Origin of the sequence: Paraburkholderia sp. NMBU_R16, assembly GCF_013282575.1 — a bacterium.
Taxonomy (GTDB): Bacteria; Pseudomonadota; Gammaproteobacteria; order Burkholderiales; family Burkholderiaceae; genus Trinickia.
Genome location: NZ_JAAAYE010000017.1, coordinates 1 through 111,161 on the forward strand (window position 1 = coordinate 1; position 111,161 = coordinate 111,161).

105 protein-coding genes and 3 pseudogenes are annotated in these 111,161 nt (G+C 62.9%); 58 read left to right on the forward strand and 50 right to left on the reverse strand.

Translation table 11 applies throughout. From position 1 onward, the window contains the following. Positions 1–105: 105 nt before the first annotated feature. The 6 genes from GWC77_RS10905 to GWC77_RS10930 all read right to left on the reverse strand — a co-directional run bounded on the left by GWC77_RS10905 (position 106) and on the right by GWC77_RS10930 (position 8,955). Positions 106–660 (reverse strand): Rieske 2Fe-2S domain-containing protein, encoded by a 555-nt coding sequence (locus tag GWC77_RS10905; RefSeq protein ID WP_254366904.1) that lies wholly within the window; start codon positions 658–660, stop codon positions 106–108. A gap of 18 nt (positions 661–678) precedes the next feature. Beyond that, the gene (locus tag GWC77_RS10910) at positions 679–1,713 is read right to left on the reverse strand and encodes a PDR/VanB family oxidoreductase (RefSeq protein ID WP_173256923.1); all 1,035 of its coding nucleotides are present in this window, start codon (positions 1,711–1,713) and stop codon (positions 679–681) included. 180 nt (positions 1,714–1,893) lie between these two features. Beyond that, on the reverse strand, positions 1,894–2,802 hold the full coding sequence (locus GWC77_RS10915) for a LysR family transcriptional regulator (RefSeq protein WP_173256924.1): 909 nt from the start codon (positions 2,800–2,802) through the stop codon (positions 1,894–1,896). A gap of 251 nt (positions 2,803–3,053) precedes the next feature. After that, positions 3,054–4,004 carry an FmdB family transcriptional regulator gene (locus tag GWC77_RS10920; protein ID WP_173256925.1) on the reverse strand — a complete coding sequence of 317 codons (951 nt, stop codon included), beginning with the start codon at positions 4,002–4,004 and terminating at the stop codon, positions 3,054–3,056. Between the two features lie 75 nt (positions 4,005–4,079). Next, entirely contained in the window at positions 4,080–6,521 is a 2,442-nt protein-coding gene (locus GWC77_RS10925; protein WP_173256926.1) for a hypothetical protein, read from the reverse strand. A gap of 1,375 nt (positions 6,522–7,896) precedes the next feature. Next, entirely contained in the window at positions 7,897–8,955 is a 1,059-nt protein-coding gene (locus tag GWC77_RS10930) for an alpha/beta hydrolase (protein ID WP_173256927.1), read from the reverse strand. Positions 8,956–9,419: 464 nt separating this feature from the next. On the opposite strand from GWC77_RS10930, the gene GWC77_RS10935 reads away from it, so the two are divergent. The 4 genes from GWC77_RS10935 to ahpF all read left to right on the forward strand — a co-directional run bounded on the left by GWC77_RS10935 (position 9,420) and on the right by ahpF (position 15,288). Then, a complete protein-coding gene (locus GWC77_RS10935) occupies positions 9,420–11,243 on the forward strand; it encodes a CPBP family intramembrane glutamic endopeptidase (RefSeq protein ID WP_173256928.1) in 1,824 nt (607 codons plus the stop codon). Between the two features lie 368 nt (positions 11,244–11,611). Then, complete coding sequence (locus GWC77_RS10940; protein ID WP_173256929.1) at positions 11,612–12,874, forward strand: hypothetical protein; 1,263 nt, start codon at positions 11,612–11,614, stop codon at positions 12,872–12,874. A 156-nt stretch (positions 12,875–13,030) separates the two neighbouring features. Then, positions 13,031–13,594, forward strand: a complete 564-nt coding sequence (gene ahpC / locus GWC77_RS10945; protein ID WP_173256930.1) for an alkyl hydroperoxide reductase subunit C — start codon at positions 13,031–13,033, stop codon at positions 13,592–13,594. A 92-nt stretch (positions 13,595–13,686) separates the two neighbouring features. Further along, positions 13,687–15,288 (forward strand): alkyl hydroperoxide reductase subunit F, encoded by a 1,602-nt coding sequence (gene ahpF, locus GWC77_RS10950; protein ID WP_173256931.1) that lies wholly within the window; start codon positions 13,687–13,689, stop codon positions 15,286–15,288. A 114-nt stretch (positions 15,289–15,402) separates the two neighbouring features. Here ahpF and fae read toward each other — a convergent pair whose 3' ends face one another. Together fae and GWC77_RS10960 are read right to left on the reverse strand one after the other, a co-directional pair. After that, positions 15,403–15,936, reverse strand: coding sequence for a formaldehyde-activating enzyme (gene fae, locus GWC77_RS10955; RefSeq protein WP_173256932.1), 534 nt, complete (start codon positions 15,934–15,936; stop codon positions 15,403–15,405). Between the two features lie 195 nt (positions 15,937–16,131). Continuing rightward, complete coding sequence (locus tag GWC77_RS10960) at positions 16,132–16,551, reverse strand: secondary thiamine-phosphate synthase enzyme YjbQ (protein ID WP_173256933.1); 420 nt, start codon at positions 16,549–16,551, stop codon at positions 16,132–16,134. Positions 16,552–16,648: 97 nt separating this feature from the next. Between GWC77_RS10960 and GWC77_RS10965 the strand changes: the two genes are divergently transcribed. Continuing rightward, positions 16,649–17,146: a GNAT family N-acetyltransferase gene (locus GWC77_RS10965; RefSeq protein ID WP_173256934.1), complete on the forward strand. Its 498-nt coding sequence runs from the start codon at positions 16,649–16,651 to the stop codon at positions 17,144–17,146. A 43-nt stretch (positions 17,147–17,189) separates the two neighbouring features. On the opposite strand, the gene GWC77_RS10970 is transcribed toward GWC77_RS10965, so the two are convergent. Beyond that, on the reverse strand, positions 17,190–17,576 hold the full coding sequence (locus GWC77_RS10970) for a hypothetical protein (RefSeq protein ID WP_173256935.1): 387 nt from the start codon (positions 17,574–17,576) through the stop codon (positions 17,190–17,192). 16 nt (positions 17,577–17,592) lie between these two features. Between GWC77_RS10970 and GWC77_RS10975 the strand changes: the two genes are divergently transcribed. Further along, complete coding sequence (locus GWC77_RS10975; protein WP_173256936.1) at positions 17,593–18,483, forward strand: LysR family transcriptional regulator; 891 nt, start codon at positions 17,593–17,595, stop codon at positions 18,481–18,483. Positions 18,484–18,539: 56 nt separating this feature from the next. Here GWC77_RS10975 and GWC77_RS10980 read toward each other — a convergent pair whose 3' ends face one another. Next, entirely contained in the window at positions 18,540–18,713 is a 174-nt protein-coding gene (locus GWC77_RS10980) for a hypothetical protein (protein WP_173256937.1), read from the reverse strand. A gap of 230 nt (positions 18,714–18,943) precedes the next feature. Here GWC77_RS10980 and GWC77_RS10985 point away from each other — a divergent pair, with 230 nt between their 5' ends. From GWC77_RS10985 to GWC77_RS10995, 3 genes are all read left to right on the forward strand, one after another. Beyond that, complete coding sequence (locus GWC77_RS10985; RefSeq protein ID WP_173256938.1) at positions 18,944–19,261, forward strand: DUF4148 domain-containing protein; 318 nt, start codon at positions 18,944–18,946, stop codon at positions 19,259–19,261. Between the two features lie 468 nt (positions 19,262–19,729). Continuing rightward, on the forward strand, positions 19,730–21,538 hold the full coding sequence (locus GWC77_RS10990; protein ID WP_173256939.1) for a peptidase S10: 1,809 nt from the start codon (positions 19,730–19,732) through the stop codon (positions 21,536–21,538). Positions 21,539–21,584: 46 nt separating this feature from the next. Then, positions 21,585–21,977 carry a 2-oxoglutarate dehydrogenase gene (locus GWC77_RS10995; protein ID WP_173256940.1) on the forward strand — a complete coding sequence of 131 codons (393 nt, stop codon included), beginning with the start codon at positions 21,585–21,587 and terminating at the stop codon, positions 21,975–21,977. Between the two features lie 29 nt (positions 21,978–22,006). On the opposite strand, the gene GWC77_RS11000 is transcribed toward GWC77_RS10995, so the two are convergent. Together GWC77_RS11000 and GWC77_RS11005 are read right to left on the reverse strand one after the other, a co-directional pair. Beyond that, positions 22,007–22,753 (reverse strand): GNAT family N-acetyltransferase, encoded by a 747-nt coding sequence (locus GWC77_RS11000; protein ID WP_254366905.1) that lies wholly within the window; start codon positions 22,751–22,753, stop codon positions 22,007–22,009. A 41-nt stretch (positions 22,754–22,794) separates the two neighbouring features. Beyond that, positions 22,795–23,457, reverse strand: a complete 663-nt coding sequence (locus GWC77_RS11005; RefSeq protein ID WP_173256942.1) for a pyridoxamine 5'-phosphate oxidase family protein — start codon at positions 23,455–23,457, stop codon at positions 22,795–22,797. Between the two features lie 116 nt (positions 23,458–23,573). Here GWC77_RS11005 and GWC77_RS11010 point away from each other — a divergent pair, with 116 nt between their 5' ends. Beyond that, positions 23,574–25,064, forward strand: coding sequence for a PLP-dependent aminotransferase family protein (locus tag GWC77_RS11010; RefSeq protein WP_173256943.1), 1,491 nt, complete (start codon positions 23,574–23,576; stop codon positions 25,062–25,064). Between the two features lie 27 nt (positions 25,065–25,091). Here the strand turns inward: GWC77_RS11010 and GWC77_RS11015 are convergent, their stop codons facing one another. Genes GWC77_RS11015 through GWC77_RS11025 form a run of 3 tightly spaced genes read right to left on the reverse strand, consistent with a single transcriptional unit; the run spans position 25,092 to position 26,453 of the window. Next, positions 25,092–25,508, reverse strand: coding sequence for a VOC family protein (locus GWC77_RS11015; RefSeq protein WP_173256944.1), 417 nt, complete (start codon positions 25,506–25,508; stop codon positions 25,092–25,094). Further along, positions 25,505–26,056, reverse strand: a complete 552-nt coding sequence (locus GWC77_RS11020) for a helix-turn-helix transcriptional regulator (protein ID WP_173256945.1) — start codon at positions 26,054–26,056, stop codon at positions 25,505–25,507. The genes GWC77_RS11015 and GWC77_RS11020 overlap by 4 nt, the downstream gene beginning before the upstream one ends. Before the next feature lie 58 nt (positions 26,057–26,114). Next, complete coding sequence (locus GWC77_RS11025; protein WP_173256946.1) at positions 26,115–26,453, reverse strand: hypothetical protein; 339 nt, start codon at positions 26,451–26,453, stop codon at positions 26,115–26,117. A gap of 198 nt (positions 26,454–26,651) precedes the next feature. On the opposite strand from GWC77_RS11025, the gene GWC77_RS11030 reads away from it, so the two are divergent. Further along, complete coding sequence (locus GWC77_RS11030; RefSeq protein ID WP_173256947.1) at positions 26,652–28,121, forward strand: PLP-dependent aminotransferase family protein; 1,470 nt, start codon at positions 26,652–26,654, stop codon at positions 28,119–28,121. 127 nt (positions 28,122–28,248) lie between these two features. Beyond that, a complete protein-coding gene (locus tag GWC77_RS11035) occupies positions 28,249–28,443 on the forward strand; it encodes a hypothetical protein (RefSeq protein WP_173256948.1) in 195 nt (64 codons plus the stop codon). Between the two features lie 112 nt (positions 28,444–28,555). Here GWC77_RS11035 and argG read toward each other — a convergent pair whose 3' ends face one another. Then, positions 28,556–29,890, reverse strand: coding sequence for an argininosuccinate synthase (gene argG / locus GWC77_RS11040; protein ID WP_173256949.1), 1,335 nt, complete (start codon positions 29,888–29,890; stop codon positions 28,556–28,558). Positions 29,891–30,194: 304 nt separating this feature from the next. On the opposite strand from argG, the gene GWC77_RS11045 reads away from it, so the two are divergent. Then, a complete protein-coding gene (locus tag GWC77_RS11045; RefSeq protein WP_254366906.1) occupies positions 30,195–31,388 on the forward strand; it encodes an MFS transporter in 1,194 nt (397 codons plus the stop codon). Positions 31,389–31,412: 24 nt separating this feature from the next. On the opposite strand, the gene GWC77_RS11050 is transcribed toward GWC77_RS11045, so the two are convergent. Further along, positions 31,413–31,724, reverse strand: coding sequence for a cupin (locus GWC77_RS11050; protein ID WP_173256951.1), 312 nt, complete (start codon positions 31,722–31,724; stop codon positions 31,413–31,415). A gap of 43 nt (positions 31,725–31,767) precedes the next feature. After that, entirely contained in the window at positions 31,768–32,451 is a 684-nt protein-coding gene (locus tag GWC77_RS11055; protein ID WP_173256952.1) for a DJ-1/PfpI family protein, read from the reverse strand. Positions 32,452–32,617: 166 nt separating this feature from the next. Here GWC77_RS11055 and GWC77_RS11060 point away from each other — a divergent pair, with 166 nt between their 5' ends. Continuing rightward, positions 32,618–33,580: a GlxA family transcriptional regulator gene (locus GWC77_RS11060; protein WP_173256953.1), complete on the forward strand. Its 963-nt coding sequence runs from the start codon at positions 32,618–32,620 to the stop codon at positions 33,578–33,580. Positions 33,581–33,607: 27 nt separating this feature from the next. Here GWC77_RS11060 and GWC77_RS11065 read toward each other — a convergent pair whose 3' ends face one another. After that, positions 33,608–34,198, reverse strand: coding sequence for a YSC84-related protein (locus GWC77_RS11065; protein ID WP_173256954.1), 591 nt, complete (start codon positions 34,196–34,198; stop codon positions 33,608–33,610). A 301-nt stretch (positions 34,199–34,499) separates the two neighbouring features. On the opposite strand from GWC77_RS11065, the gene GWC77_RS11070 reads away from it, so the two are divergent. Together GWC77_RS11070 and GWC77_RS11075 are read left to right on the forward strand one after the other, a co-directional pair. Next, entirely contained in the window at positions 34,500–35,069 is a 570-nt protein-coding gene (locus GWC77_RS11070; protein ID WP_173256955.1) for a hypothetical protein, read from the forward strand. Between the two features lie 8 nt (positions 35,070–35,077). Then, positions 35,078–35,596, forward strand: coding sequence for a hypothetical protein (locus GWC77_RS11075; RefSeq protein WP_173256956.1), 519 nt, complete (start codon positions 35,078–35,080; stop codon positions 35,594–35,596). A 42-nt stretch (positions 35,597–35,638) separates the two neighbouring features. Here GWC77_RS11075 and GWC77_RS11080 read toward each other — a convergent pair whose 3' ends face one another. The 4 genes from GWC77_RS11080 to GWC77_RS11095 are packed head-to-tail and all read right to left on the reverse strand — an operon-like array spanning position 35,639 to position 39,698. After that, positions 35,639–36,301: a DUF2894 domain-containing protein gene (locus GWC77_RS11080; protein ID WP_173256957.1), complete on the reverse strand. Its 663-nt coding sequence runs from the start codon at positions 36,299–36,301 to the stop codon at positions 35,639–35,641. After that, positions 36,294–36,941: an OmpA family protein gene (locus tag GWC77_RS11085; protein WP_173256958.1), complete on the reverse strand. Its 648-nt coding sequence runs from the start codon at positions 36,939–36,941 to the stop codon at positions 36,294–36,296. The genes GWC77_RS11080 and GWC77_RS11085 overlap by 8 nt, the downstream gene beginning before the upstream one ends. Next, a complete protein-coding gene (locus GWC77_RS11090) occupies positions 36,938–38,887 on the reverse strand; it encodes a DUF802 domain-containing protein (protein WP_173256959.1) in 1,950 nt (649 codons plus the stop codon). The genes GWC77_RS11085 and GWC77_RS11090 overlap by 4 nt, the downstream gene beginning before the upstream one ends. A 10-nt stretch (positions 38,888–38,897) precedes the next feature. Beyond that, positions 38,898–39,698, reverse strand: a complete 801-nt coding sequence (locus tag GWC77_RS11095) for a DUF3348 domain-containing protein (RefSeq protein WP_367949034.1) — start codon at positions 39,696–39,698, stop codon at positions 38,898–38,900. Positions 39,699–39,899: 201 nt separating this feature from the next. On the opposite strand from GWC77_RS11095, the gene GWC77_RS11100 reads away from it, so the two are divergent. After that, positions 39,900–41,198, forward strand: coding sequence for a DUF445 domain-containing protein (locus tag GWC77_RS11100; protein WP_173256960.1), 1,299 nt, complete (start codon positions 39,900–39,902; stop codon positions 41,196–41,198). A 21-nt stretch (positions 41,199–41,219) separates the two neighbouring features. On the opposite strand, the gene GWC77_RS11105 is transcribed toward GWC77_RS11100, so the two are convergent. Continuing rightward, positions 41,220–43,136 (reverse strand): AAA family ATPase, encoded by a 1,917-nt coding sequence (locus GWC77_RS11105; protein ID WP_173256961.1) that lies wholly within the window; start codon positions 43,134–43,136, stop codon positions 41,220–41,222. 328 nt (positions 43,137–43,464) lie between these two features. On the opposite strand from GWC77_RS11105, the gene GWC77_RS11110 reads away from it, so the two are divergent. Continuing rightward, positions 43,465–43,626, forward strand: a complete 162-nt coding sequence (locus GWC77_RS11110; protein ID WP_173256962.1) for a DUF1328 family protein — start codon at positions 43,465–43,467, stop codon at positions 43,624–43,626. Positions 43,627–43,764: 138 nt separating this feature from the next. On the opposite strand, the gene GWC77_RS11115 is transcribed toward GWC77_RS11110, so the two are convergent. From GWC77_RS11115 to GWC77_RS11125, 3 genes are all read right to left on the reverse strand, one after another. After that, positions 43,765–44,085, reverse strand: coding sequence for a type II toxin-antitoxin system PemK/MazF family toxin (locus GWC77_RS11115; protein ID WP_173256963.1), 321 nt, complete (start codon positions 44,083–44,085; stop codon positions 43,765–43,767). After that, the gene (locus GWC77_RS11120; protein ID WP_173256964.1) at positions 44,079–44,327 is read right to left on the reverse strand and encodes an AbrB/MazE/SpoVT family DNA-binding domain-containing protein; all 249 of its coding nucleotides are present in this window, start codon (positions 44,325–44,327) and stop codon (positions 44,079–44,081) included. Before GWC77_RS11120 ends, GWC77_RS11115 begins: the two co-directional genes overlap by 7 nt. Positions 44,328–44,480: 153 nt before the next feature. After that, a complete protein-coding gene (locus GWC77_RS11125; protein WP_173256965.1) occupies positions 44,481–45,920 on the reverse strand; it encodes a sensor domain-containing diguanylate cyclase in 1,440 nt (479 codons plus the stop codon). A gap of 299 nt (positions 45,921–46,219) precedes the next feature. On the opposite strand from GWC77_RS11125, the gene GWC77_RS11130 reads away from it, so the two are divergent. Next, positions 46,220–46,705 carry an arsinothricin resistance N-acetyltransferase ArsN1 family B gene (locus GWC77_RS11130; RefSeq protein ID WP_173256966.1) on the forward strand — a complete coding sequence of 162 codons (486 nt, stop codon included), beginning with the start codon at positions 46,220–46,222 and terminating at the stop codon, positions 46,703–46,705. A 15-nt stretch (positions 46,706–46,720) separates the two neighbouring features. Here the strand turns inward: GWC77_RS11130 and GWC77_RS11135 are convergent, their stop codons facing one another. After that, the gene (locus GWC77_RS11135; protein ID WP_173256967.1) at positions 46,721–47,653 is read right to left on the reverse strand and encodes a LysR family transcriptional regulator; all 933 of its coding nucleotides are present in this window, start codon (positions 47,651–47,653) and stop codon (positions 46,721–46,723) included. Positions 47,654–47,958: 305 nt separating this feature from the next. Between GWC77_RS11135 and GWC77_RS11140 the strand changes: the two genes are divergently transcribed. Beyond that, positions 47,959–48,729, forward strand: a complete 771-nt coding sequence (locus GWC77_RS11140) for a putative hydro-lyase (RefSeq protein WP_173256968.1) — start codon at positions 47,959–47,961, stop codon at positions 48,727–48,729. Positions 48,730–48,771: 42 nt separating this feature from the next. After that, the gene (locus GWC77_RS11145) at positions 48,772–50,082 is read left to right on the forward strand and encodes an MFS transporter (RefSeq protein ID WP_173256969.1); all 1,311 of its coding nucleotides are present in this window, start codon (positions 48,772–48,774) and stop codon (positions 50,080–50,082) included. Positions 50,083–50,156: 74 nt separating this feature from the next. Here the strand turns inward: GWC77_RS11145 and GWC77_RS11150 are convergent. The 3 genes and pseudogenes from GWC77_RS11150 to GWC77_RS11160 form a co-directional block, all read right to left on the reverse strand. Beyond that, positions 50,157–50,651 (reverse strand): annotated as a pseudogene (locus GWC77_RS11150) (ureidoglycolate lyase); the annotation flags it as partial. After that, positions 50,648–51,658 (reverse strand): allantoicase, encoded by a 1,011-nt coding sequence (gene alc / locus GWC77_RS11155; protein ID WP_173256971.1) that lies wholly within the window; start codon positions 51,656–51,658, stop codon positions 50,648–50,650. The pseudogene GWC77_RS11150 and the gene alc, both read right to left, overlap by 4 nt. A 65-nt stretch (positions 51,659–51,723) precedes the next feature. Next, entirely contained in the window at positions 51,724–53,052 is a 1,329-nt protein-coding gene (locus GWC77_RS11160) for a C4-dicarboxylate transporter DctA (RefSeq protein WP_173256972.1), read from the reverse strand. 245 nt (positions 53,053–53,297) lie between these two features. On the opposite strand from GWC77_RS11160, the pseudogene GWC77_RS11165 reads away from it, so the two are divergent. After that, a pseudogene (locus tag GWC77_RS11165) lies at positions 53,298–53,981 on the forward strand (FadR/GntR family transcriptional regulator); the annotation flags it as partial. A 135-nt stretch (positions 53,982–54,116) separates the two neighbouring features. On the opposite strand, the gene GWC77_RS11170 reads toward GWC77_RS11165, so the two are convergent. Together GWC77_RS11170 and GWC77_RS11175 are read right to left on the reverse strand one after the other, a co-directional pair. Beyond that, the gene (locus GWC77_RS11170; RefSeq protein WP_173256974.1) at positions 54,117–54,959 is read right to left on the reverse strand and encodes an anti-sigma factor; all 843 of its coding nucleotides are present in this window, start codon (positions 54,957–54,959) and stop codon (positions 54,117–54,119) included. Next, on the reverse strand, positions 54,956–55,474 hold the full coding sequence (locus GWC77_RS11175; protein ID WP_173256975.1) for an RNA polymerase sigma factor: 519 nt from the start codon (positions 55,472–55,474) through the stop codon (positions 54,956–54,958). The genes GWC77_RS11170 and GWC77_RS11175 overlap by 4 nt, the downstream gene beginning before the upstream one ends. Before the next feature lie 270 nt (positions 55,475–55,744). Between GWC77_RS11175 and GWC77_RS11180 the strand changes: the two genes are divergently transcribed. The 3 genes from GWC77_RS11180 (at position 55,745) to GWC77_RS11190 (ending at position 58,901) form a co-directional block, all read left to right on the forward strand. Continuing rightward, a complete protein-coding gene (locus tag GWC77_RS11180; RefSeq protein ID WP_173256976.1) occupies positions 55,745–56,200 on the forward strand; it encodes a DUF305 domain-containing protein in 456 nt (151 codons plus the stop codon). Continuing rightward, positions 56,197–57,654: a YncE family protein gene (locus GWC77_RS11185; protein ID WP_173256977.1), complete on the forward strand. Its 1,458-nt coding sequence runs from the start codon at positions 56,197–56,199 to the stop codon at positions 57,652–57,654. Before GWC77_RS11180 ends, GWC77_RS11185 begins: the two co-directional genes overlap by 4 nt. A 203-nt stretch (positions 57,655–57,857) precedes the next feature. Continuing rightward, the gene (locus tag GWC77_RS11190) at positions 57,858–58,901 is read left to right on the forward strand and encodes an aldo/keto reductase (protein WP_173256978.1); all 1,044 of its coding nucleotides are present in this window, start codon (positions 57,858–57,860) and stop codon (positions 58,899–58,901) included. Positions 58,902–58,964: 63 nt separating this feature from the next. Here the strand turns inward: GWC77_RS11190 and GWC77_RS11195 are convergent, their stop codons facing one another. Together GWC77_RS11195 and GWC77_RS11200 are read right to left on the reverse strand one after the other, a co-directional pair. Then, positions 58,965–59,969: a DedA family protein/thiosulfate sulfurtransferase GlpE gene (locus GWC77_RS11195; protein ID WP_173256979.1), complete on the reverse strand. Its 1,005-nt coding sequence runs from the start codon at positions 59,967–59,969 to the stop codon at positions 58,965–58,967. A 281-nt stretch (positions 59,970–60,250) separates the two neighbouring features. Then, complete coding sequence (locus tag GWC77_RS11200) at positions 60,251–60,562, reverse strand: DUF4148 domain-containing protein (RefSeq protein ID WP_173256980.1); 312 nt, start codon at positions 60,560–60,562, stop codon at positions 60,251–60,253. Positions 60,563–60,756: 194 nt separating this feature from the next. Between GWC77_RS11200 and GWC77_RS11205 the strand changes: the two genes are divergently transcribed. Both GWC77_RS11205 and GWC77_RS11210 read left to right on the forward strand, forming a co-directional pair. Next, positions 60,757–61,569 (forward strand): creatininase family protein, encoded by an 813-nt coding sequence (locus GWC77_RS11205; protein WP_173256981.1) that lies wholly within the window; start codon positions 60,757–60,759, stop codon positions 61,567–61,569. A 134-nt stretch (positions 61,570–61,703) separates the two neighbouring features. Beyond that, the gene (locus tag GWC77_RS11210) at positions 61,704–62,903 is read left to right on the forward strand and encodes a YncE family protein (protein ID WP_173256982.1); all 1,200 of its coding nucleotides are present in this window, start codon (positions 61,704–61,706) and stop codon (positions 62,901–62,903) included. Positions 62,904–62,916: 13 nt separating this feature from the next. On the opposite strand, the gene GWC77_RS11215 is transcribed toward GWC77_RS11210, so the two are convergent. Beyond that, a complete protein-coding gene (locus GWC77_RS11215; protein WP_173256983.1) occupies positions 62,917–63,324 on the reverse strand; it encodes a DoxX family protein in 408 nt (135 codons plus the stop codon). Between the two features lie 166 nt (positions 63,325–63,490). Here GWC77_RS11215 and GWC77_RS11220 point away from each other — a divergent pair, with 166 nt between their 5' ends. The 6 genes from GWC77_RS11220 (at position 63,491) to GWC77_RS11245 (ending at position 72,463) form a co-directional block, all read left to right on the forward strand. Then, positions 63,491–64,384: a LysR family transcriptional regulator gene (locus GWC77_RS11220; RefSeq protein WP_173256984.1), complete on the forward strand. Its 894-nt coding sequence runs from the start codon at positions 63,491–63,493 to the stop codon at positions 64,382–64,384. A gap of 176 nt (positions 64,385–64,560) precedes the next feature. After that, positions 64,561–65,697 carry a porin gene (locus GWC77_RS11225; RefSeq protein ID WP_173256985.1) on the forward strand — a complete coding sequence of 379 codons (1,137 nt, stop codon included), beginning with the start codon at positions 64,561–64,563 and terminating at the stop codon, positions 65,695–65,697. A gap of 232 nt (positions 65,698–65,929) precedes the next feature. Continuing rightward, positions 65,930–67,348: a polysaccharide lyase family 1 protein gene (locus GWC77_RS11230; protein ID WP_173256986.1), complete on the forward strand. Its 1,419-nt coding sequence runs from the start codon at positions 65,930–65,932 to the stop codon at positions 67,346–67,348. Between the two features lie 405 nt (positions 67,349–67,753). Beyond that, positions 67,754–71,107, forward strand: coding sequence for an EAL domain-containing protein (locus tag GWC77_RS11235; RefSeq protein ID WP_173256987.1), 3,354 nt, complete (start codon positions 67,754–67,756; stop codon positions 71,105–71,107). Positions 71,108–71,118: 11 nt separating this feature from the next. Continuing rightward, entirely contained in the window at positions 71,119–71,850 is a 732-nt protein-coding gene (locus tag GWC77_RS11240; RefSeq protein WP_254366907.1) for a hypothetical protein, read from the forward strand. A gap of 247 nt (positions 71,851–72,097) precedes the next feature. After that, complete coding sequence (locus tag GWC77_RS11245; protein WP_367949035.1) at positions 72,098–72,463, forward strand: hypothetical protein; 366 nt, start codon at positions 72,098–72,100, stop codon at positions 72,461–72,463. A gap of 55 nt (positions 72,464–72,518) precedes the next feature. On the opposite strand, the gene GWC77_RS11250 is transcribed toward GWC77_RS11245, so the two are convergent. The 5 genes from GWC77_RS11250 to GWC77_RS11270 form a co-directional block, all read right to left on the reverse strand. Continuing rightward, complete coding sequence (locus GWC77_RS11250; RefSeq protein ID WP_254366908.1) at positions 72,519–72,905, reverse strand: response regulator; 387 nt, start codon at positions 72,903–72,905, stop codon at positions 72,519–72,521. 176 nt (positions 72,906–73,081) lie between these two features. Next, on the reverse strand, positions 73,082–73,732 hold the full coding sequence (locus tag GWC77_RS11255) for a response regulator transcription factor (RefSeq protein WP_173256989.1): 651 nt from the start codon (positions 73,730–73,732) through the stop codon (positions 73,082–73,084). Beyond that, positions 73,729–75,870, reverse strand: a complete 2,142-nt coding sequence (locus GWC77_RS11260; RefSeq protein WP_173256990.1) for a PAS domain S-box protein — start codon at positions 75,868–75,870, stop codon at positions 73,729–73,731. Before GWC77_RS11260 ends, GWC77_RS11255 begins: the two co-directional genes overlap by 4 nt. A 435-nt stretch (positions 75,871–76,305) precedes the next feature. Then, positions 76,306–76,506: a hypothetical protein gene (locus GWC77_RS11265; RefSeq protein WP_173256991.1), complete on the reverse strand. Its 201-nt coding sequence runs from the start codon at positions 76,504–76,506 to the stop codon at positions 76,306–76,308. 196 nt (positions 76,507–76,702) lie between these two features. Further along, positions 76,703–77,095, reverse strand: a complete 393-nt coding sequence (locus GWC77_RS11270) for a response regulator (RefSeq protein WP_173256992.1) — start codon at positions 77,093–77,095, stop codon at positions 76,703–76,705. Between the two features lie 168 nt (positions 77,096–77,263). Here GWC77_RS11270 and GWC77_RS11275 point away from each other — a divergent pair, with 168 nt between their 5' ends. From GWC77_RS11275 to GWC77_RS11300, 6 genes are all read left to right on the forward strand, one after another. Next, complete coding sequence (locus GWC77_RS11275) at positions 77,264–78,742, forward strand: PAS domain S-box protein (RefSeq protein ID WP_367949036.1); 1,479 nt, start codon at positions 77,264–77,266, stop codon at positions 78,740–78,742. 76 nt (positions 78,743–78,818) lie between these two features. Continuing rightward, on the forward strand, positions 78,819–79,529 hold the full coding sequence (locus GWC77_RS11280) for a TetR/AcrR family transcriptional regulator (protein ID WP_173256994.1): 711 nt from the start codon (positions 78,819–78,821) through the stop codon (positions 79,527–79,529). 47 nt (positions 79,530–79,576) lie between these two features. Then, positions 79,577–80,521: an HlyD family secretion protein gene (locus GWC77_RS11285; protein ID WP_173257024.1), complete on the forward strand. Its 945-nt coding sequence runs from the start codon at positions 79,577–79,579 to the stop codon at positions 80,519–80,521. Then, positions 80,518–81,492, forward strand: coding sequence for an ABC transporter ATP-binding protein (locus GWC77_RS11290; RefSeq protein ID WP_173256995.1), 975 nt, complete (start codon positions 80,518–80,520; stop codon positions 81,490–81,492). The genes GWC77_RS11285 and GWC77_RS11290 overlap by 4 nt, the downstream gene beginning before the upstream one ends. Continuing rightward, positions 81,489–82,646 (forward strand): ABC transporter permease, encoded by a 1,158-nt coding sequence (locus GWC77_RS11295; RefSeq protein ID WP_173256996.1) that lies wholly within the window; start codon positions 81,489–81,491, stop codon positions 82,644–82,646. Before GWC77_RS11290 ends, GWC77_RS11295 begins: the two co-directional genes overlap by 4 nt. Before the next feature lie 10 nt (positions 82,647–82,656). Beyond that, positions 82,657–84,141 (forward strand): efflux transporter outer membrane subunit, encoded by a 1,485-nt coding sequence (locus GWC77_RS11300; RefSeq protein WP_173256997.1) that lies wholly within the window; start codon positions 82,657–82,659, stop codon positions 84,139–84,141. Here the strand turns inward: GWC77_RS11300 and GWC77_RS11305 are convergent. Next, on the reverse strand, positions 84,132–84,986 hold the full coding sequence (locus GWC77_RS11305) for a MipA/OmpV family protein (protein WP_173256998.1): 855 nt from the start codon (positions 84,984–84,986) through the stop codon (positions 84,132–84,134). The two genes, GWC77_RS11300 and GWC77_RS11305, sit on opposite strands and share 10 nt — an antisense overlap. Before the next feature lie 166 nt (positions 84,987–85,152). On the opposite strand from GWC77_RS11305, the gene GWC77_RS11310 reads away from it, so the two are divergent. Together GWC77_RS11310 and GWC77_RS11315 are read left to right on the forward strand one after the other, a co-directional pair. Continuing rightward, positions 85,153–85,590 carry a response regulator gene (locus tag GWC77_RS11310; protein WP_173256999.1) on the forward strand — a complete coding sequence of 146 codons (438 nt, stop codon included), beginning with the start codon at positions 85,153–85,155 and terminating at the stop codon, positions 85,588–85,590. Then, positions 85,587–86,129, forward strand: coding sequence for a hypothetical protein (locus GWC77_RS11315; RefSeq protein WP_173257000.1), 543 nt, complete (start codon positions 85,587–85,589; stop codon positions 86,127–86,129). The genes GWC77_RS11310 and GWC77_RS11315 overlap by 4 nt, the downstream gene beginning before the upstream one ends. A 31-nt stretch (positions 86,130–86,160) precedes the next feature. On the opposite strand, the gene GWC77_RS11320 is transcribed toward GWC77_RS11315, so the two are convergent. Further along, a complete protein-coding gene (locus GWC77_RS11320; RefSeq protein WP_173257001.1) occupies positions 86,161–86,535 on the reverse strand; it encodes a DUF3175 domain-containing protein in 375 nt (124 codons plus the stop codon). A 228-nt stretch (positions 86,536–86,763) separates the two neighbouring features. Here GWC77_RS11320 and GWC77_RS11325 point away from each other — a divergent pair, with 228 nt between their 5' ends. The 8 genes and pseudogenes from GWC77_RS11325 (at position 86,764) to GWC77_RS11360 (ending at position 94,907) form a co-directional block, all read left to right on the forward strand. Beyond that, on the forward strand, positions 86,764–87,315 hold the full coding sequence (locus tag GWC77_RS11325; RefSeq protein WP_173257002.1) for a bacterioferritin: 552 nt from the start codon (positions 86,764–86,766) through the stop codon (positions 87,313–87,315). A gap of 104 nt (positions 87,316–87,419) precedes the next feature. Next, positions 87,420–87,977, forward strand: a complete 558-nt coding sequence (locus GWC77_RS11330) for a type 1 glutamine amidotransferase domain-containing protein (RefSeq protein WP_173257003.1) — start codon at positions 87,420–87,422, stop codon at positions 87,975–87,977. A gap of 62 nt (positions 87,978–88,039) precedes the next feature. After that, a complete protein-coding gene (locus tag GWC77_RS11335; protein WP_173257004.1) occupies positions 88,040–88,318 on the forward strand; it encodes a DUF1488 domain-containing protein in 279 nt (92 codons plus the stop codon). Between the two features lie 90 nt (positions 88,319–88,408). Further along, positions 88,409–89,041 (forward strand): hypothetical protein, encoded by a 633-nt coding sequence (locus GWC77_RS11340; RefSeq protein ID WP_254366909.1) that lies wholly within the window; start codon positions 88,409–88,411, stop codon positions 89,039–89,041. 31 nt (positions 89,042–89,072) lie between these two features. Next, on the forward strand, positions 89,073–89,231 hold the full coding sequence (locus GWC77_RS11345) for a DUF1328 domain-containing protein (RefSeq protein WP_173257005.1): 159 nt from the start codon (positions 89,073–89,075) through the stop codon (positions 89,229–89,231). Between the two features lie 87 nt (positions 89,232–89,318). Beyond that, positions 89,319–90,134: pseudogene (locus tag GWC77_RS11350) on the forward strand (Ku protein); the annotation flags it as partial. Between the two features lie 86 nt (positions 90,135–90,220). Beyond that, complete coding sequence (gene ligD / locus GWC77_RS11355; protein ID WP_173257007.1) at positions 90,221–92,986, forward strand: DNA ligase D; 2,766 nt, start codon at positions 90,221–90,223, stop codon at positions 92,984–92,986. A 124-nt stretch (positions 92,987–93,110) separates the two neighbouring features. Then, positions 93,111–94,907: a thiamine pyrophosphate-requiring protein gene (locus GWC77_RS11360; protein WP_173257008.1), complete on the forward strand. Its 1,797-nt coding sequence runs from the start codon at positions 93,111–93,113 to the stop codon at positions 94,905–94,907. Between the two features lie 7 nt (positions 94,908–94,914). Here the strand turns inward: GWC77_RS11360 and GWC77_RS11365 are convergent, their stop codons facing one another. The 6 genes from GWC77_RS11365 to GWC77_RS11390 form a co-directional block, all read right to left on the reverse strand. Next, positions 94,915–95,916 (reverse strand): SDR family oxidoreductase, encoded by a 1,002-nt coding sequence (locus GWC77_RS11365; RefSeq protein WP_173257009.1) that lies wholly within the window; start codon positions 95,914–95,916, stop codon positions 94,915–94,917. Positions 95,917–95,961: 45 nt separating this feature from the next. Continuing rightward, positions 95,962–96,519, reverse strand: a complete 558-nt coding sequence (locus tag GWC77_RS11370) for a DUF3005 domain-containing protein (protein WP_173257010.1) — start codon at positions 96,517–96,519, stop codon at positions 95,962–95,964. Positions 96,520–96,590: 71 nt separating this feature from the next. Further along, positions 96,591–98,234: a GMC family oxidoreductase gene (locus GWC77_RS11375; RefSeq protein WP_173257011.1), complete on the reverse strand. Its 1,644-nt coding sequence runs from the start codon at positions 98,232–98,234 to the stop codon at positions 96,591–96,593. Next, positions 98,224–98,916, reverse strand: a complete 693-nt coding sequence (locus tag GWC77_RS11380) for a gluconate 2-dehydrogenase subunit 3 family protein (RefSeq protein WP_173257012.1) — start codon at positions 98,914–98,916, stop codon at positions 98,224–98,226. The genes GWC77_RS11375 and GWC77_RS11380 overlap by 11 nt, the downstream gene beginning before the upstream one ends. Next, positions 98,913–99,926: a hypothetical protein gene (locus GWC77_RS11385; protein ID WP_173257013.1), complete on the reverse strand. Its 1,014-nt coding sequence runs from the start codon at positions 99,924–99,926 to the stop codon at positions 98,913–98,915. Before GWC77_RS11385 ends, GWC77_RS11380 begins: the two co-directional genes overlap by 4 nt. Positions 99,927–99,942: 16 nt before the next feature. Beyond that, complete coding sequence (locus GWC77_RS11390) at positions 99,943–101,094, reverse strand: enolase C-terminal domain-like protein (protein WP_173257014.1); 1,152 nt, start codon at positions 101,092–101,094, stop codon at positions 99,943–99,945. Positions 101,095–101,384: 290 nt separating this feature from the next. Here GWC77_RS11390 and GWC77_RS11395 point away from each other — a divergent pair, with 290 nt between their 5' ends. The 6 genes from GWC77_RS11395 to GWC77_RS11420 all read left to right on the forward strand — a co-directional run bounded on the left by GWC77_RS11395 (position 101,385) and on the right by GWC77_RS11420 (position 107,213). Continuing rightward, the gene (locus GWC77_RS11395; protein ID WP_173256922.1) at positions 101,385–101,642 is read left to right on the forward strand and encodes a hypothetical protein; all 258 of its coding nucleotides are present in this window, start codon (positions 101,385–101,387) and stop codon (positions 101,640–101,642) included. 3 nt (positions 101,643–101,645) lie between these two features. Beyond that, on the forward strand, positions 101,646–102,602 hold the full coding sequence (coxB, locus tag GWC77_RS11400) for a cytochrome c oxidase subunit II (protein ID WP_173257015.1): 957 nt from the start codon (positions 101,646–101,648) through the stop codon (positions 102,600–102,602). Between the two features lie 84 nt (positions 102,603–102,686). Beyond that, on the forward strand, positions 102,687–104,648 hold the full coding sequence (gene ctaD / locus GWC77_RS11405; protein WP_254366916.1) for a cytochrome c oxidase subunit I: 1,962 nt from the start codon (positions 102,687–102,689) through the stop codon (positions 104,646–104,648). A 1-nt stretch (position 104,649) separates the two neighbouring features. Next, on the forward strand, positions 104,650–105,336 hold the full coding sequence (locus GWC77_RS11410) for a cytochrome c oxidase subunit 3 (RefSeq protein WP_254366910.1): 687 nt from the start codon (positions 104,650–104,652) through the stop codon (positions 105,334–105,336). 22 nt (positions 105,337–105,358) lie between these two features. Continuing rightward, complete coding sequence (locus tag GWC77_RS11415; RefSeq protein WP_173257017.1) at positions 105,359–105,784, forward strand: hypothetical protein; 426 nt, start codon at positions 105,359–105,361, stop codon at positions 105,782–105,784. A 16-nt stretch (positions 105,785–105,800) separates the two neighbouring features. Further along, the gene (locus tag GWC77_RS11420; RefSeq protein ID WP_254366911.1) at positions 105,801–107,213 is read left to right on the forward strand and encodes a cytochrome c; all 1,413 of its coding nucleotides are present in this window, start codon (positions 105,801–105,803) and stop codon (positions 107,211–107,213) included. 323 nt (positions 107,214–107,536) lie between these two features. On the opposite strand, the gene GWC77_RS11425 is transcribed toward GWC77_RS11420, so the two are convergent. Further along, positions 107,537–108,064, reverse strand: a complete 528-nt coding sequence (locus GWC77_RS11425) for a PRC-barrel domain-containing protein (protein WP_254366912.1) — start codon at positions 108,062–108,064, stop codon at positions 107,537–107,539. A gap of 470 nt (positions 108,065–108,534) precedes the next feature. Between GWC77_RS11425 and GWC77_RS11430 the strand changes: the two genes are divergently transcribed. The 3 genes from GWC77_RS11430 (at position 108,535) to GWC77_RS11440 (ending at position 110,948) form a co-directional block, all read left to right on the forward strand. Beyond that, entirely contained in the window at positions 108,535–108,867 is a 333-nt protein-coding gene (locus GWC77_RS11430) for a chemotaxis protein (RefSeq protein ID WP_173257018.1), read from the forward strand. 241 nt (positions 108,868–109,108) lie between these two features. After that, the gene (locus tag GWC77_RS11435; protein WP_173257019.1) at positions 109,109–109,771 is read left to right on the forward strand and encodes an FMN-dependent NADH-azoreductase; all 663 of its coding nucleotides are present in this window, start codon (positions 109,109–109,111) and stop codon (positions 109,769–109,771) included. A gap of 259 nt (positions 109,772–110,030) precedes the next feature. Then, positions 110,031–110,948 carry a LysR substrate-binding domain-containing protein gene (locus GWC77_RS11440; RefSeq protein ID WP_173257020.1) on the forward strand — a complete coding sequence of 306 codons (918 nt, stop codon included), beginning with the start codon at positions 110,031–110,033 and terminating at the stop codon, positions 110,946–110,948. The last annotated feature ends 213 nt before the right edge of the window (positions 110,949–111,161 follow it).

The following is a 111,161-nucleotide window of genomic DNA, read 5'->3' on the forward strand; positions in this document are numbered from 1 at the left end:
ATGCAACATGCGCCGCGCGTCAATCAACAAACGCTTGTCAGCGTCAATCAACATCGGCATCATCAACCTCGCCGCGACATTCTCATCTTGTTTGTCGCGCGTCTCTCATCCAGATTGTCGCGCCACATAGTTCGCCGGAACGTGCAAGGGCTCGGGGGCGCCGATCGACAGATTGTCCGGGTCAATGACCTCAGGCGTGCGCGGCGGATCGAACCGCAGCGCACCGGCGGGACTGCCGGGCCAGATCCACACGACACCATCCTGCTCGCGAACCGGAATCGCGCTGAGCCGCGCCTGGGGAGGAATCGGTTTGTCCGGTGCAGAAGGAATCGCCACACACTGGCCAGAGGTGTCATAGCACAAGCCGTGGTAAGCACATTCAAGCTGACCGTTGTCGAGCAGCCTGCTTTGCGACAACGGGAAACGTTTGTGACAGCAACGGTCATCGAAGGCCACGACGTCCCCGTTTTCCGCACGCCACATCACGATTGGACGGTTGACGATTTTGTGTCCCTGCAATTGTCCTGCGGGGAACTCTGACGAAAATCCGATCGGATACCAGCAATCCTTAACATATTCGAACGTACTCATGGCGAGCATTCTCTCCAGAAGAATGGAAAACGTGGTGCAGCCGGACACCGAACCGGTCTGCCGATTCAAGTTGGCTTGTGCTGCTGATCAGATATCGAGCACCAACGTCGGGCTCTTCGCACGGGCACAGCAGATCATCAGGAAGGCTTCCCGGTCTTCTTCGTCCAGCACTGTGTCGCGATGAAGCGGCTCGCCAGCGAGATAGCGGGTCATACAGGTCCCGCAGTAACCCTCGCAACACGATGTGTCGACTTCGACGCCATTGCATCGAAGCACGTCAACAATCGACTCACCGGGTCGCACTGTGAATGTTTTGTGAGAGCGGTGTAGCTCGACATCGAAGGGAACGTCTTCGTCCCTGTCGCTTTTCGAAGCGCTGTCTGGACGGGTGTCCATGGCAGCACCCGCGGAAAACCGCTCGCAGTGTCGTGTTGCTGGTGGCCAGTGCACGGTGGCTGCCTCGATGGCATCCATCAGACGGCCGGGGCCGCAGTAGTAGAGGTGCGTGCCCGGCATGTACTGTCTGAGTATCGACACGAGGTCGAGACCGTTTCGCGGATCGCCGTTGTCAAAGTGAACCGACACGTCACCGCTGTCGATGAGCGGCTTCAGTTCGTCGAGGAATGCTGCGCGCTGCGCAGAGCGCGCGCAATAGTAAACATGGAAGGCTTCGCCACGCCGCTGCACCTCGGCGATCATCGCCATGACCGGCGTGATTCCGATCCCCCCTGCGACGAAGACATGCCGGCGGGCTGACGTCGAGAGCGCGAAATGGTTGCGTGGCTGCGAAATCCTGAGCTTCTGGCCTGCACGCAGTTCGTCATGCATGGCTATCGAGCCACCACGGCCCTGCGGATCACGTAACACCGCGATCACATAGCGATTGCGCTCACCCGGTGGATTGCATAGGGAATACTGACGTATTGCGCCGTCCGGGAGGTGCACGTCAATATGAGACCCGGCCGTGAATTCAGGCAAGGGCCGTCCGTCTGCACTTGTGAACTCGAACGCGTTGACATCATCGGCGAGGGCCGTGATCGACTTCAGACACACTTCCAGTTTTTTGTGCCGCTCTTCGTCGGCGCGAACAGGGGCCTCCTCCCGCATGAGGACCTCTTCCATATCTTCCTCCTTATCTCGCAGCAACAATCATCACGAGCCACTGCTTGTGGGACTCGTCCGCTTGGCTTGAGGAAAGATTAGGCGCGCCGACGCATTAACTCAAACGAGTAATTTGCGCGGAAAAACATCAAGAATCTTGATCCAAGTGGCGCGGTGCGCAAAACCGGCGTGCCCGTTCGGTTATACGAATCCGTCAGGGCGATCGATATGCTGAAAATCGCTGACCTCGCGCGCGAGTTCAGCGATCGCCCTTGGAAGCGAATACGAATGGCCGGCCGGGCAGGCGGCTATGAACTCGACGGGATCGAGAGGATTCTTCACGTTGACAATGGCAAGCCTGCCCTGTTCGATCTCCTGCCTGTAAGACCGCACTGGCAGATATGAGACCCCCATGCCGGCCATCGTCATCGACGCTGCCACGGCCACACTCTTACAGCGCGCGAGGTATCGACAACGGGCATGTTCGCTCATGAACCAGTCCTCGAGCGCTGCATAGTGAAATGACGACTCCTTCATTCCGATGATGGGATATTCAGCAAGTTCATGCGGACTGTATGTTTGATCGCCCAGCCCGAGCGAAGGGACGGCCATCCATTGAAAGTCCACTGTTCCCAGCGATAGCGTGGACAGATCCGGCGTGCGGGTGTGTCCGGGTGCGAGGACGAGCTCGAGCTCTGCCTGGTGCAGACTCGCCATCAGTTCAGCGGTCAACGCTTCTTCGATCTCGAGCCGCACATTCGGATATCGTTCAGCGATCACGGTGATCAGACGAGGCAGCCAGGTTGTCGTGACGACTTCCGCGACGCCAAAGCGCACGACGCCAGATATCGCTTCGGGTGCACCGATACGGTGTTCAAGCTCTGTCGACAGATCAAGAATCCGACTCGCATAATCCATCAGTTCCCGGCCTTTAGGCGTGAGGCGCGCTGCGCGATGGGTGCGGTCAAAGAGTTCGACGCACAACGCACGCTCCAATTCGCGCACGCGCATCGAGACTGCGGATTGGGTTGCATGCAGACGCTCGGCTGCTGCAGCGAAGCTGCCGAGTTTGACTGTCCAGAAGAAAGTCTCCAACTGCTGCAGGGTCATGACGTCGTCACCTCACCCGTTCTGAGAGCGAATTGCGCAGAAGTTTAAAGTGTCTCTCTCAATGCGTCTGCAATGGAATCCCCTGATCAACTCGCCTGTCCACGATATCCCCGCTTCCGCCTGCACATCCGCTTCGGGTAAACGATCGGGATTCAACGTGGTGCGGCATTCATAGTCGATGCCGCTTTTCATCAGCGCTTGCTGGCGCTCGAATGCGGCGTCTTTCGCGTGTCCGCGGTTGCAGATGTGGCTTATCGGCCAGGACTGAGAACAGCAGGATCCTTCAGCGCCGCGTCGATCTTGGCGATGTAGCTTGCGCCGCTCGGATTGTTCGGGTTGTCATTGCCCGACACGTAATACGAGAGGCCTTGCTCCAGGCCTCCATGGTCCGCTATGCGCTGGGCGAGATTCGAAGCGGCCATGCGCAACTGAATCGTAGGGCTGTCCTTGTACTGATCGAAGGTCACCACCTGGCTGCCGACGCGTGCGTTGCCGGGGCCGCCATTCGCCCACTCGCGGCCATCGAGATATTTGCGCGAGATTTGCCCCAGACCGACCGAGGTGTTGTTGTCGGCCGCTCGGTCGAGGTCGCCCTCCTGATGCAGCGCTTTCTGATAGCCCTGGCTGAATGCCCCGGATTCCACTTGCAGCTGTGCGCGAAATACGTTCGGATCCAGACCGTACTCCTTGGCCGTCTCGTCGACTGCCCGGCCGAAATCAGCCTGATTCTTGATCTGAGCGTCCTTTTGCTTTTCGTCGCCGCGCAGCACGGGCATGAACTTGGGATGAACCGTCGCCTGAGCTTGTGCGACGCTGGTGGTATCGGTGACGAGGCGAGTGCTCGGCGTGCCGGATGCAGGTTTGCTGGACGGGAGCGACCCATCCAAACTCGCGCTTCGCGCGGTCTTCGGCGCGCCTTGATTCGTGTCATGCGCCTCGAAGCGATTGGGGGTGTCGAGCTTGTTGGGCGCTTCGTGCTCGCGATCCGCATGGTTGGGATGCGAATGCCGGTGATGCGCTCCGTGGTGACCTTCGTCGCCGCCTGCTTGGTTAGGTGACATCTGCCTGAGCATGCTCTGGAGCTGCGCTTCCACCGTGGCAAGCAGAGCCTCCGTTTTCTTCAGTGAGCTGGCATCGACCGGGCCTTCATGATTGAACGACGTTGGCGCTGTACCCTCGACGCGACCATTGATAACCGACATGATGATTCCTCTCCCGCCTGTTGATGGATTGCGCACACCGTATCGCTTTCGGGGTGTGACGCCGCTGAATCCATGCTAAGAGGCGTGAGCCGCAATCTCCGGCGCAAGGTGCGAATTCGCGATGCCGCCGGCGAAGTCGATCCGCGAGGGCACCAGCACGCCGGGATTGCGAGCGGATACGGCGTAGCCGGCGGGCCAGTATCGGTTCAGTTCGGCCAGCACAGCATGCTTCACGGCGTTGTCTCCATGCTGCCCGACGATATAAGTGGTGCGCCGATCCAGATTGCCGGCGGCGGCGTGATAGTGCAGCAGGGCAACGGCGAGCGTGGACGCGATCCCGCGCGGCCGATCTGATCTCGGCGGATTGGCGCAGACATGGTCCTCGTGGAAGTCGAGTGCATTGGCGGCCGCGTCGTAACCGGCTTGCGGCGTGAACACGCCGTCTGCTATTGCGTCATCGATGAGCCGACGCGCTTGCTCGGCGCGGCCGGCGCCCGCGTACGCCGAAATGACGGCGCTGTAGGTCGCCGCGTTGGGCCGCGTCGGCGCGCCGTTCGCGGCAAGGCGCCGCGCGTCTGCCAGCAACGCATGCGCTTGCTCAGGACGGCCGCCTTTCGCGCAGGCCACGATCGCCGCGTTATATGCAACGATGTCCGGCCGGATCGAGGGGTCGCGAGCAGCGATATCGTTCAGTTCAGCCAGCAAGGCCGTAGCACGATCCACGAGGCCAGCCTTGCCGCAAGCGGCAATAGCCGCGCTGTAGGTCACGACATTCGGGCCCATCGACGAATCGTGCCGCGCAAGCGCCTTGAGCTCGTCGAAGAGCGCGAGCGCATCGTCGGCCCGCCCCGCCTTCGCACAGGCTGCGATGGTGGCGCTATAGGTGACCACCGAGGGGCGCATCGATGGAGTGCGTTGGGCGCGCGCCTTGAGTTCGTCGAGCAACGCGAGCGCATCGTCGGCGCGGCCCGCCTTCTCGCACGCGGAAATCGCCGCACTGTAACTGACGACATTCGGCTGGATCGGCAGGCGCTTCAATTCGCCGAGCAATGTCAACGCTTCGTCGGCCAAGCCGGCGTTTTCGCAGGCGGAGATGGCGGCGTTGTAGCTCGTCACCGTCGGCCGCATCGACGAATCGCGCTCGCCCAGACGTTTGAGCTTGTCGAGCAGCGCGAGCGCTTGCCGGGGCCGGCCGCCGTTTCCGCACGCGGAAATGGCCGAGTTGTAGGTAATGGGGTCGACGTGTATCGACGGATTCGCGCGTGCAAAGCGCTCGAGTTCGTCGAGGAGCCGAAGCGCGTCATCCGCGCGCCCCGCATTGCCGCATGCGCAAATCGCGGAGTTGTATGTGATCGCATTGAGCCGGACAGGCTCGCCGCGCGCCGCACGGGTCTTCACTTCGTGCAGCAAAGCCAGCGCTTCCTCTGCCAGTCCTGCGTTGGCGCATGCGGAGATCGCCGCGTTGTAGACGATTTCGTTGGGCCGCATCGCCGGGTCTCTTTCACCGATGCGTTGGAGTTCGTGCAATAGCGCCAGTGCTTCGCCCGCGCGGCCCGCTTTCGCACAAGCGGAAATCGCGGCACCGTAACTGACGATGCTCGGGCGTAGCGCCGGATCGGCTTCGGCACGTTGCTTCAATTCGTCGAGCAGGGCGAGCGCCTTGTCGGGCTGCCCCGCGTTGCCGGAAGCCGAAATCGCCGCGTTATAGGTGAACAGATCCATCCGCATGGACGGATCGTGCCTGCCGAGCTTGCCGAGTTCGGCAATCAGCGCGAGCGCTTCGTCGGAGCGCCCCGCCTTGCCGCAGGCCGATATCGCCGCGTTATAAGTGATGAGGCTCGGACGGATGCCCGCATCCTTGACGGCCGTGAAAAGGCGCATCGTCGTAGCGAAGCTGCCGCCGCGCTTGAGCAGCGATGCCGTGACCTTTTGCACCTCGAGCGCCGATCGCTTGCCGCTGCGGTAGGCGTCGATGATGGCTTTGTTCGAGCGCGTATCGGCGCCGTCGAATTTCGCGTCATCTGTGTCGCGTCCGCTCGCATCGATCGAGGCTGGGGCCGATGGAGGCGAAGCGAGCGACGCACGCGGGCGAATATCGAGCTGCGACCGGTTCGATTGGGAGCGGGCAGGCGCATCCGTCTCTGCGGATCGGGCATTGTTTCGCAACCGGAGCGTGCCGCGCGATGCGGCGCCGTCGGTTGCACGGGGCTCGATATCGCCGGTCGGGCTCGGCGTCCGCGCGAGGACGAGCGTGCCGTTCGCACCGCGGCGGCCCTGCGCGGTCGATGCGACGGCACCGGGCGTGCCGGCTGAGGGCACGTTGGCCCGCATCCGCTGCCCGCCTTCCACGCCCCGATTCGGCGCCGCCTGTCCATCGTTGAGAACGGTGAGCAGCCCATCCGTCCGTGTGAGGCGGCTCGTTGACGATTCTCGTTGCGGTTCGTTCCGCGATGCAGAGTCGGGTGGCGAATTGCCGGTCTGGGTGACCGGTGCGCCGGCAATTCTCGAAAGACTCATTGACTCGTTCCGCGGATGCAAAGCCACAATCGGGCCGGAAGGGTGGACACGCGAGAGCGTCGCGCTTTCGCAATTGCGCAAGCGCGATTTCGGCGGGTTTCCCCGACCCAGGTCTCCGAGATTACAGGCCGGTGCTCAGCGAGAAGATGGGGCCGGCGAAAAAGCGGCGCCACGAGCGAAACTGTGCCGGGAGCCGCGCAGATGCGGCCCCGTTCGGCGCACTCAGCGATCCTCCTGAAGAGCAACTGCCAGAGCGGGCGCGGCCCTTCGCCATGCCGCCGGGAGCCGGCAGCGGACAGCGATTCGACGTCGGCGGAGGGCAACGAACTCGGTGCCGCAAGTCTGCCGCCGCGGCGCGCGGCGCGCAGATAGACGCTCTCCGCGATGCTGCCATATTCGCTTGCGGACACCGAATGCGTCGGGCGGGCGACACCGCTGCCTACATTTGAACCAGCGGCAGGGGTTCGTTCGCCGTCCACCGCGGACGCAAAGGATTCGCCCGCTGTCGACAGACGCGAAGCAAGGCGACCCAACGAGGCGTTGCTCGAAAGACTGCGCTGCGAGCTCGACGTCGACGATTGCCTATCGTTGCGCTCGGGCGCGGTATAAGTCGAGTGAAAGCTCGAAGTGTTGCTGATGCTGCTTGGCATGATAAGTGGCCTTTTGTGTTGCAGAGAGAGGGGCTGCGCGACGCTGCGCTCAATCGATTTTGAATATCGACATCATCTGTTCGAACAGGTCCATGGCGGTTGATGCCGCGGGTTCCGAATCAGTGCGCGGCGGACTGGACCAGGCGTAGCTGCTGTAATCCCGTGCCTCCGGGTCCGTGCCGATTCCACCGGATGCCCACGGCGCGCTGCCTTAGGGTGTCGCATCCGGATCGGATTCGGTTTCGTCTTGCACCGGCGGTGTCGACGCAACCCAGGGCGGCATGCTCGCCGCTAGAGGTGCGGTTTTCGTCGTGGAAGTCGATGCTGCCCACGCTGGCGGCCCCCAGGTCTCGCGCGTTTGCTCATTGGCTTCAAGCCGGGGGCACATGGCCTCGGCCCAAGGCGGCAAGCGAGCGGAAGCCGGCAACAAGCCCGCGGTGTTCGCGATTGGCCCCGGCACAGGCATCCGTTTACTGCGGATCCGGCCACGTTGTCGTTGCCGCCTGCTTCGGAGCCCGAACGCAGTTACGCCGAAACACTCGAAAGGCGAATCGCTCGGCGGCGGCGAACGCGACCTAACCTTGCCTCGCAAATCCCTCGGTCTACCGATTCGTGACGGCGTTTCGGCGTTTCGGTGGCGCGTAAGCGCGCTGGCGCCCCTTTGGGGCGCCAGCCAACTGCCGTCCCCAAGGGGCAGAGGTTCCAGTACGCGTATCGCGCCCAGCTCAGGGCGTGATCTTTGCTGTCGACAGCAACCATCCCAGCGAAGCGCTATACCAGAGCGGCGCCGTGACTTCGAGATTGATGTCGTGTCCCGAAGCCGGAACGACGAACGACGTCACGCTGGGGCTCGCGCTGTAATACGGCCGCTCGGCGCTTTGCAGCGACGCGGAGGTCGAACAATCGGCGGCGCCGTTGCCGCAAAAAATCACGTCGTCTTGTCCGTCCACGATGAGAATCGGCACGTTGATGAAGGCCGAATAATACGTCGCCGAACCTTGGGCGGTTGCAAATACGCCGTTGAGCTCAGTTTGCGTAGCCGTCTGCTTCGTCTTTTCATCGAGCTGAACGACGTTCGGATCGGTCGTCGCCGGGTAATAGAACATCGCGTTGCGTGCACCGGGCCGCGTGGTCAGATAGCCGGCGTCGAGCCCGAGGTTTTGAAACGCGGGGTCTTGCTGCGCCGGGTAGATGTCCTGCGAAAGGATGGTGCCGATCGTCGAACTCATCTTGTGTGCAATGCCGGTCAGGATGACGGCATCGACATCGCGATATTGGCCGGCTTCGACCCACGACGTATAGGATCCGAGCGAATGGCCGGCGAGAACGACATGCTTGAACGTATAGCCGTTGATCTGACCTTGCCGTAACGCTTGCACCAGCTCGTGCGCGACATAACCGTTCGAGTTGACCGAGATATCGGTGCTCACCGGGTGGGAACTGAGCCCGTCGCCGATCCGGTCATAGACGAATACGGCGTAGCCCGCGTTCGTCATGAAGTTGCGATACGAATAGACCTGGGGGATATACGGCCAATCCCAGTAGTTGTGATCGTACGTGGCTCCGTGCACGGTCAGGATGACCGAATTCGCTTGACCCGATGCCGGCAGGCAGAGCTTGCCGGAAACCGAATAGGCCTTGGGCCCACCCTCGGCCAGCGCTACGGGTACCGTGACGGGCTGGCAGGTCGTCGCAGCGCTCGCCTGGGCGGACGCGTTATCGCAAACGAACGATGACAGGCCGAGTGACGCAATCGCAATGAGCAATTTCGATGCGCGGGACAAGCGCTTTCCGGCGCGCCTTGCGGCTTTCCCAATCGGCGTTGTTTTCATCATGTTTGACCTCTTTCGAAGAAAGGTGAAGACGAGCGACGATATGCGCTGCGCGGCGAACTGCTGCGTGCAACGCTCGAAGCGCGTCGGAAGATCGGATCGGTCCGTTTTGTAACGAATGTGAATGCCGCGGCGGGGCGCCGCGTTCGCGACAGCGGCGGCCGGACCGGAGCCTATGGTAGACAGGCACCTCTGTCCCGGCGACGCTGATCCTCGTAGAACGGACGCCGTTGAATCGCCTTCACCACGCCAGTTGTATGCGGTGTTCCCGAGCCGCATAAATTGCCAAATCGCGACGCATTGACGATCGGTTAAAGATCGGACGAATGTCGCCGTTAAAGACGTTGGACGATGCGCCGCCAATCGCGCGACGACGCTGCAATTCGGACTTGACGAATGGCTTACGGGAAAAAACGATGCTCCGGGGGATACTGAAAACGATCGTCGTGCTGGCGTGTTCCTGTACGCTCGGCGCATCGGCGAACGGGGCGGACACAATCGCGCCGGCGCCCGGTTTGTTGCAATCCCCGGAGCGGGCGGCCGGTATCGTGTCCGAGCATCAGCGCGACAGTTATCGGTCGGTTCTCGATGCTTATCGCGCCGGGCTTGTGCAGCATCCGCATGATGTGGCGCTTGCAGTGGCGCAATGCGGGTTCATTCAACGCTTCGCGTGGTCGGAAGACCTGGAGTGGAGCGATGCGGCAGCGAAGGATTTCACCGCCTGCCAGCATATGCTCGACGAGCGCTTTCCAGGTCAACCCGAGGTTGCTCTTTTCGTGCTGGAGCATCGTTACGGCAAAGATGCGCTTGCTTACGGCGAGCCGTTGCTCGCGCACTCCTCGGAATGGACTCCGGCGCAGCGTACGCGGCTTCATGCGGCGCTTTCGCGCGCCTATTCGGCAGTGAAAGACGCGAAGCACGCGGGCGAGCAAGCGCTGCGCACGGTCGAACTCGATCCGTCGAACCCGTGCCTCGTCGAGGCGCTGCGCTATCTCGTGCGCTCGAGGCGCACTGACGAGGCGCAGCGGATGCTGGCCAGTGCGCCTGTCACGAAGACGATCTGGCTCGAAGCCCAACGCATCAATACGGCGGCTGAACTGTTCCCGGGGGCGCAGGCACGCGACGAACTCATGCGTGCCAGACACGCCGGCTTGAAGATCGATGCCTATACGTCGGCGCGCGCGTTGTTTCGGGCAGGCGACGTGGCAAGCGCGGAGGCGGCGCTTGTCGCAGAAAAGCAGCCATCGAAATTCATGACACCGCAGAACCGACAGATTCGACTCGATGTTGCGTTCAATGCGGGCAACTCGCTCGCGGCGGCCGATCTTTTGCGCGACGAATACGACCGCACGCACCGAGCGATGCCGCTCGTCTCTGCCTACGCGCGCTTGCTCGATCTTTCGCCGAAGATGCTGATGCGCGCCGATCTCTTGCCGCTCGCCGGCGCGTTGATTGTGTACACGGTCCTGCTGGTTGCCGCACCAGGTCTGCTGTTGTTTCCTGCTCACTATCGCGGCCTCCTGCGCGCACGGGCAAAAAAGGTCAGCGAGCCGCTTTTCGGGCGCATCGGTTTGCGGCATGCGTGGTGGGCTTTGTCGTCGATGTATTTTGCGCTGTATGTGTTCGGCGGATTTCGCGTGGGTACCGCATCGCTATCGCCGGCTCACGGCACGGTGCTGCGCGACGGCTGGCAACAGGGCGTAGCGAGCTCGTACATCTGGTCGCTCGCCGTCATGGCGCTCGGTCTCGCATGGGTGGCAGTGCGCTTTTCGTGGCGCGAGTGGCTCGGCAGCGGCGAATGGAAAAAAGCCTGGTTCGTCCCGCCCGCGCTCTATCTCGGGTGGAGCCTATTGACGTTCGTCGTCAGCCATCACTCGATGCCGGCCGGCGGTCCCGGTGTCGGCTGGCAATTGGCATTCATTACGGGCGCGCATTCGATAGGCGGTCTGGCGCTGCCATTGCTGATCTTTGCGGTGGCCGTGCCCATTATCGAGGAACTGATTTTTCGGGGTTGCCTGCTCGGAGGATTGTCCCGCCATATCAGCTTCGGGTGGGCCAACGTCATGCAGGCCGCGCTTTTTGCGGCGCTTCATCAGGATATGTCACATTTCGTGCAACGCTTCGTCCTTGCGCTGATCGCCGGATGGTTAGTGAGGAAAACTAAAGGACTTGCGATGCCGATCGCCATGCATGGCGTTGTCAACATGTTCTTCGTATTGGCTGTTGTCCGGAACCTCTGAATGCCAAGCTTTCGTTTCGTAATGAAAGCCGAACAACCGTAGGGAAGACCGAAGGGCAGAAAAAACACGTTTGCGCTTTCGCTGCACAATCCGGCCACTCGAACGCGGATAACGGTCCGCTTGATGGGAGGTCGCAGATGAGCGAAGTTAGCCGCATAAGGGGTGGTCAAGAGCACTCCGTCGTATCGGGCCCGCAAGCGGACGAGAAATCCGATTCGAAGGCTTCGGTTCGATCGATACGAGGAAGGCTTGGCGAAATCGCGTCGAAAGCTCGACCGATAGCGTCCGCAGTTACTGGGGCAGCGGCGGACGCCGCAACGGCGGCACGACGATCGGCAACATGGAGAAATGCATCCGACCGGCTGACAATGGCGGCGCATCGTCCTTTGACGGCGGCGTCCGATGCGGCCTGGATCGGACGATTGCCGGGCGGTCAGCGTGTTAGAAGCGCGCTGACGCAGGCCGCTGAAAAAGCGGCTGTCGCACGTGCAATGGGTCCCAATCTAAAGACTCTGCTCGGCGACATCAATCCGCTCGACGCGGCGATCGACACCCACCAGCGCGAACAAATGCTAAGCGCGATAAAGAATCTGGGTTTGAGGGCGGAAATCGCAGTTGTCGACGAGAACGGCCAATTGAGCCCGGCAGACAGCAAAGTCTTCGAACAGATTTACATGGAAAACTTCCCGGCCGCCGAGGCAGTTCCGGTCAAGACGATCCAGGCGGCAATGTCAAATCGAAAGGCGGCCGGCACGGAACTGGACGGCAAGCGTTTCACGCTCTGCTACACGGGCAAGCTGCCGGGGGAACCCGAAGACAAGCGCCGGCCACTCGCATTCGCGCAAGGCGGCACGCTCGATGCCGGCGAAAACGGCATGGTCAGTTTTGCCGAGTATCTTGCCGTCCAGGACGACTTTCGCGGCCATGGCATGCTGCATGTGATGCTGGGCTTCGTCAACGCATCGGCGATGGCCGCGGTCGCGAAGCATAATCAAACGACGGGCGAAAACAATGCAATGCTGGGAGCAGTGTGGGAAATCGATCCGAAGGGGCGCGGCGAGATTGCGGAGGACCGCCTCTATACGATTCAACGCAACCGGATTTATGACCGTGCCGGCGCGCTAGTCGTCATGGGGCAAACGAACGATGAGCGACTCGTACCAGTGCACGCGCAGCCCGATGTGACACCTGACGGCAATACCGGCAATTGGCATCTGCATTTTGTCTACCGTCCCAACCCCGGCAGCCCTGCATTCGACAAGGACGCACTCGTGGCCGCCAGCCGGAGCTACGACGACTATTTCCGTGACTGGGCGGCAACCGGCCAGCCGGGCGTTGACGAAGCCAAGATCGTCGAAGCGGCCCGGTATAAGGATGAGTCACATGCAGGGTTCGAAGAAGTCGCGCTGATGAAGCCGAGCGATGCGCCGAGCGACTGGGACATGTCACGCGATGATCCGCTCGTCGCCCAGATCGTCGCGGAAGGATTCGGACTTGTTCGCGGGGATGGGTCAAGCTACAGCGACGCGGATTTCGCGAATCCGACTATCAGGAACGAGATCGCCGATCGTGCGGCGGCCGCCTTTGCGCGCGAACTCGAGGAGGCGAACGCGGCCGCGGAGGCCAAGTAAAAAGGCCGCGGCCCGTCCCACGGGCCGCACTCTGGTTGGTGCAATGGGGCCGATAGCTTCCGCCAATGCGATTGATATTGACAATCAAATTCACGGATCGATAGCTTCGCGTCATACTGCACTCACTTTCCAACCCAACCAGAGGATTTACGCGAAATGTCGATCATCAACAGCCAAGTCAAGCCGTTCAAGGCCACCGCCTACCACAATGGCGACTTCGTGACGGTCACGGACGAGACGTTCAAAGGCAAGTGGTCCGTCGTTTTCTTCTACCCGGCCGATTTCACATTTGTCTGCCCGACCGAGCTTGGCGATCTGGCTGATCGTTATGCCGAATTCCAGAAGCTCGGCGTCGAAATCTACAGCGTCTCGACGGACACGCACTTCACGCACAAGGCGTGGCACGACACGTCGGACACGATCGCCAAGATCAAATATCCGATGATCGCGGATCCGACGCGTGCGATTGCGCAAAACTTCGATGTCCTCATCGAAGAAGAAGGTCTGGCATTGCGTGGCACCTTCGTCATCAACCCCGAAGGCCAAATCAAGCTGTGCGAAGTCCATGACAACGGTATCGGCCGCGATGCAGGGGAACTGCTGCGCAAGGTGCAAGCTGCGCAATACATCGCGGCTCATCCGGGCGAAGTCTGCCCCGCGAAGTGGACGCCCGGCGCCGAAACGCTGACCCCGTCGCTCGATCTCGTCGGCAAGATCTAAGCCTTTCCCGCCCGGCTGATGCGGCGCCCTCTGCGCGATGGCGCCGCGTGCAGCCTGCCTCTTTCCGCCCCATTCGACATACCGGATAAGCCATGCTCGACGCCAATCTCAAGACCCAACTGAAAACGTATTTGGACAAAGTCACGCGGCCTATCGAGATTGTCGCATCGGTCGACGACTCGGCCAAATCGCAAGAGCTGCTCGCGCTATTGCGCGAGATCGCCACGCTGACCGAACGCGTCGCCGTCATCGAACGGCGTGACGACGACGAACGCAAACCGTCGTTTTCGATCTGTGAGCCCGGCAAGGCCGCCGGCATCCGGTTCGCCGGCATTCCAATGGGGCACGAATTCACGTCGCTCGTGCTCGCGCTGCTTCAAGTGGGCGGCCACCCCATCAAGCTCGAACAAGCGGTGATCGACCAAATCCGCGAGCTCGACGGCGATTACACGTTCGAAACGTATTTCTCGCTGAGCTGCCAGAACTGTCCGGAGGTGGTGCAAGCGCTGAACGTCATGGCGCTCATCAATCCGCGTATCCGTCATATCGCGATCGATGGTGCGCTGTTTCAGGACGAAGTCGAGTCGCGCCAGATCATGGCCGTACCCACGATGTTCCTCAACGGTGAGGTATTCGGGCAAGGCCGTAGCGGTGTCAAGGAAATTCTCGCCAAGCTCGACGGCAACGCCGGCGCGAAGGCCGCCAAGGCGCTCGAAACCAAGCCTGTTTTCGATATGCTCATCGTCGGTGGCGGCCCCGCGGGCGCCGCTGCCGCGATTTATGCCGCGCGCAAAGGTATCGCGACGGGTGTCGCGGCCGAGCGCTTCGGTGGTCAGGTACTCGATACGCTCGCCATCGAGAATTTCGTTTCGGTGCGGGAAACGGAAGGCCCGAAGTTTGCCGTCGCGCTGGAAGAGCACGTGAAGCACTATGAAGTCGACATCATGGACGCGCAGCGGGCGCAGGCGCTCGTGCCCGGCGAAATCAACGAAATTCATCTGGCCAACGGTGCGGTGCTGAAGGCGAGGACTGTCGTGTTGGCCACGGGAGCGCGCTGGCGCGAAATCGGTGTGCCGGGCGAGCGCGAGTATCGCAATCGCGGTGTGGCGTACTGTCCGCACTGCGATGGTCCGCTCTTCAAAGGTAAGCGCGTGGCCGTCATCGGTGGTGGCAATTCGGGTGTCGAAGCGGCGATCGATCTCGCCGGCATCGTGCGGGAAGTCACGTTGCTGGAATACGGCGAAACGCTGCGCGCGGACGAAGTGCTGCAACGCAAGCTGCGCAGCCTTTCGAACGTGACGGTCGTGACGCGGGCGCAGACGACGCAGATCGAAGGCGCCGGCAAGAAAGTGACGGCGCTCAGCTATAACGACTTGCGTTCGACCGAGACGAGGCGCATCGAACTCGAAGGCGTGTTCGTGCAGATCGGACTCGTTCCGAACACCGAATGGTTGAAGGGAACCATCGAGCTTTCTTCGCACGGCGAAATCGTAGTCGATGCGAAAGGCGCGACGTCGCTGCCGGGCGTGTTCGCGGCCGGTGACGTTACGACGACCCCGTTCAAGCAGATCGTGATTGCCGTCGGCGAAGGGGCCAAAGCGTCGTTGGGTGCTTTCGATTACCTGATTCGCAGCGGCACGGGGCAGCCGATCAGCGTGCCTGCGAATCGGGAAGCCGAAGCCGCGCTTGCTTGAGGCGGGTTCGAAAACCGCAAGAGCGAAAACGAACGGCGGGCACCGCTCCATTCGAGCGATGCCCGCCGTTCGTCGTTCAGCGTTTATCGGGCCGCTTGTCGCCAGGTACCGTTTTCAGCTCCAGTCATCCATATCGTGCTTGATCGCATGACGGTTGGCGATCAGCGTCTCGACGCTCGGCTCGTTCGACATGGCGCGTTGGATGGCGAGCTTGGTTGCTTCGTAGTTTGTGCGATACATATCCTTCTTGTCCAAGTCCGGATCCGTCACGCACCGTGGATCGATCCAGACGAGGCTGATGATGCATAGCTCGTTGGCCTGATCTTTCGGCAAAATGCCTTCGATCAGGCAATCGACGACGGCATCCGCGGTGGCCGATTGCACGACGCCGCCGAAAAGCTCGATGGTTGCCATATCCTTCAACGTCACCTTCGGGACCATGATCGTGGCCGGACGCACCATTTGGTTGCAGGCTCGAATGGCGAACATCGCCGTATGGCCTTTCGTTTGGGCCATCATATTGGCGAAGGCGTGCCCGACCGGGCCGTCGACGCGGCCGATCAAAATCTCGGGCATCGCATCGGTGGCCTGGCCCGGCGCCGCGAACACGGTAGCTTCGCCCGCGCGAAAGGTCATATCAATGGACATGGGAATCGACTCCTTATGAAAGTGCTGCGATAAACGATTGAATATTCGTATTCCGGCAATCGAAGGGGGCGGTGAATGCAATGTTGATGCCGGCTGTGGAAGGGCCGCCGCGGGCCCCCGCTGGCGTTTGTCGCGGGAGCAAAGTGTCAGCGTTCCGATACATAGTGATCCGTCGTGGCCGGACTCGGGTTGCCGCTATTGCCCGATGAGGTGGAGCACGATATCGCGCGTATGCGGTTGCCGCCGGTGTTCGAACACGTAGATGCCTTGCCAGCTGCCCAGCACGAGCCGGCCGTTTTCGAGTGGAACGGCCAACTGGACTTGTGTCAGCGCGGTGCGCAGATGTGCCGGCATGTCGTCCGGGCCCTCCGTGTCATGCTCGTACCGGTTCGGGTCTTCGGGCGCGACGGTCTCGAAATAGCGCTCGAGATCGCGGCGCACCGAAGGATCTGCATTTTCCTGTATGAGCAGCGAGGCCGAAGTATGGCGGCAAAAAACGGTGAGCAAGCCGTTGTCGATCGGTTGGCGATCGACGAACTCGCTAACCTCCGTCGTGATCTCGACGAGTCCTCGGCGGTGCGTGCCGACATGCAGATGTTCGAGGGCTTGGCGCATTTGGGGTTCCTCCGGAACGGCAGTTCCTGCACAACGGAACCAAAGGTAACATGCTCTTGCGAAGAACTCGCAACCCAACAGAGGAGTCAATAAGCGAATGGAAATTGCGATACGGGACGCGATACCCGCCGATGCGTCCGTCATCCTCGGCTTCATCAAGGAATTGGCAACTTACGAGAAGGCTGCGGATCAGGTCGTTGCCACGGTCGAGTCGATCCGGGGCGGCCTTTTCGGCGACGGCGCACACATTCATGCGCGCATCTGCGAAGTGGATGGCGAGCCTGCTGGCTTTGCCCTTTACTTCTTTTCTTTTTCGACATGGCAGGGACGCAAAGGCCTGTACCTGGAGGATCTTTACGTCACACCGCGCTTTCGCGGCGCGGGCGCCGGCAAACACTTGCTGCACGATCTCGCCAGAATTGCCGTCGCTACGGGATGCGGACGTTTCGAATGGAGCGTGCTCGATTGGAACGAACCGGCCATTCGGTTCTATGAATCCGTTGGCGCGAAACCGCAGAGCGAATGGGTCCGCTATCGCTTGACCGGCGACGCATTGCAAGCATTTGCGGACGACCGCGAGATTAAGGTCGATTGAGGGCTGCGCCGTTCTGCGCGCGTTATCCCCTGCGTCGAATCAGTCACTTTCGGCATGCAGCAATTGCCTGCTGCAACGCATTCTGCCCGGAAGGATTTTGAAAAAATGCTTCGAAGCTGGCATGCGCGTCGTTCGAGGCGCGCGTGCGGCAACGGGCCTCCTCTGCAGGCGTGATCGACGAGGATGCGTATAGGGTCACGGCTATCGACCCGACCAGAGACAGCGTCACGCAAATGCCGATGGTCCAACGCCACGCTTGACGGTGTGCGATCTCGAGCGGGCGCGGCGCAGAGGCCGGGCAATACCAATCGGGCAGCGACATGGGGACTCCGTGCTTGTTCGAGCGCAATGCGGTCAGCTGATTTTCTCCGGATGGGTAAAATAGTGAAAGTTGAAATTCGCAACGGCGAAATTCAGATTCGACAAACATCCACCGGGAGGCCGATGTGCGAGAAATCAGTCTCGATCGACTGCGTACACTGGTTGCCATCGCCGATTGCGGCTCTTTCGCCGAAGCAGCCCGCAAGCTACATCTCGCGCCGCCGACCGTCAGCCTCCATATTACGGAACTCGAAGAACGGATCGGTGCGCCGCTGCTTCTGCGAAAACGCGCACAAGTGCGTCCGTCGGCAATTGGGGAGACGCTTCTCAAGTACGCGCGGCGCTTGTTGGAAGAAGCGGAGCATGCGCTGGAGGATGTTCGGCGCCAGGTGCAGGGACTTGGCGGACGCGTGCGACTCGGCGCTTCCACCGGTGCCATCGCTTATCTCTTGCCGCAGGCTCTCGAGGCACTGGCCCGCGATCATCCGGGCGTCGACGTCCAGGTGGCCGTGCAGACTTCGCAGGAAACGCTGAGCGGCTTGTCGCGTGGCGCGCTCGATATCGGTCTCGTGGCGTTGCCGCAGACGCCCGTGCCGGGCCTGAGCGTCAAGCCCTGGCGGCGCGACCCGGTCATGGCGTTCATGCCGGCTCATTGGGAGCCGCCGGCGCGTGTATCGGCGCAGTGGCTTGCCGCGCAACCGCTGATTCTCAACGACGCCTCTACACGGCTATCGCGTCTTACCAACGAGTGGTTCGCCGCTGCCGGTCAGCGGCCCGCGCCGCGCATCGAATTGAACTTCACTGACGCCATCAAGAGCCTTGTCGCGGCGGGATACGGTGCCGCACTGCTGCCGCACGAGCGGACGGCGCCGTCGCCGGACCCGCGCGTGACGATGCGCCCGTTACGTCCACCGCTGTGGCGGCAATTGGGCATCGCACATCGCGCTGGCGAACTCGACCGGCCGACGCAGCTTGTCCTCGATGCTCTGTGGCGCTTGCGGCTCAATCGCAAATGAAACGGGGAACGAAGCGGCCTGCTGCGGGCAGCATGCCGCTTGCCAAGTCATGCGCGTCAACCCACCGGCGTTTCGCCTTCGCCCGGCTTCTTGCCTGGCTTGTCGGCGGGTGACTGCTTGCGTGCCGCATCGCCGCGTTCGGGCATTTTGCTGCGCGCGTCGTCGTTATGGTGCGCGGGTTTCGGGTGCTTGAAATCGGCCTGCTGGGTATCGTTGCTCGTCTGATTCATGGTGTGCTCCGTTCGGTCGTCCAGCGCGAAAAAGCCAGCAAATCGCGCGCCTGAGCCAACATGCGGTAGGGCGCGGTTCCGACAGACCAAAGTCGATTCGCCCCCGAAATAATCGGTGATAAAGCGGTAATGAACTGCTCGTCGTTTCTTAAGGTTGGTCGACTATCCTGAAAGCGCCACTTTTCGAGTGCCACTTGGCCCGTGGCCGAAACTACGGAGGTATGTCGATCATGAACGGTTTATTCCGTACTGTCGTTCTCTCGTCCGCGCTTGCGCTGCCTGCATTCGCGCTCGCACAGCAAGCCAACGGTCCGGTGACGCGGGATCAGGTTCGCAATGACCTGCGTCAGTTAGAGGAAGCGGGCTATAGTCCTGCTGCCGGCGAAAACGCCCAGTACCCGAACGATATCCAAGCCGCCGAAGCACGCGCGCAGGGCAACGCTCAGACCGGCATTGGCGGTACGACGAGCGGCACGTCGCAATCCGGACGCTCGATGGAGCCTGCTCCGGAACCAGCTCAGCCTTCGACAATGCAGCCACCGCAGTAATCGCGGAACATGCGTTGACCTGACCTCGTCCACGGCCAGGTGCCGCGCTCCCAAGCGCGTGCAACCTGGTCTCTTCACACGTGCCGCTCGTTCGGCCATCGAAAACACAAAAGTTGCGTTCGACGGAATTCCTCCTTGCCAGGTGTCATCGAATCGCAAGCCCCCGCCTCGATACCCGCTCCTTTTTGAATCTGACAAATTGAAAGAATGGAAAGAATAGGAGACGCCCTCAATTGAGCATTGTTTACGATTGAGCGTCTTGACAAAATCAAACCGGAAATCTAGTTTCATTACCGTTGAATAGAAGTCGGATACTCCTAAAAATGGTAGTGAAGTAATAGCAGCCTCTGATTCGCGTAGAAATGCTGATTTAATCGGTAAGTGCTCGTATTTTTTATTGAAAATGACGGGCTGGAAATCGGCTTGTCTGTTGTCCGCCGTCGGCCCGTTCAACCATGAAGGACAGACATGAGACCGGACCTCAGCTGTAGCGCCAGTTGCGCGGGCCGCCAGGGACACTTCATCTGGCTCGGCGCGTTGGTGGTGGCAACGACGATTCTCTCAGCCTGTGGCGGCGGAGATGGCGGGTCATCCGCGGCATCGAGTGCAATGCACGCGAGCGCAGGCGCAAGCCAGCTCGCCAACCAGGCGCAGACGGCGAATCAGCCCTATACCGATCCAATTGCCTATTCACCGCATGCGAAAGACGGCCTCGGCGTGTCGCAAGTCGCTGAGAAATCCGCTGTCATGCATTATCAATGGACGTCCGGCGGCAAGACGCTCAATTACACGACGACCACGGGCCATTTGACCGCGTCCGATGCGAATGGCAAGCCCGAAGCGACCATGTCATACGTGGCGTATACCGTGCCGAGCACGAACGGCGCGCCGCGCCCTGTGACGTTCTTCTATAACGGCGGGCCGGGCTCTTCGTCGATCTGGCTGCGGCTCGGATCGTTCGCGCCGACGCGTGTCGCCACCCCGGACCCCCTGCTGACGAACTGGCCCAACTATCCGCTCGTCAATAACGAGCAAAGTCTGATCGATACGACCGATATGGTCTTCATCGACCCCCCCGGTACGGGTCTGTCCGAGGCTATCTTGCCGAACACGAATCAAACGTTCTGGGGTTGCGATTCCGATGTCGGCGTCATGCGTGATTTCATCAGGCGTTACCTGACTGTGAACGATCGTGGCGATTCGCCCCTTTATCTCTACGGCGAGTCGTACGGGACCCCGCGCACCGATATGCTCGCGCTCGCGCTGGAATCGGCTGGCGTGCATCTGTCGGGCATCGTGCTCCAGTCGTCGATTCTGAATTACTTCGCCGATGCAATCGAAGCGGTGGCGATCACCGGTTCGGCGAGCGCGCTCGCGCTCGACACTGACACGTTGAGCGGGTATCTGCCCGCTTATGCGGAAGTGGCGGCCTACTACAATCAGGTCCAGCCCGCGCCTGTCGATCCCGGCGTCTATGCCTGGCAAGTCGCGACGTTCGTGACCGGCGAATATCGGCACTTCCGCAAATACGCGCAGACGTGGGTGCTCAGCCAACTGGGCATTCCCGACGCGCTCGGCAAGCCCGTGCTGCCGAGTCAGAGCGTCCTGTCGTCGTGGACCTGGAGCTCCGGCATGACGATGCAGGCGTTGAACGGCTATTTCAATCTGGACCCGTTCTTCACGGCGTTGTTGCCCGGCACGACGATCGGGCGTTACGACGGACGCGTGTCGCTGCCGAACTCCGATCCGCGCCTGCAAGCCGATTCCGACCCGTCCGATATTCTCATTGCGCAGCCGTTCGCGAATGCGCTGGCAACGCAGATGCCGGACTACCTTGGCTATAGTGCGCCGAACGCGACGTTCATGCCGCTCAACGACGAGATCATCCAGGTGTGGGATTTCTCGCACGACGGCCAGCCGCTGCCGGACACGGTGCCAGATCTGCTTGCCGCGCTGACGCTCAATCCGCAGCTGAAAGTGCTCGCCGTCAACGGCTACCACGATCTCGCCACGCCGTTCTTCAATACGGAGAAGCAGCTGGCCCGCCTACAGTCGGTGCCGGGCCTGTTTCCCAATCTGCAGGTGACGTTCTATCCTGGGGGGCATATGACCTATCTGGACGACACGGCGCGTCCGCAGATGAAGGCGCAACTGGCCGATTTTTATCAGGGGCAGTGGATTCCGGGCGCGCTCGGCCTCTGGATGTTGCCTCCGCCATGGCGCGACGAGGCGCCGGCCGGCACGCCGACCGAGACCGCGCAGACTTCGGCACTCTAGCCCGCGATCGCGGTCAATTCGGACACTTATCTATCGAGAGCTCAACATGTCTCCAATCGATATCCGACGTGGCGCTGTCCTGATCGCCGTTTGCCTGGCGGCAGCCAGTGCCCAGGCGGCACCTCAGGCCGTCGCTCCGGTCACACCCGCGCATCCAGGCGGCGGCGTGGACGGCCCGTATTTCCCGCGCGCGCGCGTCGCACCCGTCGCGCCGTCGACGGGTGCCCTGCTGCAGCAGCAGGCCCAACAGCGGCTCGAAGCGCGCCTCGGTGCGAATTCGGCGCTCAGCAACGGCGCGGCCATCACCAAAGCCCAGGCGCAGCAAAACGGGCTGGGATACATCGCCCGGCACTTCGATGAAATCGACACCGCGCATACCGGGCGCGTTTCATTGAGCGACGTGCGGCAATATCTGCAGCAAAAACAGCAGCATCAGTGATCGATGCCCGGCGCGGCGACGCCCGCAGTTCACGCGCCGCCGCGCTGCGATTCGATCAATGCGCGAAGCGACAGGCGCTGCCGCCCATCGGCATCGAAGTTCTCCGGTGCGAGCCAGTGCTCGAAAGCTGCCTTGATGGCAGGCCATTCTCGATCGATGATCGAAAACCAGGCCGTATCGCGCGAACGGCCCTTATAGACGATCGCTTGGCGAAAACAGCCTTCGTACTGGAAGCCATAACGTAGCGCGGCAGCGCGCGACGGTGCATTCAGACTGTCGCACTTCCATTCGAAGCGGCGGTAGCCGAGTTCGTCGAAGACACGCCGCATCAGCAGGTACATCGCCTCGGTGGCCAGGGTCGTTTGTTTCAGCCGCGGCGAATACGCCACGTGCCCGACTTCGATGACGCCATTCGCGCAGTCGATGCGCATCAGCGCGAACGTGCCGAGTGCCTCGTTCGATGCGCGATCGACGATGGCATGATGCAGCGCGTCCGTGCTGGCCGCGTTCCGCTCGAGGTATGCCCGCAAACGCGCTTCATCGGTGAGCGGCTCGGCGTTCGCCATGTAGGTCCAATCGCGCGTATCGGGCGCCATGCTGAACGAACGCCACAGCGCGGGGCCATGGCGATCGACGTCGAGCGGCTCGATCCGACACAGGCGCCCCTCGATCGGCGTGCGCGGCGGCTGCTCGCGCGGTGTCCAGCCGGGCACCGGCGGACCGATCGGCTGATCGAACTCATTGAGAATCGGTGAGGCATCGCATGTCGGGCTCATTGTTTCTTCTCCTGGTCCTTGCGCGTTTCCGAGGGCAGTATTCATGCGCGCGCCGCCTCGTGCCAGTCGAGTACGTAACGGGGCGTCTCGCCCGGTGAGGCCGCGGCGATTGGCGCGCGCGGTGCGAGCGCCAAGGGCAGTACACCAGCCCATACGGGCAACGCCAGATCTTCCTCGTCGTCGTTCGGGCCGCCCGTGCGGACCTTGCACGACGCTTCGTCGAGCGCGATACGCAGCACCGTGGTGGCTGCCAGTTCCTTCGCATTGCCGGGGCGCGCATGTCGCGATCGCCCCGGGGCGAGCGTTTCCATGAACGCATCGAGTGTGGCGGCCTTTTGCGATTCGGCCACGACCTCGAATACACCATAGATGATCGCGCACCGGTAGTTCATCGAATGATTGAACGCCGAGCGCGCGAGGACGAGCCCGTCCAGATGCATGACGGTGATGCACACCTGTGCTCCGTCGGCCGCGAGTTTGAGCATGCGGCTGCCGTTCGAACCATGCACATATAGATGGTTGCCCTCTCGCCAGCATGCGGTGGGAATGTTGTGCACGCCCTCCGAATCGGCGAAGGCAATATGGCAGACGTAGGCATCGTCGACGATCGCCTCGAGCGTGGCGCGATCGTATCGGCCCCGTTGCGGTACGCGCCTCACGCGCGTGCGGGCAGAGCTTGGCGAATTCGTTTCTTCGGCGGACATCGTTGCCTCGTTGTGGTTCCAAAAACGCCAAGCGTAGAAAAAACGTGGCACCATGGCTAGACCCACGAAACGACGATATTTTGGGGCCACGATTCGACGCCACCGATGGAGCCGCGATGGACTACGTGTTGATGTTCGCCGAATACGCACGCGAAGTGCAAGGGCGTGCGCACGCCCATCAGTCCAGGCAGCAGCGGCTTTACGCGTGCTTGCGAGCCGCGATTTTGCGCGGGACGATCGCGCCTGGAACGCGGCTTCCCGCATCGCGCGTGCTTGCACAGGAACTCGGCGTCGCGAGAAATTCCGTCCTTTACGCCTATGAACAACTGGCGGCAGAGGGCTTCGTCGCGGGCTCGCGGCAGGGCACGCTGGTAGCGGATGTCGGGCTGACACCGCAAGCGGAGGCAATCGAGCATGACGAGGGCACGCCGCGGTTATCGCGCCGCGCGTCCAACATCGGCCGTCCGGCGGACGATCATTCGGAGATCGATGGGGAGCCTCGTGCGTTCGTCCCCGGGCTGCCGGCGCTCGATGCATTTCCGATACGGCAATGGCGGCGTTGCCTGGAGCATGCGTGGCGCAGCGTCGATTCAACGCGCCTCGATTTCATGTCGGCCGGCGGTAACGTTGCGCTGCGCGAAGCCATTGCCAACTACGTACGGATCTCGCGCGGCGTGCGTTGCGATGCGGCGCACGTGGTCATTACCGATGGAACACAAAGCAGCCTCGATCTTTGCGCACGCACGCTTGCCGATGCGGGCGATACCGCGTGGATGGAAGACCCCGGCTACGGCGGCGCACAGGCGGCATTCCAGTGCGCGGATCTGCGGGTCGTGCCGGTCCCGGTCGATGCGGACGGACTCGCGCCGCCGCCCGCGTTATGGCGCGCGGCGTCGCCGAAGCTCATCTACATTACGCCGTCACATCAGTATCCGCTCGGTTCGGTCATGAGCCTCGAGCGTCGGCTGATGCTGTTGCAGGCGGCCAGCGCTTGCGGCGCATGGATCCTCGAGGACGACTACGACAGCGAGTTTCGTCACCACGGTACGCCGCTCGCGTCGTTGCAGGGTTTGGCACCCGACGCGCCGGTCATTTATCTCGGCACGTTCAGCAAGGTGATGTTTCCGGCGCTCAGGATCGCGTTCATCGTCGCTCCGCCTGTACTCGCGCATCAATTGGTCAAAGTGGCGAGCCGCTTGATGCCGATGGGCCGGCTTGCAGAGCAGATCGCGCTTGCCGAGTTCATCGACTCGGGATATTTCACGCAGCATCTGCGGCGGATGCGCAAGCTCTATGGTGAGCGGCGCGAGGCTTTGCTGGATGCATTGCATCGTCATATGAGCGGCTTGCTGACCGTCTCGGCGGGCGCGGGAGGCATGCATTTGTCGGCGCGGCTCGATGTGCCTGTCGACGATATTGCCGTCAGCGAGGCGGCACGCGCGCATCGCCTGACGTTGCGGCCGCTTTCGCCGTTCTGTATCGATGCGGTGGCACGCGCGGATTACCGCGGACTGGTGCTGGGCTACGGCGCGCTGGATGCACGGCACACGGACGCCGCGGTGCGGCGTATGCGGGGTGTAATCGAAGCGATGGCGCGCGGTACCTGAGAGCGAGTCGATTCCGCGCGCCGATGCTCACGACGCGTTTTGCGCGGCCTGAATCATTTTCCAACCGTTGCCGGCAGGATCGCGGAATCCGGCATCCACGCTGCCGAAGCGGTCCATCGGCTCTTGCGTGAATTCCACGCCGAGGGCATGGAGCTTGGCGTAGCTGGCGTGGCAATCGGTTACCGAGAGCACCAGGGGCGGCATGGCGCCCTTGGCGACCATCGCGCGCAACGTCCGTGCGGTGGCTTCGTCGTGGATGGGCGGCCCCGGCGTGAAAAGACCCAATTGGAACGAAGGCTGATCCGGATGTTGGACGGTGAGCCAGCGATAGGGCCCGTTGCGCACGTCCGTATGGACGCGAAATCCGAGTTTGCCGACGTAAAAGGCTAGCGCTTCGTCCTGGTCATCGACGTACAAGCCTACGACGTTGATACCTTCGTTCATTCGACCTCCTTGGGTTCTTTGGATGATGGCCGAACTGTATCGGTGGCCATACGGCGACGCTTCTCCAAAACTGCGATGGTGAGGTCGGGGCGCTGCGCGGCTTTCAGTACGCAAGCGGGCACGCGGTCGAGCGCATGTACATCGGCCCGCGCCTCCAGGCGCAGCGCGCCGGGGCTCTGGCCGGTGATATCGCGGAAGGTGCGGCCGAAAGTACCGAGGCTCTCCCAGCCCGTAGCGAAGGCGATTTCCGTGATGTCGAGATCGGTGTCGCGCAGCAGCGTAACGGCCTGCTCGATGCGCCGCGTCAGCAGATAACGGTGCGGCGGAAGACCGAACGCGCGCTTGAACGAGCGCGCGAAGTGCGCTTCGGAGATGGCACTGATTTCGGCCAAACGCTTGATCGGCCAAGCCTCGTGCGAGGCGGCATCCATCCGGTCTTTGGCACGCAGCAGGCGGCGAAGCAAGGCCGGGTCTTCCAATGGCTCGGCGTCGGCCGACGCCTGAGCCGAAGCCGGCGATCTCGCGCGGGCGTTTTCTCGAAGAGGCATAAGCTCCGTCTCTTTGCGACCGAAATGCGGGTAGTTTAGCTACCCGCTCGATGGTGCGCTAACGGGCGGGCTGCGGCAGCTTGAGCCAACGGGGAATCGCCGTGTTCACGATCCACGCGGCACAGCGCGCGAAGGCCGTGGAGGCAGGTTCGACTGCGCCGACTGCGCCCGTTTTGCCCGCCGTGCTTATCTCGACGAAGGCGTCGCAAGGCAAACGGTACCCCTCTCCTTCGCCGAGACGCACGTGATTGATGGGCGTCGCATCGAGCAGCCAATTCAGCGATTCGTCCCGATAGCGCAACGTCAGTGTGCCCTCGATTGCAACGATCGAGCTTGCGCGGCGCAATCGGGTGACGTGAATTTGACCTGGAACATACCGCATTTCGTAAGCTTGCATGGCTGTCGGTCCTGAATGTGAGCGGTCTTTCGAGCTGTTTGCAGACACCTCGAGCTTACGATCGCAGTCACGGGACGCGACAGACCCAGCACGACGGAATCTGCAGCGATACAGTGCTTCGTTCGACCCCACTGTATCGGTCCTCAATTCGCCGATCTGTATCTGGCCTGCATGCCATGTTTGGGACACGATCGACCCATGCCATTTCCCGACCACCCCCCATTCGATCTGCCTATGCCCGGCGAGCCGCTGTACGAACGGCTCGCGGAGCACTATCGCCGCATCATCGGTGCCGGCACGCTTGCTCCCGGGGACCGCATGCCCTCGGTGCGCGCATTCATGAGCCGCCATGGCGTCAGCTTGTCCACCGCCGTCCAAACGTTTCGGCGTCTCGAGGAAGCAGGCTTGCTCAGCGCGCGTCCGCGTGCCGGATATTTCGTGCGCCGACCCGTCGCGCGTCTCGCGACCGTACGAGAGCCCGGCATGACCTCGTTGCCCGACGAGGCAAGGTATGTAGGCTTGCACGAACGCGTCTCGCGCGTGATCGAACGGGCCAGCGCCTGCCCCGGTGCGTTGAACCTGGGCGGTGCGACGGCGGTTGCGGGGCTCTATCCAACGACCCGGCTCCAGTCGTTGACGACGCGTCTTTTGCGTCGCCGCCCAACGTTACTGACAGAGGTCGGTGCCGATAGCGGCGCGCCCGAATTTCGGCAGACTGTCGCACGGCGTGCATTATCGGCAGGCGTCGTCGTGCCGCCCGATGAAGTCATCGTGACGATGGGCGGAGTCGAAGCGGTCAATCTCGCCTTGCGGGCGGTGGCGCAGCCGGGCGATACGATCGCCATTGAATCGCCCGCATTCTTCGGACTCCTGCAGATACTGGAAAGTCTGGGTTTGAGGGCATTGGAGATTCCGACGAGCCCGACCACGGGCCTATCGCTGGAGGCGCTCGACATGGCACTCTCGGCGTACGGCAATGTGAAGGCGGTCGTGGTCGTGCCGCATTTGCAGAACCCGCTCGGCTCGGTCATGGACGACGAACGCAAGGCGGCGTTGGTCAGCATCTGTGGGAGGCACGGTGTTGCCATCATCGAGGACGAACCGTATCGAGAACTCGTCGAGGCCGCGGGGACGCGACCGATCAAGGCGTGGGACCGTGAGGGGAACGTGATTTACTGTCCTTCGCTCAACAAGGTGCTGGCGCCGGGGCTCCGGCTTGGCTGGATGGCGGCGGGCAAATGGGCGAGCCGCATCAAGATGCTCAAGTTCACGCAGAGCCGTCACAACGAGATCCTGCCGCAGCTCGTCGCGGCGGAGTTTCTAGCCTCGGGCGGCTTCGACCGCCATCTGTTTCAATTTCGCGAGCGTTTGCGGACCCAGCGCGAGGCCACCGCCGACGCCATTGCGCGCTACTTTCCCGAAGGCACACGCCTGAGTCCGCCCGAGGGCGGCTTATTGCTCTGGGTTGCGCTACCGGAAGGCGTACGCTCCGAGCGCCTGTTCGAAGCCGCGCTGGCCGTGGGCATCCGGATCGCTCCCGGAGCGATCTTTTCGAATGCCGGTCAATTCGATTCGTTCATACGAATCAGCTGTCCGAGGCCTTTCGATCGAGAGTTGGACGATGCGTTGCGGCGGCTCGGGGCGCTTGCCGGGGGCCGGCTGGAATAGGTCCATTTGAGCGTCATGTGTGGCGTCCGCGCCGCACATTCCCCTTCATTATCAAAACTAGGGGAAAACCCGTAGGTATTTTCGATATAATGACGAACCGATCCAGCTTCCAGTTCCGATTCGTCAGATGAAAGCCTTTGAGAAATTTGCCTTTTCCGTCGTCACGCTATTCGGCCTGATGTGCTTTGCCGTCGTAGTGTACGGGCGAAGCCCGGAAGCGCGGGACGCCGTCCATGAAATCGTGAAGGCCGGTACAGCGTGGCCGCTGGGCGCTTGCTCGATGTCGCCCGACGATCCCTGCACCATTTATTGGCTGAACTAAAGAAAAGGGAGTGCCGTAATGTCCGGCACTCCCTTTTGGCTTCCGGCCAGCTAAGCGGGCCAGCTAAGCGGGCCCGCTTAGCGATGCGAATGGGCGCTATAGCGCCCGTTTTTTATTCGCCGCCGTCTTTCAATTGCGGCAACGCTGACGCCTCGCCGGGGGTGAGCAGGCCGACTTGCGAGTAGATCCGCAGCTTTTCGCGCGTATCGGTGATATCGAGGTTCCGCATCGTGAGTTGGCCGATTCGGTCACGCGGCGAGAACGTCGATTGCACCTTCTCCATCGAGAGCCGCTCCGGCTGATACGTCAGATTGGGCGACTTCGTGCTGAGAATCGAATAATCGTTGCCGCGGCGCAGTTCGATCTTGACCTCGCCCGTCACGGCGCGGGCCACCCAGTGCTGGGCCGTTTCGCGCAGCATGATGGCCTGGGGATCGAACCAGCGGCCTTGATAGAGCAGGCGGCCCAGCCGACGGCCGTTTTCGCGGTATTGCTCGATCGTGTCCTCGTTGTGAATACCCGTGACGAGGCGCTCATAGGCGATATGGAGCAACGCGAGCCCCGGGGCTTCGTAGATACCGCGGCTTTTGGCTTCGATGATCCGGTTTTCGATCTGATCGCTCATGCCGAGACCGTGGCGGCCGCCGATCCGGTTCGCTTCGAGCATCAGCTCCACGGCATCCGTGAACTCGACGCCGTTCAGCGCCACCGGACGGCCTTGCTCGAAACGGACGGCGACCTCTTCCCTGGCGATTTGTACGTCATCGCGCCAGAACGCGACCCCCATGATCGGATTGACGATCTTGATGCCGCTTTCGAGGCTCTCGAGATCCTTGGCTTCATGCGTCGCGCCGAGCAGATTCGAATCGGTCGAATAAGCCTTTTCCGCCGACATTTTGTATCCGAAGCCCGCCTGCCGCATGAACTCCGACATTTCGGCGCGGCCGCCCAGTTCGTCGATGAACTGTTGATCGAGCCACGGCTTGTAAATCTTGAGGTCCGGATTCACGAGCAGACCGTAGCGGTAAAAGCGCTCGATATCGTTGCCCTTGTAGGTGCTACCGTCGCCCCAGATGTTGACGCCGTCTTCCTTCATCGCGGCGACGAGCATCGTGCCCGTCACGGCGCGGCCGATCGGCGTGGTGTTGAAATACGTCACGCCCGCCGTCGAAATGTGGAATGCACCGCATTGCAGGGCCGCGAGACCCTCGGCGACGAGTTGCGCGCGGCAATCCACGAGGCGCGCGCCTTCGGCGCCGTATTGCGTCGCGCGGCGCGGGATCGAGTCGTAATCGTCCTCGTCGGGTTGGCCCAGGTTCGCTGTATACGCATAGGGGACGGCACCTTTGATGCGCATCCAATGCAGCGCGGCGCTCGTGTCAAGGCCGCCGGAGAAGGCGATGCCGACCTTTTGGCCGGTCGGAAGACTCTCGAGAATTGTGCTCATGAGGAAAACCGTTGATTCGGGGTAGGAGAGGTACCGCGAGATTGTAACGCCAGGCAATCCGCCATTATGACGCAACTCGTGGCGCAGTCGCTCGTATCGTCGGAACGGGTGGTTTCTCGTGGCATGGATGATTTCCTCGCCGGACACCGAAGATGCGGTGTGGGAAGATGCTCTACACTTTCCGGCTTAGACCAAAACCGCGCCCTACAACTCAAAGGCTGCGCCGCTTCGCGCGGACGTGGCGATACTCATGACAGTGCAAACGCCGCAACCCGTGGAATCCCTCGACTCTCCAAAAAGCACAATGCATCGCGGTTCCTTTCGGCGTTTTTGGGGGACGCGGGGGTTATCGTCGCTTTCGTTTCAGATGCTTGCCGTCGCGATCGGCTGGCATATGTATGCGTTGACGCATAGCGCTTTCGCGCTCGGTCTGGTCGGACTTGCGCAGTTTCTGCCGATGTTCGCGCTGACGCTCGTCGTCGGGCACGTTGCCGATCGCTATGATCGCCGACGCATCATCGCAGTCTGCCAGTCGATCGAAGCGTTGGCTGCCGGTATTTTTCTGCTTGGCACGCTGGGCGGATGGCTCACCGCCCCCGCGATTTATGCGCTGGCGGCCGGAGTGGGGGCGGCGCGCGCGTTCGAGGCGCCGTGCGTGGCGTCGCTGCTGCCGGCTGTGGTGCCGCGCAGTGAGTTGCCGCGCGCGACCGCGCTATCGAGTTCCGCGAACCAGGTCGCACAGATTCTTGGACCGGCGTGTGGGGGTGTCCTCTACGGGGTCGACCCGAGCGCGGTCTATCTCGCTTGCTTCATCGGTTTTCTCGCCGCGGCGGGTCTCGTCGTTTCCATCCCGTTGCGCGCGAAACCTGTCTCGCGTGCGCCGGTGACGTTCGAGTCCGTGTTCTCGGGCATCGCGTTCATTCGCCGCGACCCGGTCATTCTCGGGGCGCTTTCGCTCGACCTTTTTGCCGTACTGTTCGGCGGCGCTACCGCGCTGTTGCCGATTTTTGCGCGCGATGTGCTATTGACCGGGCCTTGGGGGTTGGGTGCGCTGCGCTCGGCGCCCGCTGCCGGGGCGCTCATCGGCACGCTTTGGTTTGCGCGGTTTCCGCTGCGCACGCGGCCCGGTGCGGCGATGCTCGGCGGCGTGATCGTGTTTGGCGCTGCGACGATCGTCTTTGGCTTGTCGACGAATTTTTTCGTTTCGCTGGTCGCGCTTGCCACGCTGGGCGCCTCGGACGTGATCAGCGTCGTCGTCCGCTCGTCGCTCGTGCAATTGCGTACCCCCGACGACATGCTCGGGCGGGTGAGTGCGGTCAACTCGCTTTTCATTGGCACGTCGAATCAATTGGGCGAGTTCGAATCGGGTATCACGGCCGGATGGTGGGGAGCGCGCGCGGCTGTGCTCGTTGGGGGTATCGGTACGATCGGGATTACGTTGCTGTGGATGAAGCTTTTTCCGCCGTTGTTGCAGGTGCGATCGTTTGAGCGGGAGTAGCGTTACAGTACTCCCTCCCCGTTACTACACACTCCCCTCACGCTCGACTACGAGAATGCGCGCCACCCCGCGCGGGTGGGCGACATGCTCGCAGCCTGTATCGGCGAAGAAAACATCCCCCGTTTCGAGCGTCGTGATGTGTTCGATCCCGGCGCTGCGATAGTGCATATCCACCACCCCATCGAGCACCGCAAACACCTCTTCGCCGTCATTGATGTGCCATCGATATGGCTCATCGGTCCAGTGCAGGCGCACTGTCGTGCCGGCCATATTGGCGATATCGATCGCGTCCCAGGCGCGCTTGCCTTCGAACGCTCTGCTTCGAATAACTTTCAATGCATGCTCCGTCGAGTATCGATACAAAACGCACCCGCCACGCTCACGCTCGTGCCGCTTCCGCGATCTCATTGACGACTGCTGCTCGCTTTGCAAGCGAAGCGGCCGAACGCTCCTTGCTCATCGCCAGAATATGAGCGGGCGCCGTATCGGGACTACCCGAATCGAACGGCGGCGCGGGCGCATATTCGAGTTCCAACTGAATCGCCTGAGCTTCATCGTCGCCCGCCAATTCCGCCGCGATGGTCAATGCAAAGTCGATGCCGGCCGTGACGCCCCCGCCCGTCAACAGATTGCCATCGCGAACGACGCGGCCGTGCGTCGCAATGGCGCCCAGCGGTTCGAGCAGCGAATGAAATGCCCAGTGCGTCGTGGCGCGTCGGCCACGCAATAGCCCCGCGGCACCCAGCAGCAGCGAGCCAGTGCAAACGGAGGTGACATAACGCGCGCCGGCTGCTTGCTTGCGAACGAACGCGATCGTTTCCTCGTCGCGCATCAAGTTCGTCACGCCGCTGCCGCCCGGTATGCAGATGACATCGAGCTGGGGGCAGTCGCTGAAAGTGATGCTCGGTGTCAGCAGGAGTCCGCTGCTCGAGGCAACGGACTCCCGCGTTTTCCAAACCAGGTGCACCGTGGTATCCGGTAGCGATGCAAGTACGTCATGCGGCCCGGTCAGATCGAGTTGCTGAACTTCGGGGAATACGAGAAAGCCTACTTGCAGTGTCATGAGGTACCTCGGCGATGGAATGGAATGGAACGGAACGATGCCGGTTTGCTGCGGCCGGCGCGGATCGCCCCGTCGACAAGACCATTCTATGCGTGTACCGTATGGCGGAAATGCCATTTAACCCACGTTTCCTGCCACGTCAATTTAGAAGCCGATTATCCAGGCGATGCTTCCGATCCTGATTCTCGCGTTCCCCGATGCTCAATTGCTCGATATCACCGGGCCGCTGCAAGTCTTTGCCTCCGCCAACGAACTGGCGGCGGAAAGGGGGCGGCCGCGGCCGTATGCGGCGCGTGTCGTCGCGGCGGAGCCCGGCGCGATAACCACGTCGTCAGGACTCGCGGTCATGGCCGATGGGCTTCGTTCGGCCGCAAAGGGCATCGATACGCTGATCGTTCCAGGCGGCAGAGGAGTGGAGGCAGCATCGCAGGACGCGAGACTGACGCGCTGGGTTCGCAAGCAGGCGACTAGTGCGAGACGTGTCGTGTCGGTATGCAGCGGAGCCTTCGTGCTGGCGGAAGCTGGCTTGCTCGACGGGCGTCGCGTAGCGACGCACTGGAGCCGCTGCGAGCAATTGGCGAAACGCTATCCCGCGCTTCAGGTGGAAGCGGACCCGATCTTCATTCGCGACGGCGCGATATGGACATCGGCCGGTGTGACCGCGGGCATCGATCTGGCGCTGGCGCTAGTCGAAGAAGACCTCGGCAGGCCCGCCGCCCTCGATGTCGCGCGCGAGCTCGTGGTATTCATGAAACGCCCCGGCGGGCAGGCGCAGTTCAGCGCGTTATTGTCGATGCAGCAAGCGGGCGACCCATTCGCCGAGCTCCATACATGGATGGCCGAGCATCTGGGCGCCGATCTCTCGATACCCGCATTGGCGCGCCGCGCCCGCATGAGCGAACGCAGCTTCATGCGGCACTACCGCGCCGAGACGGGCCGCACACCCGCGCGAACGGTCGAGCAGTTTCGGGTGGAAGCCGCACAGCGCTTGCTGGGCGAAACGTCATGGTCGATCAAACGCATCGCCTCCCGGTGCGGATTCGGCACCGAAGAAACGATGCGCCGCACGTTTATCCGTCTGCTACGCGCGACACCCCAGGCGTATCGCGAGCGGTTCGCCTCGCAATGATGCGCGCCGCAGACCCCTCGGCACAGATCAGATAACGAGCCGCGAGATCTTGGTGCCCTCGAGCGAGACGCCCGCCATCAATCCCGCATTCGTCAGCACGAAGGCTTCCACGGGGCTAAGGGTCGTCGACGTATCGACGTTGCCGTTCGCCCCGACATGCAGTACGGCTACCGTGGCATCGACGCCCGCCGCCCACCCTTGGCTGTTGACGAATTTGTCGAGCGCCTCTTGCGTCATGAACAGCATGATGATGGCTTTGGATTGCGCACCGATCTGCAGTCCGAACGATGCGGCCGCGATGCTGTAGTAGCCGCTCGTCTGCTCGCCTATACGCAAGGCGCCTTGGCCGTATTGGCCGCCGAACCAAAAGCCGGCCGAAATGACCGAGGGAAACACGAGCACCCCGCGCGCCTTGCCGACGAGTTCTCGAGACCCGTTGACGGTGGCGTAGAGCCGGGACAGCGTCGAGTTGACGTCGGCATCGATCGACTGACGCCGTCCGGCATTGGCCTCGGGCGTGGCGCTCGAAGAAGCGGGCGTGGTAGTGCATCCGGCCAGCGAGAGTCCGCCCGAAGCCACAATGGCACTCGTCATCGCAATGAATTGACGGCGTTGCATGCATTCTCCTGATGATGTGAGCGGCGCGCGATGTCTCGATTTTCCGCACGTCAGTGTCAGTGACCCGAAAAGAGGGGACGGAGTTCCTGACAGATAGTTGCGCGAGAGGTGACGCGAACAGATACTGGCCGATAAGCGACGCGCGAGCACCGTTTGCTGCCGCTCGGCGCGGTTTGCAATTCTTTGCGTTTTTCGCGTTGCACGGCGCACACCATCCTGTACCATGCTGCGGCACGGAAAACCCCCGGCGGTCCCGCGCCTGCTCGCGCCCGGGCTCGCACCACCATCGAACACTGAACGCATGAAAGATCTCGGACATCATGCCGCTCGGCGCAGCGGTTCGTTCATCGTATCTCGCGCCGTGCTGGCAATCGCCGCGGCCACGCTTGGCGCCGCGCTTGCCGGCTGCAACTCGCTCTATACGGAAGGTGCCACGGCAGGCGCCGGCGTCGCCGGTGCGGCAGTGGCCGCCAAGGTCACGAATAACGCTGCGACGGCGGCGGGCATCGGCCTCGGCGCCGTCGCCGCTGCACGAGCCGGTGTTCAGTACTCGCAACGCATCGTCCATCGCGACACCCAGGACAGCATCGCCAAAGTGGCCGGGCCTCTCGCCGTTGGCGCAGTGACGAATTGGACTGCGACGCATTCGGTGCCCATCGAAGAGGACGAGCACGGACGCGTCACGGTGAGCCGCGTCATCAGCCAGGGTGCGCTCGATTGCAAGGAAATCGTGTTCTCGGTCGATCGGCCCGCGAAAAAGGATGCGCCGGCTTCGAGCGCGTTCTACGTCGCCGCCGTTTGCCAGGACGGTAATGCGTGGAAGTGGGCATCGGCCGAACCTGCCACCGAGCGTTGGGGCGCGCTGCAATGAGCGGGCCGATGACCCCACGGCTGCCATTGATGCGCCTGGTCGCGGCAGGGGCCCTCTCCATTTGCGCGGGCCTTACTTTGAACGGTTGCGCATCGGTGGGGGCTGCGGTTGGTGCCGTTGCCGGTGCCGCGACAGGTCTCGTGTCGGCCAATCCTGCCGTCGGTATCGGCGTCGGCATCGCGGTGCAGGGCGCAACGGACGAGGCAGTCAAGCGCTACACGCGTTCGATGCATACCGATCAACAGGACGCGATTTCCAGCGCGGCTGGTGAGATGGACGTGGGGCAAACGCGTCCGTGGCGCGTCAAGCACCGCATCCCGCTCGAAAACGGCCACGGCGAGGTACGCGTGACGCGCGCTTTCGCGACGCCGCTCACGAGCTGCAAGGAGTTCGTGTTCTCGGTCATCGACGGGGACAAGCCCGGTGCGCCGCAGCACTGGTATGCGGCGAGCGCGTGTCAGCAGGACAGCCGATGGAAATGGGCGTCGGCCGAGCCGGCGGTCGAGCGTTGGGGCACGTTGCAGTAACGTGCGGGCACAAGGCGGTCGTTTGCAGCGACGGCGTTCGTGTCAGCGCGATTTGCCGCGCGCGCTCTTTTTGACGGGGGCGGGACGCGCGCCATCTTTCGCCGCCATCCCCTCGCTTTCGTTCAATTGTTCGATCCAGGACAGTGCGTCGACATAGCCGAGGAATTGCCGCAGGTACTCCGGGGACAGCTCGCGCATCAACGAGAGCGAGCGATAGACGAGGCTCTCGGAATTGAGTGGCCCCGCATTCCCGGGTACCTGTTCGTGCGATTCGCGTAACCGGCGCTCGGTGCTGAGCTTGGACCACGTGTGCCTGAAATAATCGAGCGCTTCCGGCTCGGGATCGAACCGCAATGGACGTGCCGAGTCGCCGGTTGCAGGGCGATCGCGATCGCTGGGCGCACGATTCGCGGCCATCTGGTCGACGAGCTCAGCCAGCGCGCTACGCGGGAAAGGATCTGGCGTCGTCGTCATCATCATGTTGCGTTCAACCGTAACCGGCGCCGCTTTTTCAAGGTCTACAGCATAGGCGTCGATCAGCTCTGCGATTCGCTCGTCCAGAAGGCGACGCACCTCGCCCGTCTGGTCCGCGGCGCGGCGTGCGAGCGTTTCGATCGCTCGGAAGCGCACCGGCTTCACGCGATGGGCACCGCTTTCACGCCATGCTTGCAGCATCGAGGCTGGATCGAGGGCCTCGCTAGCCATGGGACCTCGCCGTGGCGGCCGCCGCTTTTGGCATCGGCGCGAGTTCGACTCGTCGATTCCTGGCCCGGCCTTGCTCGTCCGCATTCGAGCTCACGGGCTGTTGCGAGCCGAACGCGGCTGCAAAAACCGACGACGGTGGAATGCCTTCGTCGATCAACGCGCGCGTCACGGTCAGCGCGCGCTTTGCCGAGAGTTCCCAGTTGTCGGCAAAGTGCCGGTTGCCTTCGCGGACCTGCAGATCGTCCGCGAAACCGCTGACCATCAGGATTTCCTCGTGGCCTCGTAAATAGGCCGCCAGCGGCCCTGCAAGGCTCTTGAGCAACTCGCGCCCTTTCGGCTGCAGTTGGTCCGAGTTGAGCGCGAAGAGCAGGCTGCCGCTAATGCCGATGTGTCCGTCGACGAGCGTCACGCGGCCCGCCGCGAGCGGCCCGGCCAGCGCCTGCTCCAGTGTCTTGCGCCGCTGCGCTTCGAGCTGGCGTTCCTTGATCTCTTTGTCGAGCTGTGTGGAGAGCTCCATTTGAACGCCGATGACGCCCACCAGGATCAGCACGAACACACCGAGCAGAACCGACATCAGGTCGCCGAAGGCGGCCCAGATCGGCGCGCCCGATTCGACGCCGGCTTCGATTTCCTCGTTCATGCCGCCTCGGCTCCGGCGGATTCCGACGTGCGCTGCGTGGCGAGCCGTTGCAAATCTTCGACGATCTGCTTTTGCGACATCATGCTCAGATCGATGACTTCCCGCGCTTGGGCGACGTAGTACGCGAGCTGGTCATCGCTGCGAGCGAGCGATTTGTCGAGTGCCGCTTCGATGCGCTCCAAATGCGCGACGAGTTTCTCGTTCGCGTCGCCGAACAGCTGTGCGGCAGCGCCGAATGCCTCCGAAAGACTCGCCACTTCGATTGCGCTGCTCGTCATCTGCGCGACAACGGTGCCGAGCTTGTCCGACTCGGATCCGAGCGTTTCGGTGAAGCGCTGGCCTGCGCGTTCGAGCAGACCCGAGGAGGTCGCAATGAGTTCGTCCACGGCCGAGCGTTGACGAGTCGAAGCGTCGTTGACCGCATCCAGCAGCGTATTCAACGTCGCCAGCATCCGGCTGCGCTCTTCCAGCATCGCCGTATCGCGCGCCATACTGTCCGACAGCTTCTGACGCAATTGCGCGACGACTTCGGCCGCGAGCTTCGGTGCCTCCGATGCGGCTTGCATCAGGCGCGCAATCTCGGCGATCGTCTCGCTCGCATGGGCCTGCGTCTGGGCTGCCGTTTCGCGCATCGTGCGGGACAGCGCATCGCAGATCTCCTGCTGTCGGCTTGCGTTGCGGGCACCCGAGCGCTCCCATTCCTGACTCAAAGCCGCGGCCATTGCTTCGAGCCGTTGGGCCCAGGCCGCGAGTCGTGTTTCATCGCGCGATGCGAGCAGATCGGCCAACCGGACGTGCGCTTCACTCGTGGACTGGAGCAAAGACGCCGAATGCTGCTCGAATTGAGCCGCCGCTGCATCCACATACTGTTGCGCCGACGCGCTCAGGCGCGCGACGAGCGCCTCGTTCGATTGCCGATGCGCATCCAGCGCGCGGTCCCAGATCTGCGCCACGGCCGCGCTCGACGTTTCGAAGCCTTTCGATAATCCATCGAGCTGGCGCTCCACCGACCGCGCGATGCCGTCGCGCAGCGCGACGCTCTCGCGTTCGAGGCCGGCCATCGTGGTTTCGACGACCGGCTGGAGCATGGCCCCCGCGTTGCGAGCGTTTTCGGCGATGCTCTCTTTCAGCGATTGCTCGACCGACGACGCGAGGCGGAGATACGCCGCTTCCGTCTTGCTGTGAAACGCTTCCTGGCTGGCCAGCTGCCGCTCGTTCGACTTCACGTTTTGCTGTTCGATGGCGATGGTCATGGCGTGCAACCGGTCGACCAGCGTTGGCATTGCATCGGCCTGCCGCTGCAACAATCGGAATGCTTCGTCGCGCCGATGCGCAGGCGAAAACGCACGCAGCGTCGTCGCGATCTTCTCATCGAGCAACTCGACGGCTTGGGTGCGCTCGCGTCGGCAAAACGCAGCGAGCAGGCCCAGCATCGCCGAAGTCGCGACGCCGGCAATCGAGGTGCCGAACGCGAAGCCGAGCCCTTTCACCGGCGCGGCCAACGAAGCGCGGATCGCTTGCAGGTCGGCGGCGCTTTCGAGCGCCGCACCCGTACCGCGAAGCGTCGCCATCATGCCGAGCAGCGTACCCAGCATGCCGAGCAACACGAGCAAGCCGACCAGGTAGGGTGCGAGCGCAGGCGAGGGCAAAGCGCCGCGCGTACCTTCGATGCGCAGGCGCACCCCATGGCGCAGGCTCGCGGGCACGCGTTCGAGCCAGGCCCCGAGCGCGGGCGGCGGCTCCGCAAGGTCCGAGACTGCTTCGATCAGTCCGGACGTCGCCCGATGATGCCGTTGCAATTCGACCGAGCCGGCGACATAGCACGCGCCGATCGACAGCGTGACGATGAGCGCCACTGGATTCGAGACGACATAGCCGGTACCAATCCAGGCAAGAACGGCGAGACCGCCCAGGAACACTGCGAGATGAATGGGATTCCTAAACATTGGGTCCGGATTAGCTGGTGCGAAGGGCGGCAAGCAGCCCTTGCACCGGTTGAAAACGAAGATCGAGTTCGGCGTGCAGAACGCACTGCATGTCGTAGCGGAACGTGTCCAACCACGCACCGGGCTCGATCGTGGGGAGGCGGCCCTGAGCCTGCGCTTGTGCTTGAGGTTGAGCTTGTCCTTGTGCCAACCGTTCGGCTTCGGCCGTACGCAGGCGCTCGAAATGCCCACGCAGCGCAACGGGCGCACTGCTCAACAGATGTTGCTCGCGCGCTTCGAGCGCACGCTCCATTGCAGCATCGACCATCGCAAGGCGGCCCATCGCGCTCGAGCGCATTGCCAGCGTGGCCCTCAGGCGGCGACGCAGATTGCCGATATGGGTCTCCATGCTCTGCTGCAGTGAGAGGTAGCACTGTCGAAAGAGCGTGTAATCGGCTGCGTCGTCGCCCTTGTCGTTGCGCTGCGGCGCGTGCGCGAGTATCGATGCGCGCCCGTGCGTTCCGCGCGTCGCAGACCTTGCAGGCATCAATGTGCTGTCGCGCGCGATGGCGCGAGCCAGCGTTGCACGAACGCGATCGCACTCGCTTTCGCATGCTTCGGCCGTGCCTAGCGGTTGGGCGTCGGCGACGACCACGGCGGACGCGCCCCCGCCGAGCGCCGAGGAGAGCGCGATGGCGTCGGTCCAATCGAGCCACCCGCTCAGGCGCTGCGAGAGCGTCTGCGCGGGTTCGGCGACGTTGCTGTCTGTCAGGCGGGCGAGCAGACGAATAAGTGTCGGACCGCTCAGTGCTGAGCGCTGCGGGACTGTCACGATACGGCTTTACGAGCGGAGTCGAAAAACCCGACAGTTTACACGCTGACGCGGGATCGCCCTCGCTTGTCGAGGTGGCGGCTTCGGCGCCGCTGCCATCGGGCTATCATGGCCGGGGTGCTAGGCCCCAGGCCGCTCCAGTGGCCGGCGCCAGGTGTCATCAACTCGAACAAGTCCTTTGCATTCCAAGTGGCTAATACGATGTCGATCTATACGGATTCGGTCTATGCGCGCCTGTCGAGCGCCGAAGACGAGCTCAAGCGCCTACGTCTGAGGCAGATGCGTTGGCTCGCCACGGGACTGCTGATAGGCGTCACGTTGCTCTATGCCGCTTCGGTCGTCTTTGCTCGATCGAGTGCGGCATGGCCCTTCATCGGCGCATTCGCGGAGGCAGCGATGGTCGGCGCCTTGGCCGACTGGTTTGCCGTGACGGCGCTTTTTCGTCATCCGCTCGGTCTGTCGTTCATCCCGCACACGGCAATCATTCCGAAGAACAAGAATCGCATCGCCGATAACCTCGGCGATTTCGTTCAGGGCGAATTCTTTTCGACGGAGCGCGTGACGAACGTGATTCGGACCGTCGATCCGGCGGCGAGAGTCGCGCAATGGCTGGCCGACGAAAAAAACGCGGATCTCATCGGTTCGGGTACCGTCAAGCTGTTGAGCTACGGCTTGACGCTGCTCGACAACGCCGAGGTGCGCGCGTTCCTCAGAAAGACGGTGGCGAACAAGTTTGCGGATATCGACTTGTCGACATTGGCGGGGCAAATCCTGCAAGCGCTCACGCACGACGGCCGGCACCAGGCCGTGCTCGATCAGATGCTCACGGCAACGAGCAAGTATCTGAACGACGAAAGCATCAAGCATCGGGTGGCTGAATTCCTGGCGGACAAAATTCCGCTCTATTTCAAGTCATGGAAAGACTCGACGGCGAACTATGCCATCGAAAAGCTGCTCGATTTTCTCGGCAGACTGCTGGACGAAGTCGATCGGAATGCGGATCATCCGCTGCGCGCCGAATTCGACCGGGCGGTATGGCGATTGATCGCGAGACTGAAAGACGATCCCGCGTTTCGGGATCAAATTCGCGGCTATCAGCGCCAACTGGCCGCTAATCAAGTGCTGACCGATTATGTCGATGGCCTATGGCGAGACTTCAACGCCTGGCTGCGCGCGGATATTGCGAGCGGTCAGTCGAGCATTCGGGCAAGGCTTTCGGGTGCCGTGAGCGCGTTCGGTGCCGCGCTCGCGGGCGATGCGGGAATGCGGCAGGTCATCAACGAGCAGATTCTGTTGCAGGTGCCGCGTCTGCTCGACCATTTCCGGCCGAAGCTGGGCGTGTTCATCGCGAGCAAGATGAAGGAATGGAAAGAACATGAGGTCGTCGAGAAGCTCGAGCTCAACATCGGCCGCGACTTGCAGTTCATTCGCCTGAATGGAACGCTTGTCGGAGGCTGCGTTGGGCTCGCGATTCATCTGCTGACCGTATGGCTGCAGTGAGTTCGGTATGCCGGCAAGACCTTACGCCGCCGCCGGCTCCTGAGCGAGATGCATGCTGGGGCTCGAAGCCGCGGCATGCTCGCGAATCAGTTGTTCGACGGTCTCGCCCGATACCGTTTCGGATTCGAGCAGGCGCTCGGCGATGGCCCGCAATACCGGTTCGTTGGCGCGCAGCAACGCCTGGCATGCATCGTCGAGTTCCCGCAGTAGAACGTTCGCGTGTTCGATCGCATTCTTCAGCTGCAAGCCCGCGTATTGAGCCGGCAGCGCCGCGAGGCTGAACAGGTTTCCGTCGACGTTGAAGCCGAACTTCGACACCATGTCGAGCCCGATCCGCGAAGCTTCCTGCAAATCCTGCGCGGCGCCGCTCGATGCTTCGGAGAACACCAGCAGCTCCGCGTTACGTCCGCCGAGCAGTACCTGGATTTCGTTGCGCATCTCCGTCTCGCGATAGAGATGCTTGTCTTGCGCTTTCGTGACCAGTGCCACGCCGAGTGCGCCGCCTCGCGGCAAAATCGTGATTTCCTCGAGCACGCCGGTACCCAGCAGAGCCGCCACCAGACCGTGCCCCGCTTCGTGAACGGCAATGCGCGTACGTTCTTCTTCCGACAGTGCGCGTTCCGCGCCGCTGACGTCGCCGATGCGCGCGATCTTGATGGCTTCGATGAAGTGCGCGGCCGTAATCGTGCTCGCGCCAGCTTTGCGAGCGACCAGGCCCGCCTGGTTGACGATCATCGCCAGCGTGGCGGGCGAAAGCCCCGTCGTCAGCCGGGCCAATTGACCGAAGTCGATATCGTCCGCCTTCGACGTCAGCTTCGCCGCGTAAAAGCGGAGGATCTCCGCCCGGTCTTCGAGATCCGGCAGGCGCACTTGTACCGTTCGATCGAACCGGCCGGGCCGGCGCAACGCTTCGTCGAGGTTCTCGGGATGATTGGTCGCGGCGACGACGATCACCCCCTGGTTGGATGCGAAACCATCCATTTCCGCGAGCAACTGATTGACGATGCGGTTGCTTTCCGCTTCGGCCGGCCCGCCGCCGGTATCGGTGCGCTTGCCGAGGCCGTCGGCTTCGTCGATGAAGATGACGGTGGGCGAATTTTTACGCGCCAGCTCGAACAGATGCTTGACCTTCTGAATACCGACACCGTAATACTTCGCGCTGAAATAGCTGCCGGTGATCGAGATGAAGCTTGCGCCGCATTCGCCCGCGAGCGCTTGCGCCAAGCGTGTTTTGCCGACGCCAGGACCGCCCGTCATCAGAATGCCGCAGGGGGCGCGTACGCCCATATCGGTGAATCGGGCCGGGTCCGTCAGATACGACTGAACGTCCGCCAGCGCGGCTTTGGCTTCACCGGCGCCGATGACGTCCTCGAAGCGCAATGTCGGCGACTCTTCGAGCAATTGCGCGCCGCCCGTCATTTCGCGGCGCATGAACCAGAAAAGGCCGCCGATCAACATCAGGGGCATCAAAAGGGTAATGAGGTCGCGAATCTTGTCGAATGCGGCAGCCCAGCGAGCCATTCCGGTCTGAAGGTTTGCGTCGGGCAGCCAGACCAGTTGATAAGGCGCATCGGCGCCCGCTTTCATTTCGCCGAGCAACAGGGCATTTGAAAACGCACCATTGTGATCGGTCACGAAGTATTTAGCCCCCGTTTGCGTCGACACCAGGATCGCATCACGGCTCACACCTATTGCGGCAACCTTCTCCTCGCGAATGTCGCGCAGCATTTCCGATGCATCCCGCTCTTGCCGCGTCCAGGCTGCCGGATCGTGCCGCATCTGGAGGGCGATGCCGGTCAGCGCCGGATGCATCGCGTCGACGCGCTGCTCGTAGCGAAGATAGCCGAATGCAGTGATTACCGCGACAGCTAGGGAGATTGCGCCAAAGACCGTATATCGGACGATTCGGGCGCGCGGCGAATTCTTTGCCGGTTTCATGCAAGTTTCCTAAAACGGGGTCGTGGTCTATAAGGCGGCGCAATTAAGTAGGAGGAAAAACGTAACTATTATGCGACCCCTATTCAGTGCAGTGCACCATTCGCATTATGCCTGTGCTTTGCATATAACCAAAAGGCAAGGAAGGGCCAAATTTGCCGTTATTCCCGGGATCGGGGTGATCGGAGCGGGGGCAGGAGAGCCCTTGGAATGTCCTGCGTTAGCCGGAGCGGAGCGGGGGTCAGGGCATGTGCGGTACGTCCCTTGCTTGAGGAAAAGCGATGCGTGCAGCTTGGGCGCACGACCCGCAACAGCCAACGGAGGTCAGATCATGCTGTATTACGCTCTCGTTTTCTTCATCATCGCGGTCATTGCCGCTGCGTTCGGCTTCGGCGGCATCGCCGCAGGCGCGGCAAGTATCGCCAAGATCCTGTTCTTCGTCTTCGTCGTCATCTTCCTCGTGACGCTGATCATGGGACTCGTCCGACGGTGACGGGAGCGCGATGACCTAAGCGTTTTGCGCTGCCGCGCGCTGACTCCGGCGGTTGTTTGGCCGCCGGAAGCGGCGTGCCGCAGCGCTTGTCGTGCTTCGGGGCGCCGATCCCGCCACTCGTCCTTTTTTCAGTCCAGCCTATTCCGCAAAAACGTCCTGTAAAACGCGCAGCGTCCCTGTGAGGGCATTCCCGGAGACGGTCCCTTCCTTTCTTATGAGGCGCATCTTGTCGATCGTGCGAATCTGGTCGACCAATATTAGCCCGTGCTTACGCTTGAAAGTGACCGGAACCCGGTAGGGTGCAGGCTTTCCGTTCGAAGTCATCGGCGCAACGATTACCGTACGAAGATGGTCATGTAACTCGGGCGGTGACACTACAACGCACGGTCGAGTTTTTTGAATCTCGCTGCCCAGTGTCGGGTCCAGCGCAACAAGCCACACTTCGCCACGCACTACCACGTTGACTCCGTATCGTCCGCATTTCCGAACTCGCCCATCACCAAGACGTCGTCACCGGCGTCGGCTATGGCTTTGCTCGCCTCCGCCCACCCGTCACGGGCGCGCTTGGGAGCCCGTCGGACGACGAGTGCGTCGCCTTTGATTTCCATTTCCACTTCTCCCTCCAGACCAAGTTGGGCAAGGATCGGTTTGGGGATCAGTATCCCCTGCGAGTTGCCCATTTTGCGAATCGTCGCTCTCATGAATTCACCGTAGGCGCGAAGTTATACAAGACCGCTCGAATGTAAACACAATGTTATTACATTTTAGAGATAGCTGGGTCCGTTCGCTGAGGCGCGATGCAAACAATGTCGCGTCACGCGACTGCGTCGAGCAAAAGCGGCGGACGCGATGCCTCATGACTCCACGCGGGAGTGCATCGCTTCGCTCGGCTCGGACATCGCCTGCGAGCAGGATGGTATAGGTACCCGTGCGCCTTTTTCGTCTTCCACCCGGTTCCGTCCGCCGGCCTTCGCTTGATATAGAGCGGAGTCGGCATTGGCGAGCAACGCTTGCGGTCTTGCACTGGACAGACATTGACTCGACGCATGCCCGATCGACACCGTGACATAGGGCGAGCTTTTCGAAGGCGTGGGCAACTGCAGATCCGCGATCGAGCGGCGCAAGTGCTCCGCGATGGCCAGGCCGGTTTGCCGATCGCAGTCCGGCAGCACGGCCATGAATTCCTCTCCACCGTATCGCGCGATGAAGCCGGCGGGATACCGCAATTGCGCGTCAAGCGTCTGCGCGACACGCCGCAGGCATTCGTCGCCGGCCAGATGTCCGAACGCATCGTTATACGCTTTGAAATGATCGACATCGACCAGCAGGACGCCGAGCGGACGATTGGATTCGGTCGCAAGCGTGAATTCACGGCGATAGCGCTCGTCGAAATACGCCCGATTGAGCAGGCCCGTGAGCCCATCGCGCACCGACGACTCTTTGAGTGCACGATGTGCCTCGGCCAACTTTCTATAAAGTCCGCTGGTCTCGTACATCAGCATGCCCAGGAGCGCGCTGGCCGATGCCATCGACGCGAGGCGCGCCGCATACCAGCCGACGCTGTACCGCGCTCCCGCGGCGAGCGTCAACGTGACGTCGACCAACTCCGCGAGCAGTGCGATGGCAAGCCACAAGTCCATCGACGTTTTTAGCCGAGTGACCATAGCGTGCGTGACGAGTGCGCCGGCGCAGATCGCTTCGACGATGAGCAGCGCGGGGCCGGGCGTCAGATGCCGATAGTACGGCGTGCTGGAAACCAGATTCGGCAGCAGGCCATGCTCCCCGATGGCAACCCCGGACAATGCAATCGACAGCGCGATCGATGCGACGATTGCGAGGGCGCCACGCCGGTGTTCCGAGCGATTGTCGATAGGCGGCCGCGTCCGCGCCGCCAGCGCGAGTGTGACCAGCAGTGGAAATCCTCCATGCCAGAGCAGCCAGGTCCAGATGGAGGTTTGTCGTCCGGCGCCAAGCAGGCCCGTGGCTGAAAACACCCCCGGGAAGACGATCAAATGAATTGCCGCGGTGATGCTCGTGAAAGCATAGGCGCTCGCGAGCACAGCGAATACGAACCGTCGCGATGCTCGATATTGCGTCCAGAGCAAAAAAGCGGTCAGCGCTGCCGTGAGCGTCACCGACGTCGCGAAGATGGGCATGAACGGCGGCACGACGATGGCTTGAGCTTTCGCGTGCGGCCAGACGAATAGCGCGGCGCAAATCAGGACGGTCGCCGCGATAGCGGCTGCAAAACGGTGCCGCTTCGTAGCGGTCAAATGAATAAGCGTGACTTCCATAGTCCGGTCCGGGCTAGCACGGAGCAGTGAAACGCAGACTGTCGGGAACCGAACGGTGGCGTGCGAGCTGCGATGAGAATTTGGATGTCATATTATGCCGGACCGGGTTCGCCGCATCGACGCTATCGCCCCGGTGTTGCGGGCGCGCCTGCAGCCGCGCCGCATCGGCAAGCACCCATAACGCCGATAACGGCCGATATGCGCGAAACTTGAGGCCTGAAACCTTTCGCCGCGCATGAACTGCCGAGTAGATAATTCAGCGGTACCGGCAATAACAGCAACCGCCAAGGAGAACTGACTTGATTCGCTCGGCAACACCAGAAGATGCGGCGTCGATCGCCAGCCTCTACAACCACTACGTGGAGAACACGACCATCTCGTTCGAGACCGAGTTCGTTTCCGCGGAGGCGATGCGTTCCCGCATCCTCGAAGTGACCGAGGCCGGTCTGCCCTGGGTGATTGCGGAGCGAGCCCGTCAGGTTGTCGGTTACGCTTACGCAAGCAAGTGGAAGGGCCGCTGCGCGTACCGGTTTTCCGTCGAAAGTTCGGTCTACGTTGCCGCGGGGCATACGGGTCAGGGCATCGGTGTCGAGCTCTACGAGGCGCTGATCGCTCGATTGCGCGAGGGCACCACGCATGTCGTCATCGGTGGCATAGCGTTGCCGAACGAGGGAAGTCAAGCGCTCCACGAACGCTTCGGCTTCCGGAAAGTCGCGCACTTCGAGCAGGTAGGATTCAAGTTCGGGCGCTGGGTCGATGTGGGGTACTGGCAACTCATTCTGTGAAGCGGAACTGGCCGATCAAAGCGGCTCGATCAGATCCTTCGCAAACGAACGGCAATAAGTCGAGCACGCATCCTGCGCGGCGTTGACAGCGGCGTTGACCGTCACGCTGGCGTCCACCGGCCGGCACAGCGAGACGACGATCGGCGGGGGCATCGGCGTCAGCGGCAATTCGACGAATTCGCCGCTGCGCAGCGCATCGGCAACGAAAAGACGTGGGATGGCGGCCACCCCATAGCCGTCGCGAATCAGCTGAACGATGGCCGCAACCGACGGCGAGCAAGTGATGCGCGTCGTTTCCTGCGCTAATCCGTGCTCCCGCGCGAGCGCATGAACGATGCTTTCCAGTGCGACCTGCGGGGCCGTGCCGCGACCGAACGTCAGCAACGGACGTTTGAGCACACGCAGCGCAAGCCCCGATTTGCGCGGCGACAGCAGCCCGCGCCGTGCGATCCACCGAACCGGGTAGCTTGCAACGGCGCTCGACACGACCTTCGTGCTATCGATACCCTCCACACGAATCGCAAGATCGAGCTCGCCGTTGAGCAGGCGCCGTTGCAACACGGCGCTCGTATCGACGGTCAGGTCGATTTCGAGCTTCGGGAAATGGGCGTTCAGATGCGCGATGTAGTGCGCGAGCCAGCTATGCACGACCGTCTCGATCACACCAAGCCGCAACTTGCCGCCCACTACCACTTTCTGTCCCGCCGCCTCCCGCAACGCGCGCACCGCGTCGACCACGTTCGCCGCCAAGCCGAGCAGGCCCACGCCGGCCGGCGTCAGCCGGAACTTCGGCGTGCTGCGATCGATGAGCTGGCATTTGAGTTCGTCTTCGAGCGAGCGAATCCGTAGCGAGATCGCGGCGGGCGTAGCGTGTAACGCCCGCGCGGTCGCTCTGAAGCTCTCGAGCTGGGCGAGTGTGACGAAGGTTTCGAGAAAGCGGGTGTTCATTGTCGGATTATGAATGCGCCAAAAATCGACAAAGACCCTGCACAGAGCGCGGGCTGGCTTCGAAGCCAGCATTCACATTCGATCGCGTGCGCCGACTTCGGCAACATGCGCGCTTTGCCCTGCCAGCATTGGAGACTCGCGGAGCGCAGGCGCTGGAAATGCCCGGTACTCGTCGACGATCGATCCGGGAAGACCCTGACAACGGTGTCAAGTTTTTTTTAACATAAACGATCACAAATATTAGCTGGCACGGTGATTTTGACGCGCATAGGCTTCGTTTCATGCTTCGCGACCACGAGATTTCCATGCCATACGAATTCCGTCAGCAGGTCCGCACCCGGCGGTTCAACGGACCGACGGCAGGCCATTGCGGCGAGTACGCCCAGGCGAACCTCGCTATCCTGCCGAAAGCCTATGCCGAGGACTTTCTCCGTTTTTGTCAGCGCAATCCCAAGGCTTGTCCGCTGCTCGCAGTCGGGGAGCCCGGACAAGGACATGTTCCGGCCCTCGGGCGCGACGTCGATGTTCGTACCGACGTGCCCGGCTACAACGTCTATCGTGACGGTGTGCTGGCCGAACAGCCGCGCGACATCGTCGAATATTGGCGCAGCGATCTCGTCGTCTTCGCGATCGGCTGTTCGTTTTCATTCGAGCAGATGCTTGCGTCGGACCGCATTCCATTGCGGCATATCGAGGAGAACGTCAACGTGCCGATGTATCGCACGTCGATTGCCAACCAGGCCGCCGGCCCGTTCGGTGGGCAGCTCGTTGTTTCGATGCGGCCGATGAGCGGGGCGCATGCGGTGCGGGCGGTGCAGATCACGAGCCGCTTCCCCGGCGTGCACGGCGCGCCCGTGCATATCGGCAGCCCGGCGGCCATCGGCATCGAAGACTTGAACCGGCCCGACTTCGGCGATGCGGTCACCGTTCGCGAGCACGAGTTGCCGCTCTTCTGGGCATGCGGCGTCACCCCGCAAAGCGCGATCGAAAGCGCACGACTGCCGTTCGCGATCGCACACAGGCCCGGGCACATGCTCGTGACCGATATCCCCAACGCATCGCTCGCGATCCTGTGAGCCGATACGGCACCATCAAGCTGATTGTTCGGAGAAGCTGTCATGACTACGGAAGCCCACTACGCCGGTAGCGCACCGGCCCCGGAGCCCGAGGCGCCTTTGCCCGCGTCACCGGGCCTCTTCGGCTGGTATGCACACACGAGCCGCGGCGAACGTCGCGCCTTTTGGAGCTGCAAGATAGGTTATGCGCTCGACGCGATGGACACGCAGTTTCTCAGCTTCGTGATTCCGGCGCTGATCGCGAGCTGGGGGCTGACCAAAGGCGAAGCAGGGCTCATCGGCACGGTGACACTGCTCACGTCGGCCCTCGGCGGATGGATTGCGGGCATTCTGTCGGATCGCATCGGCCGCGTGAGGACGTTGCAGATCACGATCGTGTGGTTCGCGTTTTTCACGCTGATGTGTTCATTGACGCAAAACTATACGCAATTGCTCGTCGCGCGCGGCTTGATGGGTTTTGGTTTCGGCGGTGAATGGACCGCGGGCGCAGTGCTCATCGGCGAAATCATCCGCCCGCGCGATCGCGGCAAGGCAGTCGGCATGGTGCAGGCGGGATGGGCCATCGGCTGGGCGGTGTCGGCCGGGCTTTATACGCTGGTCTTTTCGCTGATGCCGGCCGATACGGCCTGGCGTGTGCTGTTTGCCCTGGGCGTGCTGCCGGCGCCATTCGTCATCTTGATCCGCCGGCTCGTCGACGAACCTGAAATCCACCGCCAGCAACAGCAACGTGAAGCGGCCGATGGCCAGCGCACCTCGTTTCTCGAAATCTTCGGCGGCGGCGTCTGGTTCACGACGCTGCGCGTGGCTGTACTGGCAACGGGCGCGCAAGGCGGCTACTACGCGATCACGACCTGGCTGCCCACCTGGCTCAAAACCGAGCAGCATCTGAGCGTGGTCGGCACCGGCGGATATCTGGCCGTCGTCATTGCCGGGTCCTACGCGGGCTATCTCTGCGGTGCGCTTTCGAGCGACCGCTTCGGACGGCGCCTGACGTTCATTCTTTTCTCGGTGGCGTCGATGCTGATCGCGCTCGTCTATACGCGCGTTCCAATGAGCAACGAAGTGCTGCTGGTGCTTGGGTTCCCGCTCGGCTTTTTCGCGTCGGGGTTGTTCGCGGGCATGGGCGCGTTCATGACGGAGCTCTTTCCAACGCGTATTCGCGGGTCCGGCCAGGGCTTTTGCTATAACTTCGGCCGCGCCGTCGGCGCGACGTTCCCGTTCCTGATCGGGCTCGTCGCGCAGAAGATGTCGCTTGGCTCGGCCATCGGCGTATTCGCGGCGATCGCCTACGGCGTCGTCGTACTCGCTGCGATCACGTTGCCGGAAACACGCGGGGCGGCACTCGAGACCTGAGCGTCTTCGTGCAGGTTCGACGCCTGCTTCACGTGCGGCGCCTCGAGCGCATCAAGGGCATCGAGCGCATGGAGGGCAACGGCATCGGGGATCGTCCAAGGCTCGCTCAACTGAACCTCTTCGCAATTGGCACCCGCCCCGCCGCGATCGATGACGATGAAGTCGCGGCGCTCCCCGAGCGCGAGCAACGGGTGGTGCCAGACTCCCTTGGCATAGTTGACGCCTTGCCAGCCGCGCGTCACGAAGGCGCGCAGCTGTCCTGCGTCGAGCGTGCCGCGCGGGGCGACCACGATGAGGTAAGGCGCATCGCCGATCGGTATGAACGCCTGCGAGCCGAGCGGATGGCGCTCCATCATCCGAATCTCGATCGGAAAGCGAAACGGCTGGGCGCGGAACACGTTGACGAGCGCGCGCCCACCCGCATCGCCGACATCGATGTTGGCGAGATCGTGATAACGCTCGGTCGTGCCCGCGTTGATCGGAAAGTGACGGGCACCGTCGAGCTCGATGACGTCGCCGAACGGCGCAAATGCTTCGCGCGTGAGCGGCTCGATTTCGAGGAATTTCATCGTTTCGGACTCCCGAACAGCCGGAGACGCGAGACACCGCCGTCGGGGACGATATTGAATCGCACATGGGTCACGGGCCCGTTGTCGACGATCTCACCGGCAAACGTATGGTTCGCGTCCATTTGCAGCCGTTGCTCCGGCAGCAGGACGGGCCAGAACATCGATTGCGTCACGAGCGACTCGTCGGTCCCGCCCGTGACGGACGCAGCCTGGATCGAGCAACGGTCCGGGTAGTTGCCCTTGAAGTGCGCCGTGTCGACTTCGATGCGGTGAATCTCGCCCGGATGCGCGAGCGCGACGATGCACCAGTCGTTGCCGGGTTCGCGACGACGGCGCGTTTCCCATCCATCGCCCATATTGACGCCGCGTCCCGGCATCAGCATGTTCGAGGCGAGCCCGAAGTGCTGATTGTTCGCCGTCACGACATAGGCGCCGTTTTCCATCGCCGCGAGATTGACGGTATCGGTGTTCGCGAGCCGGCTCCAATCCACCTGCGGCTGACCGTAGACGCGCAGGCGTGCGAGGCCGCCATCAGGATACAGATTGATGCGCAGGTGCGTGAATGGGCGATTCGCCTCGATCGCATGATAGTGATGCGCATTGCCCGAGAGCGCGACCGACGGCAGGATCTCGACCCACTCGCTCGACGGTCCCGGTTCGCCTTCAGTGCAGGTCGCCTCGATCGAAGCCGCCGGCGGGAAATTGCCGGTGAAATGGCTCGTATCGAGATCGACGCCTTTGACGATACCCGGCCGCGCCAGTTTGACGATGCACCAGTCATGACCGGTCGTACGTTTGCGGCGCGTTTCCCAGCCGTCCATCCATTTGCCGTGGTCGTCGTATTTGCCCGGAATGAAAACGGCGGCCTCGGGGTTGAGCATACGGTCCTTGGGTGCGAAGAACTCATCGCTTGCTTCGAGCGCTTGCGCGCCGAGCCGCGGGTCGGCGAGATTGACATAGCGCCGGGTGAACGCCGGAGCGTTCGGGTCTAACGAAACGATAGCCATGATGTGATGTCGATGTCCTAGGGTCTGTTTACATATGGAACGAGCGACGGATGCAATCGCGGCGATCAGCCAGCGCGCGCTGCTGCGGGGGCGTGGGGCGCGGCACCGGAAGACGGCACTTGCGGTATGAATTCGAGGCCAGCCTCGCCATCCAGCACGCGCTTGGCGCGTGCGCGGTCGATGTCGTTTTCCCAGGCCGCCACCACGATTGCGGCGACGCAATTGCCGATCAGATTCGTGACCGCACGCGCAATGCCGACGAACCAGTCGACGGGCAGGATCAACACGAGCCCGAGCACGGGTATGGCGGGAATCGCGGAGAGCGTCGCGGCCAGGATAACGATGGCCGAGCCAGGAATGCCGTGTGCGCCCTTCGACGTCACCAGCGATACGAGCACGATGACGATCAGATCGTGCATCGAGAGCGGGGTGTTGGTGGCCTGCGCGATGAAGAGAACCGCCAGCGTGAGGTAAATCGAAAACCCGTCGAGGTTGAACGAATAGCCCGTGGGGATCACGAGACCGACGGTCGAATCCTTGATGCCGAGCCACTCGAGTTTACGCATGACTTGCGGCAGCACGGCGTCGGACGATGCGGTGCCGAACACGATCGACAGCTCGTCCTTGAGGTAGCGTATCAACTTGAAGATGCTGAAACCCGCGATCCGCATGGCAATACCGAGCACCACGCAGACGAACACGATGCAGCTCAAATAGAAGACGGCGACGAGCAAACCCAATTGCTTGAGCGACGTGATGCCGTATTTGCCGGTCGTGAACGCAATGGCGCCGAGCACGCCAAGCGGCGCGAGCTTGATGACGAAACCCATCACGCAAAAGAGCGCCTTGGCGAGATCGTCGATGAAGCCCGACACGCGTGCCGCCTTGTCTCCAAGCAGCGACAGGGCGGAGCCGAACAACACCGAGAACACGAGAACCTGAAGAATGTCGCCCTTGGCGAACGAATCGGCGATCGTGTCCGGGATGATCTTCAGCAGAAAGCCGCCGACGTCCTTCAGGCTTTTCGCGTGCTCGGTGTAAGTATTGAGCGCGCTCGCGTCGACGGTACGCAGGTCGATGTTCATTCCCGCGCCGGGGTGGATGAACCATGCCAGCAATGCGCCGATGACGAGCGCGATCGTCGTCATCGCCTCGAAGTAGAGGATGGCCTTGCCGCCTACGCGCCCGACCTTGCGAAGGTCGCCTGCGCTGGCCATGCCGCTCACCACCACGCAAAAGACGATGGGTCCGACCACCATCTTAATGAGCTTGAGAAAGCCGTCGCCGAGCGGACGCAGCGCTTCGCCGGCATGCGGGAACAGCGCACCGATGGCCACGCCGGCGATGAGCGCTACGACCACGCGCCCGAAAAGGGAATTCAGAAATCGCGACACAGTCTGCCTCCATTCGATAATGAGTCGGTAACGGCGCGGTGGCCAGACTGGTCGAACTGGTCAGACCGGACTCGTTATTGCGGATATTAGAAACCCAATATGCGAGCGTCAAGGTGCGATCGAAGGGGGTTAACCCGTGCCGCGGCTCCGTCCCGTCGCCGGAACGTTGCTGGGGGCGGTTGCGGCGGCGACTGCCCGCTCGTAATACACTACCGGTCTGACCGCCTAAATCCGACCCGCCGCGCATGAACAGCATTCCGCAAACCGTCACCGAGGCCGCGATCTCCACGATTCGCGAGCGCATTCAGCAAGGGATTTATCCTGTCGGCAGTCTGCTGCCTGCTCAGCGACAGCTCTCGGAGGAGCTCGAGATCAGCCGCGCTTCGTTGCGCGAGGCGCTTTCGACGCTGGAGGCGCTCGGGCTCGTGACCATCCGCGCGGGAAAAGGCGTCTATGTCAGCCGCGCTCGGGCCGCCCGGACTCAGCGTTGGCGCTTCGCCGATCAGGTCTCGCTGCCGGACACCTATCAGATGCGCTTTGCGCTCGAAGGCTTCGTTGCGCGGCTGGCGGCTCTCGCCGTCGGCGACGAGGATCTCGCGGTGCTCGATCAGAACGTGGAGGCATTGCGCGTTGCGCTCGTCGAGGGCGATTTCGAGGCGGCGGCCGCGCTCGATTTCGAGTTCCACATGCGGATCGTCGCGCTGGCCGGCAATTCGGCCATCGAGTCGATATTGCGCAACAGTGCGGAGATCATGCAGGAAAGCCAGCGGCTGCCGTTCTATCAACGGGAGCTCGCGCTCTCGACGCATCGCGAACACACGGCGATCGTCGAGGCGCTGAGGCGGCGCGATGCCAATCGCACGGGGCGTGCGATCGAGGCGCATATCGTGGCCGCGGCACAGCGCGCCGGCGTCCACTTTCCCGTGCCGACGGGAGCGGGCGCCGCGCCGGTCCTCGAGACCCCCGGCGGTGCGGCGGCGAAGGAGCCGCGCCGAACCGGCAAGGTTGCGTCGTCGCGATAATCGGCGCTGCAAGCGCCGATTCAGCGCGGAGCGCTTTTCAACTCAGCTCGGCTCCTTCGCGGTGGACGGCCGTGAACGCAACTGTTCGTGAACGTCGTGCGACAAGGCGAGCAATGCCGGCCGATCGATCCCGCTCGAGATCGCATAACCGAAATCGCCATCCACCCAGTAAAAAACATTGACGGGACCGTCGCGATAGAGCGCGAAAGCCGTCGTATCGGCACTCGCCTTTCGGTGCGAGATCGATAGCGTCACCCGCCGGCCCTGCGTGTCTCGATACATGAACATCGCCATCTCGCCGTCGGCATCATGCAGCAGACGGCCGCCCATCAGCTCATATCCGCTGCGTAACAATATCGGCGGATGAATGTCGGTGCCGAGCTTGGCGGAGAGCCATCGTACGAAGTCCTGCTCGTGGCTCGCACCGAGTTGCGAGGGCCGCTCCACGGTCGGCATGTAAACGACGTGCGCGATGGCAGCGCGGCGCGCGAACGTCTGGCTTGCATCGGCTCGAACGGCGCCTGTCTCGCTCGAGCCCGCAACCGATGTGGTGCGCTCGTGGCCTATCCGCATGCCACCTTCCGCCCCGATGCCGATGCCGATCAACAGTGCGGCGGCAAGACCTGCGAACCAGGGCCAATTGGCGGTTGTACGCCTGCGCTGCAGCGCGGCCGGCCGAAGGCGCTCCGGGACGGGTTCTGCGAGGACGCGGTCGTAGCGCTCGCGAAGCAGCGCATTGAGCGCGAAATAGTCGTTCAGGCGAGCGGCGAGCGCCGGGTCGCGCGCAATCGCCTGGTCGACGCGCGCACGCTCTTCGTCCGACAGCATTCCGTCGACATACGCGTGAAGTACTTCGTCACCGATCGGGTTCGTTTTATCGGTCATCGCACCACCTTCAGCTTTTCGACGGGCTGAGCGCCTGCCATGAGGTTTCGCAACCGCTCACGGCCGCGCGACAGTCGGGACATCACCGTGCCGATCGGCACGCCGAGCGTCAGCGCAACGTCCGCGTAGCTCATCTCTTCGAGGCCGACCAGCAGTATCACTTCGCGTTGCTCTGCCGGCAGCCGCTGAAGCGCATAGTCGAGATCGCGCATCTCGAGCGATCGCAACTGGCCGCCCGGCACCGCGAATTCGGCTTGTCCCAGTTGCTGCTCGTCGGCCTCGACGTAATGCGCGCGCGATGCGGCCCGCCGTGTTTGACTGGCGAAAACGTTATGCATGACCGTGAAGAGCCACGCGCGTAAGTCGGTGCCCGCCTCGAACTGATGAAGGCGGCCAAGCGCGCGCTCGAGCGTGTCTTGTACGAGGTCGTCGGCGAGTTCCCGGTTGTGGATGAGCGCGCGCGCATACCGCCGCAGTCGCGGAATGTGCTCCATCAACTCGTCACGGTGGTTCATAGGACTCGCCGGTCAGCGGCTTCAGGCATGTTCGCTCGAATTTCTGTTCTGTTCGAGGCAAACGCCGCCGGCCACCCGATTATTCCGCCCGATTCAAATTCGATTCAGGGCCGTGCGCGCGGCGTGTCGCATTCCACGCGGACGAAGCCGGGGCGTGTCGGGGCATGGCCCCAAGGAAATTCGGGCGGACGATGGAATATCCCCGCGTCTCGCGCAGTTCGCCCAGTGATAGCTCGCATTGTTGTGGACTTCGCATCCATCGGGACTTTCATGAAAAAAACTGCACTTCTCGCAGCGGCGCTGGCGCTCGGCAGTGCCGCGTTCGCTGCCGGCAAATTCGCCGCCAACTCGGAGGAATCCGCTTTCCTCGCGGAAAACGATCGGGCGATGGCCCGAATGATGGATGGCATGTCCGTCAAGCCGGCCGGCGACGTCGATCATGACTTCGTTCAGACGATGATTCCTCACCATCAAGGCGCGATCGACATGGCACAGGCGGAGTTGCGCCACGGGCGCAACGAACAATTGAGGCGGATCGCGCAAGAGATCGTCGTCGAGCAGCAGCAGGAAATCGTCGCCATGCGGCTCGCGCTCGGCGAGCCGCTGCCCACGCCTGGACCGGCGCCCGACCAGGGCGGGTCTGCATCCGAGCCGGTTCGATCGGCGACGCCTGGCCACCACAATCATCCCCAGCCCACGGGCACAATCATTGAGGAGTCGAAATGAACAGTCTTCGTTTTCGCGCGCTCGCTTGCGCCATGTCGGCCGTTGCGGCACAACTCGCGTGGGCGGGCCAGGTGCCGGGTTCCGCGTCGAGCCCCGATGTGCCGATCACCCATCGCGACCGGGTGTACGCCGCCGAGCAGTTCTCCAATACCGTGTCGATCGTGGACCCGGTCACCAATCGTTTCGTCGGCGCGATCCGGCTCGGGGATCCGGCGCCGAAGCACTTGTCCCCGCTTTATCGGGGCCAGGTACTGGTACACGGCATGGGATTTTCGCCCGATCATCGCACGCTCGCGGTCGTCTCGATCGGTTCGAATTCGGTCGCGTTCATCGATACGCAGACGAATGCCGTCAAACACATCACTTATCTCGGCCGTTCGCCGCATGAGGCATTTTTCACGCCCGACGGCAGCGAGGTATGGGTGACGGTCCGGGGCGAAAACTATGTCGCCGTGCTCGATGGAAAGACCTTCGAGGAGAAGACGAGGATTACAGTGCCGGCCGGCCCGGGAATGCAGATCTTCTCGCCCGATGGAAAGTACGGATACGTCTGCTCGTCGTTCAATCCGGAGACCGACGTGATCTCCGTCGCCGATCACAAGATCGTCGGCAAGGTGCGCCAGGCAAGCCCGTTCTGCCCGAACATCGCGGCGACGCCGGATGGCACGCAAGTATGGTTCACACTGAAAGATATCGGCCAGACCCAGGTATTCGACGCGCGGCCGCCTTTCAAGATCCTAGCCACGCTCGACACGGGACCGATCACCAACCATGTCAACATCGTTCGTCGCGGCGGCGAAATGTTCGCGTATGTCACGGTCGGGGGCTTGAATCAGGTGAAGGTGTTCCGCACCGATGATTTTTCGCTGGTGGCGACGATTCCCGTCGGTAATCTGCCGCATGGCCTCTGGCCGTCGGGCGACGGTAGCCGTCTCTATGTTGGCCTCGAAAATGCGGACGCACTGGCTGTCATCGATACGGCGACCAACAAGGTCGTGGCGACAGTCCCGATCGGCCAGGCGCCCCAGGCGGTGGCCTACGTGCCTGAAGCGGTGCCACGCGGCGACGGCACGCAAAACACCGAGCCGCTCGGCGTTGCCGCTAGCGCGGCGCATCTCGAACTGGTACCGGTGCAAGGCGGCCCGGCTCGAACGACGGTCGCGCTCTTCGATCAAGGCCTGTTGCAGGTGCTCCAGGCTGCCGTGACCGGCCTCGAGCCGAAGCAGACCTATGTGCTCGGGCTGACCGAGCATGCGGACGGTACCGGTCGCATCGAGCCGCTCGCGACGTTCATGACGAACCCGGCGGGCTCCGCGATCGTCAACGCCGTCGGCCAGATTCGCGAGATCGTTGCCCCCGGTGCGAGCGCCCCCGGCGATGTGCGCCGCTACCTCGTCATCGCACCGAGCGTGTCCGGCAAGCCCGGCGCGCCCGTTCAGCGCCAGTCGCTTTGATGGCCGCACGGCCGCGCCGCGCTCGCGCACCGCATCGAGAGAATCAGGCAAGAATCCGAGACGATCGGGTATCGAGGCCGTGCGGCATCGGGATCATACTTTGCGCGCCGCGGCTTGTGCGTATGCGTCCTGCCTCCGCCGGGCGGGCGAGACGAGCAGCGCGGCGATGTCATGAACGAAGCGTGTATGGAGGGAATGGGGTCATGCGTTACGCAAAGTTTGGTTCCACAGGTCTATTCGTATCCGAGCTGTGTCTGGGCACGATGACGTTCGGCGGTACGAGCGGCATCTGGGGGCAGATCGGGCAGTTGCAGCAGGCCGAAGCGGAGAAGCTGATCGGCCGCGCGATCGATGCGGGCATCAACTTCATCGATACCGCGAATGTCTATTCCGATGGCGTATCGGAGTCGATGACGGGCACGGCGCTGAAGAATCTCGATACGCCGCGCGAGAACGTCATCGTCGCAACGAAGGTGTTCGGCGAGACGGGCACCAAAAGCATCAATTCGCGCGGATTGTCACGCCATCACATCATGGATGCCGTCAAAGCGAGCCTGCGCCGTTTGCAGACCGATTACATCGATCTTTACCAGGTGCACGGGTTCGATCCCGCGACACCGATCGAGGAAACGGTGCGGGCGCTCGATAACCTCGTGCAGCAGGGATACGTGCGCTACGTCGGCGTTTCGAACTGGGCGGCCTGGCAGATCGTCAAAGCATTGGGGGTGGCGGAGCGCCTCGGTCTTGCCCGTTTCGAATCGCTGCAGGCGTACTACACGATCGCGGGGCGAGATCTGGAACGCGAGATCGTGCCGATGCTGGCGAGCGAAGGCCTCGGCCTCATGGTCTGGAGCCCGCTCGCGGGCGGGTTCTTGAGCGGCAAGTACGGTCGTCACACGAAGGCCGAAGAAGGCAGCCGGCGCACGACTTTCGACTTCCCCCCGGTGCAGCTCGAGCGCGGCTATGACTGCATCGAGGCAATGCGCGGCATCGCGGAAACAAAGGGCGTATCCGTCGCGCAGATCGCGCTCGCGTGGCTCTTGCATCAAAAAGCGGTGACCAGCGTCATCGTGGGCGCGAAGCGTGTCGATCAGCTCGATGACAATATCGCCGCCACCTCGGTCGCACTCAGTGCCGAAGAGCTGGCCGTCCTCGATAAGGTCAGTGCACTGCCCGCCGAGTATCCGGGCTGGATGCTGGCGCGTCAGGGCGAGGTGCGACGCAAGCAATTGAGCGAGTCGCGCTGAGCCAAGCGCCTGCCGTCGCATCGTCTGTGCCGCGCGCCGCGCAACGTCCGTGAGCGCGCGGCATCAGACGATCTTCGGATCGCCCCCGCCGAGCGGCGTATCGGGGAATGGCGAGGTGGCCGCCTCGACCGGCAGCGGCGACACGGGAAGCCCCGCATTGCGCCACGCATCGAGACCGCCCCGCAACGGCAACACGTCGACGAAGCCCGCATCGATCAACCGCTTGGCCATCCATGCCGCTGTCACCTCGTTCGGGCACGAGCAATAGATCACGAGCTTCTGATTGGGGCGGTGCGCGGCGATGATGGCATCGAGCTCGCGTTCGTCGGCAAAACGGGCACCCGGAATGACGAATGGATCGAGCCTGCGCGTCTCATCCGAACGGACATCGAAGATCGTCGGCGCCGCGCCGGACTCCATCAGCGCATGCAGCGTATCGACATCGATGCGTGCCGATTCGAGTGCGCGCAGCAATGCCCGGCGGCGTGCCCATCGCCAGAGCGCGTAGAGCGAAAGGAAAGCGACGGCGAAGAGCGCACTGGCACGCCCGAACCGACCCGCGGCCACGAGCAGATAGTCGATCTGCGGCGACAGCGCCACACCGAGTGCGAGCCCTATGCCGGCCCAAAGCGCGGCGCCTACGCCATCGTGCGCGACGAACGTGCGATACGACGTGCCCATCGCCCCAGCCATCGGCACGGACACGAGCGAGAGGCCCGGTATCAGTTTCGCAACTGTCAGCACACGTACGCCCCATCGCCCGAAGAAGCGTTCCGTTTTGCGTACGCAGGTGTCACGCGAAAGCGACAGTCTGCATATCGTCTTCAGTGTCGTGCCCCCGTAGATGCGGCCCGCATAGAACCACAGACTGTCGCCGATCAGCGTCGCGCAGACGGCGAGCACGAGCACGGGGCCGAGCGCGATACCGAGCGAGCCGGGATGCATGGCGGCCAATGCGCCGAACAGGACAAGCGTCGGCATGGCCGGTACCGGTAGTCCGAGTGCCGCGGCCAGCGCGTTGATGAATACGAGCATGGGACCATAGCGCGCGACGAGATCGTGGAGCATCGGGAGTTGTCCGGAGCGAAGGCGTCGGCCGGCGGCCGCACCCGCGAATTATGCCGCGAGTGCCGTGTCCGCGCTTTCAAAACACTATTGCGCGTATGCAACGAAAAAGCGCCCAGCCAAAGAGGCCAGGCGAAACCGCCGGATGTACGGCGGCGGAGGTACCGATGGCAAACACCGGCCCGATCGCCGTTTCATCGACGATCGGGCCGGCGCCGATCAGTAGGGCCGAACGATTTGGGGCGCTGCCTTCGCAACGGCGGCCGGGCGCCCGATCGATGGTATTAGCGACCGAAATAGACAGCGTTGAATGCCGGGCCGACTGCGCGGCTGCCCGATGTCGACGAACCTGCTACGGTGCCGCCATACGACGTCGCAACGTTGCCGTCTTGCTGGGCAATGCGGGCTTCGGTGGCTTGCACGTTATCGGGGTAGTACGGATCCTTGCCGAATGCCGTGTGCGGGTTGGCCTGCACGAACTGCGCGAGTTCCGCCTTGACTTGAGCGCGGGACACCGGAGCGTCCGATTGAGCGAAAGAAAGGGCCGGCGCGGCGATGAGCGTGGCGATGACTGCTGCTTGAATGAGCGATTTCATGATAAGTAACCTCCGATTTGATTGTCCTATCGGTTATTGCCGATGCAACTGCTTGAACCGATGACTGCAGTCTAGCTAGCTAAACGCTAAGGGTTAACTCCTATTTGGAGAAATCACCGTTACGTATTTGGCGATAATCGCGGCTACGTTTGCCGACAGTTGTTCAAAACGGACTTTCACACGAGGCTTGCGCCATGCATCGTTTGTTACAAAACGCTTTCGTTTTCGCGGCAATCCTTTTTGCAACGCAAGCGGCACAGGCGCAAACGCCGGATACCGTGCAGATCGAAGATCTCACCTGGACGGAGTTGCGCGATGCCGTGAAAGCCGGCAAGACGACCGCGATCGTTCCGATCGGCGGCACCGAGCAAAGTGGGCCGTATGTTGCGCTCGGCAAGCACAACGCGCGTGTGAAGGTGCTTGCCGCGCGAATCGCGCAGACGCTCGGCAACGCGCTCGTGGCGCCGGTCATTGCCTATGTGCCCGAGGGAAGCTACGCACCCCCCACATCCCATATGCGCTTTGCAGGCACGATCACGGTGCCGGACGACGTGTTCGAGAAAACGCTCGAATCCGCAGCGAACAGCTTACGGATTCATGGCTTCAAGAACGTCGTATTCCTCGGCGATCATGGCGGATATCAGAACGACATCAAACAGGCGGTGGTGAGCCTCAACCGCCGTTGGGGCGGCAGCGCGCACGCGATGGTGCCACCGGAGTACTACGGCACGAGTTCGGATGGCTACGCGCAAATTCTTCGCCGACATGGCTATCGCGACGATGAGATCGGCACGCATGCCGGGCTTGCCGACACGGCGCTGTTGCTGGCCGTCGCACCGCAGATGGTCCGCACCGACGAGCTGCGCCGTGCGGCCAAACCGGGGCCGTCGGACGGCGTATATGGAGGCGACCCGCGGCGTGCGAGCGCGGAGCTCGGGCGGCTCGGCACCGATGCAATCGTCGCACGTACTGTCGAAGCCATCAAAAAGGCGACGGGCAAGCAGTAGCGACATTACGCCGGCTTGCGTTTTTGCCCGCTTCGGGGTTTGCTTGGTCTTGATTCTCGGGTTTTTCGATTCGGTTTTTCGGTTTTGCGATCGCTTCGCTTTTCCACATTCGACATTCGACAACGGACCTCCCTATGCGCCAGAACCTTGATGCCCGCGTTATCTTGCTGTCAGTCCGCGCTTCGATCGGCGCCGCATGTGTCGTTTTGGCGAGCTTGTCGAGCGGCGCATCGGCGTTCGCCGCAAGCGCCCAGCCGGCGGTGACGACCGTGCCTGGCATGCCGCCGGTCATCGATTCGCGCAACCTTTACAGCGAAGCGGGCAGCGGACACCTGAGCAAAGCGGTTGCCGGCGCATTGCCGCGCGTGTATGTGCCGAACCTGCGTTCGGACGACGTCTATGTGATCGATCCGGCCACCTTCAAGGTCGTCGATAAATTCAAGGTAGGCCGCAGTCCTCAGCACATCGTGCCGTCATGGGATCTGCAAACGCTCTGGGTGACGAATAACGCCGAGGAGCGGACCGATGGAACGTTGACGTCGATCGATCCGAAGACCGGCAAGCCCGGCGCGGCCATCGCGGTGGACGATCCTTACAACATGTACTTCACACCCGATGGCAAGGAAGCGATCGTCGTCGCGGAGGCCCATGCGCGGCTCGACTTTCGCGACCCTCATACGATGGCGCTGCGTTCGAGCCTCGATGTTCCGCAATGCAAGGGCATCAATCATGCGGATTTTTCGATCGACGGCAAATACGCGCTGTTCACCTGCGAGTTCGGCCATGGGCTGGCCAAAATCGATATGACGAGCCGGAAAGTCCTCGGCTATATCACGTTCGGAAAGAAGAGCATGCCGCAGGACGTGCGCGTCGCGCCCGATGGAAAGGTGTTTTATGTGGCCGACATGATGGCGGATGGCGTGCATGTCGTCGATGGCGACAACTTCAAGGAGCTTGAGTTCATCGCCACGGGGGTCGGTACGCACGGCCTGTACCCGAGCCGGGACGGCACGAAGCTCTACGTCGCCAATCGCGGCTCGAGCCATGTCCATGGCATGAAGCATGGTAAGGGTAGCGTGTCGGTCATCGATTTCGCTACGCGCAAGGTGGTGGCGACCTGGCCGATTCCAGGCGGCGGCAGCCCCGATATGGGCAACGTCAGTGTGGATGGCAAGACGCTATGGCTGTCCGGCCGCTTCGACGATGTTACCTATGCGATCGACACGGCGACAGGCGCGGTGCGCTCGATCGCTGTCGGCATGGAGCCACATGGGCTCACGGTATGGCCGCAGCCCGGGCGTTATTCGCTCGGGCATACGGGAAACATGCGCTGAGCCGCATGCGGGTTCAACCGCGTTGCGGCGCGGGCCGCAACGCGTGGGCGCCGTCGCCGAGCAAGAACAGCGCGATGAGCGCGACTGCCCAGAAGGCGGGGTATTCCCATCCACCGCCCTTGTTCGTGAAGAGCCACCCGTTCGCGCCGTGCACCATGACGATGGTGCCGAGCATTTCGATGGCGAGCGGGATCGCCACCCACGAAGCATAGATACCGAAGATCAGTGCGATGCCGCCGACGAGCTCGAGGACGATCGTCAGATAGGCGGCAATGGCGGGTAATCCGAGCGAGCCGAAAAAGCCGACGAAGCCGGGAATCGAGAATACGAAAAACTTCAGGCCGACGTGGGCCAAGAAGAGGATGCCGAGGCTGACTCGTAACAGCAGCGCGGCGTAAGGGGCGGTTCTCGAATTGATCATGGCGGTGGCCGGAAGTGAAGCGATAAGAGGGAGTGCACCGGAGGCACGCTCGTCCAACGGCATTCGGAGCATTCCGGTTGCGACCTGTGGCGAACGATACGGTGGAGCGGCGCGCGAATCAACTCGGCTATGATTGATCCATCATTTACTGCTGGTTGACGATCGGATGGATACATTGACGAGCATGCAGGTCTTCCGTCTGGCCGTCGAGCTCAAGAGCTTTGCCGCGGCGGCGCGACAGCTCGACATGTCGCCGGCGATGGCGAGCAAACACGTGATGCATCTGGAGCGGCGCCTCGGCGCATTGCTGCTCAACCGGACGAGTCGCCGCCTGAGCCTGACCGAAGCAGGCACCGTCTATTTCGATCACGCGCGGCAAATGCTCGACGATCTGGAGGATGTCGAGGCGAGCGTCGCTCAATCGACAGCCGCGCCGCGCGGCACACTTCGGCTCAGTGCGCCGGTATGGATGGCCAACCCGGATTTCATCGGCGTGCTGAACGATTACCGCGCCCGTTATCCGGAAGTCAGGCTCGACGTCGACCTGTCGGGACGATTCGTCAATCTGGTCGAAGAGCGGATCGACCTGGCGTTGCGTGTCACGAACCCGATGGCGCTCGGGCAGTCGCTGATCGCGCGGCCGATCGCCCCCGTGGCGTTTTACATCGTAGGCGCTCCCGCGTATCTGAACCGTGCGGGGCGGCCGACGCGTGCGGCCGATCTCGGCACGCACGCCATGCTTTCCTATTCGTTGATGCCGGACGTCAACCGGCTCGACATCGAAGGGCCCGATGGCCGCGAAACAGTCAAGGTGGACCCGGTACTTCAGAGCAACGATGAATCGCTGATGCGCCTCGCGGCACTTGAAGGCATGGGCCTCGCATTATTGCCGAACGCTCTCGTCTCACGGGATATCCAGTCGGGACGGCTCGAGGCCGTGTTACCTGGATATCGCGTCTTCGATTCGCAGCTCTACGGCGTTTATCAGAACCGCAAATACCTCTCGCCGAAGGTGAGGACGTTCCTCGACTTCATCTCGGGGGATGCGCGCGTGCGGTAAGTGCATTCACCGCGAGGCTCTTCCGTGTTTCATCGGAGGCGGCGCAAGCAGTTTCGTCGAACAGCTATCGCCGCTATCGAGAATCGCCTATGCTGAGTCCGAATATATCGATGACTTTAGTGACTACGCGGTAGGCCATCGATCGATAAAACGAAAAACACCGATTGGGGGCCGTCATGAAGTGCTGGACTATCAGTGCCGCGGTCTGCGGTTTGGCGAGCGCGTGCGCGCATGCACAGAGTACCGTCCAGTTGTATGGAATCGTCGACGGTGGCGTAGCGTTCGTGACGAACGAAGCGTATGGAATCGTCGACGGTGGCGTAGCGTTCGTGACGAACGAAGCAGGCCATCACGCGTGGGCTCAGACGAGCGGCATCGGGCAATCGGACCGGTGGGGGTTACGGGGACAGGAAGACCTCGGCGGTGGCTACCGCGCGGTCTTTCGGCTCGAAAACGGTTTCACGCTCAACGATGGGCGGCTGTCCCAAGGCGGGCTGGAATTCGGCCGCCAAGCGTGGGTCGGCCTCGCGAGCGAGCGCTTCGGGACGCTGACGTTCGGGCGCCAATACGATTTCATGAGCACGAACCTCACGGCGTTCGCGTCCGGTACGTTGACCCCGTCCGTGTTCGCCTTTCATCTCGGGGACCTCGACCGGCTCGGCGCCGAGCGCATCGATAACGCTGTCCGTTATGTCACACCAGATATGGCGGGGTTTCAACTGGGGGCGCTCTACGCATTTGGCGGGCAGCCCGGCAACTTCGCTTCGCATAGCGCCGCGAGCTTCGGGCTCACTTATGGTCATGGACCGTTCAAGGCCGGCGCCGCTTATGTCGAGATCCATGACTTCACCGCGGTGGCCGGTATCGGAACGACGGTCTTGGGCATGCCGCTCATCGGCACCGCTCCGCAAGGCTTGCTGCCGAGGTTCCAGACGTTCGACAAGCTGACGGCGTCGGGTGTCGGCGCGGGCTACCAACTCGGCCCGGCTTATCTGCATGCCGTTTATACGGCGGTTGGCTTCCACTCCCACGGCCAGAGCACGTCATTGCGCACGACCGAGGGCGGCGTCAAGTACTCGGTCGACTATGCACTTTCGTTATCCGCCAGTTATGCGCGATCGACGCTCGCGAGCCACGGCTGGAGTCAGATCGTCGCGGGCACCGATTATTCGCTTTCGAAACGCACGGACATCTATTTTCATGCGGTGTACTTGCGCGCCAGCGCGGGTGTGCAGGCGCAGATATTCCTCCTTCCGGCGTCCGGCTCCACACGGCAAGCCGTCGTTTCTCTCGGCATGCGGCACCTGTTCTAGGTTTCCGCTGTTTCGCACGCGGCATCGGAAATTCGCGGTTCGTCTCGGTGGCTGACGTGGGCGCTTCGTACCATGGAACCGAAGGGTAAGACTAACGGCTGCCCGAGCGTGCCATAAGGGCCTTCGGACGACGCGCGCGATGGAAAGCCGGATATCCGCGTTTTCCACACCGGTGGGACCCAGCGATCCACGGTCGCACCGTATTTCAACGTACGCAACCGAGGCAAGAATCATGTCAAGCATCAACGCTCGCGTCGATGGACTGGGATCCACTGCAACGACGTTCCAGCATGAACGTTCCGCAGCCGAAAGTCCGCAGCAAAATACCCAGGCACTGCTCGCTAAAGTGGAAGCGCAACTCGAAGACATATTGAGGATGATGTCCCAGTCCGGACGGGGCCCGAGCGCCGACGCGCACGGCAACGGTCATCATGGGCATCAGTCGCGCGAAGCACAAAATTCCCACAACAAGATGGACGCACACGACCCATCGTCGGCGGTGTCGGGCAAGACCTCGAGCGTCGGCACGGCGTCTTCCAGCACGCCGTCATCCCATTCGCTCTCCGCCTCGACGCCGGGAGATCACTCGCGCGAAACGCTCGCCGCCGGACATGGTTGGGGAGCACAGAACGGAGGGGTGACCGGCGGATCGAAGGCCGACAAAGCCCACGTTTACACGGTATCGACGCGCGATGAACTCATCGCCGCATTGGGCGGAAACAATGCGACCAACGGCTCGAACTCGACGCCCAAGATCATCCAGATCAAAGGCAACATCGATTTGAATGCCGACAGCAACGGCAAGGAAATGAGCAAGGGCGACTTCGCCAACGAGAAAGCTCAACTCGCGCACGACATGATCAACGTGGGTTCCAACACGACGATCATCGGCATCGGTAGCAACGCCGGCATCAGCGGCGGCGGATTCAATGTCAGCAACCAGCACAACATCGCGGTCCGCAATCTGAACATGACGTCGCCGTTCGATTTCTTTCCCGGCAAGGATGCGCAAGGCAATCCGCATGGGCGCGTGTACAGCATCGAGGCCAAGGGAACGCAGAACTTGTGGGTGGACCACAACACGTTCAAGGACGGCGCGACGCCAGCCGGGGCGATCAGCGGCGATCAATTGGATTTCACCGACGGCGCAAACTATGCGACGGTCTCCAACAATCAATTCCTGAGCCACAACAAGTCGATTCTGATCGGCTCTAGCGACGGCATGACGAGCGACAAGGGCAAGCTCAACGTCACGATCGACCATAATCTGTTCGCAGGCGTGTCGCAGCGCGATCCGCGCGTGCGCTTCGGCAACGTCGACGTCGCCAACAACCTCTATCAAGACAGTTCCTCGCAGGCGAACCGCTTTCAGTACAACCTCGGCGTTGGCGTCGACTCGAACATCACGTCGCAGAACAACGCATTCGAAACGAACGGGGTCAGCGAGCAGAGCCTCGTGAAGCGCTTTGGCGATTCGGGGCACCTGACCGATAGCGGTTCGCTCGTGAACGGCCAGTCCGTCGATCTGTCGTCATCGCCGACCGGCAAGGGTCCGGGTGCCGGTGGGATCGCGCACCTCGATGCGACGGACCGGGTGGCGTCGATCGTGCTGGCGCAAGCGGGCGCGGGAAAGATTGGACTCGGAGACTGATGCGTTTTTGCATCTCGAGATCGCGGATGTTCCGGGCGGTTTTGGTCGCAGCGGCGTTTCGATAATTGCTGCATTGGCCAAGCCGCCTTTCCACGTTTGAGCCCCGGTAATTTTTGCCGCATACGTTATGCGCAAACACAGTTATTTGATCTAGATTAAACCTCGCAATCAAAAACAGAATATTTTGGGGTTTATGTTAATAGGGTTTCCGTTCGTTGTAACACACCCGGAAACCTATATTCTTCAAGCAAAGACGACAAAGCCGCACCGGCTAGTTTATTAACAGCTTGCAGAATAGCGGTGTTTTCTCCAATCGGTAAAAATGTCGCGTTTAACGAGGCGGCAAGACTTTGCAATTCGAGGCGCCGCGCTGGCCTCGTCGGCCGGGGGGCTGCGGTGTACATCATGTGGAAACGCGCGCGGAGTTTTTGCCGCGAGCATTATGCCGGCGGATTCGCCCTCGGCGCCCTGATATTGGGCGTGGGGGCGGCCGTGGTGGTCTATTCGCTTTTGAATGCGCTCGTCGATCGCGAAGCGAAACTGCGGTTTGAAAACGATTCACGTAACGTCGAACAACAGATCGCAACGCGTGTCCGCCTTTATTCGGACGTGCTTGTCACGATGCGTGCGCTGTTCAGTGCGGACGGCACGGTGACGCGTAGTGAGTTTCGCGATTTTGTGAACGGTCTGGATCTGCCGGGACGCTATCCTGGTTTCCAAACGCTCAATTACTCGGTGTATGTCCGCACCGCCGATCTGCCCGGCTTCGAAGCACATGAGCGCGTCGACCCATTGCTGCACGATGCGGGAATCGACTTCACCGTGCGTGTGAAGGGCACGGGCGAGGCGCATGAAATCCTGACGTTCGTCGAGCCGCTCGCAGAGAATCGGGACGTCCTCGGCGTCGATATCGAAGGCAAGGCCGGCCGCGGCGGCGTGTTGCAACAGATGCGCGATTCCGGCATGTCGATCAGCAGCGGACGGCGCATCTTCGCAGAGCGGGGCGCCGAAGAAGTCGGTCTGGCGATGCGCTTGCCTGTCTATCGCCGCGGGCTGCCCGCTAACACTGTGGCCGAGCGCCGGCTAGCTTATCTCGGCTCGGTCGGCGCCGGCATCCGGATCAACGGCATGATGGCCGGGCTGGTCAGCCGGGAAACGCTGCGAATCCTGCGATACCGCATCTACGATGCAGGCAGTCTGCGTGAGCTCCAAGCGGTGTCAGCACCCCTGAGCCTGCTCTACGACAGTGCGAACGGGCCGTCGTTGACAGGCGCGCTCGCCTCCCAAATCGGCGCGGCCAGCGCATCGGCCGGCACTAACGACAGGCTGTCCCGCCAAACGTACGGCGAGTTCGCGGGCCGTCGGTGGGTCATCGTTTTTTCCGCGGATGCCCCCGCGCTGATCGGCTCGCAGCGCTTTATGCCGCAACTCGCGCTGGTCTCGGGTCTCGTCATCAGCGTCTTGCTGTCCGTGCTCGCGCATGCGCTTTCGAGTGCGCGCGCACGAGCCGTGAAACTGGCAGAGGCGATCACGGCCGATCTGCGCGAAAGCGAAGCGGCGCGCGAAAAAGCTCAACACATTGCGCGACTGGGCGACTGGCGGGTGGACTTCGACGAGCACACCACGCACCTTTCGAAGGAAATGGCGCGTCTGATCGGATGCCATGGCAAGCCGACGCTGGTCGGATTCGTTCGCGCGATTGAACCGGCGGACCGGCATGCACTGCTCGCGCGCTTGCGCAACACGCTCGAGACGCACGAACCGTTCGAGTTCGAGTGCCGCTACCGGTCGCCGCGTGGCCGCCGGGGCTGGCTGCGCATGATCGGTCGCGCCTGCGGGCCCGCCGGGACTCGGCAATTGCGCGGTACCGCGCATGAGATCACGCGACAGAAGTCGATCGATCGCGTTCGCGAACTCGAACACGCATTCACGCTGCAACTCGCGACGGCGACCAACGAATGCGATGTCCTACACCAGCTGATCGGACTGCTGACGACGGGCATGGATTGGGAGGCAGGCGCGTTCTGGCCCACGGCAGCGGGGCATCGGCAGCAATTGCGGGCCGTGCATTCGGTGACGGTACCCGAACTCGCTTCGTGGCTGCGCGAGCGCGCGCAGCAGGTTGATGCGACCGAGGTGCCGGCCATGCCGCATTGGTCGGCGAGGCGCCATGTGCAAAGCGGCGCCTCGTTTGCGAGGCTGGGCGACGATTCCATCGCGACGACGTTTTCGTTCCCACTCGTGACCGGTACCGAAGTGCTCGGCGTAGCGCAGTTCTACTCGCGGGAGCGACGCCACGTCGAGTCGCAGGCGCTGGCGATGGCGCGCTCCCTCTCGAGCCAGATGAGCCATTTCCTGCAGCGGCGCAATGCCGAGAACAATTTGCAGTTTCTCGCCAACCACGACGCACTGACAGGACTACCGAACCGCCTGATGTTCAAGGACCATCTCGATGCGGCGCTGGTCCGCGCCGACGCTGAGAACACCGCGCTTCACGTGATCTTCATCGATCTGGACCGGTTCAAGGACATCAACGATTCGCTCGGCCACAACATCGGCGATCAGCTGTTGAGCGCGGTGGCCGAGCGCTTGAGCGCACAGGTGCGCGAAGCGGAGATGATCGCCCGGCTCGGCGGGGACGAGTTCATCGTTGCGCTGAGCGATCGATGCGACGGCTCCCGCAGCGTCTTTTCGACGATCGAGCGCATTCAAACCGCGCTGGCCGAGCCATTCAGCCTGAGCGGTGTGCAGTTGCAGGTGAGCGCGAGCATCGGTGTGAGCTCGTTCCCGGCGGACGGAGCGGATGCGCAGACGCTGCTCAAGAATGCCGATATCGCCATGTACGGCGCGAAGCAACGCGGCAAGAACACCTACCAGCTGTATTTGCGTCAGATGAGCATGTCGCTGCAAAAGCGCGTGGAGATGGAGGCCTGCCTGCGCCACGCCGTTGCCAACAACGAGTTCGAGCTCTTTTATCAGCCGCGCGTCGATTTGACCTCGAACCACTGCACCGGCGTCGAGGCGCTGATTCGCTGGAACAGTCCGACGCTCGGGCGTGTCATGCCGGGCGATTTCATCCCCCTTGCCGAAGAAATGGGCACGATCGTGGAGATCGGTGAATGGGTGTTGCGCGAGGCGTGCCGCCAGGCAGCGGAATGGCGCGACGGCGGTCTCGGCGATATTCACGTCGCGGTGAATGTCTCGGCGCGTCAGTTCGCGGACAGGCGATTGCAGCACTGCATCCTCGATGCACTGGGCAAGGCCGGGCTGCCGGGCGACCGGCTCGAACTCGAATTGACCGAGAGCACGGTGATGCGCCATCCGGAACAGGCCGTGCGCTGGTTGAACAGCATCAAAAAGACCGGTGTACGGCTGTCGATCGACGACTTCGGCACCGGCTATTCGTCGCTGGCTTATCTGAATCGATTCCCGATCGATACCGTCAAGATCGATCGCTCGTTTGTCAGCTCGCTACCGGACAGCCACTGCGATGCGCAAATCACGAGTGCCGTGATCGCGCTCGGTCATTCGCTCGGCCTGACGGTGATCGCAGAGGGCGCGGAAACGCAGACACAAATCGATTTTCTGCGTAAGGAAGGCTGCGACGAAGTGCAGGGCTACTTCTTCAGCCGCCCTCTGTCAGCTGGCGACATGAGGGTGTTCCTGGGCCAGCCAGCCCCATCCGGCCTCGGCAATGCGCCGGGGCCTTCACCGAGGGACGCGCGCGAATCGAACCCGCGGCGTTCGTTTTATTCATGACGAGGAAGACCATGCAACGACCATCGAAAAAACAAACAGCGGCCATGTGGCAAGCCATCGATGCGCTCGATTTCGAGCGCATCAAGGCGAAGCTGCTGCACCGGCATCATGACGAGGCGCGGGTCGAGGAGATTCGCCGCGCGGAAATCGGTTATCGGCAGTTTCTCAAACTGGCCGCGAAGTATCCGGACATGCCAGTGGTGCCGAGCGAGGCCGTCGACGAGTTTTGGCATATGCATATTCTCGATACGCAGCGCTACGGTTCGGACTGCGAAGCGATCTTCGGGCATATGCTCCATCACGATCCGTATCTCGGCATCGGCGGCGCGGAGCACGAGTCGCAACGCGTGCAACAGGCGGCGGCCAGCGAGGCGCTGATGATGCGCGAGTTCGGAGAAGCGAACGAAGGCATCGGCGCGACGGCGGCCTACTGCGTCAAGGCGTTGGACGAAACGGCGTCGGCCGCATACTGCGTGCGCCCGCTTGCCGACGAATCGTCGGCGGCTTACTGCGTACGGCCGATGGCGAAAGCGGCCGAGGCTGCTTACTGCGTACGCCCGCTTGCCGCGGGGGCGTCGGCGGCCTACTGTGTGCGGCCGATGGCGAAATCGGCGGATGCAGGTTATTGCGTGCGCCCGGTTGCCGAGGGCGCGTCGGCGGCCTACTGTGTGCGGCCGATGGCCAAGGCGGCGGATGCGGCTTACTGCGTGCGCCCGCTTGCCGCGGAAATGTCGGCCGCCTAGTGCGTGCGGCCCGTCGCGCCGGCGAACGCAACGCACTCGCCGTCCTGAGTTCGCGCGACGTCGGACACGGGGTGAGGCGCAGGGGACACGGCGCCGCACACCCGCATCGCCCGTTCGTCAACCATCGCTGCCTATCCTTCCATGCACGGTACTCGTTTGCGGTTGACCCAGGTCAACGTGTTTTTTCGTGCGCGCGCGAAGATTGTGTCGTAGCTCCTGCCCTATCCAGCGGGCACGGCGCAATCGAGTGAACGAGGAGGCGGTGATGGGCATCGGGATGCAGATCGTGTATCTCGGGTTTCCGGGGAACGCGCGGATAGAAGCCGAGGCTGCGGTACAACTGCTGCGTCTCGAACGGTTCTGCCGCATGCTCGGAAGCTGTCACCTCGCGATAGAGGAGGTTTCCGTCAATCAGCATACGGTTTTCGACGCAAGGCTCGATCTCGTGACACCCAGCGGCCAGCTTTTACCGATGCCTCACTGCGCGCACGACGACCCGGAAGCGGCGGTGCGCGCCGCGTTCGATCATGCCGAGCGCACGCTGGCCAGTTGTCACGGCATGCCGCTCGGATCCGGCACCGCACGTGCCGCCCCTTACGCGCCCGGAGATTGAAAACCGGGTGCAGGGCGGCCCCGGCGCGTCGCACGCCGGGGCGACTCTCCGCGTTTCAGCTTGCCGGGTCCTCGTTTTTTTCTTGGGCCAGCCGCGCGATGGTCTCCATCGCCAGATCGAATTCGGTAGTTTTGTCGAAGAAGTAATCTGCGCCCGCGGCGGTACTCGCTTCGCGAAAAACGTCGCTCGCGTAGTTGGTCAGGACGATGGTGACAATGGAATCCGTACGGTCACGCAACGCGTGCAGAAGATCGATGCCGTGGCTATCGGTCAGCCGCAGATCGACGATGACCACATCCGGTTCCTTTGCTGCGATGCCGCGAAGCGCACCCTCGACATCCTCCGCCTCGCCGACGATCAGCCCTGCCCCCGCGGGCGGCTGAATCCGTTCGGCCAGCCGCTTGCGCAGGAGTACGGAGTCTTCGACGACGAAGACCTTCAAAGGAGATGACGTGGGTGAACTCATATCGCCAGTATCGTCGGCCGTCAGGCGGCTGCAAATCGGCCAAATAAGAAGATCGCGTAGGCGTTGACGAAGTGTCCTGTAGGGCGTTTCCTACCGGGGCATCGCTGGCGTGTCGATTGTGCCGGTGCGCGCGTTGCGGAACCGGTTTGTGCTCACATTTGGTCGTTGTCGTCGAACAGTTTGTGCTGGATCGCGTAGCGCACGAGCGCCGCTTCGTGCGGCATCTGCATCTTTTCGAGGATGCGCGTTTTGTAGGTGCTGACGGTTTTTGCGCTGACGCACAGCTCGTGGGCGATCTCGGTGATGGTCTGGCCCGCGGCGATGCGCCGGAAGACATCGAACTCGCGATCCGAAAGGCGCTGATGGGGCGCCATATCGGTAGGCTCATTCAGACTTTGCGCCAGGCGTTCCGCCATCGACAGGCTGACGTAGACGCCGCCCGCGGCGACCTTCGTGACTGCCGCGACGAGCTCCGTGCTCGCGCTTTCCTTCGTCAGATAGCCCGAAGCGCCGGCCTTGAACGCGCGCACGGCATACTGCTGTTCGGCATGCATGGTCAGTACCAGGATGCGCAGCGATGGCGTCTCGTCCTTGATCTGTTTGACGAGCTCGACGCCCGTGCGCGGTCCCGGCATGGACAGATCGAGCACCAGCACATCGGCCGGGGTGCCTCTGACGAGGTTGACGGTGGTCGGTCCGTCATAGGCTTCGCCGGCAACTTCGAAACCGCTCGTGTTTTGCAGAATATGCCTCAGACCGTCGCGCACGAGCGTATGGTCGTCGGCCAATAGAACTCTGGTCATGGCAGCGCCTCTTCCTGTTGTATTGCTGCTAGCGGCAGTATGACGGTTATTGCGAACCCGCGCCCGGCGGCCGTTTCGATTTCGACGGAGCCGCCCAGCATATGGGCGCGCTCGCGAATCCCCAGGAGCCCGAAAGTCTTTTCCCCGTGGCCTTCGGTGTCTTCCGGGGCCGCGCCGCGTCCGTTATCGGCAATCCGAAGCCGGCATCGATCGTCGGCGACCGAGAACAAGATGCTGACACGCGTGGCTTCGGCATGGCGGACGACGTTCGTCAGTGCCTCCTGCATGATACGAAACAGCGCCGTCGCCCCGTTGCGCGAAAAAAGCACGTCACCCGGCTCGATGCGGCGCTCGACGTCGATGCTGTAGCGCGTCGTGAAATCGTTGAGCAGCCATTCGATGGCGGGTAACAGCCCCAGGTCGTCGAGCATCACGGGCCGCAGATCGGCTGCAATGCGCCGGACGGAGCCGACCGTCGTATCGATGATGCGGCGCATGCCTTGCAACTGGGTCAGAACGGCGGGCGGCACCCCGTCCTGCGCGCCCAGCACCTGCTGAACCGACGAAATATCCATCTTCAGAGCGGTCAATTGCTGCCCGAGATCGTCATGCAGCTCGCGCGCGATGCGCGTTTTCTCGTCTTCACGCACATTCTGCAGGTTGGCCGAGAGTTCGCGCAGCTCCTGGCGCGACGCCTTCAATTCGTTCTCGGCTTTGACCCGCTCGGTGACGTCGCGCAACATTACAGTGTAGAACTTGCGTTGTCCGTCGCCATCGGAAATTTGCGAAATCGACGCTTCCATCGGGAATTCCTCCCCGTTCGCACGCAATCCCGCGAGCACGCGCTGGCGTCCCATCTGGCGTTCGGTGACACCTGTCGCGCCGAACTGCTCGACGTGTTTCCGGTGCATGTCGCGGTAGCGCTCGGGAATGAAGCGATCGAGCGTACTGCCGATGGCGTCCATGGCGGAGCACCCGAAAATACGCTCGGCCATCGGATTGAAGATGACGATGCGCTGAGCCTCGTCGAGTGTGATGATTGCTTCCGAGGAAGCCCGCACGATGGCCATCATCCGGGCTTCGTTGAGCGACGAGAGCGAGCGTGCCACCCCCGCCGTGGCAAGCGTTTCGCCGCGGCGATACGCGAATATGAACGCGGTGGCGCCCGCGATCAGCGCCGCAAGCAGCCCCGACGCGATGAACGCGCCGGTGGTGAAGCCGAGCGGCGCGCTGAGCAGCGAGTCGTCGCTCGCATAGCTGACGCTGAGGAGTTGCCCGCCGAAATGCAGCTTGTCCCTGTGCTGAAAGCGTGCGGGCGAGCCGGACAGCGTGGGGAAGTCCTGCAGCGATGCCGCGGGCGGATAAAGTGCGACGGCGGGTGTGCCGGCCGCGACGCGCATATCGACGCGCGGAGAGCGAGCTGCGACGCTGGCTAACAGATATTCGGTATCGACTTGCGCCAGGACGAAGCCGGCCAACTCGGCACGCCGGACCGAACCCGTCATCGGCGTGGGCGCATTGCGGTAGACAGGAAGGTACATATCGACGCGTGCGCGCTGCGCGTGATCGGCGCTGTCGATATCGTCATCTTTCTGGCTCGCATGGACGCTCAGTACGACTTGCCCGGAATCGGCGGCGCGTTGCAGTGCGGCGAGCGTATCCGGGCGGCTGTCGAGCTGCAATGGCCCGGCGGCGTCCGGACCCCGGGGCCACATGAGCACCACTTTCGCGGTGCTACCCGTTGCGAGTTCGCCGCTCGAAACGTTCGCATAGCCGAGTGTTCGCACGCACGGCGGGGCGTCGTCGAGCGCCAGGTGGGCGATGTAGCGCTCCCAGGCGTCGGTGCTGGGCAGCGTGTCCTGCGCCCCGACGAAGCCGGCCGCCCCCCGCACGATGCGGGTGCACATCTGCAATTCGCGATGCAGGTCCATCGTGAGGCGGCTCGCCGTCATGTCGAAGCGTTCTTGCGCCGAATCGAGCAGGCGTTGCCGGACGAGCGTCGTGGCGACGGCCGTGATCAGGAAGACGAGGCAAGCCGCGACCGCCGCTGCGAAAAGAGGTTCGCGCGAACGGCCTGACAGGCCTCGGATGGGACCGGGCGATGCGGCGGGGGGCGGCGAGGCAGCAACGTCTGGCATGCGATATTTTTTTGGTGGTCCGGCTTCGAACGGCGAGCGATGTCCGTGGTCGATCAAATGCGCGCGTGTTTCCGCTGACCTGCGCGGTCAGCGGCGACTGTGGGCGAAATTGTGCGCGAATTACGGCCGCCTGCCAATGGCGGAACGCGATGGCCGGTATGGCCGAAAAAGGGGAGTGGGGTGAAGGGCGGTCACTGCAGGATCTTGCCCACCGTCCCGGAAAAGTTGCCGGCGGACATAAAAAATCCGCCCGTGCTGAAATGGGCGGATAACCATTCCAAGGAACGGAGCCGCCCGGACGTACGGGACGGCACGAGGAAACGGGTCGCGAATCCCGTCGAACCCAGTCTATAAAGCGGCCTCCGGTGCCGCATTGACTTGCGTCAATCGATTCAACGCATGCTGGACTCGCCTATGCGCAATAGATGCCGCGACTCAGACCGGCTCTTTCTCGGCCAGCGCGCGGCGCAACGCATCGACGAAGCGCAGAAACGATGCAAGCGAGCCCCCAACACTTTGATAGGTCTCGCGCCCGATGCGCCCATCGAGGGTAACCAGCAGACCGGCATCGCGTGCGAGCTGCACAATTTCCTCGATCTCGCTCGCGCGTGCGTCTTTCGTTGTGTAGTCCGACATCGCGTATCTCCGTGCGCATGCGCATTGTCCGCGTCCTGGCACTCGATGTCCGGTCATGCCGGCGGCGGTTGCATCTGTGTCGCGGTCTCGTTTGTGTTAGGTCCAGTATCGGCTTCACCGGACGTCTTTGAAATCAGGTCGGGCTGAATCTGGCGTAAGCGGCGAGCGCGCCGATTGTCGGGATTCGCCTACAACGTCAGCGATGAGCGAGCTCGCGCACCGCGTCGCGCACTCGCAGGGCTTCGGACGATTTGTCGAGGACCAAACGTGCGCCGAGCTTCAGGCACGCCGCTTTCATTTGCGGGTAGATCGCATTCGTCAACACGATGGCGGCAATGCCGGGGGCATGCTCGCGCAGCCACTCGAGTACGGCCAAACCACTCGTTCCCGATTTGAGCTGCAAATCCAGCACGACCATGTCCGGTTGCGTGAGCCCGATGCCGGCGCATGCACCATCGGGCTCATCGGCCATGCCGACGACTTGCGTCCCGGCGACGGAGCAGACGAGCTCGGCGATGCGCTCGCGAATGGTGGGGTGATCCTCTACGAGAAACACTTTCAAGGCAGGTGGCGGCAGGTTCGAATTCATGCACCGAGTCTGGCCCAAACCCGCGCGGTTGCAAATCGGTGCAGGATGCAATTGCTGTGCGCATTCGGGCGGCTGTGTCGGATACCGCTTACAGCTTCGGCCGGCGAGGCCGGTTGGCAAGCATTGTGCTGGAGATTAGACTGGCGACATCTCCTCCCGGGAGTCTCCGTGGATTCACGCCCGCACTTCACGCATGGCCGGCGCGCGGCTTCGTCGATCGACCGTGTGTCGGGCGAAGAGCGTTATCGCTCCCTCGTGGAGGCGATCAACGATTACGCGATCTTTCTCCTCGATGCCGACGGCTACGTTGCGACCTGGAACGGCGGTGCGGAGCGGATCAAGGGCTATCGTCCCGACGAAATCATCGGGCGCCATTTTTCCGTTTTTTATCCTCCCGAGAACGTCGCGCGCGGCTATCCGGACGAAGAGCTCGCGCGCGCGGCCGCGCACGGGCGTTGGGAAGACGAGGGCTGGCGTTTGCGCAAGGACGGAAGCCGTTTTTGGGCCAACGTCGTCATTACGGCCTTGCGCGACAAGCACGGCGTGCTGACGGGCTATGCCAAGATCACGCGCGACATGACGGAGCGCCGGCGCCACGAAGAGCGGACGCAGCAAAGCGAAGAACGGCTCCGGCGGCTCATGGATGCCGTCGAAGACGGCATCTTCATGCTCGACCCTCAGGGACACGTCACGAGCTGGAACGCGGGTGCGACGCGTCTCAAGGGATTTGGCGCATCGGAGATCATCGGCCAGCATTTTTCGCGCTTTTACCCGATGGAAGACATCGTGGCCGGCAAGCCGCAGGCCGAACTCGCGGCGGCGGCCGCTCACGGGCGTACCGAGGACGAGAGTTGGCGCCTGCGCAAGGACGGTTCGCGGTTTTGGGCCAACGTCATCATCACCGCTGTCTACGGGCAGCATGGCGAGTTGATCGGGTTCGCGGCAGTCACGCGCGACATGACGGAGCGCAACGAATTGCGGCAGTTGCAATACGCGAGCGAGCTCGCGGCCCGAATCGAGGCTGCGCGCGAGGAAGAAAAGAAACGTATCGCGCGCGAACTGCACGACGATCTCGGCCAGCAGTTGACGGCGCTCAAGATGGGGCTCGCCACCGTGCTTGCCGACGACAGTGCCCGTGCCATGCAATTGCGCGATGCCGTCGACCGCGCCATCGTCTCGGTGCGGCGCCTTGCAGCGGGTTTGCGCCCCGCCGCGCTCGACGATTTGGGGCTCGTGCCCGCCCTCGAATGGCTTATCGACGATTTTCGGCGACGCTCCGATTTACATGTCTCGCTCGTGACCGAAACGCAGGACGTCACATTCAGCGAAGCGGCGTCGACAGCGTTGTTTCGGATCGTGCAGGAAAGCCTCAGCAATGCGATGCGCCATGCGTTGGGCGCGACGTCTGTCGAAGTGGCGCTGATCTGCAGCGCTTCGATTTGCGATCTGAAGATCAGCGACAACGGAATAGCCGCGCTCGCGGGCGGCAACGATGAGACCGAGTTCCGCAAGGAGGGGCCGCCGCCATCCGGCCTCGCCGGTATTCGCGACCGCGTGCGCAGATTGGGCGGCACGGTGACGGCGGGTCCCGATGCGGCGGGCGGGTTCACCGTCCATACTTCGATTCCACGGTACGCGGTCGAATAGCAAGGGCTCTCGGGCCGCCGGGGCATATCGCCGCATCGACCTTGAAACTAACTAACGCATGAATTAAATTTCATGCATGAACAGGACTGCATCCGGCGCGCCGAGACCGAGGACGCGGGGGCGGCGCCGCGCCGCGCCCGATCTCGACGGACGCGAACGTCTGCTCGATCGCGCGACCGAGCTTTTTGCCGCGCAAGGCATCGCCGCGACGACGATGGCACAGATTGCCTCGGCGGCGGACGTGACTTCGGCGATGGTCCACTATTACTTCAAGAATCGCGAGACGTTGCTCGATATCGTCGTCGAGGAGCGCATCGCGCGCGCTATTCACTTCGTCTGGCAAGTCGGCGAGGCGGACTACGAGGACGATGCGGTGCAAATCGTGCACCAGCTTGCCGATCGTCTGTTCGACGTCACGGGTCGCATGCCGTGGTTGCCCTCCTTGTGGTTGCGCGAAGTCGTCAACGAAGGGGGTATGTTGCGCGAGCGGCTGCTTGCACGTATTCCGATGGACAACATCCGACGCTTCGCGCACCGGATCGAAGCCGCGCAGGGAGCCGGCACAGTGAATCCCGATATCGAGGCGCCGTTTCTCTTTCTATCGATACTGGGGCTCGTCATGTTGCCGCTTGCGACCGCGACGATATGGCAAGGACTGCACAAGATGCCCAAGCTCGGGCGCGCTGCGCTCCAGCGGCACGTCGCGGCGTTGCTGACGAGCGGCTTGCAACCGGCCCCGCCTGCGCGGGGCCGCGGTGGGAGCAGGTCCGCAAGGAGCCGCATATGAAGCCCTTCGCGACGCAGTGGGGCAACCGGCGCGCGCGGCGTCGATCGATGCTCGGAGCGTGGATCGTTGCCTTGGGCCTCGCCGCGGGCGGGTGCACGCGCGAGCGTCCCGTGAGCTGGCAGGGCTACGCGGAAGGCGAATTCGTCTACCTCGCCTCGTCGCAATCGGGCACGCTCGCGCAATTGAGCGTGCACCGTGGACAGGAGCTCGCGGCCGGCGCGACGGTTTTCGCGCTCGAGTCCACCTACGAAACGGCGGCGCTCGCTCAGGCCGTCCAACAGTTGAGTGCAGCTCGCGCACAACTGGCCGATATTTCGAGCGGTAAGCGCCCTCCCGAGGTCAACGTGACGAAGGCGCAGCTCGCACAGGCCGTCGCGAATGCGCGCAAGGCCGCTCAACAACTGGCGCGCGACGAAGCGCAGTACCGCGCAGGCGGCATCGCCAAGGCTCAGCTCGACGACTCTCGAGCGTTGGCCGACGCCAGCGCCGCGCAGGTACGCGAGTTGACGAATCAGGTCGCGGTTGCCAGGTTGCCCGCGCGAGCCCAACAGATCGGGGCGCAAAAAGCCCAGGTCGAGGCGGCCCAAGCCAGCGTCGAAGAGGCACAGTGGAAGCTCGATCAGAAACGCGTCGTCGCCGCGCAGGCCGGCATCGTCTACGACACGCTCTATCGCATCGGCGAATGGGTGCAAGCCGGCAATCCGGTCGTCCAGATGTTGCCGCCGCAGAACGTCAAGGTACGGTTTTTCGTGCCGGAGCCAGTCGTGGGCGGGCTCGTGGCGGGCCGCAAGGTCATGGTCCATTGCGATGGCTGCGCGGCCGATGTGCCGGCAACGATCACCTACGTTTCGCGCGAAGCCGAGTACACGCCGCCGGTCATCTATAGCAACGAGACGCGTGCAAAGCTCGTCTTCATGGTCGAAGCACGTCCTGCCGTTGCCGATGCCGCGAAGCTGCACCCCGGTCAGCCTGTGGAGGTGCGTCTGCGATGAGCGCGCCGGCAAACGACTACGCGATCGACGTGCGTGGGCTCAATAAGCGATTCGGTGCCAAGCATGTCGTCAAGGACGTCTCGTTGCAGGTGCGGCGCGGCGAAATCTTCGGCTTTCTCGGCCCGAACGGGAGCGGCAAAACGACGTCGATCCGGATGATGTGCGGTCTGCTGACACCGGACTCGGGCAGCGGCACATGTCTCGGTTTCGACATCGTCCGCGATAGCGCGCAGATCAAGCGCCACGTCGGCTACATGACGCAACGTTTTTCCTATTGGGAGGATCTCTCGATTCGCGAGAACCTCGATTTCATTGCACGCGTCTACGAAATGCCGAACCGCAAGGAGACCGTCGAGCGCTCGCTCGAATCGCTAGGTCTTGCCGAACGCGCCGATCAACTCGCCGGGGCGCTTTCAGGCGGCTGGAAGCAGCGTCTCGCCCTGGCGGCCTGCATGCTGCACGAACCGGAATTGCTGTTGCTCGACGAACCGACGGCCGGTGTCGATCCGAATGCGCGGCGGCAGTTTTGGGAGGAGCTGCATCGACTGGCGGCGCGCGGCATTTCGGTCCTCGTCAGCACCCATTACATGGACGAGGCCGAGCGGTGCCACAAGCTCGCGTATATCGCGGATGGGACGCTGCTCGCGCAGGGCAGCGCGGCCGAGGTGATCGATGCACAGCACCTCTGCACCTGGACGATCGAGGGGGAAGGGCTGACCGCATTGTCCGAGCGGCTGAAAACCATGCCGGGTGTGGACCAGACGGTGGTCTTCGGCTCCGCGTTGCACGTGAGCGGAAGCGATCGCGCGGCGCTGGCCGCAACCCTTGGTGAAATCGAGAAAGAAGGGACGCAGCCAGGGCATGGGCGCCTGCGCGTGGCACCGATCGCGACCGGTCTGGAAGATGTCTTCATCTACCTCATGACGCGCGCACCGAACAACGGGGCGCACGACGGGGGCTCCCGGCCATGAACGCCGCGCGCTCTCCGCGCGTTGCCCGCTTCTCGCTTGCGCGATGGTGGAGCATCGTGCGAAAGGAGTTTTTGCAATTGCGGCGGGACCGTGTGACGTTCGCCATGATCGTCGGCATTCCTATCATTCAGCTGGCGTTGTTCGGTTTCGCCATCAACGACGATCCGAAGCACTTGCCGACCGCTGTCGTGGTGTCCGATCAAAGTCCCTTCGTGCGCAGCTTCATTTCGGCGTTGAAGCATTCCGATTATTTCGATGTGGTCGAGAGTCTTCCCGACGAGGCATCGGGACGCCGCGCGCTCGCTCGCGGCGACGTGCAGTTCGTCGTCAGCGTACCTGTCGATTTCTCCCGGCGGTTGCTGCGCGGCGAGCATCCGTCGTTGCTCGTCGAAGCCGATGCGACCGATCCGGTCGCGACCGGCTCCGCGCTGCAGGCGTTGCCGAATCTCGTGCCACCGGTGGCCGACAAGGATCTGACGGGGGCGCTCGCGCATTTGAACGGACGTCCCGCCGCGTTCGGAATCCAGGTGCACCGGCTCTACAACCCCGAGGGCATCACGCAGTACAACGTCGTGCCGGGTTTGATCGGCGTCATTCTGACGATGACCATGGTCATGATGACGGGGCTTGCGGTCACGCGCGAGCGCGAGCGCGGCACGATGGAGAATCTGCTCGCGACACCGGTGCAGCCGCTCGAGGTCATGACCGGCAAGATCGTGCCTTATGTCTTCATCGGTCTGCTGCAGGTGTCGATCATTCTTGCCGCCGCGCGCCTCGTGTTTCATGTCCCGTTCGCCGGCAGCCTCATCGCTCTCTATGTCGCGGCCTTACTGTTCATCGCGGCAAATCTCACCGTCGGTATCACGCTGTCTTCGCTTGCGCAAAACCAGTTGCAAGGCATGCAGCTGACGTTCTTCTATTTTCTGCCGAGCATCCTGTTATCTGGATTTCTGTTTCCGTTCGCGGGCATGCCGGTCTGGGCGCGGTTCATCGGCGATCTGCTGCCGCTCACCTATTTCACACGGCTGGTACGCGGAATCCTGCTCAAAGGCATCGGCTGGTCCGACATGTGGCCTTCGGTCTGGCCGCTTGCGCTGTTTACGCTGCTCGTCATGGGCGTCGCCGTCCGCTTTTATCGGCGCACGCTCGATTAGGGGCTCCACAATGACGCCACGCCTCGTCATGCTGTCGTTGCTCGCTTTGAGTGCCTGCACCGTCGGCCCGGATTTCCATTCGCCGGCCGCGCCGCGCGCGCAAGCGTATACGCGTGAGCCAATGCCGAGCGAGACAGCCGATCCGAGCGGGCCGGGTGGCGGTGTGCAGCGCTTCGTCCGCTCGGACGCGGCACCGCGCGCGTGGTGGCGGGGCTTTGGATCGGACGAACTCGACAGACTCGTGGACGAAGCATTGCATCGGAGCCCGACAGTGGTGGCTGCGCGTTCGCGCCTGATCGCCGCGCGGGAGAACTACCGCGCGCAAGCAGGGGAGACAGAGCTGCCGAGCGTCGATGCGGGCTTGTCGGCGACGCGCCGCAAAGTCGATCTCGCCTCGTTCGGGCTCGCCAACGCGGCAAGCCCGCCGCCGTTTACGCTCTACGACGCGTCGGTCAGCGTCACATATCTGTTCGACGTTTTCGGCGGCACCCGGCGTGCCCTCGAAGCAACGCGCGCGCAGGTGGACTATGCGGCATTCGAGCTCGACGCGGCGCGGCTTTCATTGGCGGGCAATGTGGTGTCGGCGGCGATTCGCCGCGCATCGTTGCGGCAGCAACTTGCGTTGACGCGACAGCTGGCATCCGCGCAAGCGCAGCAGCTCGGGATCATGGAACGAAGGCAAGCCGCCGGCGGGGTGTCCGAGCTCGATGTGCAGGCGCAGCGCACACTATTGGCTCAAACACGCGCAACGATACCGCCGCTCGCCGCGCAACTCGCGCAGACTGAGCATCGGCTCGCGGTGCTGGTCGGGCTGCCGAGCGCCGAGGCGGATATCGGCGAGATCGCGCTCGACGAATTGCGTGTGCCCGATACCGTGCCGGTCACATTGCCGTCGACGCTCGCGCGCGAGCGTCCCGATATTCGCGCTTCCGAAGCCTTGCTGCATCGGGCGAGCGCGGACGTGGGCGTGGCCACGGCGAACCTGTTTCCGCAGTTTTCGATCGCAGCGAGCGCTGGATCGGAACGCACGCATATCCGGGACATCCTGAAGCAGTTCAACGTCTGGAGCATCGGACTGAGCATGACCCAGCCGATCTTTCGCGGCGGCGCGCTGCGGGCGCAGCAGCGGGCGGCGCAGGCCACCTACGAAGCGGCGCTGGCTGATTATCGCGAGACGGTGCTGCAGGCACTTCAACAAGTGGCCGATGCGTTGCAGGCATTGCAAAGCGATGCCGAAACGCTCGATGCGCGCGACGCGGCGTCGCGCGAAGCCGAAGCAAGCCTGCACGTGGCCTCGGCTCGCCACGCGGCCGGTGGAATCAGCGAGTTCGCGCTGATCGATGCTCAGCGTCAGGCGCTCGCGGCGGGTCTCGACCGGACGAAGGCTCAGGCGGATCGTCTTGCCGACACGGCGGCGCTTTATCAGTCGTTGGGCGGCTCGCCGCTCGAGAAGCGCGACGTGCACGACGCATCGTCACGGCCCGCTCAGAATTGATAGTCGACGGCGAAGTCGACGACGCCCGAGCCGCGGCGCTGGACGATCGGGCTATTGCCGGCCAAGCCGACGAGTTGCTGATATGCGACGTTGCCGGTCACGAGCCAATGTTTGTTCGCCATCCAGGTCGCGGCCACGCCGAACCCGACCGACTTGACGCCGGCCGAGGCGTGATATTGGCGCAAACCCGAGCGGGCGGATTCATTGGCGTTGACGCCGAACCAGCTGTTCATATAGCGAGAGTCGGCGAAGGTGACGGTCGGACCGGCAAACCAATTGAATTTTTCAGAACTACCCGGCATCGGCATATAAGTGCCGAGATCCCCCACCCAACCGTTATCGCCGCCCATCGCGCGTCGCACGTCGGCGCGAACGACGAGCGGAAAGGTTTTTGACACGACATACTCACCAAACAAGTGCATCGTGGGCGCCGGATTGATATTGTCCATACCGTGCAGATGATCGAGATCGTCGGCTGCGCGCCGGCCGAGATCGTAGGACAGTGCAATGCCGGCGCGCCAGTTCGGCCCCGTCACGACATTGACACCCAAGCCTTCGCCTGTGGAAAAGAAGAAGCGATCGCGGTAGCGAATGTCGATGCTTGGCCCCGCGAGTATGTGGTAGCTGCTTGCCCCGTCATATCGCGGCTGAAAGCTGACCGACGGGCCGACGCGAATTCGCCAGGTGGGCAGTTTCGGCAGGAACATTTGTTCGAGCGTGATGCCGGACGAGTACTGCCACTGTGCGAGCGGTGAAGGCGTTTGCGCGATGGCGGCAAGCGGGAGCATGGCAGCGCTCAGAAAGACGGCGAGGGCACCACGCGGTGCCGCTGTGGAGATCGACATGGTTCGTTCCTGGTTGCTTTGTTTATCGGATGCCGCGCTCGTACGACGTCAATCGTGCCAGAACCGGGAGCAATGTGCATGCCGAAGCGCGCTCGGCGCCGGGCAGGTTCGTATTTTGCAGTGCCAGATGTTCGCGCGGTGTTGATGTACGACAAGGGAGCTGCTCGTGACCGACCCAAGCAAGGCCGATTCAAGCGAAGACGTCGTTCTTTGGCGAACGTTCCGGCCGGTGATGGCGCATCATCGCCGGGTGCTCGTGGTCGACGACTATCGCGACGCGGCCGAAGCGTTGCAACTTTTGCTCGATGCCGATGGTTTCGAATGCCGTGCAACGAGCGACCCGCTGGAGGCGTGCGCAATCGCGCGCGAATGGCAGCCGTTTGCCGCGCTGCTCGATATCGCGATGCCCGGGCTCGATGGTCTGGAGCTCGCGCGGCGGTTGCGCGCCGATCCAAGCACCGCGGATATGCTGTTGATCGCCTGTAGTGGCTATGCGTCGTCGCAGGACCGCGAACGCGCGCGCGAGGCCGGCTTCGACGCGCACTGCGCCAAGCCGCTCACGCCGCAGTTGATTCTGCGTGTGCTGGAATTCACGAGCGCATGAGCCCACGCCGACCTGCCGCGGCCTATCTGCTGGCGTTCGCATTGGCGGGTGCCGTTGCGCACGCCCAGGATAACCAACGACTCAACCGCGGCAACGATCCGTTCTTCTCGATTTCACAGGCGGTTGCCCATTGCCCCGAACCTCTCGGGCCGCTGGAAACGGAAAGCGAGTGGCGAGCCGAGAGCCACTGGCGTGTCGAACGCGGCAACAGCTGCTGGTGGGAGGGGCGGTGCCGGCTCTCGAACGGCTACCTCTACGACAAGGAGATCGCCGAGGCGGTCAAGCGGCGGCTAGCGAACATCGAACCTGCCACGCATTGGAAGGAAAAGACGACGCTGTGGTTGACGCTGCAACGCCGCTTCGTCTACGTGCAGGGGTGCGTTGCACCGGGGTTCGATAAAAAGACCTTCCTGTCCGAGCTCGCGAAGACGGCCGATGTCGAACGCATCATCGACGACATGATGGACGATCCCGCCGGCAAGCCCCCTTATCGCACGCTCGCTCAGCCGGACGTATTCCCGACGGATTCGAGCGAATGACGGCCGGCGCGCGGCCGTCCGAAAGGAGCGGCTACCGCGCGCGTCCGAACGCTTCGCGCAGCTTTCCTTTCGCGCGCTCGAGCACGCGCCGGCGCGTCTTCGGCAAATTCCTGCCTGCCCGGTTCAGATAGAAGTTCAGCATCGACATCGCGGATTGGAACGGCGTGCCGCGGCGTCGGCGGCTCGCGAGCGACGAGCGTTTAAGCGACTGAGCGATGTCCTTGGCGCTGCCCGATTTGAAAATTCCCGGCTCGAGATCGAGTGCGTCGCTCGTCTCCATGACGTGATGCGACCAGCGGTGGGGCGACTTGCGCGTTTTGCGCCTCGAGGCCTCGGCATGGCGTTGCCGTGGTGGGTGACCGGAGCGGCGACGCGTCGACGAATGAGATGTGGATGAACGGGCCATCGGTATGCCTTTCTGACAATCGGATGGAATCGATTCACGCTGGTGCGATTATCACGGCGCATGCAACGTCCGTGCCGCCGGCCTCCGCCGGATGCGGTCCCCGCTGGCACGAACGATGCGAGCGTGACGAAAGTGCGCGCCTCGCCCATAGCACCGACCGCGGTTGGCGCACCTGCCGGCGCGTCATCGATTTTCCTTCACACAACCGCGCAATCCCTGGAGAGGACCATGGCTCAACAACCGTTTCTGACCGACGTCAAAGAGATCCGCAAGCGAGCCCGCGAACACATTTCCGAGGGCGCCGTAACGGCCGGATACAAGGCTGACCGCGAGACTGTGCTCAAGCTGCTCAACGACGCACTTGCGACCGAGCTGGTCTGCACGCTGCGCTACCGGCGCCACTATTTCATGGCGAGAGGGATCCATTCGAAAAGCGTTGCCGATGAATTTCTCCAGCATGCGCAAGAGGAACTGGGCCACGCGGATCAGATCGCGGAGCGCATCGTGCAACTGGGCGGCGAGCCGAATTTCTCGCCGGAGGGATTGCTCACGCGCAGCCATGCCGAGTACGTCGAGGGGGGATCGCTCGTCGAAATGATCCGTGAAGATCTGGTGGCCGAGCGCATCGCGATCGACAGCTACCGCGAAATTATCGATTACCTCGGAGAAAAGGACCCGACGTCGCGCCGCATCATGGAATCCATACTCGCCGTGGAAGAGGAGCATGCCGACGATATGGCCGACCTGCTTGAAGGATTACCCGCCGAATTGAAGAAATGAGTGAGGAAATGAGGGAAAAATGACGCTGGCACCGGGCTTGCTCGCAAGAGGGGATGAGATGCGGGAATGAGATACGTTCATCATCTGTTCGAGGAGTTCGACTCATGAGCAAGACGCTTCAAGGATGCAAGGTCGCAATGCTGGCGATGGACGGCTTCGAAGAAGCCGAATTGATCGAGCCGAAGCGCGCGCTCTCCGAAGCGGGGGCGCTCGTCCATGTCATTTCGAAGAAGCCAGGACAGCTTCAGGGCTTCCAGCATGTCGAGCGTGGCGCGATGGTGACCGTCGACGCGACGTTCGACCAGGTGCGGCCCGAGGACTACGACGCCGTGATCTTGCCGGGTGGAGTCGTCAATAGCGACGCGATACGGACGGTCCCGGAAGCGCAGGCATTCGTACGCGCGCTCGACGAGGCCCACAAGCCAGTGGCGGTGATTTGTCACGGCGCCTGGCTGCCTATCTCTGCCGGTATCGTCAAGGGACATACGATGACGAGCTGGCCGAGCCTGCAGGACGACCTGCGCAATGCCGGCGCGACCTGGGTCGACGAGGAAGTGGTCGAGGACGACAACTTCATCACGAGTCGCAAGCCGGACGATATCCCCGCGTTCAATCGGAAGATCATCGAGCAACTGGCGCGGCACGGCGCGCGCGCCTCTTGATGGAGCGAATGCTGCGCGCGGTGGCCGGCGGCCGGCATCGGGGACTACATGGAGACGTCTTGATGCATATCGACTACCCCGACGAGGAACCCGTTTTCGACGGAGCGCAGATGGTGGTGCGCTTCTCTGCGGTGGTCGACGGCGTGCCGCTCGCCTGCGCTATCACGGCCGAAGCGCTCGAGGACCATTTCGGCGCCCGTTCGGCGTTGCCCGAAGACATCCTGCGTGCCTATCATGAAGGAACGGAGCGCATTCGTTCGGTGTGCACGCGCGCGATCGAGGCCAACGACGGCGCGGCCGTCGTGCTGCGTAGCGGCCTGTTCAGGATGGAAGACGCCTGAGGGGCGCAGCGCTGCCGACGGTCGGGCGCCGAAGGCGGATCCAAGAACTGGTGCTCGATAAGGACTGCCAACCACACTGGAGGTCATGCCATGTCGCTGATCGTCGCAGGTCGGTTTACCACGTTTGCTCAGGCGGAAGCCGCCGCCGCGCGTCTTTTCGATGCGGGAATCGTTCAGGAAGACGTCACGCTCTTCTTCGTCAATCCGCCGGGCCAGCATGCCCGGTTTCCCGTCGGTGGCGACGAATACGCGGACCGGCAGGCCTCGCGCAGTTCCGTCGGCGCCGGTAAAGGCGGTGTGATTGGCGCCGCGTTGGGCGCCGCGGTCGGTGTGGCGCTTTTCTCCGTGATCTCCGCTTCGTTCGTCGTGCTTATCGTTGCCGCCGGCGTCGGCGCATATATCGGCTCGCTGATCGGCGCCATGACGCATACGCGAGGCGGGGGCAAGATGCCCGAGCGACAGGTTCCACATCAGGGCCATGATTCCGGCGTGCTCGTTGCGGTCCATGTAAGCCCCGACAACCAGGACACGGTGGCCCGGGTGCTGCGCGAGGCGGGCAGCCTCGAGATCGAGCGTGCGCATGGGCGCTGGCAGCACGGACGCTGGGCCGATTTCGATCCGACGAAGGATGTCGAACGGATCGACGCCTCGCGTGGCGGTGCAGCCGCGCAGGCGGCCTCCGGCGCGGAGAACGGTTCGCGCGCGCAGCCCGCGCAGCGCTGACACCCGCAAGTCGTTCGTCCAGGAAAAGATCATGCTGCGCTATGCCATCGTTTTCTTCGTGGTTGCGGTCATCGCCGCGATATTCGGTTTTACGGGTATCGCGGCGGGCGCGGCCGAAATCGCCAAGGTTCTCTTTTTCATCTTCGTTGTCATCTTCGTGGCGACGCTGTTGCTCGCCGCATTCCGATGACGAATCCGCCGATGCCGGGCACGTGACGCGCGGCGGCGCGTTTCGTGCTTGAAGGCAAGAATCGCCCGTTGCGCGAAAGGAGCCGCCATGTCACGCGTCATCTGGAAAGGTGCCATCAGCTTCGGCCTCGTGAACGTGCCGGTGCAACTGCATCCCGCCACGCGGCCCGAGCGTACGAGCTTCAACCTGCTCGACAAGGAAACGGCCGATCCGATCGGCTACAAGCAGATCAACAAGCGCACGGGCAAGGAGGTACCCCGGGAAAAAATCGTGCGCGGGTTCGAGTACGAAAAAGGACAGTACGTGCTGCTCGCCGACGAGGAAATCCGCGCGGCGAGCCCCGAGTCGACCCAGACGGTGGACATCCTTTCGTTCGTCGAGGCCTATTCCGTCTCGTTCCTCTATCTCGATACACCGTACTACCTCGTTCCGGAACGGCAGGGCAAGAAGGCCTATGCGTTGTTGCGCGAAGCGCTCGCGCAGACGGGCAAGATCGGCATCGCCAGTGTCGTGCTGCACAACAAGCAGCATCTGGCTGCATTGATTCCGGCCGGCCCGGTGCTCGCGCTCAACACGCTGCGTTGGGGTGGAGAAGTGCTGGCTATCGACGAACTAGCCCTGCCGCCCACCGACGCCAAGAAAGCGGGCGTCAATGCACGCGAGATCGAGATGGCCAAGAAGCTGATCGAGGACATGACCGAATCGTGGAATCCGGGCGAGTACCACGACACGTTTCGCGATGAAATCCTCGCGCTCGTCGACAAGAAGGTGCGCGAGGGCAAGACGCGTGAGATCAGCGAAGCGGCCAAGGCACCCGCGCACCGGCGCGCAACCGCCGACGTGGTCGATTTGTCCGAACTGCTCAAGCGCAGTCTGGGACGCGGGCGCGGCAAGCATGCGGCGTAGCAAGGGCACTGGCGCATCGATCGTCGTCTCTATCGCGGCGATGCGCCGGCCGATCCATCTAACCGACCGTCGGAATTGCTAACATGGCTGGAAGCCTCGATACCTACCGCAAAAAGCGCCGCTTCGACGAGACGCCGGAGCCGGCCGGCGCATCGCGCGTGCGCCGCGCACAGCATGAACTGTCTTTCGTGATCCAGGAGCACCACGCCCGGCGCCTGCACTACGACTTCCGGCTCGAACTCGACGGTACGCTTCATTCGTGGGCGGTACCGAAAGGGCCGAGCCTCGATCCCTCCGTGAAGCGGCTCGCCGTTCATGTCGAGGACCATCCTGTGGAATACGGGTCGTTCGAAGGTGAAATTCCCGAAGGCAACTACGGGGCGGGGTCGGTCATCGTGTGGGATCGCGGCACCTGGGAACCGGCCGGGGGGCCGAAGGAGGCGCGCAAGGCTTATGAGGCCGGACGGCTCAAGTTCAGGCTCGACGGCCAAAAGCTTCACGGCGGCTGGGCGCTCGTACGTAGCGGTATGCGCGGCAGCGGCGACAAGGAGCAGTGGCTGCTCATCAAGGAGCGCGACGAGGAGGCCCGCAGCGAAGCGGAATTCGATGTGATCGCGGAGCGCCCGGGAAGCGTGCTCGGTAACGGTCATGACAAGGCGGCAGGCGGCGGCAAAGCTGCGACGGGCGCACGCTCCAAGGCGACGCGCGAGGCGAAGCCGCCGGCCGGTCGGCTCGCGGTGCCCGCCAAGGCGCCGCACGCGGGGGAAAAGAAAAGCGGACGGCCCGATATCGTTGCGACACGCAGCTCGGAGTCGCTGCGCGAACTCGCCCGCTCGCCGGCCATCGAAGGCGCGACGAAGGCGCCGTTGCCCGCCTCGTTGAAGCCGCAATTGGCGACACTCGTGGATTCGGCCCCCACCGGCGACGATTGGTCCTACGAAATCAAATTCGATGGCTACCGCATGCTGGTCCGCATCGATCGCAAGGATCGATCGAAGCCTGTGCGCGTTTTCACCCGAAGCGGGCTCGACTGGACCGGCAAGTTCAGCCGACAGATCGAAGCGTTGGCCGCGCTCGACGTGGAAACGGCGTGGCTCGATGGCGAAGCAACGGTGCTCGACGCGCGTGGCGTGCCAAGTTTCCAGGCGCTGCAAAACGCGTTCGATGCCAATCGGCCGCAAGAAATCGTCTTCTTTCTGTTCGATTTGCCTTACCTCAATGGCTACGATTTGCGCAAAGTGCCGCTCGTGCAGCGGCGTGCTTTGTTGCGTGCATTGATGGAAGAACTCGAACAGAAAACGATACGGTTTTCCGAGGATTTCGCGCTCGACGCGAACGATCTTTTGCGCAGCGCCTGCGAGATGGCGCTCGAGGGAATCATCGGCAAGCGGCGCGACAGCACCTATACCTCGACGCGCAGCGGCGCATGGATCAAGCTGCGCTGCCGGCGGCGGCAGGAGTTCGTGATCGGCGGATACACCGAGCCGTCGGGCAGCCGTACCGGTTTCGGCGCGCTGCTGTTAGGCGTTCATGACGTCAATGGCCGGCTGCACTACGCGGGGCGCGTAGGCACGGGATTCGACACGACGACGCTGCGTACCGTCAAAAAGGCCCTCGACGAGCGCGAGACCGATGAGGTGCCGTTTGCCGAAATGCCGCGCGAGCGCAGTCGGACGCGCGTGCATTGGGTCAAGCCCGAGCTGGTCGCGGAATGTAATTTCTCGGAATGGACGAGCGAGCGCATCGTGCGTCAGGCATCGTTCATCAGTCTCAGGCAAGACAAGCCTGCGAGCGAGGTCGCGCAAGAGACGCCGCGCACAGGAGACGCAGTGCGTTCGCAAACGCGTGAACCGTCACCGCCAACGCCCGCCCGTAAGGCGCACCGTGGAACCGCGGGACGGGCAACGGCTCATCCAAGCTCGCGCCGTTCGGCGACATCGACCGATGAAACGATCGTCGCCGGTGTGCGAATTTCACATCCGGATCGTGTCATCGATGGCACTTCGGGACTTCGCAAGGCCGATCTCGCGCGCTATTTCGAATGGGTCGCGCCGTGGATGCTCGTTCATTTGAAGGACCGGCCGCTTGCGCTCGTGCGCGCGCCCGAGGGTATCGAGGGGGAGCTTTTCTTTCAGAAACATACGACGAGCCGGCTCGAGATTCCGCATATTACCCAGCACGAAGGACTCGATCCCGGTCACCCGCCGCTGTTGACCATCGACAGTGTGGAAGCGCTCGTCGGTGCGGCTCAAATGGGGACCGTGGAGCTGCACACTTGGAACGCCGTCGCCTCCAACATAGAAAAGCCCGACCGTATCGTGTTCGACCTCGACCCGGATCCGAAGCTGGGCTGGGATCGCATGATCGAGGCGGCGCTGCTGACGCGCTCGCTGCTGCAGGAACTGGGGCTCGACTCGTGGTGCAAGACGAGCGGAGGCAAGGGATTGCACGTCGTCGTACCGCTCGCAAAACAGGCGGGGTGGGACGACGTCAAGGCGTTTGCGCAGGCGGCCGCCCAGCACATGGCCGCCACGCTGCCCGATCGCTTCAGCGCGAAGATGGGGGCGCAGAACCGGCGCGGCCGGATCTTCGTCGATTATCTGCGCAACAACCGGGGCTCCAGCACGGTCGTCGCTTATTCGCCGCGCGCACGGGCGGGGATGGGCGTATCGGTGCCGCTCGCGTGGGAAGAGGTCGAGCAGACGACGGGTGGCGCACAGTGGACCGTCACGAATCTTCACGAGAGGTTGGACACGTTGCGGGCCGATCCGTGGGCCGACTATGCGAAAACGCGGCAGCGGATCACGCGCGAGATGCGCGACCGCCTAGGCATGCAGAACTCCCGCTGAGGCAGGGAAATCCCTAGCCGCTGGGTCCGCTTTTTGCAGCCTTCTCTTGCGTTAGTGTTCGGCGCCCTCGTTGCCGATCGGTGCCGGACACTGCTTCAGGGTTCAACGCATAGCGGAGGCAGGCATGGCGCAAACGGTAGGCGATTTCATCGTCGAAAGATTGCATCAGTGGGGGGTGCGGCGTATGTACGGGTACCCCGGCGATGGCATCAACGGGGTGTTCGGCGCGCTCAACCGCGCTGAGGGAAAGATCGAATTCATTCAAGCACGCCACGAGGAAATGGCGGCATTCATGGCCAGCGCGCATGCCAAGTTCACGGGCGAGCTCGGGGTCTGCATCGGCACTTCGGGGCCGGGTGCGGCGCACCTCGTAACCGGACTCTACGACGCACGGCTCGATCATATGCCGGTGCTGGCGATCTGCGGCCAGCAGGCGCGGGCGGGACTCGGCGCGCACTATCAGCAGGAAATCGACATTGCGTCCATGCTCAAAGATGTCGCAGGAGCTTATGTGCAGCAAGCGAGCGTGCCGGCGCAGGTGCGACACATGGTCGATCGCGCCGTACGCATCGCGCTCGCCGAACGGCGGGTCACTGCCATCATCTTCCCGAGCGATCTGCAGGAACTCGATTTCGCCGCGCCGCCGCGCAAGCACGGAACGGCGCACTCGGGCGTCGGCTATTCGCGGCCGTGCGTCGTGCCGGCACCCTCCGACCTTGCACGGGCCGCCGATGTGCTGAACGCGGGCAACCGCGTGGCGATGCTCGTTGGAGCGGGAGCGCTCAATGCCACGGACGAAGTCATCGCAATGGCCAAGAAGCTCGGAGCCGGCGTGGCGAAGGCGCTGCTCGGCAAGGCCGTCGTACCCGACGAATATCCGTGGGTGACGGGCTCCATCGGTTTGCTCGGCACCAAGCCGAGCTGGGAGCTGATGACGAATTGCGATACGTTTTTCATGATCGGCTCGGGCTTCCCCTATTCGGAGTTCTTGCCGAAAGAGGGCGCCGCGCGCGGGGTGCAGATCGACATCGATGCCGGCATGCTGAGCCTGCGCTATCCGATGGAGGTCAGCCTGGTCGGCGATGCCGCGCAGACGCTGCGTGCCCTGTTGCCGCTCATCGACCAGAAGACCGACGACGCATGGCAAAAGCGTATCGCGCACTGGACCGAGGACTGGTGGGCGACGCTCGACAAGCGTGCCGCCGAAACGACGAAGACCGGTGTCAATCCTCAGCGCGCATTCACCGAGCTCTCGCCCCGTCTACCCCCCGACGTCATTCTGACGAGCGATTCGGGCTCATGCGCGAACTGGTTTGCGCGCGATCTGAAGATCCGCCGTGGCATGATGTGTTCGCTTTCGGGCGGCCTCGCATCGATGGGCGCTGCCGTGCCGTATGCCATCGCCGCGAAGTTCGCGCACTCGCAGCGGCCTGTCATTGCGATGGTCGGCGACGGCGCGATGCAAATGAACAATATGGCCGAGTTGATCACGGTCTCGAAGTATTGGAAGCAGTGGGCCGACCCGCGCTGGATCTGCATGGTTCTCAACAACGAGGACCTCAACCAGGTGACATGGGAGCAGCGCGTCATGGAGGGCGATCCGAAGTTCGACGCATCGCAGGTCCTGCCCAACGTTCCGTACCACCGCTTCGCCGAGCTGATCGGACTGAAGGGCATCTATGTCGATCGTCCGGAGGCTTTGGGCCCCGCGTGGGACGAAGCGCTATCGGCATCGCAGCCTGTGGTGCTCGAGGTGAAGACGGACCCCGAAGTACCGCCATTGCCGCCGCATATCACGCTGACGCAGGCGCGTCAGTTCATGCGCACGCTGATCGAGGGCGACCCGCGCGAAGGCAGCGTGCTCGTCAATACGGCCAAGCAAGTCATGGCGTCCGTCTTGCCGGGCAAGAAGGACTCCTGATCGATCGTCAAGGGGCGCGCCGCCGCAACAGCATCGCGGCGAGCGCGACGACCACCGTGGCGCCCAGTGCGGCGCCGCGGTGCGTATCGATCCACAGGGTGGCGCTCGTCGTTTTGGACTGCGCATCGAAAGCCCCGTGCGTTCTATGCTGGCCGGCTACCGGCTGCCACAGATCGACGGGGCGTGCGGGGTCCGCCGCGGTGTCGCGCTGCTGTGCCTCGTATGCGTTGCGCGCGAGATACCGATCGAGGCAACCCGGTGCAAGCTTGTTCGCAACGATCGCCTTGATCGACGACAGCCCTACCCACAACTCGCGCTTCGGATGCGTCGCGGCGTGAACGATGGCGCGTGCGGCGACCTCGGGCTGATAGATAGGCGGTACCGGACGCGGTGCGCCGGGCATGCGGTTCAGCGCCCAATCGAACTGCGGCGTGTTGAGTGCCGGCATTTGGACCATCGTCAGGCGGACCTGGCTTTTGTCGTGCAGCAACTCGCAACGCAGCGCATCGGTGAAGCCGCGAATCGCGAATTTCGCGCCGCAGTAGGCCGATTGAAGCGGAATCGCGCGATAGGCGAGCGCCGAGCCGACTTGCACGATCACGCCGCGATTACGCGCGCTCATGCGCTTCACCGCGGCCATCGTGCCCCAGACGTATCCAAGGTAGGTGACTTCGGTCACGCGCGCGAATTCCGCGGGGGCGATTTCGGCGAGGGGCGAGAACACCGTCACCATGGCGTTGTTGACCCAGACATCGATGGGGCCGAGCGCGGATTCGACTTGGGTGGCGGCGGCTTCGACGGCCTCCGCGGCACTGACGTCGAGCGCGATCGGCAACGCGCGGACACCGCGCTCGCGCACCTCTTGGGCCGTTTCTTCGAGCGCCCCGGCATCGCGGGCAAGCAGCGCCACGTCGGAGCCAAGCCGCGCGAATTCGAGCGCCGCGGCCCGGCCGACGCCCGCACTCGCGCCTGTGACGACGACTACTTTCGGTATGCGAGAGCCGAGCATCGAGATATCCGTTTCGTCCGTTGAGTGGGAGTTTCGTCGCGGCGCTCAGTTGCCGATTCGATCGAGCGTGAAGACTTGCTCGGCGTGCGTCCCATGGCGATCCGGGATAGCGATAGTGCCGCGACGGACGACCTGCCAGCCGGCTCGCGTGGCGATGACGGGCATCGTCCCGCCAATGCGCGAATCCCAATCGACGAGTCCTTCGGACCGCACTGGGATGCTGTTGTCGAGCGTGGCGTTCGAATAGATGACATTGTCTTGCCATTGCGAAGCGCCACGTCGCGCTTCGAGACCCTTGCCGTCCGTGTCGACGGTATCGTCGGTTGCCGCCATGCCCGCATTGTCGACCGAATGGATTCGGGCATTGGCCCGTGCGACGGGGTCGCCCGTCTCCTCCGGCGCTTGCCGGTGGAGCGTGGGCAGCGGCGCGGGCTCTTTGGCCGCTACGGTCTGTGCCGACGTGGCGTGCCGCGTGGAACCGAACTCGCGTGCCTGCGTTGCGGCATCCGGCGATGCGCTCCCGGCTGCTGGCGTCTTGGCGGGGCTCTTCGCCGCGATTTCGTTTTGCTGACTCTGGGTTGGGTTGTGCTCGTTGTTTTCCACGGTGCAGTCCTCCGCTGGAAGTTACGTCCTGCTAGATAAGACAAGACGATGCAACGATCGTGCCGTGCGCATCAAAGTTCTCCGCGACCGCGCATGGCGGCGATGCGCTCGGCCGTGCGGCATGCGATGGCCTGAATCGTCAGAGACGGATTGACGCCGCCTACCGTCGGAAACACGGAGCCATCGCAGATCCAGAGATTGGGGATATCCCAGCTCCGGCAGTCGGCGTCGACGACGCTCGTGCGCGGATCGTCACCCATGCGGGCCGTGCCGTTCAGATGGCAAGTGTCGTCGAGTTGGCGCCAGACCTCTTTCGCGCCGGCGGCAACGAGCGCATCGGTCATATAGTCGAGTGCGTGGCCGATGAGCCGTTTGTCGTTCTCGCACAGGGAATGCGTGACGCGAGCGATAGGCAATCCGAGCGCATCCTTTTCCTCGGCGAGCGTGACGCGGTTGCGCTCTTGCGGTAACGTCTCGCCCACCATCTTCAGCCCGGCCTGATGGTTGTACTTCGACATCTCCTCGTGCAACGCCTCGCCCCAGAGCCCACGGCCCGCTTGAACGTAGGCCCACACGTGAGGCAGCGGCCCCTGGCTCATATAGCAATAACCGCCGAAGAAGTCCTTGCCCTTGTCCTCGTAGTTCCAGTGCTCGGTCAACGCGAGCGACGGCGGCCCCTTGTACCAGCGAATCTCGTCGTCCATGATGCCCCACGCTGCTTGATTCGCTTGCACCATCAGGTTTTTGCCGACGAGGCCCGAGCGATTCGCGAGCCCCTCCGGGAAACGGGACGTCGCCGACATCAACAGCAATCGCGGGGTCTCGATCGCATAGCCGGCGACGACGACGTTGCGTGCCCGCTGAAACTGCCAACGGCCTTCGCGACAATATTCGACACCGGTCACGCGATCGTCGCTGCCCACATCGATACGCCCGACCATCGCCAGATCGCGAATCTCGGCGCCGGCGGCCACGGCGCGCGGAATCCAGGTGACGAGCGCGCTCTGTTTCGCGTTCGTCGCGCAGCCCGATACGCAGAATCCGCGATACACGCATGGGTGCGCCCGGCCGCGCGGCGCCGACAGTGTGGCCAGCGGCGTCGGCGTCCAGTCGATGCCGAGCGCTTCGGCGCCGCGCGCGAGCACCAGCGCGGCTGCATTCAATTCGTGGGCGCGGTAGGGGTAACGCGGTCGCGGCGGTCCCCACGGATAGCGGACCGGCCCCGAAATCTTGAGCGCCTCTTCGACCTCGGTGTAATAGCGCCACATCTCGCGCCAATCGAGCGGCCAGTCGGCGCCATAACCGAGCAACGTGCGCGACTTGAACCATTCGGGCCGAAAGCGCAGCGAGACCATTGCGAAGTGCACCGTGCTGCCGCCCACGGCTCGCCCGCTGTTGTTGCTGCCGAGCTGGAGCGGATCGTCGCCGTCGCAGATGCGTTCCTCGGTCCAATAGAGCTTCGCCTGATGCGTTTCGTCCGATGCGAACTCCTCGAGCGGACGCCACCATGCGCCGGCATCGAATGCGACGACCGAAAACCCGAGTTCGGCGAGCCGGCAGGCGAGCGTGCCACCGCCGGCGCCCGTGCCGACGATGGCGAAATCGACGGGCTCGTCCTGGCCATACTCGCGCATCGGCACCCAGCCGCCGATCGTGAAAACGTCGGGCGCGCGGCCATTTTTGCCGCGCGGCGTATGCATGGCTTCATCGAACACGGCCGTTCTCCCGACGCGCCTTCTCCTCTTGTCCCGGGCGAGCCTCCACGGGCTCCCACGCATCGCGTCTGTTCGCCTGCATGCGGACGTACCCGCGCGGATTGGCCGGGCCGCCGAAGCCGATCTCGCTCCATGCGTGCGGGTGCGAATAGTAAGCCGAGGCGATGTCCACCATCAGACGCAAGCGGAAGAAAACATCGCTGCCCATGCCCTGCCATGCAGGGCTCTGCAATTCGCCCGTCTGCATGCGTCGAACGACATCGCATTGTGCGGTTTCGTCGATATCGGCGAATGCGGCGCCATACAACGTCTGCGATTCGGCATCGATCGCGGCGAGCGCGATACGCCATGCCTCGCGCAGTGGGGGAAGGCGTGCGTCGCGATACCCGTCGCGCGTATCGTCGGCGAGCCGCGTATCGACGAGGCCCGCTACGGGTATTCGTGGCGCTGCGAAGCGCCGATGCGCGACATCGACCGACGGATCGAGCGATTGCGGAACGATCACGGCAGAGAGCGCCTGCAACGCGCGCCATTGCGTGTCGTTGCAAAAGCGCGGCGCGTTGGGTTGGGCGAGGCGTTCGTCGATGACGGCACGCGTGACATCGTCCCACGATGGGGTGTCGCGCAGCTTCAGCACGTCGTAGCCCGGGTAGGGCGAGGAAAGGGGGCGTTTCGGGTTCATCGCTCGGTCTCCCTGAGGCGAAGCGCGGCCAGGCCGGCCGTCGCGAGCGCCGTGAAGCTTGGCGGGGCGGGCAGGGGCGGTCCGCTCAATACGTTTTGCGACCAGTTGCGCCAGCCGCCGTGATAGCGCGCCACGCCGCGTGCATGGAACGCCACGCCCAGCGCACCGAGCGCGGCGGTGACGCGCAGCCACGTGCGGGTCCACCAACGTACGCGCGGCTGACCGAGCGCCGCGCGGGCCAGCAACGCCGCTGCAACGGGCGGCACGGCGACAGGCGCATACATGGCCCGGTGCTGAAACGCGCCCCGAAAATGCAGCAACGCAACTTCGCCGACAGTCCCCACCAAGCCGACCGCGCTCAATAACGCGAGCGCCTTGCCGGCGGGCAGCCCGAACAGACGCGGGTCCTCGAGCGGTTCGTCGCGCAGCGTTTCGCCGACGGCGCCGAGCACGCCCGATAGCAGAAGCGCCATCGGCGCGCCGAGCGGCGCACCGTAAAAGAGGTTGTGCCAGCTCCAGCCGCCGGGACGTTTGGTCACGTTATAGAGATGAAAGCCGGTACCGGCGACGCCGACGCCGGCAGCGGCCAAATAGATGGCGCGGCGCAACCCGTGCGTGCTGGGCGCTTCGTCGGTGCCGCCATGGACCCCGGCAGCGAGACAGAGCGCGCCGGCCGCGAGCGGAACGAACATCGCCGGGTTGGCATAGGAGCCGCGATAGTGTTCGATGGCCGAATCGGTCAGCGCCGACCAGGCGAGCAATGCCGAGCTACGGTTGAAGCTGCGTGCGGCGGCAATGTGCGTGGCGGTTTGCAAAGCGGGAACGCGTGTGGAGTCCTCGTCGTGCCGCGACTGGCTCGGCACCGGCACGCCGCCATCGCGGGTGTCGTTTTCTGCAGGACCCGGGCGGCGCGGAATCCGGCGTACGTTTACCTTCGAATGCGACGCGGCTACGGCAGCGAGCGCCACGACGCCCAGGGCGGCAAGCCATCCGTGGTTCGATCCGTTCATCGGGTTGTCGGCTCCCTCATACCGCGAAACGTTGCGCGTCGCGGTGCTTGAATTCAAGGCCGCACCCCGGGCGCGAGAGATCGGGCCAAATGACGCCGTCGCGCGCGACGGGCGCGCCGTCGAACAGCATGGCTTCGATGCGCACATGGTCGTGAAACCACTCCACGTGGCGCAGGCCGGGTGCCGCAGCCGCGACATGCAGATGCAGCGCCGGGGCGCAGTGTGCGGACAGCGGAATGTGCCATGCGTCGCAGAGCGCGGCCGCTTCGAGAAAGCCGCTGACGCCGCCGCATCGGCTCGCGTCCGCCTGCATGACATCGACTGCCCGCGCTTCGAGCAGGCGGCGGAAATCGTCGGGGGTATAGGCATATTCGCCGGCCGCGATGTCCATTGCCGGCGGTGCACGGCGTCGCACGGCGTGCAGGCCGGCGAGATCGTCCGAAGAAACGGGTTCCTCGAACCAGGTGACGTCGCATTCGGCGAAGCGATGCGCACAGTCGAGTGCGGATTTGACAGAGAGCGCGCCGTTCGCATCGACGAACAGGGCAGTGGCGTCGCCGATCGCAGCGCGTGCGCATGCGACGCGCTCCGGATCGCGGGCGGGCTCGCTGCCGACTTTCATCTTGACGGCGCGGCAGCCGTTCTCGCCCACCCATCGCTCGAATTGCGCTCGTAGCTGCTCGCGGCTATAGATCGTAAAGCCGCCGCTGCCATAGACCGGTACGGCTTCGCGTACCGGTCCGCCGAGCAATCGTACCAGCGGCAATCCGGCGATTTTCGCTTGCAGGTCCCATAACGCGCAGTCCACGGCCGAGATGGCTGTCGCGGCGATCCCGGCGCGGCCGATGTTGCGCACGCGGCGCCAAAGCCGCTGCGTGAGCGCACGCAGGCAGCCCGCGTCGCCATGAAGCAGCTCGGGGGCGAGCGTTTCGCGAATCAATGCTGCGGCGCAGGCATCGGTGTAGGTATATCCGATACCGGTGCAACCGCCCGCGTCGATTTCCACGACGATGAGCGTCGTGGCATGCCATTCGAACGTGCCATCGGCTTCGGGCGCATCGGTCGGTATCGTGAAGGCGTTCGCGCGGACGGCCGCGATCGGTGTCGTGTCGCGGCTTTGTGCCTTGGGCGAGTCAGTACGGCGTGTGGAGTGATCGGTAACGCTCATTTTCAACGGAATCGGTAAACGCTTACCCAACGCCACGGACGCGCAAGGCGCATGCCGCGCTGCGCCGGTTCAGCGGCAAGCCCGCCCGAGGCCGCGAGATCGCGCGGCGGCCCGGGCATGAACAATGCGAGGCACTGCGTGGCCCGGGCGCCGATCCGTTCGTTGCAGGCGGCCGGTGGTCAACTTTTACAGACGACGGCAATGGTCGTGCACGGCTGCCTAGCGTTGCGTGTGTCGGCAGGCATGTGCCATGCGCAAATTGGAGCGTCCTTGACGACGGAGGATTTGCCATGAGCAGCGATACGAGCAAGAAGGACCAAAAGTGGAAGCACGAGGAGGACCTCATCGACAAGTCGGTCGAGGATACGTTTCCCGCCAGCGACCCACCCGCCGTCGGCGGCACGACGAAGATCGGTTCGAAAGACGATGACAAGCGCAAGGGTCACGACAAAGGCGGCAGCACCCCCAACGGCAGCGAGGATGATGGCACCGGGGGCAGCGAAGACAAAGGCACTGCCGCGCCGACAGGCCGCCCACCCGCACGCTGAGCGATGAAGACGGCGCCGCTCGAATACCTGGCGCATGCGGCCGGGCCGGCGAGCTTGCCGACGCAACGGCTCGAATGGGCGCTGATTGCGCTCGTGAGCGCGGTCATGATCGTCGTGGCCGCGCTGCTTGTAGCTGCACTCATGCGCCGGCGCCAGGGCGGGCGGCCCGACGCGATCGGAGCCGAAGCGGGGGGCATGTCGTGGATCTACATCGGCACGGGCGTGTCGTCCCTCGCGTTGTTCGCCGCATTGATCTATGTGATGGCGACGCTCGAATCGGTGGCCGCGCCGCGCACGGCGCCCTCGCTGCAAATCGATGTCACGGCGTATGACTGGTGGTGGAAGGTCGAGTACCCGGATGCCGACAATTCTTCGCGCACCTTCGCCACTGCGAACGAAATTCATATCCCCGTCGGCGTACCGGTTCAGATCAAGCTGCGCAGCGCCGATGTCATCCATGCCTTCTGGGTTCCGCAATTGGCCGGCAAGACCGAGATGATCCCGGGGCAGATCAACGAGCAGTGGATAGAGGCCGATGCGCCGGGCGTCTATCGCGGTCAGTGCTCGCAGTTTTGCGGTGCGCAGCATGCGCATATGGCGTTCGAGGTCGTCGCGCAGCCGCCGGCGGAATTCGATGCATGGCGGCGGGCACAGGCGCGCGACACGGCACCCGGCCCTCAGTCGGCCGCATTCGACGCAGGCAAGCGTCTGTTCGGCGAACGCTGCGCAGGATGCCACGCCGTTCGCGGTACCGATGCGGCGGGCGCACAAGCGCCCGATCTCACGCATCTGGGCTCGAGACGGTTGATCGCCGCGGGGCAGTTGCCCAACACCGCTGCCGATCGGCTCGATTGGATTCAGCATGCCCAGCGCATCAAACCTGATTCGATGATGCCTTCGATTGCGCTGACCGCGTCGGAGGCGAGCGCGCTGTCCGTCTATTTGGCGACGCTTCAATGAACCGGGACTCCACGAGGAACAAGCGAGGAATAGCCGATGTCAGATACGCCCGCCTCTGCGTTATCCGGCGATTCGCCGGGAACGATGCAGCTTTCGAGGCCGCTCGTTCGCGAGTCGATCGACGCCGCCCGCGCCGAGCGCCTTGCCGAGATATGGGAAACGCGGCCCGGATGGCGGGGCTGGTTCTCCACTGTCGATCACAAGACGATCGGCCTGCGCTATCTGGTGACGTCGTTTCTTTTTCTGTTGCTGGGGGGCGTCGAAGCGCTCGTCATGCGCGTGCAGCTCGCCCAGCCGAACGCGACCGTGCTCACGCCGGAGCAGTACAACCAACTGTTCACGATGCACGGCATCACGATGATCTTTCTCTATGCATCGCCGGTGCTGTCGGGCTTTTCGAATTTCCTGTGGCCGCTCGTACTCGGTGCGCGCGATATGGCCTTCCCGCGGCTCAACGCGTTTTCCTATTGGGTATTCCTCTTCGCCGGCATTTTCTTGTATGCGAGTTTTCCGCTCGGTGAAGCGCCGAATGCGGGCTGGTTCAATTACGTACCCCTATCGGGATTGACCTACGATGTCGGGCCGAATATCGATGTCTATTCGCTGGGCATGGTGCTGCTCGGCATATCGACGACGGTGGGGGCGGTCAATTTCGTCGTTACGCTGCTGAGAATGCGCGCGCCGGGTATGTCGATCGATCGCATTCCGGTGCTCGTATGGGGCACATTGACCGCATCGGGCGCCAATCTGTTCGCGGTGCCGTCCGTGAGCCTCGCGTTCCTCATGCTGTGGCTCGATCGCCGAATCGGCACGCATTTTTTCGATGTCACCGCCGGCTCGCATGCGCTGTTATGGCAGCACATGTTCTGGATCTTCGCGCATCCGTGGGTCTATGTCGTCGTGCTGCCGGCCATGGGCATCGTCTCCGATGCGCTGCCCGTGTTCTGCCGGCGGCCGCTCGTGGGCTACGGGCCCGTGGCGATATCGACTGTCGCGACGATGGTGGTCGGCTTCGTCGTCTGGATCCACCATATGTTCGCCACCGGCCTGCCGCCGCTCGCGCTGTCGTTTTTCGGCGCGGCCAGCATGGTGATTTCGATTCCAAGCGCCGTCGCAACGTTCGCATGGATTGCGACGATCTGGACGGGGCGCCCCGTTTTTCGCGTGCCGTTTCTGTTCTTCGCCGGGTTCGTCCTGCTGTTCGTGATCGGCGGCGTCTCGGGCGTGATGACGGCAGCCGTGCCGCTCGACTGGCAGTTGACCGATACCTATTTCGTCGTCGCGCATCTGCATTACGTCCTGATCGGCATCAATGTGTTCCCTGTGGTCGGCGGGATTTATTTCTGGTTTCCGAAATTCACGGGACGGATGATGAGCGAACGGCTCGGACGCATCACGTTCTGGCTCATGTTCGTCGGCTTCAACCTTGGGTTCTTCCCGATGCATATCGCCGGGTTGCTCGGTATGCCGCGGCGAATCTATACGTACGGCGCCGATATGGGCTGGACGACCGTCAATTTGCTGACGTCGATCGGCTCGTTCATCTTTGCGCTCGGTATCGCCGTGTTCGTCGTCGATGTGCTGTATAGCCGCAAGCGCGGACCGATCGCAGGCAACAATCCCTGGGATGCGCCGACACTCGAATGGACCGTTCCTTCGCCGCCACCGCCTTACAATTTCGCCGTCGTGCCGACGATCGCCAGCCGCCATCCGCTGTGGGAAGGGCGAATGCAAGGGGAAGGCGGCGATGCCGGCGAAGCGCCTCGCTCGCGCCTCGCTGACGGCTATATCCTCGATCAGGGGCGCGAGGCGCTTGGGACGACCGCGCTCGAAGCCGCACCGTATGTGATTCTGAAGATGCCGGAAGACTCGTACGCGCCGTTTTGGCTCGGCCTCACGGCAGCGCTCTTCTTCGCGGGGCTGGCATTACATGCCTGGTATTTCGCCGGCCTCGCGCTGCTTCTCGCCGCCGCGACGATCGTCGTTTGGCTGTGGCCCGAACGCCGATTGATGCAGCGCGAGCCCGAACCCGTCGCGAGGCACTGACATGGAACAGCCTCCGCGCTCTTTCGCAGGAAGTTCGGGACCCGCGTGGGACGGGGCCGAGCAGAGCGAGGCCCAGACCGCCTCCGCGGCGACGCTGCGCTCGGCCGGCGATACCGTCCCCGTCGGTAGCGCCGGCAATCGTTCCAGCGGCTGGCTTGGCTGTCTGATGCTGATCGCGACCGAGGGCGCCTTGTTCGGTTATCTGATCTTCACGTATCTGTACCTCGCGGTGCAGACCACGCGACATTGGCCGCCCGAGGGTTTGCCCAAACTTCCGCTCGGTGCGATCAATACACTGATTCTGCTGTCGAGCAGCGGGTTCGTCTGGTTTTGCGAGCGCATGGTGCGCCGCGCGCGTCTGCGAGCTGCCGTCGTATCGATGACGATCGCGATCGTGCTCGGCATCGTGTTCGTAGGCATTCAACTCCACGAGTGGCATGGTCATCCATACGGGCCGCTCGCGAATCTCTACGGTTCGCTTTATTTCACGATCACGGGCTTTCATATGGCGCACGTGGTGATCGGCCTCGTGATGCTCGCCTTGCTGGACGCATGGACGGCGCTCGGATATTTCGACGAGCGACGGTGCGCGGCGTTGACGATCGGCAGCATGTATTGGCACTTCGTCGATGTGGTGTGGCTCTTCATTTTCACTACGATCTATTTGACACCCTATTGGATCGGATAACGGTTTGTCGATGGTGGCTCCGATGGCAGACAGCGCGAACGAACGACGTGTGATCGGCGAGACGCCCGTGGCGCCGTGGCGCGTTTTCGTCGCAATACTTGCCGCACCGGCGGCATGGACGCTGCAGGTCTGTATTGCGGAGGCGCTCGTTGCACAAAGTTGTTTTCCCTACGATGCGCCGATGCGCGCATCGTATGCGGGCGCGGCGCTTCGCGCAGTCATCGGAATCAGTGCTGCTGCGCTGGCGGTGGGCGTCGCGGGAACATGTTTGTCTTGGCGCAACTGGCGCCGCCTCGCCGAGCGAGCGAACGACGCGCCCCCGCGCGCCGACCAGACGCTGTTGAACGGTGAGGCGTTCGTCGCCAAGGTCGGGTTCATGTCCAGCCTGTTGTTTCTCTTCGCGCTCGTGGCAACCGACGTTGCCGTCGCACTCGTTTCCGGGTGTTGATATGAGGAACAAGGGCATGGCGCAATTGGGTCGCGGTCTGGGGGGCGTGGTCTGCGCGCTGCAACTGCCTCGGGCTGCGCGCGGCGTTGCGTTCATGCTCGCGTTCGCCGGAGGGATCCTCATGTCGTCGCGCCTCGCGGCTGCCGATGCGGCGGCGGCTGCGCCCACGCCTGAGCAAGCGAGGGGTGTAGCCGATTCGGCGTTGGTCGCGCGCGGCGCGTATCTCGCCAAGGCGGCCGATTGCGCGGGATGCCACACCGCGGCGCCTGCCGGGAATCCTCCGCAGCCTTCCGCGCCCTTCGCGGGCGGGCTGCCTGTGCGCTCGCCGTTCGGCGTCATCTGGTCGAGCAACATCACGCCGGATCCGGAGGCTGGAATCGGCCGATACCGCTACGAGGATTTCGTTCGAGCTGTGCGCGACGGTATTGCGCCGGGCGGAAAGCATCTCTATCCCGCGATGCCTTATCCGTCGTTCGCGAAGATCAGCGACGACGACATGCGGGCGCTTTACGCCTATTTCATGCACGGCGTGCAGCCGGTGCCGAAGCGGCCGCCGCAAACGCAGTTGCCGTTCCCGTTCAATCAACGTTGGGCGCTCGTTTTCTGGAACGAGTTCTTTGCGCCGCACGAGCGATTCAAGCGAGACGAGAATCGCGGCGCTGTGTGGAATCGGGGTGCCTACCTCGTACAGGCGCTCGGACACTGTGGGGCGTGTCATACGGGGCGTGGCCCGGCTTACGAAGAGCGCGGCTATAGCGACAAGGACCCCCTGTTTTTGACGGGCGGCACCGTCGACCATTGGTTCGCACCGAACCTGACGGGCGATCCGGCTTCCGGGCTCGGGCGGTGGTCGGAGGCAGATATCGCATCGTTCCTGAAGCGTGGACACGGCGCCGGTGCGGCGGCTTTCGGCAGCATGGTCGAGGTCATCGAGAACAGCGGGCAATACCTCACCGATACCGATCTCGAGGCGATCTCGACCTACCTGAAGACGCTGGTGCCGCGGCGGCGCAATGGGCTTGCCGACACCGATCCGGCCAAACGTGAGCGGACCGTCGATGTGTTGCGCACGGGTGCGATCAATCAGCCGGGCGCGGGACTGTACCGCGGCTTGTGCGCGCGTTGCCATCATGACGACGGAATGGGCGAGCCGGGTAAATACCCGCGGCTTGCCGGTAGTGCGGTGGTGCTGGCACCGGAGACGACCTCGCTCGTACGACTGTTGATCGAGGGAGGCTCGACTGCCAAGACGCAGAATGGACCGAAGCCTCAGAAAATGCCTGAGTTCGGCGGCAAGCTCACCGATACGGAAATGGCGCGCGTGCTGACGTTCGTGCGCAACGCCTGGGGCAATCAGGCAGCGCCCGTCACGACGCGCGAGGTTCGCGAGCTGCGGAGCGCGATTGCAAAGACGGCGGCGAGAAAGTGACCTGACTCATGCGTCGGGCTTTCGCCGAGGGAGTGTTCAATGAAAGCGTATGTGCGAGCGGCGGGATGGATAGCATTGCTTTGGGCGGGCGTTGCTGCTGCCCAGGGAACGGTGATGAACGGCGATTCGTCTGGTGCGGCCCGTAAGCCCGGTACGCAAGGCGCCGTTGGGACGGCGGGCGCATCGGCTGCGAAACGGGCCGCGCCGGCTGCGGGCGCCTCGGAGGGCGCGTCGCAATCAAGAGCGGGGCAGCGCGCGAGCGAGGCCGCGAGCCCCCAATGATCGACTGACGATCACGAGGGGCCGTTAGCCGTCACGAGCGGTCAAAGCTTGACCCCGCCGGACTCCGGCGCATCGGGGTCGAGATCTTCCGCGCCGACAACGCGCCCGCGCTCGTACTCGTCATCCGCCCCGAGCTGCTGCCAGTACGGCTCACGCCCGTAGTACTGGTGCAGCGAAGTCGCCCACGTCCGATCCGCCATCGTCGGCCAATGATCCTTGTCGAAGCCCGGGGCGTTTTTCACACGTTCCGACGACAGCGAAAGCAGAAAACACTTGCGAGTCGTGTCCAGCGTCAACGCGCTCCACGGGATGGCCATCAGCTTGTCGCCTATCCCGAGAAAACCGCCCGACGACATCACGACATAAGCGATACGCCCCGTCTGCACATCGAGCATGATCTCTTTGACCTTGCCGACTTCCTCGCCATCGGTGCTGAGAATCTTGTCGCTATCGAGTGTGCTGGCGGCCATCACCTCGGGCCCCGGACCCGCTGAAGTTTCGCTGCCCTCGCCCACGATGCGGGCGCCCATCGACGGTGTGGTCGTGGATGAAGACTTCTGAGTACGCATGGCGTCCTCCGTTTTTCAGTGTCGTATCGAATGTGCCGCACGTTGCAAATTTTGCCTGCGCGCGGTCGCGCCGGTCACGGCCGGCGCGATGATCGTTCAAGCAACGATCGTTCCTTCGCGGGGTGTCAACGGCGAGTTTTCCCGCCGCCGTCGATTCCGCTGCCGGTGCGCCAGACTGCCTTTCCGGCTTCCGACAATTGTCCGCTGCTATGCGTCTCGTCGGGTTGTGTCCCTTCCTCGGCCATCTTCCCTCCAGGCGGTTCGAGAGACGGCAACGATCGGCCTTTTCGCGCCGCAACGCGTTCGTCCTGCGACCGGCCAGCGTGTGCTTTCATGGAATGCCTCCTGAACTAGTGAGAGTCGCAATTTCATTCTTGCCGCATCGATCGTGCCGGGTTCGCCGCCGGCGGGACAGGCGCGCTCAATGCTGGCTTTCGGGATGAACCCTTCACCTCGATAGGAGAAAGCCCATGAGCAGCACGCTCGATCCAGACAATCCGTTCCCGGAACGCGATGAAAGCGGGGCGGAAAAGGGCCGCGATACCGGCGCGCTCGGCCCGAGCGATTCTTCCGACAGCGGCAGCGACATTGCCGGGGCAAAGCGGCACGACTTCGATCGGGATACGGAACTCGACGAGCACGCGCTGGAGACGGGAGAAGCCGAGCTCGCAAGCGATACCGATCGGGCCGGAACAGGCGAGCGATCGTCGGCGGACGGAGACTCGACGCTGGAGGAAGATGCGGACATCGAGCCAGACCGCATCGACACTCCCTTCGAACGAGGTACTGACGCCGAGCCATGACGCGCAGCCGCGCTACAGCACGGGCTACGTGCGCCGTCGTTAGCGGAGGCAAATAAACGGCGAAACCGATGATTTCTCAACTCGGGGTCGAGAAAAACGAAAGGCCTGCAACCCGACCGCGTCGTTGAGATTTTCTCAACTTGCGCAAAAAATTCATCAATCGTGCTCGCGAATACTTCGTGGCTAAATCGGTGTTCCCGATCGGACCATCTCTCTGGTTCGGCAACACAAGGAGCACGCCATGACCACTCTTTTGCACATCGATGCAAGCGCACGCGGTGACCGCTCGCTCAGCCGCAAGCTGTCGGGCGCCTTCGTCGACGCCTGGAAGCAGTTGGAGCCAAGCGCCACGATCGTCACCCGCGATGTCGGAGCCCATCCGCCTCCATTCATCACAGAGGAATGGATTGCCGCTGCCTTCACTCCCGAGGAGGATCGGACGCCGGCGCAGCGCGAGACATTGCGCCTGTCCGACGAACTGATCGACGAAGTCGATCGTGCGGATGTGATTGTCATCGGCACGCCGATGTACAACTATGGGATGCCGGCCGCGCTGAAGTCGTGGTTTGACAAGGTGATCCGCGTGGGCAAGACGTTTACGTTCGACCTCGCTCGCGGCGACTTTCCGCTCGCGCCGATCATGAGCGGCAAGAGGCTCGTTATTCTCGGCTCGCACGGCGAGTTCGGATTCGGGCCCGGCGGCGTACGCGAAAAGATGAATCACCTCGACACCCATATCCTGACGTGCGCGCATTACCTGGGTGTCGAGGAAAGCCATGCGATCAGCATCAGCTATCACGAATTCGGCGACGAACGACATCGAGCGTCGATGGCGGACGCCTTTTCCGCCGTCCCCGAACTGGTTCAGCAGTTGGTTGACGTTCGCGAGACTGCCAGCAGCTGAACATCATGCGTCGAAGCAGGAGCCGTGAATTTTCTCGTGGAGAAACAGCGCATGAAAACGGACTGCGTCGTCGCGATGTCGGCGTGTCCGCAGGATGTCACCGCAGAGTCAACGGGACGGGACGCTGCCTACCGACGCGCATTAACTCAATTTACTGAATGCCTTGTTGCCGCGCTGCCGGATGCCTGCTACCTGCGGGCCGGCTTCGGTAGAATGCACTCACCGTAACCGGCCGACTTCGGAATGAAGGCGTTTCGCCATGCGCAAGTTGCCACCGCTCAATTCGATCCGCGCATTCGAGGCGGCTGCCCGCCATCAAAGCTTCACCGCGGCCGCAGCCGAGCTGTCCGTGACGATCACGGCCGTGAGTCATCAGATCCGGCAGCTCGAGGCGCGTATCGGCCACAAACTCTTCGAAAGAACGGGGCGTGCCGTGACGCTCACGCCGGTCGGCAAGACCATCTACCCGCTGCTCAGAGATAGCTTCGATCAGATGGCCCAAGCGTTCGAGATCGTCAATACCCCGACCAACGACGACTCGATTCAGATCTCGGCCACACGAGCGTTCGCCGAGCGCTGGTTGATGCCGAGGCTGTCGCAGTTCAATGCGATCCATCCGGAAGTCGTGGTGCACCTCCACGGTTCGGAAAATGTCCTGGATCTGCGGGCTGAGTCCATCGACCTCGCTATCCGGTATGGGCCCGTCAATGACGATCCACGAGATGCCGTGATTCTGGAAGATTGTTATCTGGCGGTCGCCGATCGAGGTATTTGTCCGGAGGACCGGAATCCGGCGATCGAAGACTTCCGCAAACATCCGCTGCTTGCCTACAAGTGGGCAAACGGCGCGTTGAATGCGCCCGACTGGTCGGCATGGCTCGCGCGGGTCGACCACGATAAAACCGTTCACTTTCGCATGTCGTGGTACAGCGAGGAGATGCTCGCGCTCTACGCGGCCGAATGCGGTCTCGGACCGTTGATGTGCAGCAACGTGCTGATCGATGAGGAACTGCGCACGGGCCGCCTACGTCGGATCGAGGGTCCGTGTCTGCCGGGGTTTGCGTACCGCCTCGTCGTGCCGCCTTCGACTCGCCCCAAGAACGGGCTTCGCCTTTTCACCGCATGGTTGCGCGAAGAAGCTCGCGTCTTTCGCGAGCGATCCATTGCCGCCGGATAAGTTTTGAAGCGCCTTTTTTTCAGCATTGCTGCAATCGCTACATTCGGCGAAAAAAGGGCTCTTTTGAAAATGCAGTGGGTAACGCAGCTCACGAGGCATGCGGGTTGAAGCTGGAGAAATCTAGCTTGCCGGCGATGAGGAACAGCACGGTTCGCATTGTTTCGAAGCGCGTGTAGCCGCGCGCCTTGCGCTTGGCAGCCTGAAACAAGCCAT

Bases quoted from the DNA above. Each gene is read 5' to 3' on its own strand.
- GWC77_RS10910 (WP_173256923.1), bottom strand. From the start codon at position 1,713: ATGGAAGAGGTCCTCATGCGGGAGGAGGCCCCTGTTCGCGCCGACGAA.
- GWC77_RS10915 (WP_173256924.1), bottom strand. From the start codon at position 2,802: ATGACCCTGCAGCAGTTGGAGACTTTCTTCTGGACAGTCAAACTCGGC.
- GWC77_RS10920 (WP_173256925.1), bottom strand. From the start codon at position 4,004: ATGTCGGTTATCAATGGTCGCGTCGAGGGTACAGCGCCAACGTCGTTC.
- GWC77_RS10925 (WP_173256926.1), bottom strand. From the start codon at position 6,521: ATGAGTCTTTCGAGAATTGCCGGCGCACCGGTCACCCAGACCGGCAAT.
- GWC77_RS10935 (WP_173256928.1), top strand. From the start codon at position 9,420: ATGCTCCGGGGGATACTGAAAACGATCGTCGTGCTGGCGTGTTCCTGT.
- GWC77_RS10940 (WP_173256929.1), top strand. From the start codon at position 11,612: ATGGCGGCGCATCGTCCTTTGACGGCGGCGTCCGATGCGGCCTGGATC.
- ahpC (WP_173256930.1), top strand. From the start codon at position 13,031: ATGTCGATCATCAACAGCCAAGTCAAGCCGTTCAAGGCCACCGCCTAC.
- ahpF (WP_173256931.1), top strand. From the start codon at position 13,687: ATGCTCGACGCCAATCTCAAGACCCAACTGAAAACGTATTTGGACAAA.
- fae (WP_173256932.1), bottom strand. From the start codon at position 15,936: ATGTCCATTGATATGACCTTTCGCGCGGGCGAAGCTACCGTGTTCGCG.
- GWC77_RS10960 (WP_173256933.1), bottom strand. From the start codon at position 16,551: ATGCGCCAAGCCCTCGAACATCTGCATGTCGGCACGCACCGCCGAGGA.
- GWC77_RS10965 (WP_173256934.1), top strand. From the start codon at position 16,649: ATGGAAATTGCGATACGGGACGCGATACCCGCCGATGCGTCCGTCATC.
- GWC77_RS10970 (WP_173256935.1), bottom strand. From the start codon at position 17,576: ATGTTTGTCGAATCTGAATTTCGCCGTTGCGAATTTCAACTTTCACTA.
- GWC77_RS10980 (WP_173256937.1), bottom strand. From the start codon at position 18,713: ATGAATCAGACGAGCAACGATACCCAGCAGGCCGATTTCAAGCACCCG.
- GWC77_RS10985 (WP_173256938.1), top strand. From the start codon at position 18,944: ATGAACGGTTTATTCCGTACTGTCGTTCTCTCGTCCGCGCTTGCGCTG.
- GWC77_RS10990 (WP_173256939.1), top strand. From the start codon at position 19,730: ATGAGACCGGACCTCAGCTGTAGCGCCAGTTGCGCGGGCCGCCAGGGA.
- GWC77_RS10995 (WP_173256940.1), top strand. From the start codon at position 21,585: ATGTCTCCAATCGATATCCGACGTGGCGCTGTCCTGATCGCCGTTTGC.
- GWC77_RS11000 (WP_254366905.1), bottom strand. From the start codon at position 22,753: ATGAGCCCGACATGCGATGCCTCACCGATTCTCAATGAGTTCGATCAG.
- GWC77_RS11005 (WP_173256942.1), bottom strand. From the start codon at position 23,457: ATGTCCGCCGAAGAAACGAATTCGCCAAGCTCTGCCCGCACGCGCGTG.
- GWC77_RS11010 (WP_173256943.1), top strand. From the start codon at position 23,574: ATGGACTACGTGTTGATGTTCGCCGAATACGCACGCGAAGTGCAAGGG.
- GWC77_RS11015 (WP_173256944.1), bottom strand. From the start codon at position 25,508: ATGAACGAAGGTATCAACGTCGTAGGCTTGTACGTCGATGACCAGGAC.
- GWC77_RS11020 (WP_173256945.1), bottom strand. From the start codon at position 26,056: ATGCCTCTTCGAGAAAACGCCCGCGCGAGATCGCCGGCTTCGGCTCAG.
- GWC77_RS11025 (WP_173256946.1), bottom strand. From the start codon at position 26,453: ATGCAAGCTTACGAAATGCGGTATGTTCCAGGTCAAATTCACGTCACC.
- GWC77_RS11030 (WP_173256947.1), top strand. From the start codon at position 26,652: ATGCCATTTCCCGACCACCCCCCATTCGATCTGCCTATGCCCGGCGAG.
- GWC77_RS11035 (WP_173256948.1), top strand. From the start codon at position 28,249: ATGAAAGCCTTTGAGAAATTTGCCTTTTCCGTCGTCACGCTATTCGGC.
- argG (WP_173256949.1), bottom strand. From the start codon at position 29,890: ATGAGCACAATTCTCGAGAGTCTTCCGACCGGCCAAAAGGTCGGCATC.
- GWC77_RS11045 (WP_254366906.1), top strand. From the start codon at position 30,195: ATGCATCGCGGTTCCTTTCGGCGTTTTTGGGGGACGCGGGGGTTATCG.
- GWC77_RS11055 (WP_173256952.1), bottom strand. From the start codon at position 32,451: ATGACACTGCAAGTAGGCTTTCTCGTATTCCCCGAAGTTCAGCAACTC.
- GWC77_RS11060 (WP_173256953.1), top strand. From the start codon at position 32,618: ATGCTTCCGATCCTGATTCTCGCGTTCCCCGATGCTCAATTGCTCGAT.
- GWC77_RS11065 (WP_173256954.1), bottom strand. From the start codon at position 34,198: ATGCAACGCCGTCAATTCATTGCGATGACGAGTGCCATTGTGGCTTCG.
- GWC77_RS11070 (WP_173256955.1), top strand. From the start codon at position 34,500: ATGAAAGATCTCGGACATCATGCCGCTCGGCGCAGCGGTTCGTTCATC.
- GWC77_RS11075 (WP_173256956.1), top strand. From the start codon at position 35,078: ATGACCCCACGGCTGCCATTGATGCGCCTGGTCGCGGCAGGGGCCCTC.
- GWC77_RS11080 (WP_173256957.1), bottom strand. From the start codon at position 36,301: ATGGCTAGCGAGGCCCTCGATCCAGCCTCGATGCTGCAAGCATGGCGT.
- GWC77_RS11085 (WP_173256958.1), bottom strand. From the start codon at position 36,941: ATGAACGAGGAAATCGAAGCCGGCGTCGAATCGGGCGCGCCGATCTGG.
- GWC77_RS11090 (WP_173256959.1), bottom strand. From the start codon at position 38,887: ATGTTTAGGAATCCCATTCATCTCGCAGTGTTCCTGGGCGGTCTCGCC.
- GWC77_RS11100 (WP_173256960.1), top strand. From the start codon at position 39,900: ATGTCGATCTATACGGATTCGGTCTATGCGCGCCTGTCGAGCGCCGAA.
- GWC77_RS11105 (WP_173256961.1), bottom strand. From the start codon at position 43,136: ATGAAACCGGCAAAGAATTCGCCGCGCGCCCGAATCGTCCGATATACG.
- GWC77_RS11110 (WP_173256962.1), top strand. From the start codon at position 43,465: ATGCTGTATTACGCTCTCGTTTTCTTCATCATCGCGGTCATTGCCGCT.
- GWC77_RS11120 (WP_173256964.1), bottom strand. From the start codon at position 44,327: ATGAGAGCGACGATTCGCAAAATGGGCAACTCGCAGGGGATACTGATC.
- GWC77_RS11125 (WP_173256965.1), bottom strand. From the start codon at position 45,920: ATGGAAGTCACGCTTATTCATTTGACCGCTACGAAGCGGCACCGTTTT.
- GWC77_RS11135 (WP_173256967.1), bottom strand. From the start codon at position 47,653: ATGAACACCCGCTTTCTCGAAACCTTCGTCACACTCGCCCAGCTCGAG.
- GWC77_RS11140 (WP_173256968.1), top strand. From the start codon at position 47,959: ATGCCATACGAATTCCGTCAGCAGGTCCGCACCCGGCGGTTCAACGGA.
- GWC77_RS11145 (WP_173256969.1), top strand. From the start codon at position 48,772: ATGACTACGGAAGCCCACTACGCCGGTAGCGCACCGGCCCCGGAGCCC.
- alc (WP_173256971.1), bottom strand. From the start codon at position 51,658: ATGGCTATCGTTTCGTTAGACCCGAACGCTCCGGCGTTCACCCGGCGC.
- GWC77_RS11170 (WP_173256974.1), bottom strand. From the start codon at position 54,959: ATGACCGATAAAACGAACCCGATCGGTGACGAAGTACTTCACGCGTAT.
- GWC77_RS11175 (WP_173256975.1), bottom strand. From the start codon at position 55,474: ATGAACCACCGTGACGAGTTGATGGAGCACATTCCGCGACTGCGGCGG.
- GWC77_RS11180 (WP_173256976.1), top strand. From the start codon at position 55,745: ATGAAAAAAACTGCACTTCTCGCAGCGGCGCTGGCGCTCGGCAGTGCC.
- GWC77_RS11185 (WP_173256977.1), top strand. From the start codon at position 56,197: ATGAACAGTCTTCGTTTTCGCGCGCTCGCTTGCGCCATGTCGGCCGTT.
- GWC77_RS11190 (WP_173256978.1), top strand. From the start codon at position 57,858: ATGCGTTACGCAAAGTTTGGTTCCACAGGTCTATTCGTATCCGAGCTG.
- GWC77_RS11195 (WP_173256979.1), bottom strand. From the start codon at position 59,969: ATGCTCCACGATCTCGTCGCGCGCTATGGTCCCATGCTCGTATTCATC.
- GWC77_RS11200 (WP_173256980.1), bottom strand. From the start codon at position 60,562: ATGAAATCGCTCATTCAAGCAGCAGTCATCGCCACGCTCATCGCCGCG.
- GWC77_RS11205 (WP_173256981.1), top strand. From the start codon at position 60,757: ATGCATCGTTTGTTACAAAACGCTTTCGTTTTCGCGGCAATCCTTTTT.
- GWC77_RS11210 (WP_173256982.1), top strand. From the start codon at position 61,704: ATGCGCCAGAACCTTGATGCCCGCGTTATCTTGCTGTCAGTCCGCGCT.
- GWC77_RS11215 (WP_173256983.1), bottom strand. From the start codon at position 63,324: ATGATCAATTCGAGAACCGCCCCTTACGCCGCGCTGCTGTTACGAGTC.
- GWC77_RS11220 (WP_173256984.1), top strand. From the start codon at position 63,491: ATGGATACATTGACGAGCATGCAGGTCTTCCGTCTGGCCGTCGAGCTC.
- GWC77_RS11225 (WP_173256985.1), top strand. From the start codon at position 64,561: ATGAAGTGCTGGACTATCAGTGCCGCGGTCTGCGGTTTGGCGAGCGCG.
- GWC77_RS11230 (WP_173256986.1), top strand. From the start codon at position 65,930: ATGTCAAGCATCAACGCTCGCGTCGATGGACTGGGATCCACTGCAACG.
- GWC77_RS11235 (WP_173256987.1), top strand. From the start codon at position 67,754: ATGTGGAAACGCGCGCGGAGTTTTTGCCGCGAGCATTATGCCGGCGGA.
- GWC77_RS11240 (WP_254366907.1), top strand. From the start codon at position 71,119: ATGCAACGACCATCGAAAAAACAAACAGCGGCCATGTGGCAAGCCATC.
- GWC77_RS11255 (WP_173256989.1), bottom strand. From the start codon at position 73,732: ATGACCAGAGTTCTATTGGCCGACGACCATACGCTCGTGCGCGACGGT.
- GWC77_RS11260 (WP_173256990.1), bottom strand. From the start codon at position 75,870: ATGCCAGACGTTGCTGCCTCGCCGCCCCCCGCCGCATCGCCCGGTCCC.
- GWC77_RS11265 (WP_173256991.1), bottom strand. From the start codon at position 76,506: ATGTCGGACTACACAACGAAAGACGCACGCGCGAGCGAGATCGAGGAA.
- GWC77_RS11270 (WP_173256992.1), bottom strand. From the start codon at position 77,095: ATGAATTCGAACCTGCCGCCACCTGCCTTGAAAGTGTTTCTCGTAGAG.
- GWC77_RS11280 (WP_173256994.1), top strand. From the start codon at position 78,819: ATGAACAGGACTGCATCCGGCGCGCCGAGACCGAGGACGCGGGGGCGG.
- GWC77_RS11285 (WP_173257024.1), top strand. From the start codon at position 79,577: ATGCTCGGAGCGTGGATCGTTGCCTTGGGCCTCGCCGCGGGCGGGTGC.
- GWC77_RS11290 (WP_173256995.1), top strand. From the start codon at position 80,518: ATGAGCGCGCCGGCAAACGACTACGCGATCGACGTGCGTGGGCTCAAT.
- GWC77_RS11295 (WP_173256996.1), top strand. From the start codon at position 81,489: ATGAACGCCGCGCGCTCTCCGCGCGTTGCCCGCTTCTCGCTTGCGCGA.
- GWC77_RS11300 (WP_173256997.1), top strand. From the start codon at position 82,657: ATGACGCCACGCCTCGTCATGCTGTCGTTGCTCGCTTTGAGTGCCTGC.
- GWC77_RS11305 (WP_173256998.1), bottom strand. From the start codon at position 84,986: ATGTCGATCTCCACAGCGGCACCGCGTGGTGCCCTCGCCGTCTTTCTG.
- GWC77_RS11315 (WP_173257000.1), top strand. From the start codon at position 85,587: ATGAGCCCACGCCGACCTGCCGCGGCCTATCTGCTGGCGTTCGCATTG.
- GWC77_RS11320 (WP_173257001.1), bottom strand. From the start codon at position 86,535: ATGGCCCGTTCATCCACATCTCATTCGTCGACGCGTCGCCGCTCCGGT.
- GWC77_RS11325 (WP_173257002.1), top strand. From the start codon at position 86,764: ATGGCTCAACAACCGTTTCTGACCGACGTCAAAGAGATCCGCAAGCGA.
- GWC77_RS11330 (WP_173257003.1), top strand. From the start codon at position 87,420: ATGAGCAAGACGCTTCAAGGATGCAAGGTCGCAATGCTGGCGATGGAC.
- GWC77_RS11335 (WP_173257004.1), top strand. From the start codon at position 88,040: ATGCATATCGACTACCCCGACGAGGAACCCGTTTTCGACGGAGCGCAG.
- GWC77_RS11340 (WP_254366909.1), top strand. From the start codon at position 88,409: ATGTCGCTGATCGTCGCAGGTCGGTTTACCACGTTTGCTCAGGCGGAA.
- GWC77_RS11345 (WP_173257005.1), top strand. From the start codon at position 89,073: ATGCTGCGCTATGCCATCGTTTTCTTCGTGGTTGCGGTCATCGCCGCG.
- ligD (WP_173257007.1), top strand. From the start codon at position 90,221: ATGGCTGGAAGCCTCGATACCTACCGCAAAAAGCGCCGCTTCGACGAG.
- GWC77_RS11360 (WP_173257008.1), top strand. From the start codon at position 93,111: ATGGCGCAAACGGTAGGCGATTTCATCGTCGAAAGATTGCATCAGTGG.
- GWC77_RS11365 (WP_173257009.1), bottom strand. From the start codon at position 95,916: ATGCTCGGCTCTCGCATACCGAAAGTAGTCGTCGTCACAGGCGCGAGT.
- GWC77_RS11380 (WP_173257012.1), bottom strand. From the start codon at position 98,916: ATGAACCCGAAACGCCCCCTTTCCTCGCCCTACCCGGGCTACGACGTG.
- GWC77_RS11385 (WP_173257013.1), bottom strand. From the start codon at position 99,926: ATGAACGGATCGAACCACGGATGGCTTGCCGCCCTGGGCGTCGTGGCG.
- GWC77_RS11390 (WP_173257014.1), bottom strand. From the start codon at position 101,094: ATGAGCGTTACCGATCACTCCACACGCCGTACTGACTCGCCCAAGGCA.
- GWC77_RS11395 (WP_173256922.1), top strand. From the start codon at position 101,385: ATGAGCAGCGATACGAGCAAGAAGGACCAAAAGTGGAAGCACGAGGAG.
- coxB (WP_173257015.1), top strand. From the start codon at position 101,646: ATGAAGACGGCGCCGCTCGAATACCTGGCGCATGCGGCCGGGCCGGCG.
- ctaD (WP_254366916.1), top strand. From the start codon at position 102,687: ATGCAGCTTTCGAGGCCGCTCGTTCGCGAGTCGATCGACGCCGCCCGC.
- GWC77_RS11410 (WP_254366910.1), top strand. From the start codon at position 104,650: ATGGAACAGCCTCCGCGCTCTTTCGCAGGAAGTTCGGGACCCGCGTGG.
- GWC77_RS11415 (WP_173257017.1), top strand. From the start codon at position 105,359: ATGGCAGACAGCGCGAACGAACGACGTGTGATCGGCGAGACGCCCGTG.
- GWC77_RS11420 (WP_254366911.1), top strand. From the start codon at position 105,801: ATGGCGCAATTGGGTCGCGGTCTGGGGGGCGTGGTCTGCGCGCTGCAA.
- GWC77_RS11425 (WP_254366912.1), bottom strand. From the start codon at position 108,064: ATGCGTACTCAGAAGTCTTCATCCACGACCACACCGTCGATGGGCGCC.
- GWC77_RS11430 (WP_173257018.1), top strand. From the start codon at position 108,535: ATGAGCAGCACGCTCGATCCAGACAATCCGTTCCCGGAACGCGATGAA.
- GWC77_RS11435 (WP_173257019.1), top strand. From the start codon at position 109,109: ATGACCACTCTTTTGCACATCGATGCAAGCGCACGCGGTGACCGCTCG.
- GWC77_RS11440 (WP_173257020.1), top strand. From the start codon at position 110,031: ATGCGCAAGTTGCCACCGCTCAATTCGATCCGCGCATTCGAGGCGGCT.